This is a genomic window from Rhizobium sp. N731, assembly GCF_001664145.1.
Taxonomy (GTDB): Bacteria; Pseudomonadota; Alphaproteobacteria; order Rhizobiales; family Rhizobiaceae; genus Rhizobium; species Rhizobium esperanzae.
On the sequence record NZ_CP013605.1, the window covers coordinates 112,048 to 226,178 of the forward strand.

Sequence of the window (114,131 nt, forward strand, 5' to 3'; positions counted from 1 at the left end):
CGGGATCGGGGGCGAGCGCTGGCTGCCCGAGGTCGAGGTGCCGTGGCTGGAAGGATTTGAGAGAAGTACTCCGGTCAGGATCGGCAATAAGGCAGCTGAGCAGGTGCAAATCGACGTTTTTGGCGAGTTGATCGACACCCTCCATGCGGCACGCGATGCCGAACTTCAGCCGCGCGACGAGGCTTGGCGGCTGCAAAAGGTCCTGCTCCGTCATTTGGAAAGTGCATGGCATATTCCCGACCGCGGAATTTGGGAAGTGCGTGGTCCGGCGCGCTCGTTTACCCACTCTCGCTTGATGGCCTGGGTTGCTTTCGACCGAGCCGTCATCGGCGTCGAGAGATACGGGCTCGAAGGACCGATTGCCAAATGGCGTGAGCTGCGCCAGCAGATTCACGACGATATCTGCACTAACGGTTTCGATGCCGGAAAGAACAGTTTTGTCCAATATTACGGAGGGGATACAATCGATGCGAGCCTGCTACTGATGCCGCAACTCGGTTTCCTGGCGCCCGACGATCCGCGTATCATCGGCACGATCGCAGCGATCGAGCGGGATTTGTTGCAGACCGGGCTGGTCCTGCGCTACTCGACCGATGAGACCGACGACGGGGTCGGTGGCCGCGAAGGGGCATTTCTAGCCTGCAGCTTCTGGTTGGCTGACGCCTATGTCCTTGCTAACCGCGGGGATGACGCCCGGGAGTTGTTCGACCACTTGCTCGACCTCCGCAACGATCTCGGCTTGCTCGCGGAGGAATATAACGCCGCGACGAGCCGCCTGCTCGGCAATTTTCCCCAGGCCTTCTCGCACATCGGCCTGATCAATACGGCACATAATCTTGTTAGCGCTGGCGGACCGGCGCGGCAGCGCGCCCGGAAGACCGCGCCGAGCAAGCCAACCAAGGTTTCGGATCGTTCGTCCTCCCACTACCAAAACTCACCACTGCCCTAATCAAAATCAACGCGGCTGTGAGAGAAGCGGGCTAGACCTTGCCAAATTTTGCCATGCTGGCTATCCTGGTCCCATGAGCACTATGAATATCTCGCTGCCGGACAATCTGAAGCACTTCGTCGACCAGCAGGTCGCCGGTCGAGGATATGGCACGAGCAGCGAGTACGTGCGCGAACTGATCCGTCGCGACAAGGATCGGCAGCAGTTGCGGAATCTTCTGCTCGAGGGCGCGTCATCCGAGACGACCGAACCCATCGATACCAGCTATTTCGATAGCTTGCGCGAGCGCGCAACGAAACAAAGCTCCAAGTGACCGCGAAACCTATCGTCCCCCGCCACTCGGCTCGCGGGGATGTCGAGAATGCCGTGGACTATTACGCGCGCATGGCGGGAGCGCAGATAGCGGTAGGCTTCATCGATGCGCTGCAATCAACCTATACTTTGATCGCAGAGCATCCTGCATCGGGTTCACTGCGCTACGCATATGAACTCGGTCTGCCCGATCTGCGCTGCACGACGATCAAGGGATTTCCCTATGTGGTCTTCTATCTCGAGCGGGCCGACCACGTCGATGTGTGGCGGGTTCTGCACGCCAAGCAGGATATTCCGGCGTGGCTGCAGGATTCAGAAGCATCGGGTTAGCTCGGCGTTTTCGTGATAGGCCTCTTCTGCTAAGTTCCATAAGCTATCTTACGCCAGATTCGCCTGTAGCCGCAAAGTTAAAGTGTCCTGTTTCTGCAAAGTTAGAATGTCACTCTCTTCCCGTTTTTGATGACGGTGGAGATTGCGGATGGGATTGATAGCGATGAGCGAGCGCGATCTGCAGCGGATCGACGAGGAAAAGACGGCTCCTGCCTGTGATCCCGTCACTGGACCGTCCAAACACGCGCTCGCCGACCGCGCCTGGCGACGGGCGCCTCCTGAATTGACTTGGCGTCGTGCATGGTGGCCCAAGTGATGCGTCTCAGCGGTTTCCGCCTTGCGCTTGCCATCAAACCGCGCTAGTTCGTGTTTGTAATGTTATTACATCACATACTAGCACAAGCCGTGCCGGCCAATCGAAAGGGTTTCAGTGAATGAACAAGGCGATGACAACACTCAGCTACGCACTGGCTGTATCCGCAACATTGACTTTTGCAGGAATGGCAGGCGCTGAGACATCCTCGGGAAACAATCACAACCACAGCCATACCCACGATAAAAAGGGGTCGGTGTATGATGGGTATTTCGATGACGATCAGGTAAAGGCGCGTGAACTATCGGACTGGGAAGGCGACTGGCAGTCGGTCTACCCCTATCTTGTCGACGGAACCTTGGATCCGGTGATGGCCGACAAGGCGAAACATGGCGACAAGAACGCCGGGGAATATCGTGCCTACTACGAGACGGGATACAAGACCGACGTCGACCGGATCGTCATCAACGGAAAGAAGGTCACCTTTTTCCGCGGCAAGGACTCCGTGACCGGAGACTACGAGACGGATGGGCACGAAATCCTCACATACAAGAAAGGCAATCGAGGGGTTCGTTTCATCTTCAGGAAAAGCGCCGGTGATGACGCGGCACCTCAGTTCATCCAGTTCAGCGACCACATCGTCGCCCCCGAGAAGGCCGACCACTACCATCTATATTGGGGCAATGACCGCGCTGCGCTACTGAATGAGGTCACCAACTGGCCGACCTACTACCCCTCAAACCTGAGTGGGAAGCGGATCGCAGAGGAAATGCTGAGCCACTGAATTGAGCTTTTCGGGCTAGCTTGAAGCATTCTGCCGGAGCAGGTTTTCGCCAGGGCAAAGGCGATTGGCGAAGGCATATCCATTGGTACGTCCGAGCCGATCGCCTTTGATCCTGGCTAGAGATGCCCGGCATAGAGGCCGCACCGCTTCGTTGTGGCGAGCGATAAGGGCGTCCGGCATTCTAAAGTCTTGCAGATTTGCCGGGCAAATCTACGTTGACACCGAGAAACTGCCTGAGCTCGGCAGTCTGCGGATTGGCGAAGACATCCTCCGGCCGGCCTGATTCATGGACACGGCCCTGATGCATGAAAACGACGCGACTGCAGACGTCGCGGGCGAACTTCATCTCGTGCGTGACCATCAGCAGCGTCATCCCCTCGGCGGCAAGTTCGCGCACGACAGCCAGAACTTCGGCGACCAGTTCCGGATCGAGCGCCGAGGTAATCTCATCGCAGAGAAGGGCGCTCGGCTGCATGGCGAGCGCGCGGGCGATGGCGACGCGCTGCTGTTGCCCGCCCGAGAGCTCGTCCGGATAGGCGTCGAACCGGTGACCCAGCCCCACACGTTCCAGCATCCTGCGGGCGGTGGCCTCGGCTTCGGCCTTGGGTGTCTTTTTGACCACCGTCTGCGACAGCATGACATTGCCGCCGGCAGTCAGATGCGGGAAGAGATTGAATTGCTGAAAGATCATGCCGACCTTCAGACGCAGCGCCTTCAGATGGACTTCGTCATCGATGAGTTGCGCCCCCGCCACGGAGATGGAACCGCTGGTGATGGTCTCAAGACCATTGATGCAGCGAAGCAGGGTCGATTTGCCCGAACCGCTCTTGCCGATAATGGCGATGACCTCGCCAGGCTCGACATTCAGGTTGATGCCTTTCAGTACCTCGTTGGATCCGTAGCTCTTGCGGACGTCAGTGATTTCGATGAGCGACATTGAGCTTCCTCTCCAGGATCTGGCTGCTTTTCGACAAGGGCCAGCAAAGGGCGAAATAGATGAGCGCCACGAGCCCATAAACGGTGAAGGGCTGGAAGGTGGCGTTGGTGACCACGGTGCCGGCTTTCGACAACTCGACGAAGCCGATGATCGAGGTCAGCGCCGTGCCCTTGACGACCTGAACGGAGAAACCGACGGTCGGCGGTATGGCGATCCTCAGCGCCTGTGGAAGGATGACGTAGCGCATCTGCTGCAGACGGCGCATGCCGAGGCTGGCGGAGGCTTCCCATTGCCCCTTCGCAACCGCTTCGACGCAGCCTCGCCAGATCTCGGTGAGAAAGGCGGCGCTCCATAGGATCAGCGCCAATCCCGCAGCAAGCCAGGCCGGCACGTCTATTCCGAAGAGGCCGAGACCGAAAAAGGCGATGAAGAGCTGCATCAGCAGCGGCGTACCCTGGAAGAGCTCGATATAATATTTCGCAAATGCCCGGCCGGTCTTGCGCCTGCTGATGCGCAGGAACAGCAGGCCCAGGCCGACCAGACTGCCGCCGACGAACGAGACGAGCGAAAGAAGGATCGTCCAGCGGGTGGCGAGCAGCAGGTTGCGCAGGATGTCCCAGAGCGTGAACGTGATCATCGTGCTGCTCTCCTCGGGAAGATGAACCAGCCGATCAAGCCCAGAACCTGCCGGAGCAGGATCGCCAGCGCGAGATAGATTGATGTCGAGACGATGTAGGCCTCGAAGGCTCGGAAGGTTCGCGATTGGATGAAATTCGCGGCGAAGGTCAGATCCTCGGCGGCGATCTGCGATACGACCGCCGAGCCGAGCATGACGATGACCACTTGCGACGACAGCGCCGGCCAGATGCGCTGCAGCGAAGGCACGAGCACGACATGGCGGAAAGTCTCGAAGCGAGTCATGGCGAGGCTCTCGCCTGCCTCGAACTGGCCTTTCGGCGTTGCCTGGATGCCGGCGCGGATAATCTCGCAGCTATAGGCGCCGAGGTTGACGACCATGGCAAGGTTGGCGGCTGTCAATTCGGAAAGGTGGAGGCCGAGCGACGGCAGACCGAAAAAGATGAAGAAAAGCTGGATCAGGAACGGGGTGTTGCGGATCAGTTCCACATAGGCCGCAACGACCGGCTTCAGCCAGACCGAGCCGAGCGCCCGCACCCAGGCGCAGAGGATGCCGAGCGAAATACCGAGCACACCGCCGATCGCGATAAGCTCCAGGGTGATCAGCACGCCCTTGATGATTTCGGGATAATATTCAAGCAGCCAGCCGAATTCGAAATGGTAGCTCAAGGAATGTCCCCTCTTGCGGTGACGGAGCGCATGTCATCCCGCGGCCGCAGGAGACATGCGCGAGACCCGGTTTCCTTACAGATCGGACGGCAGATCGGCGCCGAGCCACTTCTGCGATATGGCGTTCAAGCTGCCATCGGCTTTGGCAGCTGTGACAATGCCGTTCACCTTCTCCAGAAGCGCTGACTGTTCCTTGTTGAGGCCGATGTAGCAGGGCGAGTTTTTGATCAGGAACTTCAGCTCAGGGCGCTTGGGAGGATTTTTGGCGAGGATCGCGGCCGCCACGACGTTGCCGGTGGCAATGATGTCGACCTGGCCGGACAGGAAGGCCGAGATGGTGCCGTTATTGTCCTCGTAACGCTTGATCGTCGCATCGGCCGGCGCGATCTTCGTCAGTTCGAGATCCTCCACGGCGCCGCGCGTGACGCCGATGCTCTTGCCCGCGAGATCTTCCGCCTTGGCGACCGAAAGATCGGCCGGACCGAACACGCCGTTGAAGAAGGGCGCGTAGGCGACCGAGAAATCGATCACCTTTTCGCGCTCCGGATTCTTGCCGAGGCTGGATATGACGAGGTCGACCTTGTTGGTCTGCAGATAGGGGACGCGGTTGGCGCTCGTGACCGGCACGAGTTCGGCTTTGACGCCCAGCTTTTCAGCAATGAGATTGGCCATATCGATATCGTAGCCCATCGGCGCCATATCGGTGCCGACGCTGCCGAAAGGCGGGAAATCCTGCGGGACTGCGACACGCAGCGTGCCGCGCGCCGTAATATTGGCGAGAGCATCGGCATGAGACGGCGAGTTGAAGCCGAAGGTCGCCGCGAGAGCCGCGATTGCGAAGAAGATCCGTCTTGTCAGCATGTGTTCATTGCTCCTTTGATGTTGTGATTTTTGGATCTGACGGCTGGAAGGTGGAGGACGCGGTCCTGGGCGGAAGCGACAAGGACTTGCGCAGATCCGAAAGAGGATCCGGCCGCGCCGTCAGGTCGAGGCCCAATTCCACTTCGTCAAGATGTTCGACGGAGAGCTCTGCAGCTCTGACGAAATCACCTGCCTGCATGGCCTCGAAAATACGGCAGTGCCCCTCATGGGACTGGGCCGCATGAAATTCGGATTGATAGAGCATCGAAATGAGGATCGTCCTCGCGGTCAGGTCGCGCATGATGTCGACGATGATCGTGTTCCCGCTCACTTCCGCGATGCGGATATGGAAATCGCCCATCAAATAAGTCAGCCGCTGGCGGTCGCCCGCCGCCATGGCATTCCTCTCCTCATTCAGATGGGCGTCGAGAGCCTTGCGTCCCTCCTCTGTCAGCACGGCCATGCTGCGCAGCAATCCGGCCTCGACGACACGCCTTGCCTCATAGACGGCGATCGCATCCTCAGCGGAGGGCTCGACGACGAACCAGCCGCGCCGGGGGCTGACATGCACGATGCCGCGTGTCTCCAGACGCATCATTGCTTCACGGACGCGGGTTCGGGACACACCGAAGAGCGCCGCCAGCTGATTTTCGCCAAGACGCGTGCCCGGCCGAATCTTGGCAGAAAGGATCCCGGAGACGATCGTTGCCTCAATGGATTTCTGCGTGGTCTCGGATGTCTGGCTCTCTTGCATACAAGACAGGAAGCAAAGCCCGTGCCAAAAACCCCGCGCTCAGACTTTTCAAACCGTCCCGGATTTTTGGTGGAAAGTTTGCCTGCCGGGAATGCAGACTGAACGTAAATTGTGCAGCCGCTCCCCCTCCCCCGACATTGGCCCTGTAGCCGATGCCGCCGCTCAAGACCCCGCCCGACTTGAGGCGACGCCGGCGATCTGACGGGGGCGAGCCCGCCATCGCCTTTCTAGTTGAAGCTCGAGGTCTTGAGAAATTCCGCCAACCGTTCGGTCTTCGGACGCACGAACATTTCCTTCGGATCGCCCTCCTCGCAGATGACCCCCTGGTTCATGAAGATCACGCGGGACGAAACCTCGTAGGCGAAACGCATCTCATGAGTGACGAGCAGCATGGTCATGCCGTCGGCAGCAAGCCCCTTGATGACCTGCAGCACTTCGCCCACCAGTTCCGGGTCGAGCGCGGAGGTCACCTCGTCGAACAGCATCAATCGCGGCGACATGGCGATGGCGCGGGCAATTGCGACGCGCTGCTGCTGGCCGCCGGAGAGCTGTCCGGGATAATGGTTGGCGCGGGCGGCAAGGCCGACGCGGTCGAGCCATTTTTCGGCAATGATGCGGGCATCCGGCTTCGTCATCTTCTTCACCTTGACGAGGCCGAGCATGACGTTTTCGGCGGCACTCATATGCGGGAAGAGATTGAACTGCTGAAAAGCCATGCCGGTTAGGGCGCGCTGGCGCGCAATCTCCTTCTCGCTCTTGCGCCGCCGCGTCGCGCCGTCGACGTGATAGCCGATCTCCTCGCCGTCGAGGCTGATCGTGCCGCCCTGGAATTCCTCGAGCATGTTGACGCAGCGCAGCAAGGTGGTCTTGCCGGAGCCGGAGGAGCCGATGATGGAGATGACCTCGCCTTCCTGAACGGCGCAATCGACCCCCTTGAGAACTTCGTGGATACCGTAAGTCTTGCGCAGACCTTTGATGTCGAGAATGGTCTTGGCCATCGGAAGGCTCCTCAGGACGGCAGTGCGGTCTTGCGCTCGACATATTTGCCGAAGTGCTCGATGCCGTAGTTGACGATGAAATAGAGACCGCCGGCCAGAAAATAGAACTGGAGGCTCATGAAATTGCGGGAAATGATCTCCTGCGTGCGCAGGAGAAGCTCCGCGACGCCGATGACGGAGAGCAGCGTCGACGCCTTCACCATTTCGGCCGCCGTATTCACCCATGCCGGCAGACATTGGCGCATGGCCTGCGGCCACAGCACCGAGGTGAAGGTCTGGGCAAAGGTCAGGCCGATCGCCTTGGCGGCTTCGGTCTGGCCCTTCGGGATCGCCTGAAGCGCTCCGCGCACGATTTCGCCGACATGCGACGAGCAGAAGACGGCAAGCGCGAGCACGCCGGCGGAGAACGGTCCGAGATCGAGACCGACCGCGGCGGATACGTAATAGCTTGCCAGCACCAGCACGAGCACCGGCGTGCCGCGGATGATATCGGTATAGGCCCGCACGATCAGGCGCAAGACGATGCCGCCATAGACGAGCGCCAGACCGACGAAAACGCCGAGGACGGAGCCAGCGAGAATGGCCAGCAGCGAAATTGACACCGTCATCGCAATGCCGTTCATGATCACGTAGCGGGCGATCCAGAGCTGTTCGAGAAAAGTGTGAGACATCGGGTCTATCTCGGCAGGGCCAGACGGCGCTCGACGAGGCGCATCAAGGCGGCGATGAGGAAACAGGTCGCGACATAGAGGGCTGATGTAACCATCCATGTTTCGATGACGCGGAAGCTCTCGACATTGATCTTGCGGGCGGCAAAGGTCAGCTCGGGCACGGCGATGGCGGCGGCGAGCGAGGTGTCCTTGAAGAGCGAGATGATCGTCGAGGAGAGCGATGGCAGCACGTTGCGCAGCATCAGCGGTGCGATGATCGAGCTGCGGATCTGCATTGCCGTCAGGCCGATGGCGAGGCCGGCTTCCGTCAATCCTCTTGGAATCGACAGCAGTCCGGCGCGGAACACCTCGGCGAGATAGGCGCCGGAATAGAGCGAAAGAACCAGCACGAAGCTTTTCATCTTGTCGAGGCGCAAGCCCATCTGCGGCAGCGCGAAAAAGGCGAAAAGCACCAGGACGAGAATCGGCAGGTTGCGAATGACAGTGACATAGACGCGCGCCGGCACGAGCGCGAAGCGGCTCTTCGACGTCAGCGCGAAAGCCACGACAAGACCGATTGCGGCCCCGATCAGGATTGAGATCACGGCAAGGCCAAGGCTGAGGGCAAGTCCGCTTAAGAGAAAGTCGAAATTGCGCCAGACGGCAGCGAAATTCAGTGTGTAACCCATACGGGTCCTTTCAGACCGGAGCATGCCGCCGAATCTACGAGCGGCCCGGAAGACGTCATGCTCCAACCATTCGAGTCAGAAGTGGACTCAGATCTTAGCCCGACCTGGACCAGGATCATCCTATTCCAGCGGAGCGGGGAGCAAGTTCCCGCCCCGCATCGCGGTCACTTGTATTCGACGGGGAAGCCGATCTGCGGTGGCGCCAGATCCTTGCCGAACCAGGTCTTGAAGGATTTGGCATAGAAATCGAACTCGACACCGGTCATCGCTTCGTGAAGAGCGGTGTTGACGAAGTTCAGCCAGTCCTGATCACCGCGCTTGACGGCGCAGGCATAGGTCTGTGGGTTCCAGCCGTAGCCGGCGTCCTTGTAGCGGCCCGGGTTCTGCGTCATGTACCAGGCGAGCGACGACTGGTCCGTGGCGGCGGCATCGGCGCGCCCCGACTCCAGCGCCTGATAGATCAGGTCGACGGATTCGTACTGATCGACGGTCGCCTCCGGCAATGCGGCGTGCACCATAGCTTCGGCATAGACGTTCTGGAGAACCGAGATGGTGACCGAGGAGCCGGCAGCCTTCAGCGCGGCATAATCGGCATATTTTCCATCCGCCTTGAGCATCAGGCCGACGCCCTCACGATAATAGGGAATGGTGAAGGCGACCTGCTGGGCGCGTTCGCCCGTAACGGTCATGAACTGGCAGGTGATATCCACCTTATCGGTGGTGATGTTCGGAATGCGGGCGTCCGACGACTGGTTGACAAATTCGATCTTGTCCGGATCGCCGAACAGAGCTTTGGCGACGATATGGCCCATGTCGACATCGAAGCCCTGAAGCTTGTCGTCCGCGCTCTTGAAGTGCCAGGGCGCATTGGTGCTGCCCGTGCCGAGCACGAGATGGCCGCGGGCCAGCACTTCGTCGAGCTTGCTGCCGTCAGCCAGTGCAGGCGTGGACATGAGCGCGGCGGCGGCCAGCGACATCGCGCAGGTGCGAAAGGAAATGGTCATGGCGTTCCCCTTATGGATGGTTCCTGTATTCCAATATAATGGACGCATGTCTGTTTTACTGGAATAACGCATCAAGTGCCATCGGCGGTGAATTGTCAATGGGGCATGCCAAAAAAATGCGCAGCGGTGGGCATGACAGTTTTTTCGGCAGCGCAGCATTTTGCGGTTTTCGGTAACCCTCGCCAGCGGCGCCCTACATCGGGCGGCAGGGTATGTGGAAGCGGAAGCCTTTCAGGCCCCGCAATAGGTGCCATCGCCGCCAGTTCGACGTGCAGCGCGAATATTCACTGACCCCTTGATGGGTTTAGGCACGCGGTCTCTTTCGAAGAGGCGTTACCCGCCGGAGCAGTGACTTTCTCAGCCGCTTTTCAATTGCGCCATCGCAAGCAGCGTATCGGCGCTGATCGTCGCCGAGCCGGTCAGGATGGAAAGCGCTGTCGACGTGCCGCCGGTACCGTTGGCCATATCGTACATGGCGGTAAACCGCTTGATCAGGTCGTCGACCTTGTCCGGATCGGCGAGGTCCTTGATGTCGATGAAATTCTCGATCATCTCGGCCTGCTTGTCGACGTCCATATTCGAGACATAGCTGGACAGGTTGAAGCTCGTCGTGAAAAATTCGAACAGTGCGCTGTCGCCCAAAATGTCATAGGCACTCGAGATCTCCGGCGCCTTGCGTTCGAAATAGAGTGCAAGGCGCACGCCAGTGTTGCTGTCGCCCTGATCATCCTCGAGCGTCAGCCTGACATAGGCGTCGACCGTCTCTAGGACGTCGCCGCGCTGCTGCACCGTCCCAGTAGGATCAGCCGAGATATTGCCGTCCCGGTCAAAATTGAATGAGCCGACCAGTTCGGCGAAGCGGCTGTCTTCGAGCTTGTTGACGTAGCTGTCTTCGTCGTCGAGATCGGAGGAAAACATCTTCTCAAGGTCGTCCGACGTGACGTCCTCCGGATCCAAGCCCTTCGCCTCAAGCGCAAAGGCAACCAGCCGGTCGTCAGCGAGAAACTCGCTGGCAGAGGTGATCGTCGCCATCTGATCGCGGAAATACTCGATCTCCTCGTCCGCGGCGTCGGTCGCCTCGGTCAGCTCGTCGCCTTCGAGATAGCGGATCTTGTTCTGCTTGTAATAGGCGGCATAGTCGTCGACGACGGATTCCGACATCGCCTGCAGCGGGACGGTCACATCGCCTTCGCTGTCGAAATTGAAGGCATTGCGAAACGCCTCGAACCGATCGTCCTTCAGGCTGTTGACATAGCTCTTCGGATCGCTGGGGTCACTTTCGAGGATCTTCCGGACCTCGCTTTTCGAGACCTCGCCGGAGTTTATGCCAAATGCCCGCAGCGCCATCTCCCATAATTCAGGGAGATCGTCGTTGTCGTCATCGTCATCATCGCCGTTCGACACCAGGAAATCGTCGATCGAGGTGACGCTGGCAATGCGCGTCGTATAGTTGTCAACCGCATCTTCCGTGTCGGTATTGGCGATCAGCACCCGGTAGTTTTCATCGAAGGCCGCCGTGGTCGCGTCCGTCTGTTCCGACGTCTGGGCCGTGTCGCCGTCGGCAAGCGCGCCATCCTCATCGAAATTGAAGGCGTCGTGCAGGTCGGACAAGCCGATCGCGTCGGCGGTGTCGGCGCTTTTCAGGGCCGCGGAGATGAAGTTGTCTGTTTCGGTGTCGGAAAGACCGTAGGCCGTTCTGAGATAGGACACCAGCTTGTCGTCGCCCATTAATTGATCGACGGAGGTGATGTTTCCGATCTGTGCAGCGAAATAGCTATCATAAGCCTCCCCCGTCTCCGTGGAAGCAATCGTCGATGAGGCCACGGCATAAGCGCTTGTCACCAGCGACAGCTGGTCTTCCGACATCACCTCGCCGTCGACCGAACCGTCCTCGCTGAAATTGAAAGCCTTTGCCAGGCTGACATAGACATCGTCGTCGAGCTGGTTGACGAAACTCTCGGAGTCGTCGAGATCGCTCGTCAGAACATTCTTCAGAAAGCTGGTCGAGGTGTATTCGGTGCTGAGGCCGAAAGCCGTCAGCACATAATTCTTCAGCCGCGAACTCGACAGCAAATCGTCGACCGATGTCATCGAGGAGATATTCTCCTCGAAATAATGGGTCTCGTCCTCGATGTTCTCGGCCTCGGTATCGAAGGACTCTTCGTAAGCGTCGAGCAGGCTGTCCCGCTGCGCATCCGATTGCGCCGTCTTCGTCTCGCCGGAGAATTTGAAGGCAGCGGCGAATTCGGCATAACGACCGTCGCTCAAGCTGTTGGCAAAACTCGATGAATCGCTGAGGTCGCTCTCCAGCACCTTCTTCATGAAGGCCTTGGCATAGGTCATGTCTTCTAGGCCGTAGGCCTTCATGGCGTAGGAGTAGAGCTTGTAATCGCTCATGAATTCGTCGACGGTGGTGACCTTGTCGATGTTTTCCTTGTAATAGGCGCTGTCGCGGGCAACCGTTGCCTGGGACGCCACGCTGGAGAGACTGGCGTTGAGATTCCGCGCGACCGCGAGGTAGCTTACATAGGTTGAAACCAACGTCTGTCCCTTCCAATAGGCACGGCGGTACCGCGCGAAAGCCAGCCGGCAACCACGGGCGAACTTCTGATCTTTGCTGGGATATCGTCGCCGGTCATGGCGAGGCACAGCCACGTACATGTGGCCGAATCGACTTAATGGAACTCTATAGTTCTATAAATCATACAATCGGGAATTGGAAGCTTGAAATGGAGGGATCTCCACCACCAGTTCAAGCGGCGCCGACGCCGGCGGCGAAGATCGCGATGCAGCGGTGAAGATGGGCCAGCATCAGAGCCCGGGCGGGCCAAGCTTGCACGCGGCCTTCCGGCGGGCCCATGCCGCCAAAGATCATATCCATCAGCATGCGGGCGCCGCTCTCCGGATCATCCAGCGACAGCCTGCCTTCCGCCCGGCGATCGTTCAGCCAGTCGGCGAGATGCTGCCGGCTGGCGAGTATGCCTTCGCGCTGGAGAATGTCGATAAGCTCGGGAAACTGCGCGGCTTCGCGAAAGACGAGCTGCAGGAAACCGGCGCGTTCCGCATCCGTATCCTCGTCCATGTCGATCATGAAGATACGCTCGAGACTTTCCGCGATCGGAATATCTTCGGCAGGCCGCGGCAAGTCGAGCATCAGCCGCCGATGCGCGCCGACGACGGCGGCAAACAACTCTTCCTTGCTCTGAAACAGCTTGTAGAGCGTCTGCTTGGAAACACCCGCCTCCGAGGCGACGACTGCGGTCGTGCTTCCGGCATAGCCATATGTTACGAAAACGCGGCGGGCGACCTCGACGATATGCGTCCGCTTGTCTTCATCGCTGGAGACTTTAGGCCGGCCTCTTTTGCGCGGCTCATCTGCGGGCTCGTCGACGATATCCATGACGATCAGACCGCTTTGCCGACGCGCATGCCAGCGATCGCGAGAAGCAGCCTGTTATTTCTGAGGGATGATTTTTTCGGTTGTGGCATTAGTAATTTCGATTTAGAGAACTAATCAGTTCTGTAATGCGTTGCATCCCCACCCCTCAAGCGATGGAGCGCTTATGACGACCATTTCGGCCGCCATGTCAGTCTCTTCCTATTCGTATGGCAAGAGCTCGACATCCGCATCCCAGGATATCCTATCCTGTAGTACGGTTTCAGCGAAAAAATCAACCGCAAGGGGGCAGCTCGACGAAGACACGTCCAGCAGCGCCGACAAACTGATGGCCCAGCTGATGACGCTGGCAATGAACCGTTTCGACCAGTCCGGCTCCGCCGGCGAAGGGGACGGCGGCGCAGGCATGGATGTTGCTGATCTGGATACCGACGGCGACGGCTATGTGAGCAAGGCCGAGTTCGTCGCGGCCCGGCCGTCCGATGTCAGCGAGGATCAGGCAGGAACGCTGTTCGACAGCTTTGACAGCCAAGGCGCCGGTTCGCTGTCGGTCGATGCACTCGCCGAGGCGATGTCCGCCCAGCGGTCGGAACGTCCCGATGGCCCGCCCCCGCCGCCGCCGGGCGGCGATGATCAGCTGGCGTCCATGCTCTCCGATCTCGATACTGATGGCGACGGACTCGTCAGCAAGGCCGAATTCGTCGCAGGCCGTCCGTCCGATGTCAGCGAAGATCAGGCAGGAACGCTGTTCGACAGCTTTGACAGTGAGGGCGCAGGTTCGCTGTCGGTCGATGCGCTGACCGAGGCCATGTCCGCCCAGCAGTCGGAATGTCCCCAGGGACCGCCGCCGCCCGAGGACGAAGACCAGTTCGCCTCTCTGCTTTCCGATCTCGATACGAATGGAGATGAGGTGGTGAGCCTCGACGAATTCATGGCCGGCAAGCCTGACGATGTCACCGAAAGCCAGGCAAGCCAACTCTTCGATCTGCTCGACACCTCGGGCACCGGTTCATTGTCCACACAGTCCGCGGCCTGACGCCGGCAAGACATCGTCGCCGTTACGGTTTCTGGAGGACTGCAATGGCGACGGCCTGAAGCGGCCCGGCGGTTGAGCCGGCAGAGCCTTCGGCCGGGCCGCTTCTTATTATGCGAATGGTGCGCGGTATCAGGCGCACGATGTCACACGCTCGGATGAACCGACGCGACGAGAGCCATCACGGGGTCAGTCCAGACAATCAGATCATCGACCGGAGCCGGCTTATGCCCGGCGCCTGACGATGTCTTGCGCCCAAAATCCGGGCCTGGAAGCCTGTCGTCACATGGCATGTTCCCAAACCTTTAAGGATCGAGCCATGAGCATTTTTGGAAGTATGAAAACCGCCGTCTCCGGCATGAGCGCGCAGGCAAACCGGCTGAGCACGGTTTCCGACAATATCGCCAATGCCAACACCGTCGGCTACAAGGCCGTTTCCACCTCCTTTTCGTCGCTGGTCCTGCCCTCTTCCTCGGGCAATTACAATTCCGGTGGCGTGCAGACATCCGTGCGCCAGGCGATTTCACAGCAGGGCGATATCTCCTATACGACTTCGGCCTACGATCTCGCGATCTCCGGAGACGGGTTCTTCATCGTCGAAAGCGCCGACGGCACGCCGGTGCTCACCCGGGCCGGCGATTTCTCGGTCGACAGCGACGGTAATCTCGTCAACAGCGCCGGCTACACGCTGATGGGATATTCTTATGACTCAGGCGTTCCGGCGGTTGTCGTCAACGGCTTCGACGGGCTGGTGCCGGTCAACGTCGCCCAGTCGGGCCTGAGCGCGATCGCTTCGACGAGCGCCTATTTCAGCGGCAACCTGAATTCCGAGGCGACCGTCGTCACCGATACGACGACGCTGCCGAGCGCCAACACATCCGATGTCACCGACGATACGCAGAAAATGTCGCTGGTCGCTTATGATAGCCTCGGCGCCACAGTCCAGTACGACTATTACTTCACCAAGACGGGCGTCACGACCGATGCCAACGGCGCGGTCACCGGCAGCAGCTGGGAAGTCGCGGTTTACCGCAATGCCGATGCGGCGACCGGCGGCACGACCTCCTTCCCCTACTCCTCCAGCTCCGTCAGCGTCGCGACACTCTCCTTCGATGCGGACGGCCAGCTGACGTCGGCGACGGACACCGACATCGTCGATCCGGTGACGGCAAAGACAATCACGATGGACTATTCCGACTTCACCCAGCTCGCCTCCGATTTCTCGGCGACGGGCTCGGCCGACGGCCAGGCCGCAAGCGCGGTGAGCTCGGTCTCGATCGGCACGGACGGTGTGGTGTCGGTCTCCTATGCCAACGGCACGACGAAATCCCTCTACCAGATCCCTCTCGCGACGGTCGCAAGCCCCGACAATCTGACCCTGCTCAGCGGCAACGTCTATACCGCCAACGGCATGTCCGGCGTCACCGTCACCGGCTTTCCGCAGACGAACGGGCTCGGCTCCATCCAGTCCGGCGCGCTCGAAAGCTCGAATGTCGATCTCGCCGGCGAATTGACGGAGATGATCGAGGCGCAGCGCAGCTACACCGCCAATTCGAAGGTGTTTCAGACCGGCTCCGACATCATGGATGTCCTCGTCAATCTGAAGCGATAGAGGGAGCGCCTGGATGTCGCTCACGTCAGCCTTGAACAGCGTGCAGAATATTTTCAACAATACCGGCCAGCAGAGCAGCGTCGTCTCGACCAACATCGCCAATGTCGGAAATTCCGACTATGTCAGGCGGGAGGCGTCGATCACGACGTCTCTTTCCGGCGCTCAGGTCGTCAGCATCGGCCGGGCGCAGGAAACTGCGCTGCTCGCCCAGTACCTGCAATCCAACGCCAAGGACAGCGCCCAGCAGACGCTCGTGACCGGTCTCGAAAGCCTGCAATCGCTGATGGGCGGCAATGACTACGAGACATCGCCGAGCACCTATCTCGCGGCCTTCCAGGAGGCGCTCCAGACATATGCGACGTCGCCGAGCAACACGACCGCAGCGCAATCGGCCGTCACCGCCGCGCAGGATCTCGCCAATTCGCTGAACACCGCAAGCGATGGCGTCCAGTCGATCAGGGCAGAGGCGGATGCAGAGATCGCCACGCAGGTCTCCACGCTGAACACGCTGCTGTCGCAGTTCGAGGCGGCCAACAACGCGGTCAAGCTGGCGACATCGACCGGCGCCGATACATCTACGGCGCTCGACGAGCGCGAGAAGCTCCTGAAGCAGATCTCCTCGATCGTGGGCGTCACCTCCGTCGTGCGCGACAATAACGACATGGCGCTCTATACCTCGGACGGCACCGTGCTGTTCGAGACCATACCGCGCACCGTCACATTCGCGTCGACGGCAACCTATGTCGCCGGAACCGAGGGCAATGCCATCTATATCGACGGCGTGGCGCTCGATGCCGGCGAGGGTTCGACGACGAGCGCCTCGGGCAGCCTGCAGGCGCTGCTGCAGCTCCGCGACGAGATCGCCCCGACTTTCCAGGACCAGCTCGACCAGATCGCCAAGGCCCTCGTCCAGGTCTTCTCGGAAACCGACGGCAGCACGAGCGCGCCGGGACTTTTTACCTGGACGACGGCATCGGGGACAACGGGAGAAACACCGTCTGATACCGACGATATTACCGGGATTGCCTCCACCATCTCGGTCAATCCCGCCGTCGTCACGAGCGAAGGCGGCGATGCGACCAAGCTGCGCGACGGAACGATCAGTGGCATCACCAATCTCAACACCTCCGGAGATAGCGGTTTTTCCGACAATCTCGACGCCCTCTATCAGGCGCTGACGGAACAACGCTCGTTCTCCGCCGACGCCGGTCTCTCCACAACGCAAAGCCTGACGGACTATGCCAGCGCCTCCATCGGCTGGCTCGAACAATATCGAAGCGACGCGACGTCGGCGTCCGAAACCACGGCCGCCGCACTGTCTCGCTCCGACGAGGCCTATTCCAACGAAACCGGCGTCAATCTCGACGAGGAGCTGACGCTGCTTCTCGACATCGAACAATCCTACAAAGCGGCGACGAAGATCCTGAACGTCATCGACGAGATGTTCCAGTCGCTCCTCGACATAGCGAGCTAGTCATGAAAGCATCTTTTGTCTCATCATCGGCGATGCAGAATGTTTTGCGGCTCACCATCAGCCAGTCCCAGAACAAGCTGCAGCAGGCCTCGACGGAGGCGACCACAGGGACTTACGCCGATATCGGCGTCTCCCTCGGAAGCGGCGCCGCAAAATCGATCAATCTCACGAGCGCGATCGCCCAGGCCGCCTCGTTCAAGACGAGCAATTCCGTCGTCGCGCTGCGCATGGAAGCGTCGCAAACCGCTCTTTCCAGCCTCAAGGATGCCGGCGACAGCCTGGTCTCCAACCTGACCGCACTTCAGGCAAGCCAGGATACGACGAGCATTGCTGTTGCCCTGCAATCGGCAAACGCCACGATTTCGCAGCTGATCTCGACGGCCAACACCTCGGTCAATGGCGAGTTCCTGTTCGGCGGAACGAACCTCGACAGCCAGCCCCTGACCGATCAGTCGTCCGCAGTCTCGGGTACGATCGTCACGGCGCTCAACGACTATGCAACCGGTCTCGGAAAAGACGTCAGCGAGCTAACGGGCGAGGAAATCGGCAGCTTCATCACCGATACGGTCGAGCCGATGTTCTCCGAAAGCAGCTGGACGGACGCTTCGAGCGGCTGGTCGAGCGCATCGAGCACCGACATGACCAGCCGGATCAGCGCATCGGAGACCATCACCTCGTCGACCAACGCCAATTCCGAAGGCATGCGTTACCTGGCACTTGCCGCCACCGTCGTCTCCGCCCTCTTCGGCCAGGATCTGAGCTCGGACGCGCAGAGCACCGTCGCATCCAAGGCGATAGGCTACGCGGCTCAGGCGACGTCAGGCATCGTGACGCAGCAGAGCGAGCTTGGCCTCTCGCAGGAACGGCTCGAAAAGGCAAATGACGCGCTCGACGCCCAGTCGAGCCTGCTGCAGGGAAAGCTCGTCGACCTCCAGGGCGTCGACACCTATGAGGCTTCGACGCTCGTCAACCAGCTGCAGACGCAGCTGGAAACCGCCTACACGCTCGTCTCGAAACTCCAGAATCTCAGCCTGGTCAACTATCTCTGACGGATTGAAAATGCGCGAACTCAAGCGGCTGCAGAAACCGGCCTTAAGAAACGAGCCAAACACGTCCTGCTCCGAAATCGTGGCGGAAGCAGCCTTCGCGCTTGCCTCCGGCATCATCGATACGATCCCATTCGTCGGTTGCAAGCTCGATGAGCAGCAGGCGCGGGCGTGGCCGCGATCAGGTGTTTTCACCGATGACGGCGTCGAAATGACCACCACGCCGCCTGAAATATTCGAGCTTTGCGAGCTGCTGGCAGGCCATATCGAAAAGGGTGCGGCATTCGACGTCTTCGAGGTTTTCCACAAGATTGCGCGGATCGACCGACTGATCGACTGGAGCCACGGGGCGGTGCTCTCGCCCGAGCCGCATCCGGTAACGCATTGACAGAAGGCGCGAAATATCTTCCCTATGGCGGCACGATCGTGGCCAGGTTGGCACGAAGTACGGCGTAGGCCGATCTTGCATGGCGCTAGTCCGTTGCGGCATTCCGGACTTTGCCATAGGAGAGTGAAGGCGGCTGTCGAAGTCTGCCGACAATGGTCTTTCAGAGACCGAGTGTGTTCTTGATGTCGAAGCCGCGCGCGAAGCTACCCTTCTCCGAAGAGACCTTGCAGGCCATGCTCGTCCGCGTACTGCGCCCGCTGGTCAAGCTCGCGCTCGCTTCCGGCTTCAACTTCACCGCCTTTTCGGCCATTCTTCGCCGGCTCTATATCGAGGTTGCCGAAAAGGAATTCGCGCTGCCGAACAAGCAGCAGACGGACAGCCGCATCTCGCTTCTGACAGGCGTCCACCGCAAGGACGTCAACCGGCTGCGCGGACAGGAGATTTCGACATCGTTGCTGACTGTCGGCGTTTCGCAAACGAGCCGCATCCTTGCCCGATGGCTGGCCGACCCACTCTATTGCGATGCCGCGGACAGGCCGAGCGCCCTGCCCCGAAACACAAGCGACGGCAGCCCTTCATTCGAGAGCCTGGTGAGCGATATCACCAAGGATGTCCACCCCCGCTCCATCTTGGACGACTGGCTGGACAGGGGCATCGTCGTTCTCGATGAGGACGGCCGCGTCCGGCTCGACCTCTCATCGATCGTCCCGAATGCCGGCGACGACGCTCGCCGGCATTATTTCACCCGCAACCTTCGCGACCACGTGCAGGCGGCGGTCACCAACCTGATGAACGACCCTCCGCCCTATTTCGAACGGGCGGTTCATTATGACGGCATATCTGCCGCGCTCGCCGCCCGGCTCGATGCACTCGCGCGCGAGGAAGCGATGGCGCTGCTCCTGAAGCTCAATAAGGTCGCCCATGTGGCGATCAAGAACGATCCCGGCGGCAACAGCCGCTGGATCGCAGGGCTCTATGTCATGACCGAAGAGGGTGAGACGGGTCTCCAGGCAGATGCCGCTTCCAGGACGGAGGCGGACGAATGAGCCCCTCGATGATCTCGAGAAGACAGTTTCTGCTGGCTGGCATAGCGCTTCAGATCTTGAAGCCGGGATTTGCCGCCGCGCAGTCGACCAGCACCTACGACCATGGGATCGGCGGGTCCGGCACCTCCATCCACCAGGGCGGCGGCGAGAATGAAGACCACGGCATCGGCGGAACCGGCATCGTCGGGACCATCCAGGGTTTTGGCAGCATCATCGTCAACGGCATCCACATACCGTTCAGCGCGACCACGCCGATCGAGATCGATGGACGGCGTGTTCCTGCAAGCGCGATGAAGGTCGGTCATGTCGTCCGTGTGCTGCTGAAGGGAAAGCGTGCCGCCCGCATCACCATCGTCAGCGAGGTCCAGGGCCGCATCGACCGGTTGAGCAAGGCTTCGATAACCATCCTTTCGCAAACCGTCGACACATCCGGTCTGGCGACGAAGGGCCTGCGGAAAGGCAAGTGGGTCGCCGTCTTCGGCATCCGCAAACCAGACGGCACGATCGTTGCCCGGCGCATCGAAACCCGCTCCGTCTCGGATGGCGCCCATGTCCGCGGGATCCCCGTCAAGAGCGGCAATCGCGTCCTGATCGGCGGCCTTTCGCTCGGAGGCGCGCACCGGCAATTGGTCGGCAAGCAAACCGTCGTGCATCTCAAGACAGCGGCTGATCGGTTGACGATCGCCCGCATTCAGCCCGAACCGGTAGTACCGGGGCTCAAACGCGGTATCGTCAATATCGAAACCTTCCGGGCGAGCGACAAGGGCGGACCGAGGTCAGGCCCCGGGGGTTCGCTGCCTTTCGGATCGATGCGGCTATCTCCCGATGGTCACGGCTTCGTTGATATCGGCGTGCGGGATTCGAACAGACTGACCGGTTTTCCAAACCCGCATCCTCCCGGCGGCATCGATTCCCGGCCGCCGCGCGGCTTCTGGGGCGATCCGCCGCATGATCACCCACCCTTTGGCAGAGCCGGTCCTGACGGCTTTTCCGGCCCGGGCGGACCAGGACCCGGGCCGGGACCGGGACCGAATGGTCCGCCGCCGGGGCCGCCACCGGGACCGCCACCGGATTTTCCAGGCCAGCCCTGACGGCGCAACTGAGCGTTTGACAAATGGGAAATTTTCCCATTTATTGTCTTTGCGATCTCTCATTCGGGTGATTCCGAAATAGGGCTTGCCGATTGGCTAACGGGTACCGCCCCACACCCGCTAGCCAATCGTTGATCTCCCATTGCCCGACCGTCAAACACCGCGTTCCCGAGTAACCTCGCTATGGATGGCTCCCTCCGCCCGAAGGCCCATCCGAACCAAACCCTCGTCGCCCAAGAGGAACAGACATTGCTATTGCTGGAACGCAAACCCGAGATGCCGATGGAGATGGACGAACCGAACATCGTCACAACCTGGGAAAACCGCACGCAAATCATCGAGATCATGCATAGCGCGCGCGAGATGAGCCAAGAATTCCAGGATCTCTGGAATAAAAGCGGCGGAATGGGCCGACTCAGCCAGGACGATACGGATAAACTGATCGAGCTTCTGCGTGAAATCGGCGACCTGAATGAAATGCTGAAACGCCTGGCGTAGCAGACGGGCCGGTAATCAGGCGATCGTCACGGTCGACAGGGCCAATTCAGAATCATGACTGACAAGCCAAGCGATCTCGGCTTCGTTGGCGATTTTCTCAAAGTTTCCGAAACAATGTTGGTATCGAGGAAAATCAAAGCTCAATGCCCTTATAAGCTGCTTGCCGTCTTTGATGACGGCTTCAAGATCGATGTCCGTCCCGCTTTGAAAGCCGGGCACAGAAGGACATCGCCGGCTCTCGCCCGGCTTCACCTATTTCATAGGATTCCAGAACTCGCTCGACAATGTCGGCTATTGAGCGATTTTCGCGGCGGGCTAGACGGTGCGCTAGATCCCGCGCCTTTGCGCTTCGGACGGAAAGCTGCGGTTCGGCCATCTGATCCTCCTTGCAACGAAGGTGATGTTATCCGCGCCAGCCATCAAGATGGCTGGGGATGGCTAGCTGAACAGCCATAGAGCTGATCACCCCAATTTTGGACGGTTACTTGACCCTGGACAGTTAGTCGACTTCGCGTCCGGGTAAGAAGTTAACCATATTTCAGCGTTCGTGAGAAATAATGGCATACGTAGATCAGGCATCTCGAAGAAGAGAAGCCCAAAGTTATTTGGAGAGAGTCTTGGCATTTACCATTGCGCGCAGCCTGGTGGCGTTTGGCATCGCCGTTTCAGCCGGTCTTTTCATGTCGATTGGATTGCAGCAATCGGCGCTTGAAAGGCTGAAAGTCAATGGTCCGGTTTACGAGCAGGTGGTCTACGGCAAGGATCTCATCGCCGATATATTGCCGCCGCCGCTCTTTGTGGTCGAATCCTACATGCTGTCCTTCGAGGCGAGCAAATTCCCCGAACTCACCGAAACCAATCTGGGGAAGATCGCCAATCTGAAAGCCGCTTACGACGACCGTCGCGCCTATTGGAAAACCACCCGGCTGCCGCAGTCTTTGAAGGATGAGCTCGAAAACGATGTGCTCGCCAAGGGCGATGTATTCTGGCAGGTGATGAACCGCGAAATCATCCCCGCCTTGAACGCCAAGGACGAAAGTAAGGCGCATGGCGCGATCGAGCAGTTGCGCGTCGCCTTCCATGCGCATCAGGATGCTGTAGAGAAGCTCGTCGCCAATTCCGACGCTTTCCTGAAAGACGAAGAGAGCAATGCCGCTTCGGAAATCGTAACCTGGACAATCTATGCGGGCGCCGCGGGCTTCGGCTCCTTCGCGCTGCTGCTGGTCGGGCTCTATTTTCTGCGCCGTCGAGCCATTGTGCCGCTGGATGGCATGAAGGCCTATATGGGCAGCCTCGCCGAAGGCGATTTTTCGACCGAGGTTCCCTATTCCGACCGCTCCGACGAGATCGGCGCCATGTCCAAGGCTGTGGCGGTGTTCCGCCGCAATGCGCTGGAACGACAAGATGCCCAGAAGCGCGAGACGGCGCTTCGCGATCAGGAATTCCAGCGCGAACGCAGCCAGATGGCTGAAAAGACCGCCGAGGACCAGCGACGCGAAACGGTGATCGAGGAACTGACCTACGGCCTGGATCAGCTCTCGCTCGGCAATCTCGATTGCCGCATCACCGCAGCCTTCGCACCGGCCTACGAAACGTTGCGTGCCAAGTTCAACGACAGCCTGGATGCGCTTTGCGTTTCGATGGCGGAGGTCGCCCAGACCTCCCGGCAGGTCGGCAGTTCCTCGACCGGCATCACCAATGCCGCCGACAGTCTCGCATCGCGCACGGAGCAGCAGGCGGCTATGCTCGAAGAGGCTACCGCCGCGCTCAAGGAGATGAACGCTAAAACCAAGGATGCTTCGAACCATGCCGGCAAGGCGACCGGCATGATGGCCGAGACGCGCAGCAGCGCCGAGCATTCGGCCGCCGTCGTTCGCGATGCGATTGCCGCCATGGAACGGATCGAAGGTTCATCCGCCCAGATCGGCGAGATCGTCAACGTCATCGACGAGATCGCTTTCCAAACCAACCTTCTGGCGCTCAACGCCGGTGTGGAGGCCGCCCGCGCCGGCGAAGCGGGCAAAGGCTTCGCCGTTGTAGCGCAGGAAGTGCGTGAGCTCGCCCTCCGTTCGGCCAATGCCGCCAAGGAGATCAGATCTCTGATTTCCACGTCATCGTCTCAGGTTTCCACCGGCGTGGAGCTCGTCAACCGCACCGGCAAGGCGCTTATGGAAATCGAAGGCCAGGTCGAGCAGGTCGCCGGCCTGATCGCCCGCATCGTTTCGGTTTCCTCCGAGCAGGCGGTGGCGATCGGGGAAATCAATGCTTCCGTCAACGCGCTCGATGAGGTCACGCAGCGCAACGCCGCCATGGCCGCGGAAACGGTCTCAGCCTGCCGTGCGCTCGGCGGCCAGACGCAGACGCTGGAAGGGATTGTCGGTCGCTTCCAGACCGATGCGGCAGCTGCCGGATCAAGAGCGCGGAAGGCAGCTTGATGTTGATCGGACAGTGACGTTCATCACGCGCCAGTCGTCGTCAGTTCGTCACGATCGCCACGACCCCAACGCAATCGCCTGATTTGACCAGCCCCGGGAAATGCCGCGCACAGAGAATACCGTCCATGGCGGCACGGATCTCGCGCGGCGCCTCACCCGTCCTGCCGGTCGGATAGACGCGAGCGATGACGGCATCCTTGGCGACCGCTTCACCGAGGTCGATCGCGGGTTCGATCAAACCGCCCTGTTCAGCGAAGGAGAAACAGCGGCCATCCGGCATATCCAGCCAGATCGTTGGCCCGATATCGACGGCGCCGGCGACGATACCGGCATGTCGCAGCACGTTCATGGTGCCGCGTTTGGCGATCGCCGCACTTCTGGCCGTGGCGGTACCTCCACCGCCGAGCTCGGTGGTGATGAAGATCTTGCCCATGTCTTCGGCCGCCGTGTCGTACATGCCGACCGCATCGATCTCCAGCATCTTCATCGAATAAGGTGCGGCAAAGGCTGTCACGAAATCGAAAGCCTGCGCCTCCTGTTGTTTGTTCGGCAGGATGTGCGCTGCGCAGAACGGCAGAAAATCGAGCGTCTTGCCGCCGGAGTGGAAGTCCAGCACGAGATCCGCCATCGGCAGAAGCACACGCTGGAAATAATCGGCGATCTTTTCGGTCACCGTGCCGTCCGGACGACCCGGGAAGCTGCGGTTCATGTTGCCTCTGTCGATCGGCGATGTCCGGGTTCCTGCAAGGAATGCCGGGTAATTCATTGCCGGCACGATGATGACAGCGCCGCTCACCTCCTCTGCCTGCAGCGAGCGGGCGAGATCGAAGAGCGCAATCGGTCCCTCGTACTCGTCGCCATGATTGCCGCCGGTCAGGAGCGCCGTCGGTCCCTTGCCGTTCCTGACGACCGTTATCGGAACCATCACCGAGCCCCAAGCAGAATCGTCGCGGCTGTAGGGCAGCCTGAGGAACCCGTGCTGGACACCCTCGGCGGCCAAATCCACCGTCGCGCTGATCGGCGACGGCCGCAAGCCAGTCTCTGTCATGACAACCTCAATCCTTGACCAACAGCTTGCGCGGCACGTTGGCGAGGCATTCGACACCGCTTTCGGTGATGAGGATGCTCTCCGTCGTTTCGAAACCCATGTCCTCGAGCCAGAGGCCGGTCATGAAATGGAAGGTCATGCCAGGCTTCAACTCCGTCCGGTCGCCCGGCCGCAGGCTCATGGTGCGCTCGCCCCAGTCCGGCGGATAGGAAAGCCCGATCGGATAACCCGTGCGGTTGTCCTTGACGATCCCGTATTTCTTCAACACCGCGAAGAAGGCGTTGGCGATATCCTCGCAGCTATTGCCGGGTCTGGCGACCGCAAGACCGGCTTCCATGCCTTCCAACGTCGCTTTTTCGGCGTCGAGAAAGGCCTGCGTCGGCTTGCCGAGGAAGACGGTGCGCGACAGCGGCAGATGATAGCGGTTGTAGCAGCCGGCGATCTCAAAGAAGGTGCCCTCCCCCTTCTTCAACGGCCGATCGTCCCAGGTCAGATGCGGTGCGGATGCTTCGACGCCGGACGGCAGCAGCGGCACGATCGCCGGATAGTCACCGCCGATGCCGTCGACGCCACGGATGCCGGCATCGTAGATTTCCGCCACCAGATCGCACTTGCGCATGCCGACTTCGATCTTGTCGAAGATGCGGGAATGCATCGCTTCGACGATGCGGGCGGCATTGCGCATATATTTGATTTCGGTCTCGCTCTTGACCGCGCGCTGCCAGTTGACCAGCGCGGTTGCATCGACGAAGCGCGCATTCGGCAGATGCCTCTGCAGCGCAGCGAAGGCGGCGGCGGAAAACCAGTAATTGTCCATCTCGACGCCGATCGTCAGCTTGGCGAAGCCGCGCTCCGTCAGGATGCCGGAGAGGTAATCCATTGGATGACGTTCGGTGGACTGCACGTAGTGATCGGGATAGCCGACGATATTGTCGTGCTTGACGTAGGCGGTGAGCTTGGCGCCATTGGCGTCCTGGCCGCGGCCGAACCAGATCGGCTCGCCCTGCGGCGGCACGATCACCGCCTGGTGCACGTAGAAGGACCAACCGTCATAGCCGGTCAGCCAGGCCATGTTCGAGGGATCGCTGACAACAAGCAGGTCCACACCCTTCGCTTCCATGGCACGTCGTGTTTTTTCCAGCCGCGCGGCATATTCGCCGAGCGAAAACTTCAGATTGGGCTGGGTCATGTTTCTTCCCTTCTTTTCCGGCGCCGCGCCGGTCAGCTTTCGAACGTGGTTCCTGCCTTCATCGCGCCGGCGCGGGCGAAGGCGAGAGTGGCGATAGCGGTGTCCTGGATGCCGGTGCCGGTGAGGTCGGCAATGGTGATCTGATCGCCGCTCGTCCTGCCCGGCGTCCGGCCGGAAACGATCCGGCCGAGCTCGGCGAAATCCGCATCGGCCGCGACCAGACCGGCTTCGATTGCGTGGTGCAGCTCGCCGAGGCGGCACGTCTGTTTCAGACTGTCGGCGACATAAAGGCCGGCACGGGCGATGGCCACGGGATCGATTTCGTTCTTGTGCTCCGCATCCGATCCCATCGCTGTCAGATGCTGCCCGGGTTCGAGCCACCCGGCTTCGACGATCGGTTTTTCCGCAGGCGTGGTGGTCACGATAATGTCGGCACCGGAGATTGCCTCTCTCGGATCCGACGCAGCGATGACGGGAAATCCGAGTTCTCCGCGCAATTCGGCCGCTGCCTTCTGCGCCTTGGCGGCATCACGGGCCCAGATCCTGGCCTCGGCGATAGGCCGCACCAGCGTCAGTGCTTCGAGCTGCAGCCGAGCCTGCATTCCGGCGCCGAAAATTGCGGCCACGCTGGAGTCTTGCCGTGACAGGTATTTCGCAGCGACGGCGCCGGCTGCCGCGGTGCGCACATCCGTGAGATAGCCATTGTCCAGAAGCAGCGCCTGCACCAGACCTGTCCGGCTGGACAGCAGCACCATCATGCCATTGGTGCTCGGCAGGCCGATCTTTGGATTGTCGAAGAAACCGGGGCTGATCTTGACGGCGAAACCTTCAATGCCCGGAACGTAGGCGGTCTTCACATCGACCTCACCCCGATATTCCGGAATGTCGAGCCGCAGAATCGGCGGCATGGCGACCGCCTTCGTTGCAAGCGCCGCGAAAGCCTGCTCGATGCAGGCGACCGCATCGCGATCGAGCACCACGATCTTGCGCAATTCCGCTTCCGTCAGAATGATCATGCGGTTCATGGGCCATCCTCCGTGAATGCCGTACCCTCGCCGTTGATCACCCGGCGGTGCTGTTCCATGTCGACATTCCGCCCCGAAAGGATCGCAACGACCGGGCCGCCGGAGCTGATCTTGCCCGCCAGCAGCGCTGCTATTCCGACCGCTCCCGCGCCCTCGACGATCTCACGCTCACAGGCATAGGCATGACGCATGCCTGCGGCGATCTCCGCCTCCGTCAGCAGGACGACCTCGTCGAGAAGCGCCTGGCACATGGTGAAAGTCACGCGATTGTCGAGGCCGATGCCACCGCCGAGCGAATCCGCAAGGCTTCTCACTTCCTCGACCTGCACCGGCCGTCCGGCATCGAGGCTCGCCTTCATCGCGGCGCCGCGTTCCATCGTCAGGCCGATCACTCTCGTTTTCGGATTGACGCCTTTGATCGCAGCGGCAACGCCCGCAGCAAGGCCGCCACCCGAGAGCGGCACCAGAACCGTGGCTGTCTCGGGCAATGCATCGACGATCTCGAGCCCCAGCGTCCCCTGCCCGGCCACGACAGCCGGATGGTCAAAAGGCGGGACCATCACCAACCCTTGATCTCGCACCAGCCGGTCCACCTCCTCCTGCGCCTCGTCCTGTGATCGACCGACGATGCGCACATCGGCGCCGAGACGGCGGATTTCTGAAACCTTGTTCGCCGGCACCAGCCGCGACATGCAGATCGTCGCGATCATGCCTTGTGCCTTCGCCGCATGGGCAAGCGCCCGGCCGTGATTTCCCGTCGAGGCGGCGACGACGCCGCGCACGCGTTCCGCCGGCGACAACGACGCTGCTGCATTGGTCGCCCCGCGAAGTTTGAAGCTGCCCGTCGTCTGACGATGTTCGAGCTTCAGCCAGACCGGAACGCCCGCGATCTCGCCGAGCGATGCCGACGACATGATCGGCGTTTCCACAACACGGCCGGCGATCCGGTGCGCCGCCGCACGGATATCCTCCAAGGAAACTGGCAAGGGGCCCCTCATGCGCTCAGCCTTCCCCATAGGGCCTGGTCATCAGTTGACCGAGCTCGGGCCGCGGCTGATCGTCGCCGCAAAGCCGCAGGCAGGCCCAGGCGGTGGCGAGATTGCTGGTCACCACCGGCTTGCCCGTCTCGGCTTCGATGCGGGCGGCGACCTGTGCGGCGCGCACGGCGGTGCAGGAAATGAACAGTGCATCGGATTGCGGCGCCAGCGCCTGGCGGGCAAAGGCGGCTATTTCATCCGGCGCAATCCGTGCCATCTCGCGGTCGTCGCTCAGACCGAGGCAGGTAAAGCGGTCGATCGCAAAACCAAGACGGGTGAAATAATCCGCCATCGGCCGGCTGGTTTCGATCGTATAGGGTGTCAGCACGGAAATCCGCCTGGCGCCGAGCGCCTTCAGGGCTTCTACAGCAGCCGCCGTTGGCGTCACCACTGAAACGCCCGGCTTGGCCGCATGGATCGCTTCCTCGATCTTGCGGTCGCCGATCACGACCGAGGCGGCGGTGCAGGAATACATGACGGCATCCAGCGTCTCACCCGGCAGAATGAGCCCTGCGCCTTGGGTCAGCGACGGCTGCATCTTCAGGAGATTTTCTGCCGTCACGGGATTGGCGTAGTGGATGCGGCTGACATAGACGCCGATACGGTCGCTGGCGACCATGCGTCGGAAGTCGGCTTCCGTCGTGTGGTCGGTCGCCAGAATGACGAGGCCGATGCGTTTTTCCAGCGGCCGGTCGTCCAGCCGTGGCAGTCGGCCGGCGGGAATGATCTCGATCGATTTCGTCATGTCAGTCATCCATCCTGGCATAGCGCTCCTCGAGCCAGCGCAATCCGAGAACCGAAATCAGACTGATGACGAGGAAGAAGACGCCGACGAGCGTCATGGGTTCAATATAGCGATAGTTGCTATTGGCGATGCTTTTGGCCTGGTTCATCAGTTCCAGCACGGTGATCGCCGATAGCAGTGGCGTTTCCTTGAACATGGCGATGAAATAATTGGCGAGCGCCGGGATCATTGGCGGGATCGCCTGCGGCAAGATCACGTGGATCCAGGCCTGGCGCGTCGTCAGATTGGTAGCCCTGGCCGCTTCCCATTGTCCGCGCGAAACGTTCTCGATGCCGGCGCGATAGACCTCGGCCGTATAGGTCGCATAATGAATGCCCATGCCGATGACGCCGGCGGTGAGCGGCGACAGCCGGATGCCGATATCCGGCAGGACGTAGAAGATGAAGTAGAGCTGCACCAGCAGCGGCGTACCGCGAATGAATTCCGCGACGAAGCCGACCGTTCCGGAAATGGCGGCGACCGGCGACCGCCGCGCGATGGCAAGCGCGAGGCCTGCGACCATGGCGACAGCAGCGCCGAGGATGGTCGCGAGAATGGTGATCTTGAACCCTTCGAGAAGGGTCGGCATGATCTGCCAGACGAAATCCCAATCCCATTCCATTTGATCAGGTCCTCATGCCGTCGAGACCGCGTGTCATCCGTCGCTCCAAGAGGCGCATCGTCGCCGAGATGGCGGAGGCCATGAGGAAATAGAGGATGAGGATCGTTGCGAAGGGCACCAGCGTATTGCCGGTCTGCGCCCGCACCACTTGCGCCTGAAAGGTCATGTCGGTCAGCGAGATCAGCGACACGACGGCCGTGCCCTTCAAAAGCTCGATCGCATTGTTGCAGAAGGTCGGCAGCATCAGCGGCAACGCCTGCGGCAGGATGACGTGGCGCATGCGCTGGTAGCGCGACAGATTGAGCGCGATACAGGCTTCCGATTGTTCGCGCCCGACGGCCTTGACGGCGCCACGCACCACCTCCGCCCCATAGGCGCCGACATTCAGACCGAGCGCCAGCACGCCCGCCTGCAGCGGCGTCAGCGTCAATCCCGCGAAGGGCAGGACGAAATAGACCCAGAAGAGCTGGACGAAGATCGAGGTGCCGCGAAAGAATTCGATATAGGCGGTCGCCAGAGCCCGGACGGCAAAAAAGCGCGACAGGCGGCCGAGGCCGGCCAGGAAGGCCATGACGAGCGCCAGCGCCGAGCCCATGATCGTCAGCTCGAGCGTCACCAGGGCGCCTTGAAGGATCAGTGTCAGATAGCCGGACCAGACCGACATCGGCAGCTCATTTCTCGGGAGATGGTGCGAAGGGCAACCGGCCATGAGGAACATGGCCGGCTGCTTACATCAGGTTACTTGGCGGCGGCGCAGAGCTTTTCGCGGCTCGTCGACATCGCCGCCTTGGCCGAGAAGCCGTAGGGTTCGATGATCTTGGCGAATTCACCGGATTCCTTCAGCTTCTTCAGCTCGACGTCGAAGGCATCGCGCAGCGCGACGTCCTGCTTGCGGAAGGCGGCGCCGTCGCAATAGACCGGCGCGTTGACGACGGGGGCGACGGTTTCGAGGTTGGGATCCTTCGCCTTGTCCATCAGATCGTGGATCGACAGGACCGGCAGCGAATAGACGTCGATGCGGCCGTCCTGCAGCATCTTGATACCGCTTTGCCCATCCGGAACGACGATGACGCGGTCACGCGGCACGCCGGCTTCCAGCGCCAGCTTTTCCTCAGTGCCGCCGCCCGGCGCACCGATCTTGGCGTTCGGATTGTCGGCTATATCCTTGTAGCTCGTCAGCTTCAGCGGGTTGCCCTTCTTGAGAGCAAAGGCTTCGGCATCGCACAGGATCGGTTCGGAATAGGCAACGGCGTTGCAGCGTTCGGGTTTCATGAAAAGGCCCGCCGTAATTGCGTCGTGTCGGCCGGCCTGCAGACCGGGGATCATCGCGCCGTATTCCGAGATCGAGGCGACCACTTCCTTGACGCCGAGTTTTTCGAAGATCACACGCGCCACATCGGGGGCGGCGCCCGACACCTTGCCGTCGGCGCCGACGGCGGTGAATGGCGGCTCGTTGGCGATGGCGATGCGGGCGAAACCCTGCTCCTTCAGCTGTTCGAGCTTGTCATCGGCGGCGGATGCCGGGGCGGCCGCCGTAACCAGAAGCACCGACAGGCTGACGGCGCTCAAAACATATCCTGCTTTCATCGTTCCCAACTCCTCTGGCTTTCTCTTTGAGTTTTGTTGTTCGCGGGCAATGTCTGAGGTCAGACGCGGTGCCCTGCCGCGATGATCTTGCGCAGGAAGGTCTGCGTCCGTTCCTGCGTCGGATTGCGGAAGATGTCGCCGGGCTTGCCTTCCTCGACGATCCTGCCGCGATCGAAAAACAGCACGCGGTCGGCAAAGTCGTGGGCGAAACCCATTTCGTGGGTGACGAGAAGCATCGTCATATCGGTCTCGGAGGCGAGCTTCCGCATGACGTTCAGCACCTCCTCGACGAGTTCCGGGTCGAGTGCCGAGGTCACCTCGTCGAACAGCATGATCTTCGGCGACAGGGCCAGCGCCCGGGCGATGGCGACACGCTGCTTCTGCCCGCCGGAAAGCTGCGCCGGGACGCTTCTCGCCTTGTCGGCAAGGCCGACCATCTCGAGAAGCTCCATCGCCCGCTTCTCGGCTTGCGGCCGCTTGAAACCCTTGGTCAACATGGGTGCCAGCGTCACGTTGTCGAGGACGCATTTGTGCGGAAACAGATTGAAGTGCTGGAAGACCATGCCGATCTTCTCGCGCATGCGATGCAGATGCCGCTCATCGGCCGGCACAAGTCCGCCACCGTTCGGCATATGATAGAGCTGTTCGCCGTCGACCTCGATATGACCGCCGCTGATCGTCTCCAGCGTCATCAGAATGCGCAGGATTGTCGTCTTGCCGGAGCCGGACGGCCCGATCAGCGCCAGCTTCTCGCCCGGCATGACATTCATCGACAGGCCGTCGAGCACGGTCAGCGGGCCGTATCTCTTGACGATGTTGTCGATGCGGATGATGGGCGCGGGCATTCATGTCTCTCCTTGTTGAGACAAGCAATGTCCTAACGATGACGGCGCTCGAAAATCATGTCAATTCGTAAAATAATATCATGACAATTATTCTGCGGCTGCCGGCAAATGAGGCGCCCGCCTCAAATCGCGAGCAGCAGCTCTTCGGGATTTCCCTGTGCCAGTGAGGCAACGATCCCCAGTCCCGTCCGCAGCTCGCCTTCCGTCGTCGAGCCGAGCGAGATGCGCACCGCCGGCGTCCAGCCGTGATCGGCGGTGCGGAAGGATTTGCCCGGCGCGATCGCCACGCCGCGCAGCCTTGCCTGCGACACGAAACCATCCTCCGTATGGCTTCCGGAAAGCGGCAGCCAGACATGCAGGCTTTGCGGATGCGTTCGATAGGACAGGCCGGCCAGCATCTCCGCCGCGATTGCATGGCGCCCGACAAGGGCGCGGCGCTGCCAGTTGACCAGTTCCATTGCCGTGCCGTCGCTGACCCAGCGCGTGGCGATTTCGGCCATTGCCGGCGTCGCCATCCAACTGGAGACGAGATGGCGGTTGGCAACGGCGGCGACATAGCGGTCGGGCGCAACGAGATAACCGATCCTGAGGCCCGGAACGGTGATCTTCGTGAAGCTCGTGACATAAAGCGTCCGCTCCGGCGCGAAGGCGGCCATCGGCGGCGCGCGGTCCTCGACCATCGGCCCGAGAATGTCGTTTTCGATGATCGCTATGTCATGCTTGGCGGCAACGGCAGCGAGCGCCTGCCGGCGCTCTGCGCTCATCAGCGCCGCCATCGGATTGATCACCGACGGCTGCAGGAAGATCGCCCGGATCGGCCCCGTCCGGCAGGCCTCGTCCAGCGCTTCGGGAATCATGCCCTCCTCGTCGATCGCCAGCCCCTCGAGATGCAGGCCGAGATAGGTGGAGAGCGGCACCAGCGTATGATGGCTGATCGCCTCGGTCGCAATGGTCGAACCGGGCGGGGCGACGCTCATCAGCGCCACGGTCATGCCCGATGTCGCGCCATTCGTCAGACTGATGTTCAGCGGCGATACGTCGAGGCCGCAGCGCGCCAGCCATTCCGTGGCAACGACGCGATGGCGGGGAAAGACCATGTTCGGCCGGAACGACAGGGCCGAGCTCGACGGCAGATTTTCGGAGAGCCAGCCAAAGGCCTGGCGCAGCCTTTCCAGATGAATCTGCTCGCAGACCGGCTTCAGGATAGAGAGATCGATCACCTCGCCCAGCCGTTCCGGCAGATAAGGTGGTTCCGGCTCGCGCGGCCGCGTCTGCACGAAGCTGCCGCGTCCGATCTCGCCTGATATCAGCCCCCGGCGGCTCAGTTCGTCATAGGCTCGGCTCACCGTCTGCACGGAAAGATGCAGATCATCCGCCAGCTTGCGATGCGGCGGCAATTGCATGCCGTCGGAGAGCTTGCCGTCGGTGATCGCATTGGCGATCTGCTCGGCGAGCGAGAGATAGGCAGGCCGGCGGAGTTGCGAGGGATCGGGGCGCCAATTTGTCATGATTTCAACACTGCTGAAAATCAGTTCAATTGACAATGCCAAAATGCGCTTCCATTGTCTTTTCACCGCGTTTGAAATGATTTCTTTCTAAAGAAAGCGCCATGAAACTCGACGCCATCGATTTGCGAATCCTCGACGCCGTCCAGCACGACGGACGCATTACCAAGCTGGCGCTGGCCGAAAAGGCGGGGCTGTCGCCGACGCCGTGCTGGATGCGGCTGCGCAAGCTCGAAAAGGCGGGGATCATTACCGGCTACCACGCCCGTATCGCGCCGCGGCGCATAGCGCCGGTCGCCAGCGTGATGATGGAAGTGACGCTCGCCAATCATCGCCAGGCCGATTTCGAGCGCTTCGAGCGCGCCGTTGCCGCAACCCCCGAGATCGTCGCCTGCTGGTCGGTCGGCGGCGGCGTCGACTATATCCTGAAAATCATCGCGGCCGATATCGACGCTTATCAGCGGCTGGTCGACGGTCTTCTCGACCGCGAACTCGGCATCGACCGCTACTTCACCTACATCGTCACCAAGACGGTGAAGGAGGACACAGTCCTTCCGGTCTCTTCCTTCTCCGCATCCGGGGAGGAAGAACACAACGTCTCCTAGACAATCTGTCTAGCAGCGGCCGTCCTTTAGACCGTCTGTCTCTTTCCGCCTTCGGTAAAGGACAATCTCTCGTCGGCTCTTGTGGAAGACTTGCGTCAACCGCAAACGAGGAGATGGACATGACCGCCGTTTTTGCCCGCCCCGACTATCATGATGCGCTGTCACGGCTTGCCGACCGTCATCTCCTGCGCGATCTCGCCTATGTCGGCGGCCGGTGGATCGCGGGGGCGACAGGCAAAAGCTTCGCTGTTGCCGATCCGGCCTCTTCGGCAACTCTGGCCTGGGTTGCGAGCCTCGATGCGGAGGAGACGGCGATGGCGATCGATGCGGCGTCGCAGGCCTTTGCCGCTTGGCGCGCGATGCTGCCGCAGCACCGCGCGGCGATCCTGCGGAAATGGCACGCGTTGATGCTCGCCGCCAGGGAAGACCTGGCGCTGATCATGACGCTCGAACAGGGCAAGCCGCTTGCCGAAGCGCGTGGTGAGATCGACTACGCCGCCTCCTTCATCGAGTGGTATGCCGAAGAAGGCAAGCGGCTGAACGCCGAAAGTGTCACCAGCCATCTGGCCGGAGCGGAAATGATCGTGCGGCGCGAGGCGCTTGGGGTCGTCGGTGTCGTCACGCCCTGGAATTTCCCTTCCGCCATGCTCACCCGCAAGGCGGGCGCAGCACTTGCCGCAGGCTGCACGGTCGTTGCCCACCCTTCTTCGGAGACGCCACTTTCGGCCCTCGCGCTTGCCGAACTCGGCGAACGGGCCGGCATTCCCGCCGGCGTCTTCAACGTGGTCACCGGCCATGCCGCAACGATTGTCGGACGGATGTGCAGCGATAACCGCCTGCGCGCCATGAGCTTCACCGGTTCGACCGAGGTTGGCCGCCTGATCGCCGCCCAGTGCGCGCCGACCATGAAGCGGCTGGTAATGGAACTCGGCGGGCACGCGCCGCTGATTGTCTTCGACGATGCCGATGTCGCGAAAGCCGTCGAGATCGCCGTCGGCGCCAAGTTTGCGACATCGGGCCAGGATTGCCTTGCCGCCAACCGCATTTTCGTCCAGCGGCGCATTGCCGATGCCTTCGCCACGGCTTTTGCCGCGCGCATCGGCGCGCTGAAGGTCGGCGCAGGCATCGAGGCTGACAGCGAAATCGGGCCACTGATGCATGAACGCGCCGTCGTCAAGATCGAGGACCAAGTGGCTGACGCGTTGGCGCGTGGCGCCCGGCTCGTTGCCGGCGGCAGCCGCCATAGGGCCGGCCCGCTCTTCTATAAGCCGACGCTTTTGACGGATGTTCCGGCGGATGCGCTGATCATGCGCGAGGAGACTTTCGGGCCTGTGGCCGCACTTGCCACTTTCGATACGGAGGAAGAGGTCGTCGCCCGTGCCAACGATACCGAATATGGCCTCGTTGCATATGTCGTCACCGAGAATGGCGCCCGCCAAATGCGCCTCGGCCGCGCGCTGGAATACGGCATGGTGGCGATCAATCGAGTTAAGATCACCGGCGGCCCGATCCCCTTCGGCGGCTGGAAGCAATCCGGCCTCGGCCGGGAAGGCTCCCGCCACGGGCTCGAAGCTTTCACCGAGCTCAAATACCTCTGCATCGACACCGCCGCCTGAGCGCCATTTCAAGAAGAGGACAGGACATGCTCGAGAAAAGCAACGAACTTACCGCCTGGGACCGCGATCATTTCTTCCATCCCTCCACCCACATGGGCATGCATGCGCGCGGCGAGACGCCGACGCGCGTCGTCGCCGGGGGCGAAGGTGTCTACATCACCGACACCGGCGGCCGCAAAAGCCTCGATGCCTTTGCCGGGCTTTATTGCGTCAATGTCGGCTACGGTCGCCAGGAGATCGCCGACGCCATCGCCGAACAGGCGAAGAACCTCGCCTACTACCACGCCTATGTCGGCCACGGCACGGAAGCGTCGATTACGCTTGCGAAAATGATTATCGACCGCGCACCAGCGGGCATGAGCCGCGTCTATTTCGGCCTTTCCGGCTCGGATGCCAACGAGACCAACATCAAGCTGATCTGGTATTACAACAACATTCTCGGCCGGCCGGAAAAGAAGAAGATCATCTCACGCTGGCGTGGCTATCACGGCTCCGGCGTCATGACAGGCAGCCTCACCGGTCTTGCGCTTTTTCACAATGCTTTCGATCTGCCGCGCGCGCCGATCCTCCACACCGAAGCGCCCTATTATTTCCGCCGGCCCGACCGGTCGATGAGCGAGGAGCAATTCTCGCAACATTGCGCCGACAGACTGGAGGAGATGATTGTCACCGAGGGGCCCGACACCATCGCCGCCTTCATCGGCGAACCAATCCTCGGCACCGGGGGGATCGTCCCGCCGCCCCAGGGCTATTGGCAGAAGATCCAGGCGGTGCTCGACAGATACGATATCCTGCTGGTCGCCGACGAGGTCGTCACCGGCTTCGGGCGTCTCGGCACGATGTTCGGCTCGGATCACTACGGCATGAAGCCGGACCTGATCACCATCGCCAAAGGCCTGACCTCGGCCTATGCTCCGCTTTCCGGCTCGATCGTTTCGGAGAAGATGTGGCAGGTGCTGGTGCAGGGCTCCGATCAGCTCGGCGCAATCGGCCATGGCTGGACCTATTCCGCCCATCCGATCTGCGCTGCCGCAGGCATCGCCAATCTGGAGTTGATCGATGAACTCGGCATCGTCGACAATGCCGGCACGACCGGCAGCTATTTCCGGTCGCAGTTGCGAGAGGCGGTTGGCGGCCATCGGAATGTCGGTGAAGTCCGCGGCGACGGTCTGATGGCCGCTGTCGAATTCGTCGAGGACAGGGACGACCGCCGGTTCTTCGATCCCGGCCGCAAGATCGGTCCGCAGGTCGCATCCGCCCTTCTCGAACGTGGCGTCATCGGCCGCGCCATGCCGCAGGGCGACATTCTCGGCTTCGCTCCACCGCTCTGCCTCACCCGCGAAGAAGCAGACGTCGTCGTCAAGGCGGCTGCGGACGCGATCGAAAGTGTTTTCAAAACCATCTGAGGAGAAGAGCCGCATGAGGATCCCGGAAAAGATGGCGGCGGTGTTGCTCACCGGCCATGGCGGCCTGGAAAAGCTCATCTATGCCACGGATGTGCCTGTCCCGACGCCGACTGAAGGCGAGGTGCTGATCCGTGTTACCGCCTGCGGCATGAACAATACCGACGTCTGGGTGCGCCAAGGCGCCTACGGTACAGAGGATGATCCCTCCGCCGTCTCCACCTGGCGCAGGCAGGGCAACACGCTGACATTCCCGCGCATCCAGGGCACCGATACCGTCGGTCATATCGTCGGCGTCGGCCCGGGCGTTGATCCGAGACGCATCGGCGAACGCGTCATGGTCGACTTCTCGATCTATAATCGCGACGACGACAGTCTTGCCGACATCGATTACATGGGCCACGGACGGGATGGCGGCTACGCCGAATATATGGTGCTGCCTGCCGAGAACGCCCATGTCGTCGCGACCGATCTGACCGATGTCGAGCTCGCCACCTTCTGCTGTGCCTATCTCACAGGCGAACGAATGCTGGAACGGGCAAGGCTTGTCGCCGGCGAGCGCGTCCTCGTCACCGGCGCTTCGGGCGGCGTCGGTTCGGCGATCATACAGCTCGCCCGTGCCCGCGGCGCCATCCCGATCGCGGTTGCAGGCTCCGGCAAGGAGGCGGCGATGATCGATCTCGGCGCCGAAGCGGTCGTGACCCGCGGCAAGGGCGATCTTGTCGAAGCCGTCCATTCCGCAAGCGGTGGCCAGCCGATCGACGTCGTCGCCGATCTGGTCGGCGGACCGCTGTTCAACGATCTCCTGAAGATCCTGCGTCCCGAAGGCCGTTACACGACGGCCGGCGCGATCGCCGGGCCCGTCGTCCAGCTCGACCTGAGGACCATGTATCTGAAGCAGCTCGAGCTGCATGGATCGAGCCAGGGAAGCCGCGCCGACTTCCGCCGGCTGGTCGGCTATATCGAAAGCCGCAAGATCCGGCCTCTCGTCGGCGGTGTTTATCCACTGTCGGAATTTCATCGCGCCCAGACCGATTTCATGGCGAAGAACTTCGTCGGCAAATTGGTCGTGGTTCCCGACCAGAGATAGTGCGCTTCCCCGATCACACCGCCGGCGAACCTTATCGGTTTAGCGGCGTTTCACGGCCATGGACAGCGGCAAAACGACATATCTCACCCCTGCCGAACTCGCGCGAATTCGCCGCGCTGCTAGCATAGCCCGTCTGATGGATACCGCCGTCAGATTGCCGGTCGTCGGCGTGCGGATCGGCGCGGACTCGGTCCTCGGCCTTATCCCCGCTGTCGGCGACATTGCCGGATCCCTGATCGGTCTTTTCATCATCGACGAGGCAAGGCGGCTCGGCCTTCCCGCCCACAAACTCGCCCGCATGGCGGTCAATCTCGGCGTCGACGCCGCCTGCGGCACGGTTCCGCTGATCGGCGATCTCTTCGACGTCTATTTCAAGTCTCACCGCCGGAATGTCGGCATCATCCTCGAGCATTTCGGCATCAGCGAAGACGAGCTGAACCAGCGCATCTGACGAGCTCGACCGCCCTCCGAAGAACCTGTCTACAGCTCCGTCAGGGCGCCGGCCGTCTTGACTGCGTGATCAAGAACAAATTGCAGCTTGGCGGCATGGCCGAAACCCGGCTCCTCCGACTCGCCCTTTTGCACGGCGTTTGCAAATCGTTGGAAATTGGTGATCACCGGTTCGACCTCGATCTTGCGCCAGATCGCCTTGTCGGCATCGGCGCCTTCGCAGGCCCTGAGGGTCGAACCTTCAGGCGTATGCACCACCTCCAGCGCCCCCTTGTCTCCATGCAGGCGCAGGCGCAATTCGTTCAGATGGCCGGTTGCCCAGCGCGTCGCATGGATGACGCCGGCCGCGCCGTTTTCGAGCTCGGCCATCATCAGGAAGCTGTCGTTTGCATCGAGCTCGTATTCCCCGATCCGGTTCCCGGGGCTTTTGTCGAAAACCTTGAGATGCGATGCCGCCGCCTTGACGTCGCTGCCGGCGGCAAAGACCGCGAAGTCGAGAATGTGAATACCGACATCGCCCAGCACGCCGTTGGAGCCATGCTTTGTCGACAGCCGCCAAAGCCATTGCGACTCTTTGGTCCAATCGCCCCAAGCCTTGGACACCAACCAACTTTGGAGATAGGAGGCTTCGAAGTGGCGGATCGCGCCGAGACGGCCATCCAGCACCATCTTTCGCGCCGCCTGCAGCGGCGCCACGTTACGATAGGTAAGGTTTACCATCGTGACCTTGCCGGACGCCGCCGCGGCGTCGGCCATCTCCTTGGCCTCGCGGTAGTTGACCGCAAGCGGCTTCTCGCAGAGCACATGCTTGCCGGCGCCGAGTATCTTCATTGTCGTGGAATAATGCGCTCGATCCGGCGTGACATTGGTCACGGCGTCAAACTCCCCCCACGCAAGGGCGTCATCGAGTGATGTGAAAGTAAGCGGGATTCCATGCCTGAGCGCGAAGGCCCGCAGCCGGACCTCGTCCGTATCGACGGCAGCAACAATCTTGACGCCGGTGATTTCCGAGAAATTCATGGCATGGGTATTTGCCCATCCTCCAGTTCCGAGAATGATCAAGCGCATTTTTGTCCTCATGTCCTTTATCGAATTCAGCGGTAACCGGCTTCGCCGGCTTGGTGCAGTTTCGGGCCGCGCTCGACGATCGGCTCCAGTGCCTTCTCTACCGGCACATTTGGAGCGTCGGTAATGGTAGTCAACGCGCCCTCGGGGTTGTAGGCCCACTTGACGCCGTTGATCAGCACCTTCTGGACGGTGGCGTCGTGATAGGTGGGATAGGTCTCATGGCCCGGGCGGAAATAGAAGATGTTGCCGGCGCCGCGGCGCCAGGTCAGGCCCGAGCGGAACACCTCCCCGCCCTGGAACCAGGAGATGAACACCGTTTCCAGCGGCTCCGGCACCGAGAACTGCTCGCCATACATTTCCTCGTTCTCAAGCTCGAAATGCTCGCCGATGCCGGCGGCGATCGGATGGCGCCGGTTGATCGTCCACAGCCGCTCGCGCTCGCCCGCCTCGCGCCATTTCAGCGCGCAGGGCGTGCCCATCAGCCGTTTGAAGATTTTCGAGAAATGGCCGGAATGCAGCACCAACAGGCCCATGCCCTCCCAGACGCGCTTGGCGACGCGCTCGACGACGACGTCTGACACCGCGCCGTGATCCTTGTGGCCCCACCAGGTCAGCACATCGGTTTCGGCAAGCCGGGCCTCGCTCAGCCCATGTTCCGGCTCCTGCAGCGTCGCCGTGGTGGCGGAAATGCCGGGGTCGGTATTCAGCGCATTGGCGATCGTCGTATGCATGCCTTCGGGGTAGATGCCCCGGACGATCGCATTGGTATTCTCGTGGATGTTTTCACCCCACACAACGGTGCGTATGGTCACGTCGTTTTCTCCTTGTAGTTGAAGCGGATCGAGTCTGGGAAGGACATCGATGCCTGGAAGATCAGGCTGCCCGCATGGATTCACGTTCGAGCGCCCGGCCCGACCGGTCGAAACGGTGGATGTGACCGGCAAGTGGCGCGAGTCCAAGCGTCTGGCCCGGCTCATGACGAGAGACGCCGGCCTCCCGCACGACAAGCGGCTCAACCGCCCCGATGTCCAGATAGACGAAACTATCGGAACCGAGGATTTCCGAATGGATGACCGTGCCACGCCAAACCGGCGACTCGGCCGTGATGCGCACATGCTCCGCACGTACACCGATCGTATGGCTGTGATAGGGCTGCGCCAGCCCGCCCGACAGGAAATTCATTTTCGGCGAACCGATGAAGCCGGCGACAAAGACCGAATTCGGGCTTTCGTAAAGTTCCAGCGGCGTGCCGATCTGCTCGACGACGCCGTCCCTCAACACGCAGATCCGGTCGGCCAGCGTCATGGCCTCGACCTGATCATGCGTCACATAGATCATCGTCGTGCCGTGCATGCTGCGATGAAGCTTGGCGATCTCGAGCCTCGTCGCGACCCGAAGCGCCGCATCGAGGTTGGACAGCGGCTCGTCGAAGAGAAAGACCTTGGGATCGCGCACGATCGCCCGGCCGATGGCGACGCGCTGACGCTGTCCGCCGGAAAGCTGTCGCGGCAAGCGGTCCAGGTAGGATGAGAGCTGCAGCATACCGGCCGCCTGCTCAACGCGCTGGCGGCATTCGTCTCTGTTGCTCCCGGAAAGCTTCATGCCGAAAGCCATGTTGTCGAAGACCGTCATATGCGGGTAGAGCGCGTAGGACTGGAACACCATGGCGACCCCTCTCTTCGATGGCGCGTGCCGGTTTACCGTCTCATTGTCGAAGGCGAGGTTTCCCGAGGTGATGTCTTCGAGCCCGGAGATAAGCCGCAGCAGCGTGGACTTGCCGCATCCCGAAGGCCCGACGAACACCATGAATTCGCCTCGGCGGATCTCCATAGTCACACCCTTGATCACCTCGAAAGCGCCGAAGCTCTTGCGGATGTTCTCCAGTCGTATCTCTGCCATGTCCTACTCCCTCAACCCTTAACGCCGCCGGCGGTCAGCCCCGAAATGATCCGGCGCTGGAATATCAAAACAAGCACGACAACCGGGACGGTGACGATCACCGAAGCCGCCATGATGTTGCCCCAGGGAATTTCGAACTCGCTGTTGCCCGAAAGCAGGGCGATGGCGACCGGCACGGTCCGCTGTGTATCGGACGATGTGAACGTCAGCGCGAAAAGAAATTCGTTCCAGGCGGCGATGAAGGCGAGCAGCCCGGTCGTCACCAGCGCCGGCCACATCAGCGGCATGAACACCTGTGTGACGATGACCCATGGTGAAGCGCCGTCGACGATCGCCGCCTCCTCGATCTCGATCGGCAATTCCCGCATGAAGGTCGTCAGCACCCAGACCGTGAAGGGTAGCGTGAAGATTACGTAGGAAAAGATCAGCGCGAAGGGCGTGTTGAAGATGCCGATCCATCGGATGAGTTCAAAGAGGCCGGCAAGAACCGCAATCTGCGGAAACATCGACACCGAAAGGATGGTCAGCATCAACAGTGCCCGTCCGCGGAAATTCACCCGCGCGAGAGCGAACGAAGCGGTGATCGAAAGCAACAGCGATGCTGAAACCACGATGCAGGCGATCATCGCGGAATTTGCAAGACTGCGGACGAAGCTGCCTTGGCCCATCACGGAAGCATAGTTGCCGAAGGAGATCGAGGTCGGCCAGTAATCAACTTCGAAAAGCGCAGTGCCGGTCTTCAGGCTGGTGAGGATCGCATAGTAGAACGGGAAAACCGCAATGATGACGATGATCGTAACGAGCAGGTAAAAGAGTGTGTTCTTGGTGATCGAACGCAGCATCAGCGTTCCTCCCCGCCGAGCTTGACGCGGCCGAGCCAGATATAGAAGACGGTGACAGAGGCGATGATGAGGAAAAGCACCGTCGAGGCGGTGGCGCCATAGGCGAACTTGTCGAAGTCGAACAGGTTCTCACGCGCCATGACCGACATGGTCTTCGTCTGCGCATTGTTGGGCGTCAGCACATAGATCAAGTCGAAGATGCGCATCGCATCCAGCATCCGGAAGATCACGGCAACCATGATGGCAGGCCGGATCAGCGGCAGCGTCAGACGCCAGAAAACCTTGATCGGGTTGACGCCGTCGATCTTGGCCGCTTCATAAATATCTCCCGGCACCATCTGAAGTCCGGCAAGGATCAGAAGCGCCATGAAGGGCGTCGTCTTCCAGACGTCGACGATCAGCACGGCGATCATCGCCGTTTCCGGATTGGCGGTCCAGGCGATCTTCTCGCTGATCAGGCCGAGGCCGAGCAGAACATCATTGAGAATGCCGAACTGATCGTTGAGCATCCAGGCCCACATCTTGGCCGAAACGATGGTCGGGATCGCCCAAGGAATGAGGATTGCGGCCCGAACGATTCCACGCCCGACGAACTGCGCGTTCAGCACCAGTGCGACGATCAATCCGAGTATGGTCTCGATCGCGACCGAAAGGAGGGTGAATTTGGCAGTGTTCCAGACGGCATTCCACCAGACCGGATCGGCAAGCAACCCGCGGTAGACGGTCTTTCCGCTCTTCAGCGTCACCCACGACAGATAATTGGCGAATCCGACGAATTGCGCATTGCCAAGGTCGTTGAGTGACGCATTCGTAAAGCTGAAATAGATCGTTCTGAACAGCGGCCAGCCAGCGACGATTGCCAGGATCAACAGCGTCGGCGCCAGAAACACCCAGGCCGATCGAATGCGTTCGGATCGCAGCTCCGTAGAGGCGCTGAGACGGGAAACCCTTCGTTCAACTGCTTGTGGAGCTACGATTTCAGTCATGAAAGCCTATCCCCTGTTAAGCCCATCCGGAGGATGGACCGACGACCTCTCGGCCGGCGGTCCCGATATTCACCAGGCGTCGCCCTTGAGGGTCGTCAGGTCGGCTTCGAGGAGCTCGAGGTTCTCGGCGGCCGAGCTGCTGCCGGATAGCGTATTGTGCACTGCCGTCCAGAACTTCGAGGAAACTTCGTTGTATTTCACCTTGGCCGTCGCCGAAGGACGCGGCACCGCATCCTGGAAAATCGGCTTCCAGTTGGGCATGAAGGGCTGCGCGGCGGCAATATCCTTGTCGTCATAAAGGTCGGTCAGTGTCGGCAGATTGGACAGCTCGATGGCGCGAGCCTTTTGCACGTCCTTCGACGCCAGGAATTTGACGAGCGCGATGGCTGCTTCCTGTTTTTCCGAATATTTCGACACCGCCAGGTTCCAGCCACCGAGTGTCGAGGATGGCTTGTCGCCGGCGGCCGCAACCGGCAGCGTCATCACGTCGAACTTGCTCTTCACGGCGCTGTCGGCGCCGTTGCCGAGGGAATAGGCATATGGCCAGTTGCGCATGAAGACGGCGTTACCGGTCTGCCAGACACCACGCGATTCTTCTTCCTGATAGGCGAGCACGCCGGGCGGCGAAATCGTACCGATCCATCCCTTGGCGCGTTCAAGCGCTGCTGCCGCCTTCTCATTGTTGATCGAGATCGTGCCGTCCGGCTCGACGATCTGGCCGCCCCCCGACGACTTCACCCATTCCAGCGCGTTGCAGGTCAGCCCTTCATAGGAATTGCCCTGGAAGACGTAGCCCCAGAGGTCCTTCTGTCCGGCCTGGCGTTCCTTGTCCTGAACCTCTTTGGCGGTTGCGGCCATCTCGTCCCAGGTCTTCGGCGGCTGCTTGCCATATTTCTCGAGCAGGTCCTTTCGGTAGAACAGCGCCGGAGCATCGGTAAACAACGGCAGCGCCACGAGCCGGCCGTTGACAGTCTGCGAGGCGATGATCGACGGGAAGAACTGCCCGACCACGTCCTTGGTGGCCTCCTTCAGATCGATGAACTGGTCGGCAAGCTGCGGCGCCCAGATGACATCCGTCTGATAGACGTCGATGTCCTTGTTTCCTGCTGCAAGCCACAAGCGATATTGCGAGAACTGCTCGCTGCTCGAGGACGGCATGGTGACGAGCTTCACCTGATTGCCGGTCTCCTTCTCGAAAATCGCAAGCTGCTTGTTCAGGAATTCGACGTTTTTCCCGGTGGTGTTCGCGGCAAACGAAATTTCTGCGGCGTGAATGGGGCCGGCCGCGAGAGCAAGTCCAATCGCGGACAAGGCCAGAGCAAACTTTTTCATAATCTCCTCCCAGAAATTGAAATCGATTTGGCAAACGGAACATTGCAGAAGGCATTGATGACGTCAAGACATCAAAACCAGCTTCTGGAGGTTGCATTTGTATGATAATAATAACCAAGCTGCGCGGATAAGGGCGTACATTCCGCATCCGTAGCCGACATTTCAACGTCACATAATTGAAACCGTTTTCAATTTGAACTGAATCAGCACTTGCCCGTTGCGCATCATCAACGCATCGTCCATTGATTTCCCGGACAAAGAAGACATCGATGAAACTTCGTGAATTTGCAAAGCAGCTTGGGCTTTCTCCGACAACGGTCAGCCGCGCACTTAGCGGCTATCCGGAGGTGAGCGAAACCACGCGCGCCCGGGTTGCGAGCGAAGCAATGCGGCTTGGCTATCGCCCCGATATCAATGCCGTGCGCCTGAAGACCGGAAGAGCCGGAGCGATCGGCGTCATGATGGGGCGTTCAGGAGAAATTCATTTTGCTGAGTTCGTGTCGGGGATGGCGCAGCGCCTGGAAACGACCGATACGGATATTCTCATCACACCTATTACCGCGCATAATGATGACGACGAGATACAGGCCTACCGGCGCCTGGTCGAAAGCCGGCGGGTAGACGCCGTGATCATTCATTCGCCACGCCCCAGGGACCCGCGGATCGAAATGCTGAACAGCCTCGGCGTGCCCTTTCTGGTCCACGGCCGCTCGGAGACCGAGCACGTTCATGCCTGGCTCGATATCGACAATGAAAATGCCGTGCGCAGAGTGACCGAACACCTGCTTGATCTCGGACACCGCCGCATTGCGATGATCAATGGGCTGCGGGGCAAGACCTATTCGATCCATCGAGAGCAGGGTTTTCGGATCGCCCATCAGGAGCGTGGGGTCACCGCAGATCCCAGCCTGATGGTCTGCGATAAATTCTCCGACGAGAGCGGCTTTCGCCATGCCCGCTCTTTTCTGGAGAGCGCCAATGCCCCGACCGCCATCATTGCCGGTTCCACGATGACAGCGCTTGGTGTCTACCGTGCCGTCCGTTCGCTCGGGATGACGGTGGGACAGGATGTTTCCGTCATCGCCCATGACGACGTGTTCCCCTATCTGACGGCCGAAAATATGGTGCCGTCGCTCTCGACCACACGGTCCTCCATGCGCGCTGCGGGCACACGCTGCGCCGAGCTGACACTACAGCTTATCGCCGGTCGCCCCGCAGACGAGATCCACGAACTGTGGCCTGTCGAGCTGATCCTGCGGGAAAGTACCGCGCCGCCGCGCTGACTTGAGCAACCACTCGATGCAAGATTGCGCTCCAGTCGAAGTCCATCAGACGGCGTCGCGCCGCACTCCACCATTCGCGCGCACCAGCGCCATCAGCATCGGGCCGATCGCAAATTCACCTCTCTCGGTCCTGCGGGTGAGATCGCGGAGATAACCGCCGGGCGAATTGATATGCCCGCCCCTTTCCAGAATGCAGGCGATCACCGTCGCGGCGTTTTCGGGCCCCATGCCGGCGCAGGCTTCCTCATAGGCCGAGGGGCTGACGCCGAGCATCGAGCGGACAACGACCGCAGCCGACATCAGGTCGCGCCAGTTGCCGATCGTTCCGCCTGGCCCATAATCGAGAATTTGCGGGCAGGCCTGAAGAACCAGACCAAGCGGGAAGGATTTCAGCGTATGTCCCGCCGCCGGTTCAGCCGCGCCGGATTTCCTGCCGCTCATTGCGCCGGCCGGTGCCGGACGTTTCAATCTTTGCCCGTCCTGCGGCCCGGCGACAGGTCTGTTGTCAGCCACCGGCTTCGCGCCCTGCTTCGTTTCGAAGCTTGGTTCAAGTTCAGATGTGGAGTTGGGGTTTGAATTCTGTTTGTGGCGCTCAGTTTGAGACTCATTGGCGTCTAATTTTTGTAATTTTATATGTCTTTCCAGCAGGTTGACGGCTTCTTCGCGCAGCAGCCCCATCTCTTCGAGCAGTGATGCCAATTCCTCGGCCCCTGCGACACGCGGAATCCTGCGAACAAGATCGCGAAACATCAGCGACATCTGCTCCCAGTCGCCAGGCACAGCTTCCTCGATCGCTGCTGCGATCAGCTTCGAGATATCCCGCCGGCACACGGTGAGGCGCTCCCTGGTCGCCCGGATGAGTTCTCGGTCGGCAACCACCTCGGCGGCCAGGTTTTCGATTTCGACCGCGCGCGCCAGCAGTGGCGCGACGCTGAAGCCGAAAGCCTCATCGATCTCCCCTTCCCTGTCGCGGCGCGCATAACGCTTTCCGTTCGGGCTGTCCTTGCGCAGGATCAGGCCGGCTTCAACCAGCACGGCAAGATGCCGCCGCAGCGTCGCCGGCGTCATGCCGCGGGCGCGCAGCGAGAGCTGGGCATTCGAGGGAAAGACGATCAGGCCTTTCTCCTCAGAGATTTCATCATCGGGATAGAAGGTCAGCAGCGCATCGAGCACCGTCAGCGCCCGATCGGTCACGCCAAGCGCCGGCCGCGCCTCGCAGATCGCCCTGAACAATTTCCACTTGCTTCGTCTTATCCCGGACTCGATGCTCTCGGCCAGTTGCTGGCTTGCCAGCATGCCGAGCGACATCGGCCGCCGCCCAAAGGGCGTCGTCACATATCCACTCTCCATTTGCCTTCACCTTCGTTCAGGCAAAAGAAAACAGTCCACCAATTTGGTGCCTAAGACGCTTGACTGTGATTCGTGGAAATGCGATTCTCGATGTGCTTAAGATCTGAGAAGGGCTTCCACGACGGCGTCGTCGTTGGGGGCCTTTTTCTTTTGCGCGTTACGCTCCTCTGTGCTTTTTGAATTCCTGGAACAGGCCCTGCAGCCGTTCCTGGACGAATTGATCGAAACCGGGCGCGCTCTTGCCGTCGAAGATAAAGGTGGCGCCGGACGCTGTTTTCTTGACGGTCACCGGCACGCCGCTGACCTCGGATTTGACGACCGCCGGCTTCGGTGCCGCGACCTTCTTCGTTGCCAGAACGAATGCCCGGTGAAATCGTTCGTCGCTCGACATCCTGCGCGCGTCGTCCGCGGACAACTCCGCGATGATCTTGTCGACATCGGCGTTTTCCAGCCGCTCGCCCAGTTCCAACCATCGCCGCCGTCCGATATCAGGCGCAGCACCTATGGCGTTGATGAGCGCCAAGGGCACCTGCCGTATCACGATCAGCATCCTCGACAGCGCCGCCTTGTCGACGCTCAGCGCCGCCATGATGACGTCGCGGGCAAAGCCGCGTTCCTCGAGCCGCGACGCGAAGAGCGCGCGCTCGATATAGGAGAGATTGGTGCGGGCGCTGTTTTCCTGGCCCTGGCTGACGACCAGCTGGCCGTCGGTCAGATCGCGGACGACGGCGCGCACCCTGATGCCGATCTCTCTCGCGGCCGCGAGGCGCCGATGGCCATAGGCAACCTGATAGCGGCCTTTGGCCTCCGGATGCGGACGCACGAGGATCGGGACCTGCTGCCCATGCTCGCGGATCTGCTCCACCAGCTCGGCCAGTTCAGCCGCGTCGATCGCCAGGCGGTCGCTGACGAAAGACCCGTCGATCAGTCCGGGGTCGAGCTCGACAATCATCTGGCCAGCAGCAAGCTGCCGCTCCAGCTCGCTGGCACGCTCCATCTTCTCGGTGATGTTGCCGAGCGTCTTGGTAATGCCGCCGACCGGCCCGCCACTGCGCTCCTGCGGTACGAAGCCGGCAATCGGGCGATTATCACGTGGCGCGACCGCTTCCGCCCTTGCCGGGCTCGGTGCGGAAAATTCGATGAGGTTCTTGCGCGCCATCCTATCTCCTTCCCCAGGTGGAGCGAATATGCGCTTCGATCTCACCATTCACGAGGTTCAGCGACTCCAGCGCCCGATCATAGGTTCCGCGCGTGAATTGCGACCGCTCGACTTCGTAGAGGGTCTGCTTGGTAACGCCGGCATCGGAAACGGCCGTCGACTTCACCATGGAATTGTGGAGCATGCGATTGCCGAAGATCGCCCGCATGAAGCCGGTCATCTGGCTCTGCGGCCCGTCATTCGGCTCGAACCGCGTCACCAGATAGCGCATCCAGTCGTAGCTGGTGCGCCCGCCGGCCTTCTCGACGACAGACATCAATTCGCTCGTCATCGTCAGGAACTGCGACATCGACATGACGTCGAGCATCTGCGGGTGAACCGTGATCAGCACCGAGGTCGCGGCGCAGAGCGCCGACATCGTCAGGAAGCCGAGTTGCGGCGGGCAGTCGACAACGACGATGTCATAGAAGCTTTCGATATCGGTCAGCGCCTCGCCGATGCGGGCGAAGAACATCGTCTCCGCCGTGCCCGATGCCATGGCCTTCGGCGTCTCGTGCTCGAATTCCATCAGCTCGAGATTTCCGGGAATGAGATGCAGGTTCGGCGTATAGGTGGCGCGGACGATGTCGGCGATCGGGCGCGGATCGTCATAGCGGATCGCGCCGTAGATCGTTTCGCCCTCGCCGACGTCGAATTCCGGCTGATGGCCGAACAGCGCGGACAAGGAAGCCTGCGGGTCGAGATCGACGGCGAGTACGCGGTAGCCCCGGAGGGCCATGAATTGCGCGAAGTGAGCCGCGGTCGTGGTCTTGCCCGAGCCACCCTTGAAATTCATCACCGAGACGATCTGGAGCTTTTCGCCCGGCCTGCGGGCCGGCACATATTTCGGTGTGCCGTTCCGTTCGTCGAGGACGCGTCGGATCCGGTCCATGTCGGTTGCGCTATAGAGCCGGCGTCCGTTTGCCAGCGGATCCGGGCCATGGCCGTCGGCCGCCACCTGCCGCAGATAACCTTCGCCAATGCCGATGAAGGCCGCAGCCTCCGCCGGGGAAAATGTCCTGATCGTCTTTTGCGACAGAGGGGGGAAGATTTTGGCCTGATGCTGCTGAAGTTGATAGGATAACTCCTTCGCATCCGTTGCCAGAAGCGACGGAAGGTGCTCTTGATCATCTTGAAGAGCAAGACTCGGCTGCATGATCTCTTTCTCGCGTAACTGCGCAATTTTGAACGAAAGCGCTTCAGTTGCGCAGTTACTATATGCCGCGATTCGTGACCGAATTACAAATGCTTAACCAAAACGCGTGTCAGAGCCGGCAAAACGGGCTCCGAAAACCGGAGGTTTGACGGATTGGACGGCGGTGATTCGCACCGCCCGAGATGCCGGCGTGGCAAGGCCTCCATTCTTATTATACATGTGAAATTCATTGCGTTTTTGTGGCAGGGCCGGCGGCAGAGACAGGCTCAAGGCGACCCCATCAAAACTTGCTCGGTTCGAGAATGCTTGGGCTTTCCGCCTTGCCGTTCGTACGGCAAACCAGCAATTTCACCGCGGCGATGCGCGATCGCTTTCGTCCAAATAGTGTCAGTCATTGCCACCTTTCGGTGATATGCCGATGGTTATGCCGACAAGCCGCGTGGCTGCTTCTTAGTCGCGGTTAGCAACCACGGGCAAGCTTCCTTCGTTTGGAAGACGGGATTCAGTCTGCCGTGCGGCGGAGACGAGGCGTCGCTTTGCGCGAATCGAATGCCATTGTTGGTCGATCAGGACGCCGAGGAGGATCACGCCACCCATGACGGCGAAGTTCAGCGACGAGGGAATGCCGAGCAGGTTCACAAGATTTTGCAACTCTTGCAGCAGGACTGTGCCCAGCACGACCCCGACGATCGATCCCTCACCGCCGCGGAGTGAAAAGCCGCCGAGCACGGCGGCGGCGATCGCGTAGAGCTCGTAGAACTGGCCATGGCTCGCCGGCGAGATCGAGCGCGTGTACATGGCGAAATAGATCGCCGAAAGCGCCGCAAGCAGTCCGCAAATGACATAAGCCGTCATAACCAAACGGTCAGTCCGGATACCTGAATAGCGAGCAGCCTCTTCGTTTTTTCCAATCGCGTAAAGATAACGTCCGAAGACAGAGCGATGAAGCACCAGCCACATGGCCACGGCAATGACGACCATAGCAATGAAGGTGCTCGGAATGCCATAGAACCGCCCGGCGGTCAGAAACTCAAGCTCCGGGAAATTCTGGCCGAAAGCAAATCCCGCCGTTCCGTCAGCCGTATAGAAGCGCGCTGCCCCGCGGTAGATCAGGAGGCCGCAAAGAGTGACGACAAAGGGCTGCAAGTTGAGCCGGGTGATGAGCAAACCGTGGACGGCGCCTATGACTGCGCCGAGCAGGAGAATGAGCGGCAGTGCCAGCGTCCAGGGCATATATTGTACCGCAATGAAATCGACGAACAGTACGCCAAGAAGCGCTACGAGCGAGCCCACCGAAAGCTCGATACCGCCCGTGATGATGACAAAGGCCTGACCCATCGACAGGATGCCGAACAGACCGATCAGGTTGGCGGTGTTCGCAAGGTTGATCGGCAGCAAGAAGCGCGGGTTGATGATGGCGACCACGACGCCGACAACGACGATCAAAAGCAGCAGTCCAAGATCTTTCTTGATCATTTGAGGCCCATCTCCGATACCCTAATGGCCGCAGCCGCTATTTTACGCTTTTGCCGACAGCAAGCAAAAGGACGCTTTCCTGGCTGAATTCGTCCTCTTCGAGAATGCCGGCGATCTGGCCCTCGTGCATGACGGCGATACGGTCAGAAACGCCGATCACCTCTTCCATGTCGCTGGAGATCATCAGGATCGCGACACCCGCATCGGCAAGCGCTCGCATCAGGCCATAGATTTCGTTCTTCGCGCCGATATCGATGCCGCGTGTCGGCTCATCGAAGATCATTACCCTCGGGCTCATCGACAACCATTTGGCCAGAACCACCTTCTGCTGGTTGCCGCCGGACAGAGTGCCGGTTCGCGTCGAAACGGAGGGCGCTTTGATACCGAGACGAACACGCTGCTTTTCAGCGGCCTCGATCTCCCGTTCAGCGGAGACCATGAAGCGGCTGGAAATCCTGGGGAGATCGGCAAGGGTGATGTTCTGGGCGATCGGAAGATCAAGAAGAATGCCATTGCGTTTGCGATCCTCCGGCACCAGAAAGATGCCGCGGGCGACAGCGTCCCGAGCAGAACCGATCGCAATTTGGCGTCCGTCCTGCAGAATGGCTCCGCCGTAACTCCGGTCGATGCCGAAGAGTACCCTTGCAAGCTCGGTGCGGCCCGACCCGACGAGGCCTGCAAGCCCCAGGATTTCTCCGTACCTGATTTCCAGGTCAACGGGGCGGCTGGGATAGGCCTCGGTGCGCACGCCGTTTACCTTCAATGCGACCGGGCCTGGCGAACGCTGCGGTTTTGCCGTCCGTGCCGCGAGCAACCGGCCGATCATCAGCTTGACCATCTGATCATGGCCAATGTCCTTCTTGGCGAGCGTACCCACGAGCATGCCGTCGCGCAAGACGACCACCCGGTCTGCTACGCGCTCAACCTCGTGGAGGCGGTGCGAGATGAAGATTACACTGATACCATCCGCTTTCAGCGACTTGATGATGTTCAGCAGCCGCTCGGTTTCGGCCAGCGGCAGGCTGGAAGTGGGTTCGTCGAAGATGACAAGCCGAGCCTTGATGGACAGCGCCTTGGCGATTTCCACCATCTGTTGCTCGGCAAGGGAAAGCAACGCAACGGGTGTGTCCGCGGAAAAATGTGCCCCTACGCGCTTCAAGAGCGGGGTCACCATCTCTCGAAGCCGTGCGCGATCGACAAACTTGAAAGGTCCCGTTTTCAGCGGCTCGCGGCCCAGGAAAATATTGGCGGCAACGTCGAGATTGTCAAAGAGGTTGAGCTCTTGATGCACGAAGGCGATGCCGGATGCGATGCTCGACTCCACAGTGAGGTGGCGAAGCTCTGCGCCATCGAGCAGGATCGTCCCCCAGTCCGGCGCGATCACGCCGCCAAGAATATTCATCAGCGTCGATTTCCCGGCCCCGTTCTCGCCGACCAAGCCGATGACCTCTCCCGGCACGATGTCGAGCGACAACCCCTCAAGCGCTACGACGCCTGGAAAAGTCTTGCCCACGCCGAAAAGTGATAGGAACGGCGTTGCAGGCGCGTCCGGTGACGGGATGTCTGAGCTATGATTCATTGCCTGTCCATGACTGCGGGTGCTGCGGCATGAAACGTCTTTCGCGGCGGGGAGTACCCCCGCCGCGAAAGAGAATTACTTTCCAGCCATGGCCTTCAGGTTAGCGGCATATTTGTCGACGTCATCCTTGCCGATGATCACTGTCGGAATGATGATCAAGCCGTTGCTGGGAACACCTGATTTGTCGCCTTTGAGGTAGGCGGCCATCAGCTTCATCCCCTGATAAGCCCATTCGAATGGCTGCTGCACGACGGTTGCTGCGACCGTGCCTTCCTTGACGCCGCCGAGCGTGATCGGATCGTCGTCAAAGCCGACGACAGTGATCTGACCAAGTTTTCCGGCGTCGCGCAGCGCCTCATAGATGCGTGGCGTGTTATAGGAGTAGAAGCCGACCATGCAGGTCACGTCCGGGCTGGCCACCAGCGCATCCTCGACATTCTTTTTTGCGCGTGTCTGGTCGATATCGTCGCCGCGCACATCTGTCAGCTCGATTTTCGTGCCTTTAAGCCCATCCTTCATGCCCTGAATGCGTTCCTTGGCATTATCGGCGCCGAGGAGCCCGACAAAACCGATGCATTTACCGCCATCCGGCATTGCCTTCTTCGCGATTTCGGCCGCCTGCAGACCGGCGTCGATATTGGATGAGCCGATATAAGCGACGCGGTTGGTCTGGGGTGCGTCGCTGTCGGTCGTGAAGAGAGCTGTTTGTGAGCCGATGTTGTTCAAGCCCTCGGTCTGAGTCTTGGGATCGACTGCGGAAACCATGATCCCCTTGACGCCAGCACTGACGAGGTCTTCCATCAGGCGTTGCTGGATGGCTACCGATGCCTGCTCAGGGTACTTCAGCTCCAGTTGGTAATCTGGCAATTCGGTCTGGGCCTTCTTCACGCCCGCTTCCGCAGCTTTCCAGAAGTCGGACGCTCCGTTGACGACGAAAGCAAGAGTCGGTTTGTCGGCGGCATCGGATACTGCAATCGGCGCCGCGCTCAGTATCAGCCCGGCAAGGAACAAGGCTGCATTCCGTTTCAGCTGTTTCATAATATACCTCCCGAGGGGCCGCAGTCGCATGGGCCCGTTTGCGAATTACGGCCGGCCGAATGCGCGCCCCCTCCCAGGGCCGCCGCAAAAAGCGACGAGTGGCATAGGTTCCGATCGCCCCCTGACGGTATACAAGAATCTTATTTAGTAAATAGTATTATCAATGCGCATCAAAACAATTCATCGCGGAACAGTGAGAATGAAGTTTTTCGGCGAGGATTGGCAAGCATTGCAGGCGCTCGCGCAATTGCCAGCACTTTCGGATAAATGCTAATATTAATTACCTAAATCGCAACTTCTTCCAAGATCCGGAGATCATTCCCCCGAATGCGAAAGCCTAAGACCCGAAAGAATCCTGAAATGGATAAGCCCGTCCGCGTGACCATGATGGACATTGCCGCGGCGGCCGGCTGCTCACAGGCTGCTGTTTCCTTCGTGCTCAACGACACGCCCGGCACCCGCATCTCACAGCAGACCCGCGACCGCGTATTGGAGGCGGCGCGCGCCCTCGGCTACATGGGAACAAGCTATACCATGAAGGCCTCTTATTCGGGCCTGGACAACGTGATTGGTTTCGCCGTGGATCAGCTCGCTACCAGCCCGGAAGCGATCGTCGCGATCGAGGGCGCCCGCCAAGCGTCATGGAATACGGGCAACGTGCTGTTGGTTACCCAAACGCTCGGTGATCCCGTCATGGAGCCAAAAGCAATCAGGGCCCTGACGAACGGGGGCATATCCGCACTCATATACATGACAATCTATACCAGAGAGGTCCAACTCCCTTCTTATGTGTGTGAACTCAACATCCCGACGGTATTGTTGAACTGCTACACGGCGGATCATGCCTTTCCAGCCGTGGTGCCAAGCGAAATCGCCGGAGGCCAGAGCTCCACCCGGCATCTGATCGCGCACGGCCACCATCGCATAGGGACGATCACTGGTGAAATCTGGATGCAGGCTGCACAAGACCGGCTGACGGGATACCGCCGTGCACTGGCGACCGCCGATATACCCTTCGATCCGGAATTAGTCGTTGAAGGCGACTGGTCGGCCGGTGCCGGCTACGCCGCTACGATGCAATTGCTTGCCTTGCAGGAACCCCCGACCGCGATTTTCTGCCAGAACGATCGCACTGCCGTGGGATGCTACGAAGCGCTCAAAGATGCCGGACTTCGCATTCCCCAGGACATGTCGGTGGTCGGTTACGACGACGAAGAAATTTCGAGACATCTGGTACCGGCACTGACCACTTCGGTCCTTCCGCACCTCGCCATGGGTCAGTGGGCGATTGAACATCTCAACCTGCAGACCATGCCCGGCAAGCGCTATCCAATTACGAAGCTCGAATGTTCGCTGGTCAATCGTCATTCCGTCGCTGCGCCGAGGGCCAAGGCGCGGCATATCTTCGATGGCGCGCAAGCGCCGAGATAGGCACGAGAAACGCCCGGCGGGCGTGACACGGGCTGAAGCATGGCGCCTGTCTCGGACGCATCATGCTCTAACTATCATTAGAACAGGATCAACGTTTGGTGTGACCCCGCCATTCGCCGAACCCTCACAAACCGGGCGCTATCAATTTCAGCGAGGGGAAATAGCTGCGATAGCGGCCGACATCTCGCGTCAGGAGCGGCAGGTGCTGCACGGCGGCATGAGCGCCGATAAAGAAATCGGGAAATACGCCGGTGCGCGTCCCGCCTGCTTTGCGATATTGCGTGAAAACCTTGCCGCAAGAAACAAGGCGGGTTTCGGCATCGGCACCATCTCGAGGGCAGCCTGTTCCACAAAGGCCTCCAGGGCCTCGATACTCTCGTATCGAACCGCAAGTTCGGCATCGTTAATGAGCAGGGGACCCTCGATACTCGCGGCTTCGAGCTGGGCAATAGACCAGTCCGCCCATTCTGGGTGGTCAGTTACGAGGTCCAGGAGCACATTGGTATCAACGGAGGTCACGTTTTCCCGCGCGTCAAAGCCATGATAGCGTCGGTATCGAGGCCCTTGCCGGCATGGCCGCGCAGCTTCTCGAAGCGGCTCGCCGGCCGTTTCTTGTCGGCGCGATTCAAGATGGCCGCTAAGCCGCCATCGACCGGTAGAGCCATTCGGAGAGCTTCTGGGTCGCCACGCGCGCGCCGACATGAGGCAGCAACACGTCACCGGTGAGTTCGACGCCGAAATACGAGGTGGAAGGATCGGCAATCACCTGTCGCTGGTCTTCGTTCGCGGCGAGATAGATCCGGGCGATTTCATCGATGCCGAACTGTTCGGGGCCGCCGATCTCGATGATGTTGCCCAAGGGGTCTCCTGTCGCCAGTTCCGCCAGGAGTGCCGCGACTTCATGAGCCGCGACCGGCCTCGCGGAGGCCGGAGGCAAACGAACGACGTTGCCCTCGGCGCCGAAGTCGATCACGCCGTTGATGAATTCGTAGAACTGCGTCGAGCGGAGAATCGTGTAGGGACGAGCCGAGGCCCGAATGAGATTTTCCTGCACCGCTTTCGCGCGGAAATAATCGCTTTCGACCAGGCGCGGCGTGCCAACGACGGAAAGCGCGAGATAATGCCGGACGCCGGCTTCCGCCGCGGCTGCGAGCAGGTTCTTCGTCGATGCCTTGAAGAAATCGAGCGCCGAATTATCGCCGAAGGAGGCGGCATTGGTCACATCGACAACGACTTCGGCACCTGTCATTGCCGCTTCCAGGCCCTTGCCGGTCACCGTATCGATGCCGAGCGACAGCGATGCGGCCGCGACGTCGTGGCCCGAGCGCCGCAGATCCGCCGCCAGTTGCGTTCCGATAAGGCCGCTTGCTCCCGCTACCACGATTTTCATCTCGGCCTCCTCTGTTGCATCGTCCTCGTGCTTGCGCGGACGGAGAATGACCAAAACGCCGAGCGCCTTCCATCATGCCTGAGGTCGAACGTCCGAGACGCAGGGCATAGCGAAGCCAGCCCAAAGTTTAGGATGCCTCATCGGAAACACAAAAGGCTACGCCCGGGGCCGAAAAATCGGCTCCATTCCCGCGCAATGCATGGGTTTCCATGAGTTGCGGTTGTGGTGCGGCAAGATTACGGTTCCAATATGAGCGCGTCGGCCCCGAAATGGAAAACAACTGCTGCAGGACATGCTGACGATTCCCCGGCTTTGCCTGTCCGGCCGGAGCGAGGGATGGAAAGCGCCTGGTCTCACCGCCCCCCATTCCTGCGTCTGGCGCTTTTCTTCCTCGCCTATGTGCTCGCCTGCGGCTTCGCCCAGTCGCTCGCGGTGGTGCCGGGAACCGGTATTTCCATCTGGCCTCCGGCCGGGCTGTTCATCGCGACCCTCATCCTCGCCTCCCGACCTAGCTGGCCATGGTGGATACTGGCGGGCTGCCTGGCGGAGATGTTCAGCAATGTCCTGTGGTTCCATAGTCCGCAAGCTGCGGCCTTCCTGATCTATGTCGGCAACGCTCTCGAAGCGATGGTCGCGGCATGGCTCGTCAACCGGACTTTGAAGCTCCCGGTTCGGCTCGAAACCCTGCAGGAAGTGACCGCATTCGTCGTCATCAGCGCCGGAATTGCGCCAACCGTCAGCGCGACCATCGGAAGCGCCACGCTTGCCTGGTTCAGCATCCAGTCGCAATCCTTCCTGACGGCTTGGCCCTTATGGTGGATCGGAGACGCGACCGGTGTCCTGATCGTGGCGCCGCTGGCGCTGGTCCTCTTCCACAGCTGGCGCGGCAAGACCCGGCTTTCGATCGGGCAATGGGTGGAAGCAGCCGTCCTGGCGCTGATCTTTCTCGGCGTCGCCACGCTTTCGCTGAGTGGCTATCTCCCCTTCGCCTATATCATCATGCCGCCTCTTCTCTGGGCCGCGGTCCGCTTTGAATTCAAGGGAGCGGCGGTGTCGCTCGCCCTCCTCGCCCTGATCACCGCCGTCTTCACGATAACCGGAGCCAGCCAGTTTGCCGGCGATCCGGAGTCCCAGAGACACAATCAGGTCATGCTGCAGCTTTTTCTGGCGATCTCGGCATTCTCAGCGCTGATCGTCGCCGCCATATCGCGTCAGCATCAGCTGGCGGTGCTTTCGTTGCGTCAGAGCGTGGAAGCGCTCAGCGAAAGGGAACGGGAACTGTCGCAGCTCGTGGACATGGTGCCGAGCCATGTCTGGCGGCTGACGCGCGAGGGCGAACCGACCTTCTTCAACAAGCGTATGGTCGATTTCCTCGGCCTTGACGTAGGGGACTCTGACAAGCCGGATATGAGCCGGCTGGAAGCGCTTTTTCAAGCCATCGTTCATCCCGATGATGCGGCCGAATTCAGCACGGCGCTCAGCCATTGCCTCGTCACCGGCGAGACCTTCGCCATGCGCTACCGGCTGCGCCGTGCTGACGGTGTTTATCGATGGATGTCGAGCCGCGCCGAGCCGCTGAGGGATCAGGCCGGCAACATCCTCCAATGGTACGGGCTTTGCCATGACATTGACGATCAGGTCCATGCCGAAGAGGCGGTCAGACAAAGCGAACGGCAGCTTCAGCAGATGATCGACGCCGTTCCGGTCCGCGTGTGGAGCGTGGAGCCGGCGGGCAGGTCGATCTACTTCAACAAACGCTACCAGGATCACTTCCGCGCCGTCATTGCCGATTTCGAAGCGATCGGCGAGCCGAGCATCGAAGATCTGCTGCAGCAGCTGATCCATCCCGAGGATGCCCCCGAGGTTCAGCATACGCTGCGGAACTGCTTCGAAGCCGGCGGCGGTACGGTGATGCGGTTTCGCTGGCGCGAACGGGACGGCGTCTACCGCTGGGCCGAATGCAGAGTGGAACCGCGGCGCGATGATGATGGAAACGTCGTGCAGTGGTACGGGGTTTCTCTCGACGTCGACGAAGAGGTGCGTGCGCTGGAGGCCTTGCGTGACCGCGAGCGCGAGCTCTCGCAGCTCGTGGACATGGTCCCGGTTCACATTGCCCGCATGGCGCCCAATGGCGAACCGACGTTCTTCAGCAGGCGTACACTGCAATCCATCGGGGTGGATGATGTCGCAGCCTGGGACAAGCCTGATATCAGCCGCTCGGCAGCCATCATCGGGGCGACCGTGCATCCCGAGGATGGACCCCGCATGAGAGAGGTGCTCGCGCGCGCGCTTGCGACCGGGGAGCCCTACACAATACGATATCGCCGGCGTCGGGCGGACGGCGAATATCGCTGGATGGAAGGCCGGGCCGAGCCGTTGCGGGATCAGAATGGAGCGATCGTGCAATGGTACGCGGCTGCGATCGACATCGATGACGAGGTGCGCGCGCAACAGGCTCTGCGTGAGCGGGAACGGGAGTTATCGCAGCTCGTCGATATCGTGCCGAGCCTTCTCTGGCGGCTGAATGCGGAGGGGGAGCCGACCTTCTTTAATAAGCGGCTGATCAATTTTCTCGGTCCCGATATTGCAGACACAGGCAAACCGGGCACGAACCGGCTGTCCGCCATCATTGAAGCCGCCATCCATCCCGACGATGCGGAAAGCCTTGGCGAGGCGCTGAGGCATTCCTTCGCCACCGGCGAGCGCTTCTCCAAACAGTATCGCCTGCGGCGCGCCGATGGCATCTACCGCTGGGTCAGAGGCAGCGCGGAGCCGCTGAGGGACGAAAGCGGGCGGATCATTCAATGGTACGGCCTGACGCATGACATAGACGATCAACTGCGCATCGAGGAGGAGTTGCGCGAGAGGGAACGGTCGCTCTGGCAGATCGTCGAAACACTGCCTGCGATGATCGATTGTGCGGCTCCGGATGGAGAACCGGTATACCGCAACCCTCAACTGCGCGACTTCCTCGGATATAAGCTCGAAGAGCTTGATGGAACGGGAAAAACCCGGCTGGACGGCACACTCGATGCCGGCGTTCATCCCGACGACTTGGCGAGTGTCAAAGAGAACTATGCCCATTCATTGCGCACCGGCGAGCCCTATGCGCGCCGGCATCGTCTGCGGCGGTTCGATGGCGAATATCGCTGGGTCGAGACGCGGGCTGCGCCGATGCGCAATGCCGAAGGCGTGATCGTCCAGTGGAATGTCATCTGCCTCGATATCGACGCCGAAGTTCGGGCAGAGGAAGATCTCCGTCAGGCGCGAGAGGGCCTTGCAAGATCGAGTCAGGTGGCAAGCCTTGCCGAACTCTCGGCCTCCATCGCCCATGAGGTGAACCAGCCGCTCGCAGCCGTCGTCGCCAACTCGCATGCCTGCCAGCGCTGGCTGATGGCCGAACCGCCGAATCTTGAGCGAGCGCAGCGGACGGTCGAGCGCATTATCCGCGACGCCAATTCGGCCGCGGATGTCGTCAGCCGCATCCGCGCCCTGTTCAAACAATCCGCAGACAGGAGGGTACAAACGGCGCTTTCGGGCATCGTCAACGAAGCGCGTAACCTCATGGCCGACGAGATGGCGCGCCGTCGCGCCCGCATGGAGGTGGAGGTCGATGGCAACCTTCCGCTCATCGCCATCGATCGCGTCCAAATCCAGCAAGTTCTGATCAATCTCATCCGCAACGGCATCGAGGCGATGGACGCCGTTGCCGGCGACAGGGTGATCGAGATGCGTGTGCGTCATGTGGGAAATGCCATCCAGACCGAAATCAGCGACCGCGGCGAGGGAATCGAATTCCCCGAGAAGATGTTCGAGCCGTTCTTCACGACCAAGGAAAACGGCATGGGCATGGGGCTGGCGATCTGCCGCTCGATCGTCGAGCTGCATGGCGGACGATTGTGGGCGGAGAAGAACAATCCGCACGGAGCGACGTTGATCTTCACATTGCCCATTGAAACAAAGGCGGCGTCATGACGGCGGACGATCATATTGTGTTCATCGTCGATGACGATGAACGTATCCGCGAAGCGCTCGGCGAGCTGCTGGACTCGCATGGCATACGCGCCATCGCCTTCGAGTCGGCCCGCGACTATGTGCAAGCGGACAAGCCGGATGTTCCCGCCTGCCTTATCCTCGATATCGAACTGCCCGATATCAACGGCCTCGACCTGCAGAGGCAGATCGCCGACGGCGATCATCCGCCGATCGTCTTCGTCACCGGACATGGCGACATTCCCTCCTCCGTGCGCGCCATCAAGCGCGGCGCGGTGGATTTTCTCACCAAGCCCTTCAGCGATGAGCACCTTATGGCGGCGATCCAGGCGGCGATCGCCCAGGATCGGGAAAAGAGGACCGAGCGCGCCGAACTCGGCATGCTGAAGCAGCACTATCTCGACCTGACACCGCGTGAACGCGAGGTGTTGCCGCTCGTCGTCAGCGGCCTTCTCAACAAGCAGGCAGCGGCAGAACTGGGGATCAGCGAAGTCACGCTGCAGATCCACAGAAGAAACGTGATGCAGAAGATGGCGGCGGCATCGCTCGCCGACCTCGTGCGCATCGCGGAGAAACTGGAAATACCGATAACCCACTCGCGCCGGGTGGGAGGGAATTGAACATGAACAAGACAAGACATGTCGTGGCAATTGTCGACGACGATCCAAGACTCCTTGAATCGATGAGCGACCTTCTGGAATCCGCGGGCTATGTCGCCCGCGCCTTCTCGTCGGCAGGCTCGCTGCTCGTCAACGGGCTGTCGGACCTGGATCTGCTCATCACCGACATCGGAATGCCCGGCATAGACGGCTTCGAACTTCGTGATCTCGTCAGGAAATCACGTCCGGAGCTGCCGGTTTTCCTGATCACGGGCCGCCACGAGATCGCGGATCAGGGCCGCGCTCAAGGCGCCGGCGGATTCTTCCGCAAGCCATTCGATGCCCAGGCCCTGATCGCGGCCATCGCCAATGCCTTACACAAATAGAGAGATGGAGGGTGACATGAGGGTTGACCAGCCGTTCGTTCGTAGATCGGCGCCTTTGTCAGCGCAGCGTGAACGTGAAGAGGATCAGCCGCTCGTCATGATCGTGGACGACGACGCCTCCATTCGCGAGGCGCTGTCGGAGCTGATCCTGTCGGCCGGTTTTCAGCCGGTCAGCTTTGCTTCGACCCGCGAACTGCTCGACGCGGATATATTGGACAGACCCGGCTGCCTGATCCTCGATGTGCGCATGCCGGGGGCAAGCGGTCTCCACCTGCAGAGCCATCTGGCCGAGAACGGCATTGCCAAGCCAATCATCTTCCTGACCGGCCATGGCGATATCCCGATGACGGTCCAGGCGATGAAAGCCGGCGCCGTGGATTTCCTCACCAAGCCGGCGCGGGACCAGACGCTGCTCGATGCCGTGACAGCAGCCATCGTCGTGGACGGCGAACGACGAGCGGAAGCGGCGATCGCCAATCGCAATATCGAACGGCTGGAGACGCTGACGCAGCGCGAGCGCGAGGTTCTGCACGAAGTGGCACGCGGGCGCCTCAACAAGCAGATCGCCTTCGACCTTGGCATCAGCGAGGTGACGGTCAAGCTGCATCGCAGCAATGTCATGCACAAGATGGAGGCCGCCTCGATCGGCGAACTGATCCGGGCCTGGGAAACATTGCCGGCACAGATGCGTCAGGTTGGGGCGCGTTAGCTTTTAATCAAGGAGCCAGGAACGCCGGCTGTCCATTTGATGCACGCCGTATCCGATTCACGCCAAAAAAGAGGATGCGGCGCCACTAATAGGTTTCGGCCCCGCACGCTTGCGTTATCTCTAAATTAAAGTTCGGGGATATGACATCGTACCCGGCTTTGGTTCCCCAAAGGAGATCTCGCCTTGAACAATCAATCGTCAGTCGCGCCTTCCCCTAAAACCAATGCCTTCGACAACGAAGCAAACTTCCTGTCGGCCATGGGGAATGCCAAACGGCTTCACATTCTGCATCTGTTGACCGAAGGAGAAATGTCCGTAACCGTCCTGGCTGACGAGGTGGGGTTGAGCCAATCTTCGACGTCTCAGCATCTGGCAATTCTTCGAGACCAGGAACTCGTGCAAACACGAAGGGCTGCGCAGACGATCTACTATTCACTTCAATCTGACGGGGTCAGGGCAATGCTCGATACGCTCGCTGACATCTTCGGATCGCATCGTCGTACGGCGGCAGAACGTGCCCGAGCCGTGGGCACCTAACGCCGTTGGCGGAACGCTGATCTTGCCGCTCATGATTGGTCTCCCAATCTGCTGACATGCCTCGGCATCGATCGCTGATGTACGTTTGATGTATGCCTCCTAGACCACGGTGTGATTACGCCTCCATTGCAAATGAAGATAATGAATCGCATCACGAACGGCCCGGCGCATGGAGGCGATCATGGACGTATATGAGGCAGTCACAAGCCGACGGTCGGTGCGCGGATTTAAAAACCAGCCTGTGGCGATGGAGATACTTGAGCGCGTGCTGGACGCCGCGGCTTGGTCACCGTCAGGATCGAATATCCAGCCGTGGAATACCTACGTGATGACCGGAGCGCCGCTGGCCGAACTCAAGACATCTGCCGTCGAGCGCGTGGCGCATGGCGACGCCTGGGACAAGCGGCAGTACGAGATGTACCCCTCCGTGCTGAAGCCCCCCTACGGCGAGCGCCGCTCCGCCTTCGGCAAGGAGCGCTACAGCGCGCTCGGCATTGCGCGTGAGGACTGGGAGGCGCGCCAACGGGCAGCAATCGCCAACTGGAACTGCTTCGGCGCGCCCGCCGCCCTGTTCTGCTACATCGACCGCGACCTGGGCCTGCCCCAATGGGCCGACGTCGGCATGTATCTGCAGACCGTCATGTTGCTGCTCCGCGCCGAAGGACTGCACAGTTGCCCGCAGATGGCGTGGTCGCAGGTTCGCGAGACGGTCGCGGAGGTCCTGTCACCCCCGGACGGACTGATCCTCTTCTGCGGCATGTCGATCGGCTACGAAGACCCTGCCGTAAGTTACGCCCGTACGGGCCGCGCGCCACTGGCCGAGACGGTCACGTTTATCGGCGAATAGTTGCTTGTGCCCAGAGAACAGAGACCCCGTCGAGAATTCCGCGTATGATAGGTCCCTTATCATGCGGGATACTGGAGAACACCATGACCACGCATAAAGTAGGCTATCTTGTCGGCAGCCTCGCCAAGGGCTCGATCAACCGCAAGCTCGCCAAGGCGCTGGTGCGCGTCGCCCCACCGGAACTTGAAATGTCGGAGATATCCTTCAAGGACCTGCCACTCTACAGTTACGATTACGACGCCGATTACCCTCCGGCCGGCAGGGCATTCAAGGCGGCAATCGCGGCCGTTGACGCCGTGCTGTTCGTGACGCCCGAATACAATCGGTCCATTCCCGGCGGGCTGAAAAACGCAATCGACTGGGCGAGCCGCCCCTACGGCACCAACTCGTTCACACGTAAGCCCTCGGCGGTGATCGGCACGTCGCCGGGCGCCATCGGCACAGCCGTCGCCCAGCAGAATTTGCGCAGCGTGCTCAGTTTCTGCAACTCTCCGCAGATGAATGCTCCGGAAGCCTACATCCAATTCACTCCGGGGCTGATCACCGATGACGGCGAGGTCACGAACGCCAGCACCGCCGATTTCCTTCGAACGTTCATGCAGGACTTCCACGTCTTCATCGCGAGGGTTCGCTCAGTGCTGCCGAAAGACGCCTAGAGGCGCTTGGAATGGGATCGCGATGTTCCTGCAATGCCCGCAACGTGGCTCCGCGGGAGCTGGCCGCGCCAAGCCGGCGGCCAGCTCTGGTTTAGTGTGTAACACCCTCAGGCGAAGGCGTAGGAGCCGTCCGGCCGCTTCGGCACACGCCGCTGCCAATGGATGTAACCTTCCTCCTGCATCGCCTTCTCGTCCATTTCGACGCCCCAGCCGGGCCGGTCGGGACGCAGTTCGAGATAGCCATCCTTCGGCAGATAAGGGTCGACGACATAGCGGGTTTCCCCCTGCCGCTTCTCGATGTCGAGGCCGCCATAGACATAGGCCTGGCCCTTTGGCAGCCGGTATTCGAGGATGCGGAAATTCTGGGCCGCGGCCGAAAAATGCACATTGACCGCCGTCGCCAGCGGCCCCATCGGGTTGTGCGGAGCGACGCCGACAAAATAGGCTTCGGCAAGCGTGGCGATGCGACGCATTTCGCTGATGCCGCCGACGACGCAGATATCCGGCTGGATCAAGTCGGCGCCCTTGACCTGCAGCAGCCGCAGGAATTCATTCCTGTTATAGAGCGACTCGCCGGTGGCCAGCACGCAGTTGAGCCCCTGCTTCAGGTCGCCCCAGGCCTCGATGTTCTCGGGACGCAGCGGCTCTTCGTAGAACAGCGGATCATAGGGCGCCAGCGCATTGCCGAGTTGCCTTGCGGCGATCGGTTCGAAAATCTTGGCATGAGCATCGAAGGCAATCTCGTATTCGTCATTCACCGTCTCGCGAAGCGAGCGGAAATAGTCGGCCGAGGCTTTTACGACATTGCCCCAGCGATGAGCATGCATGTCGATACGCCAGGGGCTGAGCTTGAAGGCGGTGAAACCCCATTCCTCCTTCAGGCGGTCGAACTCGTCGCGGGCGGCTGGCGCGTCGGGGGCGGTATAGACCCCGGCATAGACCTTGATGCGGTCGCGCACCTCGCCACCCAGCAGCTTGTAGACCGGGACATTCGCGGCTTTGGCCGCCAAATCCCACAGGCAATGGTCGAGCGCGGAAATCGCAGCAAGGCCGAGTGCGCCCGGCGGGAAGCGGCTTTGCTGGATCAGCAGGTTGACGAGATAATCGACGCGTGTCGGGTCCTGGCCGGAGAGAAAGCCGTAGAGATAATCGAGCAGCGGCGGCAGCGCCTTGTCGGGGCCGTGATTGTAGCATTCGCCCCAGCCCGTCAGCCCGTCATCGGTGTCCAGTGCGACGATCACGCGGGGTCGGTCCTTGTCACGGGTCATGAACACCCGCATGCGGTCGATCTTCATCATTCTGTCCTTCTAGCGATTGAAATAACTGCGGCGCGCCACGCGCGTCTGCACGTAGAGATGCTCGTTGTAGGTTCCGGGATTGTAGGATCCGGCGGCCTCTGGCACGGGAACGGAGACGTTGCCGCCGCTCGGAAAGCGGGCGACGAATTCCTCGTCGATATCACAGCCGAGCCCGGGGGCATCGGGAACGGCGATCAGCCCATCGACCTGCTCGGGATGCGGCACGATCGTCCGGCAGCGGCCGTCCCAGTCGTCGTCCAGCCGCTCGAGGATGAGCGCGTTCGGAATGGCGGCCAACAGATGCAGGGCTGCATATTCCGCCACCGGTCCGAGCGAGCCAGAATGCGGTGCCATCTGGATGTGATGGGCTTCGGCCATGGCCGCGATCTTCTTCATCTGAGTGATGCCGCCGGCCCGGCCGGTATCGGGCTGAATGACATCGACCAGCTCTCGTTCGATGAGCTCGCGCTCGCCAAAGATGGTTGCCGAGCGTTCGCCGGCGGCAAGCGGCACATGAGCGGCGTCGCGAATGCGCTTGTAGCCTTCGAGATTGTCGGGCGCGATCGGATCTTCCACCCACATCAGTTCATAGGGTTCGAGCGCCCGCACCAGGCGGCAGGCGTCCGCAGGGGTCAGCCATGGCGGACCGTGCAGGTCGATGGCGATGTCCATATCGTCGCCGACCGCCTCGCGCAGTGCTGCGACCTTGCGAACAGGATCGGCCACGCCACCGCACTTGATCGCCTTTATGCCACGCTGCTTGATCGCAAGCGCACGTTCGGGCGTATTGGCATGCGAATAGATCGGGATCCTGTCGCGCACCTTGCCGCCGAGCAACATCCAGACCGGCACGCCCAGCGCCTTGCCCTTGATGTCCCAGAGCGCCATGTCGATGCCGGTCATCGCGCCGCCTCCGACCGTACCGAGCATGCCGTGACCCATCATCGCAATATGCAACTTCTGCCATAGGCGCTCGATATGGGCCGGATCTTCGCCGATCAGGAGCGGCGCCAAATCATGGATCGCCGTCTCGATAACGCGCGGCCAGCCGGAGCATTCGCCGATGCCGGTGATGCCCTCGTCGGTGTCGATCTTCAAAAACAGCCAGTTCCTCGTGCCCCGCAGCTGCGTTGACGCCCCCTCTCCTGAACGCACATCCGGAGCCCATTTCGACGGATCGGGCTGACCTGCATGCATGAGAAACGTTCTGATGCCGGTGATCTTCATCGCTGAACGCTCCCGTTCTTCAGAGTGTCGGGAGCGACATAACGGAAGCGCCGCGAACGGTCGCGGTCGCGTGGATCCGGCCGCGGAATGGCCGATATCAGCGCTTGCGTGTAAGCATGCTCGGGCGTGCGGCAGACCTTCTCCGCCTCGCCGATTTCGACGAGCTGGCCCTTATACATGACGCCGACGCGGTCGCACATGTAGCGGATGACGCCGATGTCATGGCTGATAAAGATATAGGCGAGCCCGAGTTCGTCCTGTAGGCGCATCAGGAGATCGAGCACCTGCGAGCGCACGGAGACGTCGAGTGCCGAGGTCGCCTCATCGGCGACGATGACGCGCGGATTGAGGGTGATGGCGCGGGCAATGCCGATGCGCTGGCGCTGGCCGCCGGAGAAGGCGTGCGGATAGCGTTCGCGGGCCCTGGGATCAAGGCCGACCTGCTCCATCAGGTGGCAGACGCGCTCGTCCAGCGCCCGTCCCCTTGCGATGCCGTTGACGAGCAAGGGTTCACCGATGATCTGGGAGACGGTCATGCGTGGATTGAGGGAGCCGAAGGGATCCTGGAACACCATGCGCAATTCGCGGCGCGCGGCGGCAAGCGTCTGCCCTTTTGCCGTTGCCAGGTCGATGATACCACCATCAGCCCGGCGATAGAGGATTTCACCGGCGGTTGGATCGAGCAGCCGCATGATCGAGCGGCCCATCGTCGTCTTACCAGATCCGCTTTCGCCGACGATGCCGAGTGTCTCACCGGGCAGCAGCGAAATGGAGACCTCGTCGAGTGCTTTTACCTCGCCGAAATCCATCGAAAGATTGCGCAATTCCAGGATCGGCGCCGCCGTCCGATCGAGCGGCGCTCGCGCCAGGCGAATCTCGGCCTTCTGCTCCAGCTTCAGCACCGAACCAATCAACATGCGGGTATAGTCGTCTTTCGGGGCGTGAAAGATCTGCTCGACCGGCGCATATTCCTTGGCGACGCCATTGTGCATCACAAGCACATCGTCGGCGATCTGCGCCACGACGCCCATATCATGCGTGATGAAGAGAACGGCCATGCCGTTGGCCTTCTGCAGCCGGGCGATCAGGTCGAGAATTTCGGCCTGCGTCGTCACGTCGAGGGCCGTGGTCGGCTCGTCGGCGATCAGCAGTTGCGGCTTGCAGGCGAGCGCCATGGCGATCATCGCGCGCTGGCGCATGCCGCCGGAATATTGGAAAGCGTATCGATCCAGCGCTTTTTCAGGCGCAGGAATTTCCACCTGTTTGAGCAGCGATATGGCTTCGGCGCGCGCTTCCGCCTTGCTCATTCTCGTGTGAAGGCGAAGCGCCTCGATGATCTGGTTGCCGACGGTATGGATGGGCGACAGCGACGACATCGGCTCCTGGAAAATCATCGCGATATCGCGGCCGCGGATCGCCCGGATCTGGCGCCCGCGCGGATTGAGGCTGGTCAGATCGATGGAGCCGCCATTCGGGTGGTTCAATGTGATCGAACCGCCGGCAATGCGGCCGGGCGCGTCGACAATCTGCAGGATCGAGCGCGCCGTCACCGACTTTCCGGATCCGCTTTCACCCACCACGCAGAGCGTCTTGCCCGGCTCTATTGCAAAAGACAGGTCGCTGACGGCGCGAAAGACGCCGGTGCGCAGCGGGAAATCGACGGTGAGGTTCTTCACCTCAAGAAGCGGCCTGCCGGCAATGGGAACGATGTCGGTCATGCCGGCCTCATTTGTTGTAGGGATCGGCCGCGTCGCGCAGACCGTCGCCGAGGAGATTGAGCGCCATGACGGCGACCACGACGGCGCAGCCCGGCAGGAAGAGCCAGGGCGCCGTGGCGATCGAACGAATGTTCTGGGCCTCGCGCAGCAGCACGCCCCAGGAAATCGTCGGCGGCTGCAACCCGAGCCCCAGGAAGGAAAGAGAGGTTTCGGCCAGAATCATCGCCGGCACTGCGAGCGTAATCGACGCGATGATGTGGCTGGCAAAGCTTGGCAGCATGTGGCGAAAGATGATGCGGCCTTCACGAACGCCATCCAGCCTGGCTGCAGCGACGAATTCCTCGGTGCGCAGGGATAGGAAGCGGCCGCGAACGACGCGGGCGAGCTGAGCCCAGCCGGTCAGCGACAGGATGATCGTGATCATCATATATTGCAGCGTCGCCGGCCAATCCTGTGGCAGGGCCGCGGCCATGGCGAGCCAGATCGGGATTGTCGGCAGCGACAGCACGAAGTCGATCACCCGCTGCATGAAGAAATCGATGCGGCCGCCGTAATATCCCGAGATGCCGCCGATCACGATGCCGAGCATCAACGACAGGAAGACGCCGACAAGGCCGATCGACAGCGAGACCTGCGAACCCTGCACCGTCCGGCTGAAGACATCGCGCCCAAGCCGGTCGGCGCCGAAGAGAAGCAGCGGCGTCGTCTTGTCGGGCGAGGCGATCAGATGGATGTTGGTGTTGAACAGGCCAAACACGGAATATTCATAGCCACGCCCGAAGAACTGGACGTCGACGCGCTTCGTCGTGTCTTCCTTGAAGATGGCGGCAAGCGTTTCCGGATCGCGGGTCAGCTTCATCGGATAATAATGCGGGCCGAAGGAAAACCCGTTCTCGGTATCGATCAGGTGCAACTTCTGCGGCGGGTGGAAGGTCGCCCGCGCATTTTGCAGGTTCGGATCGTTGATGGCGAAGAAGCCCGGAACCAGGGCAACGATGTACATCATCACGGTGACGACGAGCGCCACCATGGCCAGTTTGTGGCGGCGAAAAGCCCACCAGATCAGCTGCCACTGCGATGCGACGGCGGCCCGATCCGGCTGAATGTTTGTAACGGCGATGTCGGCCATATCAGGCTCCTATTCCAACCGGATGCGGGGATCGACCAGCGCAAGCAGGATGTCGCTGATCAGAGAGCCTATCAGCGTCAGCGCGCAGATCAGCAGAACGAAGGCGCCGGCCAGATACATGTCCTGGGCCATCAGCGCCTGCAGCAGCAAGGGTGCGGCCGTCGGCAGGTTGAGGACGATGGCGACGACGACCGAGCCGGAGATGAGATTGGGCAGTAGCCAGGCAATCGTCGAGATGAACGGATTGAGCGCGATCATCATCGGATATTTCATCAGCAGCCGGAATTCCGAGAGCCCCTTTGCCCGGGCCGTCGTCACGTAAGGCTTCGGCAGCTCGTCGAGCATGTTTGCGCGCATGACGCGGATGAGGCTCGCCGTCGAGGAGACGGCAAGGATGATGACGGGAAGCCAGAGATGCGAGAAGAGATCGCCCATCTTGGCAAAGCTCCAGGGCGCATTCTCATATTGCGGCGAAAACAATCCCCCGACATCCTGGCCGAATTCGACCGCCGCGATATACATCAGCACCAGCGCCAGCAGGAAGGACGGAACGGCCAGACCGAAAAAGGTGAAGGCGGTGAAGAAATAGTCGCCGATCGAGTATTTGCGCACGGCGGAAAAGACACCGATCGGCAGCGCGATTGCCCAGGTGGCGATCAATGTCGAGAGAGCCAGGACGAGGGTCAGCGCCATGCGCTCCCAGATCAGATCCGACACCGGCTGCTGCCATTCGAAGGAAATGCCGAAATCGCCGCGCGAGAGGATGCCCCAGATCCATTTGAAATACTGGATGAGCATCGGGTCATCGAGTCCGAAGCGTTCGCGCAGTTGTGCGGCAGTGTTCTGATCGACGATTTCATTGGAGGCCGCCAGCGTCGCAATATAGGTCGTGACGTAGTCGCCCGGCGGCAGCTGGATCAGCACGAAAGCGAGGAAGCTGACGGCAAAGAGCGATGGAATCATCCATAGCAGACGTTTGGCGATAAAGACCAGCATGGGCGCCTCTTGCATTGAGTACCGCCCTCCGGGCCTTACCGGCTCTCATCGCCGGCAAGGCATCGGAAGGCGAACCGAATAAAGCGCCGTACCGTCGGTACGGCGCTCGATCAAAATCAGCTCGTGAAGGTGAACTGCTGCGGCATCGCAGGTCCCGGATTGGGCCAGGACCAGCTATCCGGCTGCTTCTCGGGAACATTGCGCAGATTATTGCGGATGATGCCGAAGCCTCCGACCGCGAGGCAAAGGCCCACGGTCTCGAATTCCTCCGCGGCGATGTCGAAGATCTGCTTCATGATCGCGCCGCGTTTGTCGAGATCGGCCGTCGAACGCGCCTCGTCGAACAGCTTCATGCGCTTCTTCTGGCTTTCCGGCGGCTCCTCGCCGCGCGCGCCGTTAGACGTATACCAGAGCGTCCACGGAATGGCGTAACGCGACCCCTGCGGATGGAAGGCGAAGAAATCGCGCGGATCGAGCATCGGATCGAGACCGCCCGGCCCCGGCCACACCTGCGCATCATGGGCATTGTCGTCGCCGCGGGTATAATAGAGCGCCCGCTCGATCGTATTGACCTTCATGTCGATACCGATCTGCGACCAATGCGTCTTGACCAGCTCCAGGGCATCGACGAGATCGGGATAAAGCGTCGGAATGACGTCGACCGAGAAGAACACCTTCTGGCCGTCGGGCCGAACGCGAAAGCCGTCGGGCCCCTTCTTATAACCGGCCTGATCAAGCATCGCACCTGCTTTGTCGGCGTCATATTCGGTGAATTGACGCGCATATTTCTCGTGGTACCAGGGATGGGTCGGGCGCGGCCCGGCCTGGTAGGGCTCGCTCTGCCCGAAATAGACGATATCGATGAGTTCCGGGCGATTGATGCCGATCGAGAGCGCCTGCCGGAACGCCTTGTCCGCAAACATCTTGCGCATGGCAGGATCTTTGTGGGTGATGTTGAAGTAGATCTGGCACTGCTGCGAGGCCGAAGGCACGAGCGTCAGCAGGCGATAATCGCCCTTCTGCATGTTCTGGGAGAGCGTCGGCTTGTTGGCCAGCACGCTGATGTGACGTTCCTGAATGTCGATCTTTCCGGAGATGACGTTCAGCATCAGCGATTCGACGTCCTGCGAAATGCCGAAATTGATCTCGTCGATGTAGGGAAGCTGATTGCCCGCCGTATCGACCTGCCAGAAATAGGGGTTCCGGGTCATGACGACGCGCGTGGCGCCGCCGACATAGGGTTCCTTGACGACCCAGGGATCGAGAGTCGGCTTGTCGACATTGCCCCAGCGCGTCGGAATTTCGATGTCGCCGCAGCGGTTGCGGAAGAGCTCCGTCCAGCTGGTGACGCCTGCCTTCTTGGCATCGGCCTCGATGTTGGGATTGTACTTCGGCAGGAACTGGCTGCAGTAATGCTTCGGGAAGAGCGTCGGATGCTGACCGAGCGGCGTGGCAAGGTTCTCGAGATAAAGCGCATTCGGCGCGGCGAAGGTGAATTTCACCGTGTAATCGTCGATCTTTTCGACAGTGACCGGCTTGCCGGCAACGGCTAGCTGCGCCGGCGTCGCGCTGTAAAGCTCGGTGTTCTTCACGCAGTCTTCGATCGCGAAAACAATGTCGTCGGCCGTGAACGGGTGGCCGTCTGACCAGCGCACGCCTTCGATCAGATGGAAGGTGAATTGAGTCGCGTCGTCGCTGACTTCCCAGCGTTCGGCGAGGTTCGGCTGCACGGCGGTGAATTCCAGGTTCCAGCGCACGAGGCTCTGGTTGCCGACCATGCGCAGAATGCCGTTATGGTCGGATGAACCGCGCAGACCGCGGCGCAACGTGCCGCCATAGGTGCCGACCTTCTCGAACGGCGTTACCACCATCGGCTTCTTCGGCAGGCGCTCGGCCAGCGGCGGCAGTTTGCCGTCTTTGACCAGTTGCGCCAGCGCAGGCGCTTCGCCGCCGGCGGCAAAGGCGCGACCGGCGATGGACAGTGCTGCAGCACCAGCCATGCCGCCGAGAACGGCGCGGCGGGTGATACCGCGAGACAGAATTTCATTGGGCATCGATTCCTCCCCTTTTATGCCGGCACAGGCGGGCGTCCGACCTGCCGTTTTGCGCCCTCCTCGGCGCTGGGACGAAACCATAGACACGTTCTCAAATGATTACAAGAGTTGACAGATAATTACAGATTCGATAGCCATGCCGTATCAGACACAACGCCAAGCCATTGGCAATCCTGCCTTGGATAGGGAAAGAAGACAGACCTGTCAGAAGCTGTATACAGGCCGCATCGCGGCCGATGACGGCGCGGCGCCATCCCGGCGCATGGTCGAGAAGGCATATCCGGCTTCTGCTCGCCGGCCGAAGAGCCGACGGGGCGAATTCGCCACTTGGCGGGGGAGAAAAGAGCGATAATGACGTTTGCAGTCGATGCCGTTTCAAACCGGGGCGCAACGCGCTTCAGCGACATCATCTACGAGAAGATCGTAGGGATGATCGCGGACGGCAACTTTCCCGTGAACGAACGGCTGCCGTCGGAAACCAGGCTCGCCGCCGATTTCGGCGCATCGAGACCCGTTGTGCGCGAAGCGCTCGAACGTCTGAGGGCCGACGGCCTCGTCGTTTCCCGCAAGGGCTCCGGCTCCTATGTCCGGCAGCGGCCGGATTCGTCGATGCTGAAAATGGTCCCGGTCGGCTCGCTTGCCGATGTCCAGCGGTTCTTCGAATTCCGCGCCGGTCTCGAGGCCGAAGCTGCGGAGCTTGCCGCGCGAAACTGGCAGCCGGTCGACAAGGAGCGGATCACTGAAGCGCTTCTTGCGATCGAACAATGTCTGAGGAACGGCGAACTCGGCGCCGACGAAGACCAGGCCCTGCACGACGCGATCGCGATGGCGACAGGCAATCAGTTTCACATCACCGTGCGCGAATGGTTCAAGCCGCATTTCGCCATCGGCCATTCCGTAACGCGAAGCCTGAGCCTGAAACGGACTCCGGAGCAGATCCGCAGCGTTCAGGACGAGCATGCGGTCATCGTGGAGGCGATCTTCGCGCGGCGGGAAGCCGAAGCGCATGATGCGATGAAGACACACATACTGAATGCGCGCGCCCGCATGTTCCAGGGGGTTTGAGCGACAATGGGAGGAAGGACGATGAGACGGATTGCCATGACGGGTGCCGCCGGACGTGTCGGGACGCTGCTGCGCCCGCTTCTCCGGCAGCATGTTGAGCATCTCCGCCTGATCGATATTCATGAGCCTGCGGATCTGGCCGAGAATGAAGGCTTCGTTGGCGCCGATCTGTCAAAGCTCGAAGAGGCAACGGCCGCTTTGGGCGGCATCGACGGTGTCGTTCATCTCGCCGGTCTTGCGGGCGGTGTTGATATCAACGCGATATTGCAGGCGAACGTGCTCGGCACTTACAATCTCTACGAGGCCGCCCGGGTCAACAAGGTCGAGCGGGTCGTCTACGCCTCAAGCAACCATGCGACCGGCTTTTATCCCCGCGGCGAGGTCATTTCGCCGCTCGATCCCATGCGCCCGGACAGTCCCTACGGACTTTCCAAATGCTGGGGAGAGCTGGTGGCGGGGCTTTATTACGACACATCGGGCATCCGCTCCCTTTCCATCCGCATCGGCAATGCCGGCACCTACCCCAACAGCGAGCGCACGATCGCGATCTGGATCAGCGCCGGGGATCTGGCGCAACTGGTGCGGATCGGCCTCACCCATCCGCAGATCGCCGCAACGGTTGTTTATGGTGTTTCCGACACCGACACGAAATGGTGGGATAACGATCTGGCGACGCGGCTTGGCTACCAGCCGCAGGATCGGCCGCGTGATCACGCCCGTATCGAGGACGGAGCGGAGGGGCGGGTCGCCCGCTCCTTCCAAGGCGGCGGTTTCTGCGAATTCAATCACGACGGCAACATCCGCATGCGCGATGCCGAGGGCCTCATCAAAGATCTGGAGACGGTCTCGTGACGGCGCCGCGCATCATTGAACCGAAGATCCGTTCCGTGCTGCAGCAACCGCTGACGGTTGGCGAATCGCCCGTATGGGACGAGGAAACCGGCGCTTTGTGGCTTGTCGACATCCTGGCGCCGGCAATCCTGCGGCTGTCCCCGCAAGGCAAGGTCGATCGCTTCGAGATGCCGGCTGCAGTCGGCAGCCTCGGGCTCTGCCGCGACAACAGGATCATCGTTGGTCTGCAGACGGGCGTCCATCTCTTTGATCCCGTCTCAGGCGATATCGAATTTCTCTGCGATCCGGTCGGGCGCGACATCAATGGCCGCCTCAACGACGGCAAGGTCGGCCCGGATGGGCATTTCTGGGTCGGCTCGATCAGCGAGGCCAAGCCGCAGATGAATGACGCGGCGCTCTTCCGTGTCGGCGCCGATGGCAGCACGAGGACGGTGGCAACGGGACTGACGAGCTCCAACGGCCTTGCCTGGTCGCCGGACGGCCGGCGGATGTATCACTCCGACAGCCGACAGTGTTTTCTGCAAGCCTTCGATTTCGATCCCGCAACGGGTGAGCTCGGCTCGGGACGCCGCCTTCGCAGTTTCACGGAGGAACAAGGGCGGCCGGACGGGGCGACGACCGATCGCGATGGATTCTACTGGAGCGCCGGCGTTTCCGCCGGTCGCCTCAACCGGATATCGAGCGAAGGCGAAGTCGTCGAAATCTACATTCTGCCGGTCGCAGCACCGACAATGCCGTGTTTCGGAGGGCCGGATTTCAGCACCCTCTACGTCACGAGCCTGTCGAGCGACCGCACCGGACGTTTCGAGGCCGGCACGGTCATCGCCTTCGATGTCGATGCGGAGGGGCTACCGCCCTTCCGTTTCGGCTGACGATCAACTGGAAGAAAACCGAACGGGGGAGAAAAATGAGCATCGCGATCATGCGCAAGGCGCTTAGGGGCGTGTCGGGCGTTCCCGTCACGGCTTATGACGCCGGGGGGGAAGTCGAGCCCCGGGTTACCGCGAAGGTCTATGAGCGGGTGGCCGTGGCCGGCATTCACAACATCGTCGCGGCCGGAAATACCGGAGAATTCTATGCTCTGACGCCGCAGGAGATCCGGATCGTCCACGAGGCGGCGGTATCGGGAGTCGACGGCCGCGCGCCGGTGACGGCGGCGATCGGCCGGTCGCTGCGCGAAGCGATCGGCATGGCTCGGGATGCGTCCGTGATCGGCGCATCGGCGGTCATGTCGCATCAGCCCGTCGATCCTTTCGCGGCACCATCGGCCCAGATCGATTATTTCTGCAATCTCGCCGATGCTTCCCCCCTGCCGCTCGTCGCCTATGTCAGGGCGGAAGGCTTCAGTGTCGCCGAGATCGTCCGCCTCGCCAACCACGGCAATATTGCCGGCATCAAGTTCGCCACGACTGATCTGATGCTGCTGTCGCGGGCGATCCCCGCGGCCGATCCGAATGGCGCGCTGTTTGTGTGCGGCCTGGCGGAGAGCTGGGCGCCGACATTCACCGCAGCCGGCGCGCGCGGCTTCACCTCGGGCCTCGTCAACGTCGCACCGAAACTTTCGCTTGCCGTCCACGAAGCGCTTGAAAAAGGCGATTTCGCCGCGGCGAGAACGATCGTCAACAAGCTCGAACCCTTCGAGCGGATGCGCACCAAATTCCGCAACGGCGCGAACGTCACCGTCGTGAAAGAGGCCGTCACCTATTCCGGCCTCGATGTCGGCCCGGTGCGCGTGCCGGGATTGCCGCGGCTCGACGCGCAGGATCGCGACGAGCTGCATCGGCTGCTTCGAGGCTGGGAGGCCGAGGGCGATATCCAAACGGACCGGCAGGACGTGAAGGCAGCCGGGTAAGTTCGAAACATCATTCCCGCAAGCAACAGGATTGGGAGGTCTTGAGATGCTGAAACAGCTACTGACGACGATCGCAATGACAGGCGCCCTGATGGCGGCGCAGCCGAGCCTGGCGGCATCGCCGCCCAACATGCTGGTGATCGGCACGAATCTGACAGGCATCCGCACGCTCGATCCGGCTCAGAACAATGCCCGCACAGTCTCCGAGCTGATCTCCAACATCTACGACAATCTCGTGCAGCTGTCTCCTGATGACCTCAAGACGCTGAAGCCGATGCTTGCGACGAAATGGGAGGTCTCGCCCGATGGTAAGGTCATCACGCTGACCCTGCGCGACGACGCGGTCTTCCAGAGCGGCAACAAGGTGACCGCCGAGGATGCGGCCTGGTCGATCCAGCGTGTCATCAAGATGGGCCAGGTCGGCTCCACCGACGTCGCGCTCTGGGGCTTCACGGCCGATAACGTCGAAAAGCTCGTCCGCGCCAAGGACGAACACACGCTGGAGATCGAGCTGCCGCAGGCGGTCAATACCGACCTGGTGCTCTATTCGCTCGCAGGCTCCTCGATCGGCATCGTCGACAAAAAGACGGTGCTGTCGCATGAGGCGAACGGCGATTTCGGCGGCGCCTGGCTCTCGGCCAATTCCGCCGGCAGTGGCCCGTTCACTCTGGCGCAATGGCGGCCGAACGACGTGGCGATCTTCAATGCGCAGCCGAAATACTGGGGAGGCAAGCCCGCCATGGCCCGCGTCGTCGCCCGCCACATTCCGGAATCCGGCAATCTCAGGCTTCAGCTGGAGGCCGGCGACGTCGATGTCGGCCAGTATGTGGCGAGCGGCGATCTCGATGCACTCTCCAGCAACAAGGATATGGTCATCGACAACGTTCCGGGCCTCGGCTTCTATTACATAGCCCTGAACCAGAAAGACCCGGACCTGCAGAAGCCGAAGGTTCGCGAGGCCTTCCAGCACGCCTTCGACTGGAAGGCGATCTCCGGCAACATCATGCGCTACACCGGCTTTCCCTGGCAGTCGATGATCCCGCGCGGGATGATCGGCGCTCCCGAAGAGGCTGCGGTCCGCTATGACTACGATCCCGCCAAGGCCAAGCAGCTGCTGGCGGAGGCCGGATATCCCAATGGCCTGAAGAAAGTGCTCAATCCGTCGGGGGCACCAACCTTGCCCTTCGCCGAAGCGCTGCAGGCGAGCGCACGGGCCGCCGGCTTCGATCTCGATCTCGTGCCCGGCGAATTCACGCCCGCCTTCCGCGAGCGCAAATTCGAAGTGCTGCTCGGCAATTCCGGCGCCCGCCTGCCCGATCCCTTCGCCGTCGCCACGCAATACGCCTTCAATCCCGACAATAGCGACGAGGCACGCCTCGGCAGCTATTATCTCTGGCGGACCGGCATGAAGGTGGACGAGCTCAACACGCTCATCGATCAGTCGATGAAGGAGCGCGACACGGGCAAACGCACCGATATCTTCAAGAAGATGGACGGCATCTATGCCGGCATGGCTTCCCCGCTCGTCATCTTCTTCCAGCGAACCGACCCCTATGTCATGCGCGCCAACGTGAAGGGCTATCACGGGCACACGACATGGTCGACGCGCTGGCATGATGTGACCAAGGAGTAGAGCGCGTGGCGAGCGCCGATCTGACATCGAAGCAGGAGGCGAGCCGCCGCTCGGCGGAGGGCGGGTTCGCCGATGCGGCCCCGCACCCTCTGATCAGCCTGCTACGGCGCTTGGCGGGGCGGGTGGTGGCTGTCGTCACGACGCTGCTCGGCCTGCTCTTCCTCACCTTCTCCATGGGCCGCCTGCTGCCCGCCGACCCGGTGCTATCAATCACCGGGGCGGAGGTCAGCAAGGAGGTTTACGATCGGGTCTATAACGAGCTGGGGCTCGGCCAGCCGATATGGATGCAGTTTCTCTCCTATGTCGGCAAGATCGCCACAGGTGACCTCGGCATGTCGGCGACGACGGGCCAGCCGATCCTGACCGATCTAATGACGATCTTTCCCGCGACCATCGAGCTTGCCATCATCGCCATGATCATCGGCGCAATCATCGGCATCCCGCTCGGCATCACCGCCGCCGTTAGGCGGGGGACCGTGATCGACCACATTGCCCGCATCGTTGCCCTTGCCGGCCATTCCATCCCGATCTTCTGGACCGGCCTGATGGCGCTCTTCGTCTTCTATGCGAAGCTGAAGCTCGTCGGCGCATCGGGCCGGGTCGACGTCTTTTACGAAGGCCTCGTCACACCGATAACCGGCTTCCTGTTGATCGATGCGGCGATCCAGGGCCAATGGGACGTATTTTACAACGCGCTCGGCCACATCATCCTGCCGGCGGCGATCCTCGGCTATTACTCCGTCGCCTATATCAGCCGCATGTCGCGAAGCTTCATGCTGGAGCAGCTGAGCCAGGAATATATCGTCACCGCGCGGGCAAAGGGGCTCGGCACCCGCAAGGTCGTCTGGCGCCATGCTTTTCGGAATATCCGCGTGCAGCTGCTGACGATCCTGGCGCTGACCTTCGGCGGCCTGCTCGAAGGCGCGGTGCTGATCGAGACGGTTTTCGGCTGGCCGGGGCTCGGGCAGTACCTCACCCGCGGACTGCAGATGAACGACATGAACGTCGTGATGGGCTCGGTGCTGACGATCGGCGCCGTGTTCCTGACGATCAACATCCTGTCCGACGTCCTCTATCGCATCCTTGATCCGAGAACACGGTGACGCCATGACGATCTCCACCGAAGACGCAGACAGCAGCAACGCCGGCGGCTTTCGCGGATGGCTGCTGGCGCCGGAGCCACAGGGCTGGTTCCACTCGTCGGCGCAGCAGCTCCATCAGGGCTGGCAGAAGTTCAGCCTGCATCCGCTGGGATTGGCGGGTCTCATTGTCATCGTGCTCCTGATCGTGGTGGCGACCGCTGCCCCCTTGCTGACGAGCTACGACCCGATCGTTCAGGATATGGCCGGTCGGCTTGCGCCGCCGTCGGCCGAGCACTGGCTCGGCACCGATAATTTCGGCCGCGACGTCTTTTCTCGGGTGATCTACGGCGCGCGCACGACGCTCTACATCATCATGCTCGTCACGATCATAGTCGCCCCCCTCGGCCTGCTGATCGGCACCTTCTCGGGCTATTTCGGCGGCATCGTCGATGAAATCCTGATGCGCATCACCGATATCTTCCTCTCATTCCCAGGCCTCGTGCTGGCGCTCGGTTTTGCCGCAGCGCTCGGTCCGGGCATCACCAACGCAATCATCGCCATTTCGCTGACCGCCTGGCCGCCGATCGCGCGGCTGGCGCGCGCCGAGACGCTCAGCCTGCGCAAGGCGGATTATATCGCCGCCATACGCTTGCAGGGAGCGACCTCGCTCGCAATCATCACCCGCCACATCCTGCCGATGTGCATTCCGTCGGTGATCGTCCGCGTCACGCTCAATATGGCCGGCATCATCATCACCGCCGCCGGCCTCGGCTTTCTCGGCCTCGGCGCACAGCCGCCATGGCCGGAATGGGGCTCGATGGCCGCAAGCGGGCGCGAATTCATGCTCGACAGCCCGTGGGTGATCGCAGCGCCCGGCATCGCCATCGCGCTCGTCAGCCTCGCTTTCAACCTCGTCGGCGATGCGCTTCGCGACGTCCTCGATCCGAGAGGTTCGGAATGACAGAGCCCCTGATCGATATTCGCAACCTCGAAATCGCCTATGCCGGCGGCCATATGCGCGCCGTGCGCGGCGTGAGTTTTACGCTCAGGCAGGAAAAACTCGGCATCGTCGGCGAATCCGGATCGGGCAAGTCCACCGTCGGCCGCGCCATCATGAAACTCCTGCCGCCGACGGCTGAGGTCAGCGCCGATCGAATGCGCTTTGGTGAACTCGATCTGCTGAAGGCGGACGAGAAAACGATGATGACGATCCGGGGACGGCGCATCGGGCTCATCCTGCAGGATCCGAAATATTCGCTCAATCCGGTTATGCGGGTCGGCGAACAGATTGCCGAGACCTACAGCCTCCACCATCCCAAGGAGAGTGCTAGGAAGGCTTACGGCCAGGCGCTCGAAATGCTCGAAGCCGTCAAGATCCGCGATCCCGAGCGCGTCGCCCGTCTCTATCCGCACGAAATTTCGGGCGGGATGGGCCAGCGCGTGATGATCGCCATGATGCTGATCGCGGAACCAGAAGTGCTGATCGCCGACGAGCCGACGTCGGCGCTCGACGTGACGGTGCGGCTCGAGATCCTGGCTCTGCTCGACGAGCTGGTCTTGCGCCGCAATCTCGGCCTGATCTTCATCAGCCACGACCTCAATCTCATCCGCAATTTCTGCGACCGCGTCCTCATCATGTATGCCGGCCGCGTCGTGGAAGTGCTCGAGGCGCGTGATCTCGACAACGCGAAGCATCCTTATACGCAAGGGCTGCTGGCATCGCTGCCGAAGATCGAGGATCCACCGGCGCGGCTGCCGATCCTGAAGCGTGATCCCGCCTGGCTTGACGATTTTGCAGTGGAGCCGCCGCGATGATCCGGATCGACAATCTCACCATCCGCTTCGGGCATGGGCAAAGGCCGGTCGTCAGAGACGTCAATCTCGCCGTCGAGAGCGGCACGGCCTTCGGTCTCGTCGGCGAATCCGGCTGCGGCAAATCCACGGTTCTGCGGGCGCTTTCCGGCCTCAACGCCGATTATGACGGGCAGATTGCGCTCAATGGAGAATCGCTCGACCGGCAGCGCAGCCGGCCGTTCTTCCGCCGGGTGCAGATGGTGTTCCAGGATCCATACGGATCGCTCCATCCGCGCAAGACCATCCGGTCGCAGCTGCAGGAGCCCTTGCGCAACCAGGGTCTGGACAGGAATTCCGTCGATGTGAACGCCGTGCTTAGATCCGTCGGCCTCGACCCGGCGCTAAACTACCGGTTTCCGCATCAACTCTCCGGCGGGCAGCGCCAGCGCGTGGCGATCGCCCGCGCCCTGATGCTGAACCCCGACGTCCTGCTTCTCGATGAACCGACGTCGGCGCTCGACGTCTCGGTCCAGGCCGAAATCCTCAATCTGCTGCAGGACCTTCGCAAGGAGCGCGGCCTCACCTATCTCCTCGTCAGCCACGACCTCGCCGTCGTCTCCCACATGTGCAGCCGCGTCGCTATCATGGAAGCGGGTGAGATCGTCGAACAGGTCGATATCGAGGCCTTGCGAAGAGGCGCGGTCGAACATCCCTATTCGCAGCGCCTGCTGCGGGCGAGCAGGATGTACGGCAGGGGTTAGCCCCTTCTGTCAAACATCGCCGGCAGTCCCGGCAACGACCGCTTCGATGATGACCGCCGGCGGTTCAGCCTTGGTGCGCTCTTTCCTGTGAGCACGCCAACCTCGCGAGACAACGAGAGTGACATTTGGCTGGCGGACAATGTATCAATACGATCATTGCCTTGAAGCCGTTATCCCGATTCGATCAAAATCCTACCTGGCCATTGTCCGCCCGTATATTCGAAAGGCGTCATCCTCGTGCCCGCTCTGGTTCTTCCCAGCCGCCCGTTATCGCTTGCACCCGATGTGATCTCTACACCGCGAGCTTATTTTTGGGCCGCCCCGTTCATGTTGGCCCTCACGGTGTTGATGCTCATCTGGGAAGCACCCGGCGTCATCAGGGATTTTCAGATCAGCCAAAATCCTCTGGCTCTTGAGGACGGTGATGTCCAAAATGGGCGATGCACGACACGCAAGCTCTTCTTTACCGACTGCAGCGCGCACCTCGTCTACAGTTACGACGGGCGGAACTACGACACGGAAGCCGACGTGATGTTTGTCGATTTTCATACCGGCGATTATGAAACCGGCGTCGTGATTTCGGCCGACCATCCGGAATTGGCAACGATCAGCCTCGGTCTGGAGAAGCTCTGGAACCGGATCATCACCCTCAGCACATTTGCCCTGTTGCTCGGCGGCATGAGCCTTGGGACATTGTTCCAGGTTGTGCGGATATGGCGTGTCAAACGGCATCTGCGCCAGCCAGCCTTGTTGAACGCCATACCGGTCGAAATCACAGCCTTCGATCGCAAGCGCAATATCCTATCTGTTACCTATAACGACAAAATCGCCAGTGATAAGACCGACCGATCGGCTTACACGCGCATGAAAAAGGGCGAGGAGCCTTTGATCGTGGGTGAAGCAAATGGCAAAGCCGTTGGGCTGGCCGTCCGGCATGGCAAGACAACCCTGCCGGTGCTTCTGGATAATCGGCTGCAGCGTGTCGAGCTCACGGAGACCGAGCGAAACCTTGCCCTTTCCCCGTTCACGCGATCCGACGCCGACCAGGCCGTGACTGTCTTGAGTGAGCAACCCAAGAAAACGATGTCGATCGGAGGGCGGCTCCGGCTGTTTTTTGGCACCATGCTCTTGATCCTGGGCGGTTTGGTTGGTTTCTGGCTGTGGTATGTGACCAGTGCCAGCACACCGTTTCAGTCGCCGGGGATGGACATCAACAATCTCATGCCGACGCCGTTGAACAAATGGGGATGCATTCAATTGCGCAAGCGGTTCGGCCAGGATCGCGCTCCTTTCGGATGCGTTGCAGACGACTATACCAGCTGGAAATACTGAAGGCTCTTCAGCGGATCTTCCGCATCGGCAGCCCTAAGGGACTGATCCGCCAGGCAGGCCGCCCCGTCTGTACACAAGTGAACACTTGACATCGGCCACGTTAAAGCCGAAGCCGCACTCGGCCGCGCATGCGCGGCCGTTTTTGCGAGGATTCGAGGAATGAAGACGAAGGCGGCCGTCGCCAATGCCGGAAACCTGATCATGACGGGCGTCGTGCTGATGCTGCTCGGCGATCTGCTGTTCGCGTTGAACGATGCGATGGGCAAGTGGCTGGTGACGAGCTTTGCGGTCGGCCAGGTATTGGTGATCCGTTCGGTCGGCGCTTTCATCCTGCTCGGGCCGATGATCCTGCGGCAGGGACCGCTGGCGCTCTTCCGCGTCGAGCAGAAGGGCTTGCAATTCATGCGGGTCGTCATGGCGACCGGCGATGTCGGCCTGTTCTACGCGGCCGTCGCCTATCTGCCGCTCGCCGACGTCATGACCTTCTATATGGCCGGGCCGATCTACATAGCCGCGCTCTCGCATTTCTTTCTCGGGGAAAAGATCGGCTGGCGTCGTTGGCTCGCCGTTCTGGTCGGCTTCGCCGGCGTCGTTATCGCGCTGCGTCCGTCGACGGCAATGCTGTCGCTTCCCTCGCTATTCGGCCTTGCAGGCAGCCTTTCCTTTGCCCTATCGTTGGTGATGAGCCGCTATCTCCGCTCGACCAGCGACACCACGCTCGTGACATGGCAGACGGTTGCGGCGCTTGCCACCGGCATCGTCCTCAGCATCGGCCACTGGCAGCCGGCAACACCCATCGACTGGTCAGGCATGCTGCTGCTCGGGATCGTCGCCACGTGCGCACATCTGCTGATTACGCGCTCGCTGAAGCTCGCACCGGCATCGCTGCTTGCGCCGCTGCAATATACGCTGCTGCTCTGGGCGATCGTGCTGGGCTATATCTTCTTTAACGATATTCCCGACACGCAGATCATCGTCGGCGCAGCGATCATCGTCTTTGCCGGGCTCTTCATCTTCCACCGGAAGAACCTGAAAGAGACGGTTCCGGCCGAAGCCGTGCCGCCTGACGGCCATTGAGGTTCAATCCTCCGCCGGCGGCGACTCCCAGCCGAAGACGCTGCGGCCGCCGAAATCGGCGGATTGGCGGAATTCGCCGGCGATAATCTCCTTGAGATCGGGACCCGTGACATAGCGTTCCATCTGCCGGGACTGATCGTCCAGGCGCTTCAGCGCCTGCAGTTCCTCCTCGCGCCCGAGCCTGCCCTTCAGCACCGCCGATTTCATGACGCCGATCGTTTCGTCATAGACCTTCAGCGGCACCGGGAAGGGATGGCGGTCCTTGCCGCCGTGGGCGATGGAGAAGCGCGCCGGGTCGGAAAAACGACAGGGCGCGCCGTGTACCACTTCCGCCACCATCGCCAGCGCCTTCACCGTGCGGGCGCCGACGCCGGGGACGAGCAGCAGCTCCTGGAAATCGGCCGGTCCACGATCGGCCGCGGCAGCCAGATTTCCGTGCAGGCGCCGCATGTTGACGTCACTCTCGCGCACCTCGTGATGGGCGGGCATGATGAGATGCGGCAGCATCGGCTGTGCGGCGGGTTCGGGCGCAGGTTCTTCGGCGCGTAGCAGTGCGGCGGCCTCACGCACGATCCTGGCTGGGCCGAGCGTTGCCAAGAGGTCGAGCTGACCACGCCGTGAGCGCTCGGCGCGTTTATCGGCGAGATTGACGATTTCGCCCTGACTTCTGCCTTCAATTGCCGCATGCGGCGAGTCGACGAAACTTTCGAGCCCTTCGGAGAGCCAGTGATAACGCCGGGCCTGCCGTCGGTCGCCATTCATGCCTTGCTGGACCACCACCCAGTGTCCGTCATCGGCGACGACGAAGCCGTGCAAATATAGATCAAAGCCGTCCTGCAGCGCGGCGCTGTCGACCTTGGCGATGAGCCGGCTCGTCGTCGCCAGCCCATGCCCATCGAGACCGACGCGCTCGCCGATCGAGACGAGCTCCTGGGGTGTCTTGCGCGAATGCGTGCCTCGGCCGCCGCAGACATGCAGGCCGAGCTCGCCGGCGCGCGGCTTCAGCCCGCGTTTCAACGCACCAAGAACGCTTGTTGTAATGCCGGAGGAATGCCAATCCATGCCCATGACCGCGCCGAAGGACTGGAACCAGAAAGGTTGGGCGAGCCTGCGCAGAAATTCATCGCGGCCGTAATGATGAACGATCGCTTCTGTGATCAGCGTTCCCAGCCGCGTCATCCGGTCGCCGAGCCAATGCGGCACGCGTCCCCCGTGAAGGGGAAGGTCGGCACTGCCTGCTCGTCGTGACATCTCGTTTCCTATATCCTCTCTGTTCGACCCGCTATGCGGCAACGGCCGGGATCGGGAACCCGGTGAATTTCCAGGCGTTTGCTTTCAGTCAAAACGGCCGAGGCAAACATGACCGCATTGGAAACCATGTCCAACCAACCCTACCTGACCCGAACAAAAGCGCAACATCGGGGAGGCGAAAAAGAGGGGAGTGCGGCATTGCGGCTCCAGGGACGCGCGGAAAAAGCCGCCTTTCTGATCAACGGCAACAAATATTTTGCCGAAGTCTCAAGGGCGTTGCGGCAGGCCCGCCGCAATGTGTGGATCATCGGATGGGACTTCCATCCTAATATTCGATTGGAGCCCGAGAAATCGGACGAAACCTTGGCGGACCTGCTGCATGCGCTGGCGGCGAAAAATCCCGAACTCGAAATACGCATTCTTATTTGGGCGCTCGGGCCGATCTATTCGGACAAATCGATAGATCTGCTTCGGAAGAAGAATTTCCCCAGGAATACCAGGATCGATCTGCGTTTCGATCTTCAGGGCGCATTGCGCGGCTGTCATCATCAAAAACTTGTCTGCATCGATGACGCGGTTGCCTTCATCGGCGGCATAGACATGACGTCGCGGCGATGGGATACCAGGCGCCATCACGCCAAGGACAGGCTGAGGCGCGACCCTGACGGTGCCCCCTACGATCCGCTGCACGACGTGCAGGCGATGGTTACGGGCGATGCCGCCCGACTGATTGGCAATATCGCCAGGCGGCGCTGGAAAAACGCCACCGGCGAAAAACATCTGCCGCTTGCCGGCAGCATGCCCTTCGCCTGGCCGGACGACCTCTCGATTTCGCTGCAAGACATCCCCGTCGCTTTCGCCCTCACGGAGCCGGCAACCACCTGGCGCACCGGCATCAGCGACGGCATCGCCTCGACCTTGGAGATCATCGCCCAAGCCCGGCGCCAGCTCTATATCGAGGCGCAATATTTCGCCTCCTTCCGGGTAGCCGACGCCATTGCCGCACGATTGCAGGAGGAGGACGGGCCCGAGGTGGTCGTAATCTGCACGCGCAGCTCTCACGGACTGATCGAAAAGCTCGTCATGGGCAGCAATCGCGACCGTGTCATCCGCCGCCTCAAACGCGCCGATCGCGCCAACCGCTTGCGCGTCTACTATCCCGTCGTGCCAGGACCAAAAGAACCTGGGCCGCACAACGAGGTCGAGGTGCTCATCCATTCGAAACTGATGATCGCCGACGACGAGCTGGTGCGCATCGGCTCTTCCAATCTCAACAATCGCTCGGAAGGGCTTGATTCAGAATGCGATCTGCTGTTCGAAGCTGAAACCGTCGAGCATCGCCGCGCGATCGGGGAGTTGTACAGTCGGCTTCTTGCGGAGTATCTCGGAGCGGCTCCCGAGGCTTTCGCGACTGCCTATGCGCAACGCGGTTCGATGATCGAGGCGATCGACGCGCTGAACCAAGGGGATCGCGGCCTTAGGGAATTTGCCATCGAACTGTCAGGCAAAGTCTCGCCGATCACAGGTACGGCGATCGTCGATCCCGCCCGGCCTTTCCTGCCCTTACACCGACTGGGCCTCGGCGCGCTCGTCCACCTCTTCGTCCGCCCGGCGTAACCGCCGGAAGACAACTTCGCTGATGAGCAGAAGCACCGCGCCAAGTGCCAGCGGAATGAAGAAATAAGCGCAGCGGAAGGCGATCAGCGCTCCGATCGATGCTTCCTGCGGCACGGCATAGGAGACGGTTGCCTCCAACACACCGAGCCCACCCGGAACATGAGTCGCGAGGATTGCCGAATTGGCGAGCACATAAGCCGTCACCGATCGGAAAAAAGCAACGTCGCCGAAGACCGAGAGCATCTGGTGCAGACAAGCGGAAACCAGGGTGAAGTTGATTGTCCCGACCCCGATCTGGGCAACCGCGATCGAAAAGGGCGGCAGCTGCAACGACCAGCGCCACAGCCGCAGCTTCCGGCGAACGAAAAACGCCAGGCTTGCATAGATGACCGGCACGATCAGCGCCGACAATCCGAAGAGGCGGACGCCCGCCGTATCGAGGCGTAGCAGACGTGCGGCATCATCCGGATTGACGAGCACGGCGAGGCCGGCGAGTGTCGTGAGGCCGAGCCCGACTGTGACACCGCAGAACAGGATGATCTTCGCCACGTCCTCGATCGTCAGCCCCCAACGGGAATAGTAACGATAGCGGAAGGCGCCGCTGCTCAACCCCGCAAATCCGATATTGTGGCCGAGCGAAAGGCTGATGAAGGAGGCGAGCAGGATCTTCCGGTAGGGCAAGGATTTGCCGAGCGAACGGATCGCCAGCAAGTCGAAACAGCTCAGGCATAGATACGATGACATCGCGAAGAGAAGTGCTGTGCAGAAGGTTGCAAAAGGTATGCTGCGGACCGATTGGACGATCTGCTCCAGGCTGTATTGGCGGAAGATCCGGTAGAGAAGAAGGCCCGCGACGCAAAGGGCGGCAACGAGAAATCCATTCCAGATTATGCGTTTCAGATTCATCGATTGTCCGCTTCCGAAGTGCGAGCCCCCACGGCTCGATCATCTGGAACGATCGAAAGAGTTCTGTGTTCCCCTCGGGGAGAACGAGTCCCGTCTCTCGAGGGGAGATCAGCTTCAGCGGACCTATGCCGGATAAATCGATCAAACTCCTGACTTACAATGTGCATAGCTGCATCGGCAACGACCGAAAGCTCGATCCCGGACGGATCGCCTCCGTCATCGCCGAGGCTGAAGCCGATATTGTTGCTCTGCAGGAGGTCGACGTCCTCAGGCGCAGGACCGGCGGCGTCGATCAGGCCCATGCAATCGCCTCCCTTCTAAAGATGCAGGCTCATTTTCACCCGGCGCTGTCGATTGCCGAGGAGCAATATGGCGATGCAATCATCACCGCGTTGCCAACCGGCGCGATCAAGGCCGGTCCGCTGCCGTCCATCGGCGAAGCGAGGGGCGCGTTATCAGTCGAGATATTGGTCGGCGACAGGAAGTTGCTCGTGGTCAATACTCATCTCGGCCTTCGAGGGCGCGAGCGCATTGCGCAGATGACGACGCTCTTGAATTCCGGCTGGCTGCGCGGCCCGTCGGACGAACCTGTCCCGAGCATCCTCTGCGGCGATTTCAATGCCATTCCGTCATCGGCGACCTACCGGCTTGCCGCGCGTTCATTGGCCGACGCCCAGCTCGTAGGCAGCGCAGCGCCGAGAGCGACCTTCCCCTCCCGCTATCCGCTGATGCGTCTCGACCACATCTTCGTCACCGAAGACCTTGTCGTTCAACGGGCAACAGTGCTCCAAACCCGACTGACGAGGGTCGCCTCCGACCACCTCCCTCTCCTTGCGGAAATCAGTTTCGCATGATCACTCGCCAGCGCCGAGCGGACGGAGTCTCACGCGGAAAACGACATTCAACGTCGCCTATAGCGACATTGAAACGAATATTTCACGAATTATGCATTATGAAATATTCATTCCGCGATACATAGGTGTCGGACGGAGACGGATAGAGTCGATTCGAGCGGATCGGGACCTTCACTCGAGATCGGCTGTTCTCCTGCAGGGAGTGGAGGGGTTTGATGTTAGGAAGGCTGTTATCGCGGGTTCGCATCCAGACGCAGGTGATGCTGTTCATCGTTCCGTTCGTCTTGAGCATCATGGCCGTGGGGGCGACGGGTTTTTATGCATCGAGCCTGCTTCAGGGGCGGATGGATATTTCCAACTCCGTCCTGCAGTCCTTGAGCGGCTTTCGCAATCTGTCGGCGGCAATGGCCGAGTTCCTCGCCAATGCCACGCAGGAAAACCGGGAGACCGTCAACGCCAGACTTGCCGACCAGCGCAGCCTTCTGAAATCCGGCATCGAGCGGCTCAGCGCAGATCGCAGTGGCCAGCAGGAACTGGAGCAGGTGCTCTCTTCCATTGACGGAATTGCAGCCCGCATGGATCTGCTGTGGCAGCTTCAGGAGAGCAGGGCAGCGCTGCTCACCGATCTCCAGAAAGCCCAGAGCGTCGTCATATCGTCTCAGACAGATATCGTCGAAGGGACCAAGGCTCTCCAACGTGCCGCCGACCTGCAGGAAGATGAATCCCGCAACATCCTCGCCGACGCGCAGCGCATTTCGGACTTCGCGTCCTTTGCCCAATCGCTGCATGACAAGGCCAAGGCCGCAGGCACGATTGCCGGCCCGGATATGGAGGAGCTCGCCCGGAAGCAGCGCATCGTGGGAATGGCCCTTGGCGGCGAAGCGCCGGATGCAAAAAAGGCGATCGACGACGCCGTCGCTTCCCTGAAGCCGCTCGTCGAAACCTCCGGCCAGACCGAGGAACGTGCAGCCGGCCTCAGGGATAACACCAGTCAGATCGTCGCCAGGCTGCCCGAATTGCAGGTGGTCGCCACGCGGCGGATCAAGGCCGTGACCGACAAGGCGGCCGAGACAGCCAAAACGGTCGAGCGCGCCAAGACCAGTCAGAGAGACGGTCAGAAGCTGACGACCTCGGCTTACGTGATCCAGATCGTCCTGGCAAAGCTGACTCTGGCCCCGACGGACGCCAATCTCCAGCGGCTTTCGCAGGAGATCACCGCCGTCAGAAAAGGTCTGGACATGCTGATTTCCAATGCCGGCGGTGTTGCACAATTCGACAATCTCATACCGAAGCTTCTGCCGGCGCTGGACAAGATGCAGAAATCCGCTGCCGACCTCGTCCGCATCAGCGCGCAGCGCCAGGACGAATTCCGTGCCGCCGCCGCCGACGTGGATCGGATGTGGTCTCAGCTGACGGCTTTCGCCGAAATGCAGCGGCAGAACGCGGCCGACGAACGCGACGACGCCAACTCCATGTCGCTCGGAACAACGCTCCTCGGCGTGGTGATCGCGATTCTCGCCGGCATCGGCCTGACTGTGGCGCTGAAAGGGCCGATCAATCAGATCACCTCGGCAATGCGGCGGTTGGCGGACGGCAGGCTGGAAACGTCGATCGTCGGCGAAAGCCGCGCCGATGAAATCGGCGACATGGCCCGTGCGCTTGGTGTCTTCAAGAACAATGCGATCGCCAAGGTCGAGATCGAGGAGCGCAGCGAGATCGAACGGGCGCGGGCCGAAGAAGAAAGGCACCGCAATGATCAGGAGAAACGCGCGGTGGAGCAGCAGATCGATTTTGCGGTGACGGCACTGGCCGAGGGGCTCGGGCGCCTGGCGCGTGGCGACATCTCCCAGACGATCGCAACGCCTTTCTTCGGTCGGTTGGAGCAGCTTCGCAACGATTTCAATTCGTCGCTGCTTCGTCTGCAGGAAACGATTGACCAGATTCGCACCAACACGCGGATGATCGAGGGCAATGCCGGTCAGATGGATCTGTCCGCCGGCAACCTCGCGAAGCGCACGGAACAGCAGGCCGTCGCGCTCGAAGAGATCGCCGCCGCCATTGAGGAGATCACCACCACGGTTCGTTCGTCGGCGGCCTGCGCCGACGATGCCCGTGAGATTATCACCGATACCAAGAAGACGGCCGATTCTTCATCCGAGGTGGTGGCCAGCGCCATCGAGGCGATGAGCAAGATCGAAGCGGCTTCCGACGAGATCGTGCAGATCATCGGCGTTATCGATGACATCGCCTTCCAGACGAACCTGCTCGCGCTCAATGCCGGCATCGAAGCGGCCCGCGCCGGCGAGGCCGGCAAAGGTTTTGCGGTCGTGGCCCAGGAAGTCCGCGATCTCGCGCAGCGCTCCGCAGAGGCCGGCCAAAGGATCAAGCAACTCATCGGACGCTCGCGAGCGGAGATTACCAACGGGGCCCGGGTTGTTCGCGAAACGAGTGAAGTCCTCGAAAGCATTTCCGCAAAAGTGGTCACCGCATCCGAGCAGATGGATGTCATCGCCCGTTCGAGCCGGGAGCAGTACAACGGGCTGCACGAGGTCAATTCTTCCGTCAACAGGATGGATCAGATGACACAGCAGAATGCCGCCATGGTCGAGGAAACCAGCGCAGCGACGAAGGAACTTGCCGATGAGACCAGAACGCTCCTGCAGCTGATTGACCAGTTCCAGCTGGATGAAACGCACGCACGCCGGGTTGCCGCTGCTTAGAGCGATGGTCAAACGTGTGCGGGTGCGTCAGTGACGGCTATAGAGCGGCGGCGCTACTTCTTCGTCGGCGAGCTCCGGGTAAAGATGTCTGCGCGTGCGGGCGAGTGCTTCCGCCTCCCGGCGGTTCCGCTCCAGCAGCGCGGCAGTAACATCCTTGTAAGGTTCGCCCTCCGATACCGCGACGCGGACAGTTCCGCCCTGCGAGAGGAAGTCACAGAACGACCGCACCGAGCGAAGACGCGTCGTGATCTCGACGTAGCGATCGTCATGTCCAGCCATGTTCGCCTCCGTTAAAGCGGTAGGATGTCACGAACACTTCGGCGAGATGATGGCGTCCCTTCCATGGTGAAGAAACCGACACGCGATCTCACCCAGACCCATCCGTGCCCGCTGCCATCACCGTCGCGCGAGCTTTCGATTCATCGCAGCGACGGTCAAAGGCAATGCCGTTGTCACCACGGTTCCCCAAGGCAACCGTCTCAGCCCCCTTGTGATGACGAAGGCACCCGCCATTGCGCCGGCGAGCTTCAGCCACGGTTGATCGCCGAGCTGGGCATGGGCGCTGGAATCAGCCCACCGGACATTTTCCGTTACGACGGTCGCGGCCTGGCGTCTGATCCCATGAAGGCGAACCCGAAGATTTTCGAGTTCCCACCTCAATTCCTGCAACCGGCTTTCCAGGATGTGATCCTCGGGGATCCGCACCGGTTCTCCGGCATGATCCTCGTTCGGAGCGGACGCGTCTCTGCCCAAGGTGGCAAAATGGGCCCGGTATTCGGCCTCGCTCGCGAACCCCTCGCGCCGAATGAGATCCGGATTGATGGTCGGTTCTTCTCCATTCGGCACTGAAGCAGCGGCATCGCCGCGGTTATTTTCAGCGCCGAAGGCGGCGGCCCGATCCTTGAACATGATGCGTCTCCCGTTGGTTCCTTCCGGCAGAACGCTCGATGGCTCTAATTGATCCGTCGGAGCGGCTCGTCATACGCAGCTCGGTCGCAAGGATTGGCCGATGAGCTTGGTCCTCGGCGGGATGTGAAGCGACGTCTAATCGAAAAGCTCACCGTGGCCAATCTGCTCCCTCTTGCCTGGCACGTCGCTGATCGCAGGGTCGTCGGCAGGATCGGGATCTTTTCTGTTTGCTTCGGTTAGAAACCGCGCCGCCTCGAGGAATGCGACCGAGATTTCCTCTGTTCCCCATCCGGCTTCATTGGCGGCGGCGATCAACTTCTCCAAAGCGTCGCGCGCAGCAGCGCTCGCTTCTTCGAAGCGCTGAGCGGGAGCCTCGACTTTTGGCGGTGGAAAGGTCATCGGCGTTCCCTTCATGGTCTGGCTACCCAGGATGAACGCAGCTCCCCCGAAATAGATGCACCACCAAGACGATTTAGCGGCGGACGCGCCGGCTCTCTCGATCAGATGACCGTCTGCAGCAGAAACGGGGAACGCTCCAGCGGACGCTGGGCGAGGATCCTAAGCATCGCCGGACCCTGTATGCCGGTTGTCGCGCGCGAGCGGCCGTCGTGATAGACGACCGTCATGACCTGGTTGAGAATATCATAGCGTATCTCAGCAATCGTCCGGGTGTGAACCTGAAATACGAATTCGTCGGGCTCGGATATTTGCCCGGAGGTTTTCAAAGTCATCGCGATGCCCCAACGATAACAGCGCCCTGTCCCTCGTCCCCCTATTTCAGTGCATCCGGCCGGAAATCATAAGCGCTGAGCGGCCCAATCAAGCATATATTGCTTCCATGGTCGCGTGACATCGGCGTGACACGCAGTTGCACGCTATAAAAGATCTTTAAGAACAGTTTCTTATGGAATCGCCCAGAGCCTGCGAAAGTCACGCAATCAGTGCAATGTCGTCTGTAACGCGTCGCCCCGAACGGCCTGCGGCCAGCATTCGACCCTGCGCGCGAGCGACCGGACAGCTTCGTCCGCCGCAAGAACCGCGTCCCTCAGCCGTTCGATCTCATAATCGAGTTCATATAATTCGACCTCATCAAGATCATCCCTGTCAGGCAGCCCTCTCGCCGTTTCGATCAAGCGCTCCGCTCGCCGGACAATATCGAGAACGCTTCGTATAAGGATGTCGAGCATGCGTTTTCCCTCTCTGCCTGATCAAGAATCGGGCAGAATCGGGATGCTGACAATCCTAAGATCTTGTCAGATCCAGTCGCGCATTCTGCCGTAGAAATCCCTGAGTTCGCGCAAGGCCGATGGCCCGCGATGGCGCGGCAGGGAGAGTTGACGTGAGGCAAACGCCGACAAACCCGCGACGGCAGCAATGAGGGCAAAGGTTGAGAGCGGGTAATGTTTCGCCAGTGCCCCGGTCTCGCGGACCACCATTCCGGCGCCGCCCTTCGCCGATCGCCCGGCACTGATGACCTGCTGCTGAAGCCTATCGACCTGTTGCCGCAGAGCGCTCAGTTCTGTGCGCAAATCTTGCTCGGCCTGACGGGGAACTCCGACAGAGGCGGTATTGATATCGACGATCGCTTTCGGAACCGGCTCGCCGATCTTGGCTCCTTTGGTGTCGAGCATCGTCCCCACAGTGTTCTTGCGACGCGGCATGATCAGGTTTCCTCTCTAGTCATCATCGAGCGAAAAAAACGGTCGGTAATGGCGCTCGGCGATCAGCAAGCTCCGGTCGGGCCGGATAATGTAGATCTCCTCGACTTGCCGTCCCCATTGATCCGTAAAGGTGTGCGGGAAGGATGAACCGACCGGCGATCTCGTCAACTTTGTGCGCGGTTGCCCCTGATAGGTGATGCTGCCCGGAATGGGCGCCAGTCCCGCTGATGAGTAGCTGCCTGCGCTGGTGGTGCAACCCGTCAGCGCGATGGCCAGAACCAGCGCCAGTCCCACGCTCCGCCTCATCGAATCCTCCGGCTGTTTCAGCATTCGCCTGTCGCACAAGTAACAAGAGGCGGCGGACATTGTTCCAGAACCCGGTGGCGCCAGGCAAGAGTTCCTCTTCGAACAGGAACAACCGTGCCATGGCGTAGTTCGGCCGGCAAAGGAGATGCCATATGAACCATGAAGCACCGATCCGACCGAGGCTCTCCGCGAGGACCCGGCCTGCGTTTGGCCACCCGGCCCAGTACCGGACGCTCCGAGACAGAGGCAGGGGCCGCCGTCCGAAAGACCATTCTGGATCATATCATGGCTGACGTCATCGAGGTCGATTTCCACCTGCTTTGGCAATATCCGGTTTTCATCCGCACCGCGGAAAGCGAGCAGCAGCGAATAGAAGGTCCGGACGCGGCACTCGACGTCCTGAACCATCGCTGGTCCAAGGTTCGGGGCGGCGGTTATTTCGAAGCGAAGCGGCGCTGCGTCGATGCGCTTCGCCGACGCGGAAGCGCCGAACTGGCGCGCCAACGTTTCATCCAGGCCGCCATTGCCGCGGGTGTCCTCGCCTGAGGCAAAAAAGGCTCGGCACGCCGCTCGAAACAGCTGGTCCGTGCGCTAACGCACCAAGGAAACGAGCCGCTTGGTATCAGACAGCGCCCCCATTATCTTGATTGAGTGAAGAGCGATGAAATTAAGCGGCAATCGTGGCGAGCGTTCATGGCGATTTTCTACAGACCAATACTACCGCAGGATTTCAAATGCCTGTCGAAGGCTGTCATGAGCTGGTATCGCCATTTCGGCGTCGCGGTCAGTGAACACGACAGCCAGATCCTGTGCAGCGCCGCCATCCAGCTCTTCAATGACGGCAAGACCGATGTCGACGACCTCGCATCGGGATTGATCGAGATGTTTCCCGCCCCTGATCTGCTCAAGATCAACGCTCCGACCTCGCAGTCGATCCACTAACGTCTGTTCGAAAGCTGGAATCTCTCTTGCGCAAACGCGCAGATAAAAGCGTACTGTCGCGGGTCAAGGCGGCCGCCGCCGCCAAGGAGAGGCGTCGCGGTCGCGATCTAGGAAGTAAAGCAACGCATTCTGCCTCATCATGATCTCAAGGAAATCGGACACGAGGTCCGGGGGAAATCGGATGAAAGAACAGGATCTGAAGGAGCTCGGCGAGGCCATCCTGAAGGAAACGCGAGCCGATATTACACCAAAGCAGCTGATCAAGGCCGTGATGAAATCGCATCCGCAGGCCACCAAGAGAGAGATCGTTCGGGCGGCCTTCTACGCTCTTATTGCACATGCCGGCAACGACTCAGAAAAGGCCGGCATCCTTCAGGGCTTCGCGATCACCCAGCGTGCCGACGAAATCGAGTGATACTGCGGCGGCCGAGGATATCGGCATCCCAAGCGTGAATGAAATCCTGGCTCGCCGTCAACCGGACAGCTAAAGCTCGTCGCTGCGACGCTTTACCGCGTGTTTTACAGCCAACAAATGTCGGCGCCGTTCGATCATGTAGTCAGCATAACCGACGCAGATGTAAAGCAATGTCGGGCCGGCGTAGATGAAGATGAGAGCCAGTGCAACAAGGATGAATGCGGTCGTCATGGTCTGTTTTCCGTCATGTTGATCATGTGAAGCGTTGGAACTCGTGCCTTGGCTCATCAGGTTCCGCCGCCAGGTCTGTCCCTCACTTCTCTCTTGCGTCGTGGGTGTGATGGCGATCATGCTCGCCACCGCCGCCGGAAACCTTGCTTCTCGTACGTCTATCCGGCTCGGCTGCCGGCTTCGGTATCTCGAGCGGCGCCTTGGCGTTTTCGTGGGATGCGCCTGGGCCGCCCTGGCGGATAGTCGACGGGCTCTTCTTCGAGGTAGACATCAATGCCTCCTACCTGTCCTGCTGGTAACCCTGATGGGTTGTGTTGACTTTGGTGTTTCCTTGCTGACCCTTCTTTTCAGGGTTTTCGCTGCCGCCTGCCATCGCGGAATCCTCTGCCTCGGTTCGCGCCGGCTTGCCGGCTCCCTTGTTGCTGACATTGTCGGCGGGAATGGGGGGTAGTCTGCTGCTCATCACCTTGTCCTCATTTAGGATTCCGATTGGAGCTGTGATCCGAATATTGCTCGGTCTGAACAGTCTTGCCGTCGAGGCCGCGCTCTTTGGAGTGCCGGGTCTTGTCGCGGTTCGAAAGAACCGTGTTCTCGGGAAGCTTTTTCTCGTCGAGATTGGTCATTGCGCCGCCTCCGTCGCCCTTCCCCTTCGCGCCCGCGCCAATATGTTTCCGATCGGCATGTGCCATGATTTTCTCCTTCCATTTATGGAGTCAAACACGCCAGGCCCGTGGAGGTTCCGGGATGCGATACCTTCATCGAGATCGTGAGGGAACGACAATGCCTGCTTGCCGTTCACCATGCCCAGCGGCACCCGTCCTTCGTCAGTCTCTACGGCGACGTCGACAAGTGTCTTTGGCTTTCATCTCGGCAGTCCTCTATTCGAAATCCGCCTGCCCCCCGATCGTTCCCCTGCCGCTTGAATCCGTGGCCTTTCCTCCCGCATCGCCGCCGTAATGCGATGCAGCAGAGGGTTCGACGCCAGCCCCTCCAGCGACACCGACAGCTTCGGCTTCCAGTTTGGGTAGCTGTTGCTCGTGCCAGGGATATTGGTGGGCCTTTTCTCGTCGGTCAGGTCGGCAAGCCGAACCGCGACGAGAAGCGACGGAGTACGGGCGATGAAGCGGTAGGCGCTGACGGTCAATTCTCTCAAGGTCTCCCTGCTTGCCCTTGCACTGAGACGAGCCGGCACGTCGATGCCGGCAGCGCGGAGCGCCGCCTTCAGATTTCGTCGCTCGCGCCGGCGGTGCTGGAGATGTTTTGCCGTGAGATCGGGCGGCACGATGCCGTGGTCGTGGCGATCCTGGATGTCGGCGCCACGCCACCAGCCGGCAAGCGTCTGATGGTCGTGCGTCGAAATGCAGGTCAGGCCGAAAACGGGATAGGCATCCGGCGGCTTGAAGCCTTTCTCGTCCTGTTCATAGGAGAGAATGCGATACGAAAGGATCTGCGCCGCCGCCAGCCCGTCAGGCAAATCCGGCGGGATCATTCCCAAAGCTTCACCGATAACGAGGCATCGATGCTCGGTGGACGTCTCGGCCAGGATCTGCAGAAGCCGATGCTGGGGGTAGCAGACATAGGCGCCGCCATCCGGCCTGCTGCCGAGCGGCACCAGAAAGAGGCGCCGGAGCGCCGGGGCGTGATCGATACGGATCGCACCGGCATAGCGCATGCCGGCGCTTACCATGCGCCGGTAAGGCGAGCCGTCTCCCGCAGCGATCGCGGAAGGCAAATATCCGGCAAGATGCCAGTCCTGCCCCTCTATGGCGAACGGATCGGGAGGGCTGCCGATGGTCGCTTTCGAAATATAGACATCCGGCTCGCTCCATGTCGCCGATCCGTCGACCGCCTCGCCCACGGCAAGATCGAGATAAAGCCCGATCCGCAGGCCGGCTTCGCGCGCCCGGTCCGCCGCCCGCAGCAACTGCCGGTGGGCGAGCCATTGCAGCCACATGTGGAACAGTACATCGTCTTCATGATCGCGCTCGAATTCTGCGACGGCGGCGCTGTCAGAGCGCCGGAAATCTGCGGGCCATGCCTGCCAACCGGCGCCTGCCCCACGCTCCACCATGGAAAGCGAAAGACATTCAAAGAGCGCATGGCGCCGCAAGCTGTTGCCGCCTCGCGCGACGAAGGCATCGAAATCAACGGGATCGTAGGTTTCATCGGCGGCACCCGCCTGCAGCCAGGCGCGCCAGAGATCCCGCAGAGTTCCAAGCTTGGCCCTCGCAACTCCGGCATAATCGACGAGGTCGCTCTGACGAAGTCGCTCCAGTTGCCGTTCAAGTTCGACACTACTGACAAAACCTGGCAATCGATCGACCGCGATATAGAGCGGGTTGAGATGCTGACGGCTTGAAGGTTCATAGGGGCTGCAGCGATCGGGATCGGCAAGAAATGGTGCGTGAAGCGGATTGATGCCGATGAAATCAGCGCCAAGCTTCCCCGCCAGGTCGGCCACATCGGACAGATCCTCGAAATCTCCGATGCCCCAGTTTCGTGCCGAACGCAGTTCGTAAAGCTGCAGGCTAATCCCCCAGATGCGTGTATTGAAGAGGAAGTCCGGCAGAAACGACTTAGGGATCGTCTTATCCGCCCGCTCCGGCTGCTGCTCCCGTCGCGGTCCCTTCGTCTCGCGATCGGTGGGTGCCGACAGTTCAACTTCCAATGCCGAGAGTATCTTGCGTTTGGTGTCGGCAGAAATCGCCACCTCGCGATCGTCGGGACTGGGCCTGGTCGGGCAGATCCCGTATTGCCGGGCGAGCCTGTCGAGTTCGGCGGATTTCATCGTCCGATCGCCTTCATGTCAGGCCCTCACCTTTCGAGATGCTCCAGATCACCGTCCAGGGCGCCAGTCGGCCTCCGTCGCTGCCACCCAGGCGGAAGATCGTTTCGCCTTCGTCATGCCGCGAGAGAGGCGGCGCCGCCTCGCCACCGAGATTGGCATGCAGATGAAGGCGCCGGTCGCCGGCCAGGGCCCAATCCACCGCGAGCGTTGCACCTGCCGAGCGATAGACCCCGTTTCCGCCGCCGGCGCCTTTCAGCAGGGGTACGATCCGTCGATGTCGGAGGTCGAGAAGCGTCCTGTAGAATTCAAGCATTTCCGATGAGGCGCGTTTCGACCAGTCGAGCTTGGCAGCCGCAAAGGTCGACGGCGCCGTCGGGTCGAGATGCCCGTCAGCATCGAAGCCCGGGAGGCGCGAAAGCTCCTCACGCCTGCCCTTCCTGACCTTCTCGTTCATATCCCCTTCAAAATCGCAGAAAAACGGGAAAGGCTCTCGCGCACGCCATTCCTCCCCCATGAACAGCATCGGTATCTCAGGTGCCAGCAGGTAGATCGATGTGACAGCCTTGACGGCATCCGTCGGGCTCGAAGCCATGATCCGGTCCCCCAGCGCCCGGTTGCCGATCTGGTCATGGTTCTGGATGAAGGACACGAAGGCGGTGGGCGGCAAGTGGCCGCTCGGCCTGCCTCGGCTTTCGCCGCGATACGGCATGTGCTCGCCCTGGAATACGAAGCCTTCCGTCAGCGCCCGGCCGAGCTCGCCGGCTTCACCGGTATAATCGGCATAGTAGCCGAAGGTTTCACCCGTGGCGGCAATATGCAGCACATGGTGGATATCGTCGTTCCATTGGGCCGTGAACAGCCTCGCCTCGCCGTCTGCGTCACGTTCCAAAAGGTCACTGTCATTCTCCTCGTTCTCAACGATCAGGTGAACCTGCCGGTCGCCGGCCGCTTCCCTGACACGACGGGCGAGCGCATGCAGAAGATGCTCCCTGCTGTCGTCCTTGATCGCATGGACGGCATCGAAGCGAAAACCATCGAGTCGGAACTCGGTGATCCAATAGATGGCGCTCTCGATGATGAATTCGCGGATCATCTCGGAGCCGTCGCCATCATAATTGACGCCGCGGCCCCAGGGCGTCTTGTGATGATCGGTAAAGAGCGGCGCGTAGGACGGGATATAGTTTCCCTCCGGTCCGAAGTGATTGTAGACCGCGTCGAGGAAGACCGAGATGCCGCGCTCATGCGCCCCATCTACCAGCTCCATCAAATCTTCCGGCCGGCCGTAGCTGCTGTCGGGTGCATAGGGAAGCACGCCGTCATAGCCCCAGCTATAGCGGCCCGGGAATTCAGCGACCGGCATGATCTGCAGCGCCGTCACGCCCAGTTCCCGCAGATGGTCGAGACGCTCGATCACGGCCCTGAAAGTTCCCTGCGCTGTGAAGCAGCCGATATGCAGTTCGTAAATGATCATCTCCTCCCAGGGCCGGCCCCTCCAGGCAGTGGTCTTCCAGCGGTAGGCAGAAAGATCGACCACCTCGCTCGGGCCATGCACATCCTCAGGCTGGAACCGCGAGGCGGGATCGGGAACCCCGAGACCATCCGGCAGCACGAAACGGTAGCGCGTGCCGACGCCGGCTTCCGCGACCACGCAGCGATGCCAGCCATCGTCGTCCGCCTGCATCGGACGCAGGTCCGCGCCTTCGATCCTCAATAACACGCAGTCATGCAGAGGAGCCCAGATTCGGAACAGAATGCCGTCTTCGCTGAATGCGGGGCCAAACGTCATTTTGGTCAAGGGACAGCCTTTGATAATGAACGGGAACTGGGTAACTTGCACGGCAGCAAAAAGTTTCGTCTGCAAGCCGGATGTGGGAAGCGGCGAGTCACTCCGCCAGCGTGGGATTCGCGTCTGTCGAGCCGGGCCCGACGGTGCTCGCATGGATGATATCAGTTTTGATAACGTGACACAGGAAACTGACGGCGATCGTGACGGTCAATAGTCAAGAGCAGAAACGGGGCACAACGGAGCGAAGGCGATGCCGTGAAATATATTCTGGGCCTTACGTCTATTTTACTTTTCACCGGAATGCAGGCACCGAATTTACAAGGTTTTTCGATACAGTCTCTAGGATCCATTGAAGGTGAATGTCCAGCCTTCGGCAAAAGCTCGCCGGATGCCGCACTGATATTTGAATGCGATGGGAGCAGGCGAAGCTTAAGGATTGCAAAGACTCTTAAACTTGACGGCTCTTCGTACATGAAAGATCCAGATCCCCATGCAAAGGAAATCTTGCTGGACATTGGCAAGATCATCAATGAAGAGTTGCATATCGAAAATCGCCTTCTAAAATTTTGCGATCCGTCGGTGGACAGTCTCGGCAGATGTAAGACTGTGTACACCTTGAGCGGTTCGACAAATTTCGAAGAGGCGGCTTTGGCGATAAACCCCAAAGATAATAAGATTGATAGCTTCTCGTACTTTCTCATCATCGCTTGGGAGCGAGGCAAATAAGAGGCGGCCCCACCGCCGCTTCAGTCTCAGCCCAACGTTCGGCCGAGCCTGCCACTCGCTTCGTCCATCACGCCGCCGCGACCTTGTCTCTCAGCGCCTCGTCCATGGCCGCCTGGAGCTGCTCTTGCGTGAACGGCTTCGCCATTCTGAGCATCCGGCCGAGCCCCTGATCCTCGGCAAGCTCGACATAGCCGGAGGCGAGGATCACGGGCAGGTCGGGAAAGGCTGAACGAAGGTGGCGCGCGAGCTCGGCGCCCGTCATGCCCGGCATGGCATGATCGGTGATGACGAGATCACACTCCTGTCCGCCGGCGAGGATTTCCAGGGCCTGGGTAGCGGAAGCCGCCTCCCGCGGCAGGTGTCCGAGATCCTCCAGCATTGCCACGGTCCCGGTCCTGACAAGCGCATCGTCGTCGACGACGAGGATGGCAAGCGATCGCGAGAGCGGCTTCAAGGGTTCCGCGGCCGCAGGCACGACCGCCGGCTGCGCCTTGGCAATGCTCTGCGCGATCGGCAGCCAGAGGGAGACGGTCGTGCCCTTGCCTCTCGTGCTCGAAATCTGGATCGAACCGCCCGATTGCGCTGCCAGACCGTGCACCATCGACAGGCCGAGCCCGGTGCCCTTGCCGATCCCCTTCGTGGTGAAGAATGGCTCGGCGGCGCGCAGGACCGTCGCTTCGTCCATCCCTTCGCCATCGTCCGACACCGATATCTTGATGTAATCCCCGCCTGCAAGACCAGCCGGCCGGGCATCCTCCGCCGCAGCCGCGACGGTCACCACACCGCCGCTTTCGAGCGCATCCCGCGCATTGACGAACAAGTTGAGCAGCGCCAGTTCCAGCTGATTGCTGTCCACCAGCAACGGCTCCAGTTCCGCAGGGATGCGCTTGCGGATCTCGACGCGCGGTCCCACCGCCTTGGCGAGCAGATCCTCGACGTTTTCGAACAGCCGGAGAAAGTCGACCGCCTGTGGCTTCAGCTCCTGTCGGCGCGCAAAGGCAAGCAGGCGCTGGGTGAGCGCCGTACCGCGTTCGGCCGCCTGGATGGCGTTCGTCACCAGGCGTTCGCTTCGCTCGTCCGCCGGAAGCCGCTTCTTCAGCAGATTGAGGCTGCCGAGCACCGCCATAAGAAGATTGTTGAAATCATGTGCCACGCCGCCCGTCAGGTGGCCGATCGTATCGAGCTTCTGCGCCTCGAAGAGCTGCGCCAGCGCCTCCTCGCGCTCGCGCGTCCTTTGATCGATGCGGTGCTCCAGCTCCTCGTTCAGCTGACGCAGTTGCGCGGCCGAGGCTTCGAGCTCAGCGGTGCGCTGATGTACCCTGGCCTCCAGTTCGGCATTCAGACGTTCGAGTTCCCGCGTCTTCCTGTAGAGATCGGCAAAGACCCTGACCTTGGCCCTCAACACCTCAGGCACGATCGGGACGGAGACATAATCGACGGCGCCGACCGCATAGCCGCGCAACCGATCGGGTTCGGCCAGCATCACGGCGGAGACGAAGATGATCGGCGTGTTCTGATAGCGCGGGTGCTGGCGGATCATGCCGACGAGCTCGAAACCGTCCTGCTCGGGCATGCAGACGTCGACGAGGATCACGGCGATCTCGCTGCGCAGCAGATGTTCGAAAGCTTCGCGCGCCGACTGCGCCTTGATCAGATTTTCCGCGAGCTCTTCGAGAATGACCTCATAGCTCAGAAGCTTTGCGGGCTGGTCGTCGACGAGGAGGATGTTGACGGGGTTCATGGCCGGATCCTCAGCGGTGCAGCCACATGCGCAGAGCCGATAGGAGCTGCTCGGTGTTGACGGGCTTTGCCAGGTAGTCCGACGCGCCGGCTTCCAGGCATTTCTCCCGGTCTCCCTTCATCGCCTTGGCCGTCAGTGCCAGGATCGGCAGCCGCCGGAAGCGCGGCTCAGAGCGGATGACCTGCATCGTCTCGTAGCCGTCCATCCCGGGCATCATGATGTCCATCAGCACGAACGCCACCGAGGGCTCTGTGTTGATGACGTCGATCGCCTCGCTGCCCGTCGTCGCCGTTAGCACCCTCATCCCCCGGCGTTCGAGAACGCTGCTCAGCGCAAAGATGTTGCGGGCATCGTCATCGACGAGCAACACGGTCTCGCCGACCAGATCCTCGTCCGAGCTGTGCAATTCCTGCAGCGTCGCCTGCTTTGCGGCCGGCAGGTCGGCAACCACCCGATGCAGGAAAAGCGCCGTCTCGTCGAGCAGGCGTTCGGGCGACTCCACGCCCTTCACCACGACGCTGCGAGCCATGCTGTGCAGCGTCGCATCCTCGTCCGGCGAAAGCTCCCGGCCGGTGAAGACGACCACCGGCACTTCGCCGATCTCGGCGTCGTCGCGGATATGTTCCAGCACCTCGAAGCCGGACATGTCAGGCAGCGTGAGGTCGAGCACGACGCAATCAGCCGAGCCCTGCCGGAGAACGGCGAGCGCCTCCGATCCGGAGCCGACGCTCGTGATGTCGATGTCGTCGTGCCCGAGAAGGGCGGTGACACTCATGCGCTCGGCCTCGTTGTCTTCCACCAGCAGCAGCTGCTTGCGCCGCGGCTCGGCATAGGCCTTCAGCCGAGACAAGGCTTTGCCGAGGCCTTCCGGCGTCGTCGGCTTGCTCATGAAGGCGAAGGCGCCGCGGGTCAGCCCATGCTGACGATCCTCGTCGAGGCTGATGATCTGCACCGGAATGTGCCGCGTCTGCGAATTCTGCTTGAGCTGGCTCAGCACCGTCCAGCCGAGCATGTCAGGCAGAAAGATATCGAGCGAGATCGCTGACGGCTTGTACTCCTGCGCGAGAACAAGCGCGTCGCTGCCGCGCATCGCCACCAGTACCTTGAAACCGTTGTCGCGGGCGAGATCGACGAGGACGCGGGCATAATGCGCATCGTCCTCGACGACGAGCAGCACGGAGTCGCCGGGTTCGATCCGGTGACGATCGTCAGCGACATGTTCGACAGGTTTCTCCGCCCGGCGAGCAGCCGCCTCGGCGAACTCGACGACGTTCGCCGCTGCCGGAGCAGGCTTCGGCGCCACCGCACCGGCGCCGACATAGGTGAGCGGCAGGTAAAGCACGAAGGTGCTGCCGACACCCGGAGTGCTGCGCAGCTGGATTTCGCCGCCAAGCAGGTTCGCCAGTTCGCGGCTGATCGCCAGCCCCAGGCCGGTGCCGCCATATTTGCGGCTGGTCGAGGCATCCGCCTGCTGGAACGCCTCGAAGATGATGCGCTGCTTCTCAGGCGGAATGCCGATGCCGGTGTCGACCACTTCGAAGGCGATGACGGAAGGCGCGTGCCGGAGAGAAGGATGGTCCGGTGACCAGCCGCTCGTCACCGACGCAACGCGAAGCGTAACGCCGCCATGCGCGGTGAACTTGAAGGCGTTCGAGAGCAGGTTCTTGAGGATCTGCTGCAGCCGCTTCGAGTCCGTGATGATGCTCTTCGTGACATCGGCGCCGACCTCGATCGCGAAGGACAGGTTGCGGTTTTCCGCCTCGTGCCGGAACGGCCGCGCCATCACCTCGAGCAGGTTGCTGACGAAGATCTCCTCGGCGTCGACCGAGACCGTGCCGGACTCGATCTTCGAGAGATCGAGAATATCGCTGATGAGGTTGAGCAGATCGGTGCCCGCGCCGTGGATGGTCTTTGCAAACTCGACCTGCTTGACCGACAGGTTGCCGTCCGGGTTTTCGCCGAGCTGCTGACCAAGGATGAGGATCGAATTCAGCGGCGTGCGCAGCTCATGCGACATGTTGGCGAGGAACTCGGATTTGTATTTCGAGGTCAGTGCCAGTTCGGTCGCCTTTTCCTCCAGCGCACGGCGGGCCTGCTCGATTTCCTGGTTCTTCGCCTCGACTTCGACGTTGCGTTCCTCCAGCTGCTGCGCCTTCTGGCCGAGCTGTTCGTTGGTCTGCTGCAACTCGCGCTGCTGCGTCTGCAGCTCGGCGGCGAGCTGCTGGGACTGCTTCAGCAGTCCTTCGGTCTGCATCGTCGCTTCGATCGAGTTAAGAACGATGCCGATCGAGGTCGTCAGCTGATCGAGGAAGGAAAGCTGCAGCTCGGTGAATTCGCCGGCGGAGGCAAGCTCGATGACCGCCTTCACCTGCCCCTCGAAATGCACCGGCAGGACGATCGCGCTTCTCGGCAGGGTCGTGAAGACACCGGAGCTGATCGGAACGACATTGTCGGGAAGATCGGTGACGAGGATGCGGCGGGCGTCACTGGCGCATTGGCCGACGAGGCCCTGGCCGAAATCGAGCCGCAGCGGGTGCGCCGCCTCGACGCCCTGCGCATAGACCGACAGCAGCGACAGGAACGGCTGCTCCTCGTCGGCATCCACCTGGTAAATCACCCCTTGATGCGCACCGACCAGCGGCGCCAATTCCGAGAGCATCATCTTGCCGACCAGCGTCAGGTCGCGCTGGCCCTGCAGCATGTTGGTGAAGCGCGCCAGATTGGTCTTCAGCCAGTCCTGCTCGGTGTTGCGCTCCGTCGTCAGGCGCAGGTTGTCGATCATCGTGTTGATGTTGTCCTTGAGCTCGGCAACTTCGCCGCGCGCGTCGACCTTGATCGAGCGCGTCAGGTCGCCCTTGGTGACGGCCGTCGCCACCTCGGCGATGGCGCGCACCTGGGTCGTCAGGTTCGCGGCAAGCAGGTTGACGTTGCCGGTCAGGTCCTTCCAGGTGCCGGCGGTGCCCGGCACATTCGCCTGGCCGCCGAGGCGGCCTTCGACGCCCACTTCGCGCGCCACCGTCGTCACCTGATCGGCGAAGGTCGCGAGCGTGTTGGTCATGTTGTTGATAGTTTCGGCAAGGGCTGCGACCTCGCCCTTGGAGGCGACGGTGAGGTTCTGCTTGAGGTCACCGTTCGCCACCGCCGTCACCACCTTGACGATGCCGCGCACCTGCTCGGTCAGGTTGGCGGCCATGACGTTGACCGTGTCCGTCAGGTCCTTCCAGGTGCCGGCGACTCCCGGCACCTGCGCCTGGCCGCCGAGCTTACCTTCGGTGCCCACTTCGCGAGCCACACGCGTCACTTCGCCGGCGAAAGCGTTGAGCTGGTCCACCATGGTGTTGATGGTATTTTTCAGTTCGAGGATTTCGCCCTTCACGTCGACGGTGATCTTGCGCGACAGGTCGCCGCGCGCCACGGCGGTCGTCACTTCGGCGATGTTGCGCACCTGGGTCGTCAGATTGGCGGCGAGCAGGTTAACGTTGTCGGTCAGGTCCTTCCAGGTGCCGGCAACGCCGGGAACGACGGCCTGGCCGCCGAGGCGGCCATCGGTGCCGACTTCGCGGGCCACACGCGTCACTTCGCCGGCAAAGGAGCGAAGCTGATCGACCATGGTATTCAGCGTGTCCTTCAACAGCAGGATTTCGCCGCGCACGTCGACGGTGATCTTGCGCGACAAGTCGCCATTGGCGATCGCGGTCGCCACCTCGGCGATGTTGCGCACCTGCGCCGTCAGGTTGCCGGCCATGGAGTTGACGCTGTCGGTCAAGTCCTTCCAGGTGCCGGCCACACCGGAGACCTGCGCCTGGCCGCCAAGCTTGCCTTCGGTGCCGACTTCGCGCGCCACACGCGTCACTTCGCCGGCAAAGGCGTTGAGCTGGTCCACCATCGTGTTGATGGTGTTTTTCAGTTCGAGGATTTCACCCTTCACGTCGACGGTGATCTTGCGCGAAAGGTCGCCGCGCGCCACGGCGGTCGTCACTTCGGCAATGTTGCGCACCTGGCCGGTGAGGTTGGAGGCCATCGAGTTGACGTTTTCGGTGAGGTCCTTCCAGGTGCCGGCGACGCCCGGCACCTGCGCCTGACCACCGAGCTTGCCCTCGGTGCCGACTTCGCGGGCAACACGGGTGACTTCCGAGGCGAAGCGGTTCAGCTGATCCACCATGGTGTTCAGCGTTTCCTTGAGCTCGAGGATTTCGCCCGAAACCGACACCGTGATCTTCTTCGACAGGTCGCCATTGGCGATCGCCGTGGAGACTTCGGCGATGTTGCGCACCTGTGCCGTCAGGTTGCCGGCCATGGAATTGACGCTGTCGGTCAGGTCCTTCCAGGTGCCGGCCACACCGAGCACGTTCGCCTGGCCGCCGAGCCGGCCTTCGGTACCCACCTCGCGCGCCACGCGCGTCACCTCGCCGGCAAAGCCGTTCAGCTGATCGACCATCGTATTGATGGTCTCCTTCAGCTCCAGGATTTCGCCCGACACCGGAACGGTGATCTTCTTGGAAAGGTCGCCTTGAGCGACCGCAGTCGCGACTTCGGCGATGTTGCGCACCTGGCCGGTGAGGTTCGAGGCCATGGAATTGACGCTGTCGGTCAGATCCTTCCAGGTGCCGGCGACGCCGCGCACGTTGGCCTGACCACCGAGCCGGCCTTCCGTGCCGACCTCACGCGCCACACGCGTCACTTCCGAAGCGAAGGCGTTCAGCTGGTCGACCATCGTATTGATGGTTTCCTTGAGTTCGAGAATTTCCCCCTTCACGTCGACGGTGATCTTCTTCGACAGGTCGCCATTGGCGATGGCTGTGGAGACTTCCGCGATGTTCCGCACCTGCGCCGTCAGGTTGCCGCCCATCGAGTTGACGTTTTCGGTCAGATCCTTCCAGGTGCCGGCGACGCCACGTACGTTCGCCTGACCGCCGAGCCGGCCTTCCGTGCCGACTTCGCGGGCCACACGCGTTACTTCCGAGGCGAAGGCGTTCAGCTGGTCGACCATCGTGTTGATGGTCTCTTTCAGCTCGAGGATTTCGCCCGACACCGTCACCGTGATCTTCTTCGACAGGTCGCCATTGGCGATGGCCGTGGAGACTTCCGCGATATTGCGTACCTGCGCCGTCAGGTTCGACGCCATCGAATTGACGTTGTCGGTCAGATCCTTCCAGGTGCCCGCGACACCTGGCACCTGAGCCTGGCCGCCGAGCCGACCTTCGGTGCCGACTTCGCGCGCCACGCGCGTGACTTCGCCGGCAAAGCCGTTCAACTGATCCACCATCGTATTGATGGTTTCCTTGAGTTCGAGGATTTCGCCCGAGACGTCGACGGTGATCTTGCGCGAGAGGTCGCCGCGCGCCACCGCCGTCGTCACCTGGGCGATGTTGCGCACCTGCGCGGTCAGGTTGCCGCACATGGCGTTGACGGAGTCGGTCAGATCCTTCCAGGTGCCGGCGACGCCAGGCACGAGCGCCTGGCCGCCGAGCTTGCCTTCGGTGCCGACTTCGCGGGCGACGCGCGTCACTTCGGAAGCGAAGGAGCGCAGCTGGTCGACCATGGTGTTGATCGCTTCCTTCAGCTGCAGGATTTCGCCGCGCACGTCGACGGTGATCTTCTTAGAAAGGTCGCCGTTCGCAACGGCGATCGTCACCTCCGCGATATTGCGCACCTGCGCCGTCAGGTTCGAGGCCATCGAATTGACGCTTTCGGTCAGGTCCTTCCAGACGCCCGTCACCTCCGGCACCTGCGCCTGCCCGCCGAGCTTACCGTCGGTGCCGACCTCGCGGGCGACACGCGTCACCTCCGAGGTGAAGACGCTCAGCTGCTTGATCATCGTATTGACGATATCGGCCGAGCGCAGGAATTCGCCTTTCAGCGCCCGTCCGTCGACATCGAGCGGCACGGTCTGCAGCAGATCTCCCTTGGCGACTGCGGTGATCGTGCGTGTGACCGCCGTCGTCGGCCATAGGAGATCGTCGATCAGGCCGTTGATCGAGCCTTCCATTTCCGACCATGAACCATCGGACAGGCCGAAGCGCACGCGCGTGCTCGTCCGCCCGTCGCGGCCGACGACCTGACCGACATGTTCGAGCTGCTGGGCCATACGTTGGTTGGCGGCGATGATGTCGTTCAGCGCATCGGCGACCTTGCCGGTAACCCCGGTCAGGTCGGAGCGCATCCGCACGGAAAAATCGCCGCGTCTGACCGCGACCAGCACCTCCAAAAGGGCGCTGGCATCCTCGAACGCCATGCTTTTGTGGTCGTGCCCGTTGAGGCTCTCGGCCGCAGCGTCGTCGCGCGAAAATTCACCGGTTTGCGTGCTCACGAAATCCCCCCTGTTTGACAGAGGGTAACTAGTGCTCGACTGGAAAAAGTGTATGGGTGTGCCGCAGGGTTGCAGAGATAGGCCTAACCCAATGTCACTGGCCAAACTTTGCCTGCGTGGGAACAGTTTCCCGCCGGCCGTCGTTTCCGTCCTGACAAGGAGAGCGACATGTCGAACGTCTCAAGGACAGGCAAGGAAGAGATCAATAATGCGACCAGCCCGACGACCTTCGGAAAGTCGGTCGAGAGCCAGGCGCAGATGCAGGATGCCGCGGCGGAGGCATCGTCCGAAACCGGCGGCGAGGTGCTGAACATCTACCGGCTGGAGCCGATCGCCAGGCCAGACGATCCCAGATGGGGCAATGCCCCCAACCACGGCGCCGTCGTCGTCGCCGCCCGGACGACCGGCGATGCCAGGATCGTTGCCGCGGCGCGCGAGCTCGATTTCATGGAAGTCGATGCGGCGCCCGCCGAAGATGTCACCACAGCCCATGCCAGCGCCTTTCGTGACGACAAACTCTACACCGTGATCGAGATCGATCGGGACAGACGTGATATAAAGCGGGGTATCCTCGACGGCACGGTCTCGGTCGATACGATACGGCCGGTCGAACAGGACTAGAAATCCTTTCTTCACCTGGGAGTTCTCATGAATACCGCCAATCTGCAGCTTAAAGGCCTGATCATGGCGATGGCCTCGATATGCGACGCGATCGTCGAAAAGGAATTGCTCACACGCGGGGAACTCGATACCGCGCTTTCGAAGGCTAAAAGGGCGATCGAGCAGGATGACGATCACGAGCTGTCCGGCGCCAACCTCGCGGCGATCCTGTTTCCGATCCGCGTGCTGCAGCTTGCCGGCGAAGCCGGCAGCAAAGGCGAAGGGGCGACGTTTTCGGACTATGCCAAGCTTGTCGGCAAGCTTAGCTGACCGTGTTCGAATCGACGCTGGCGAACACTGTTCCGGCGGCAGTGTTCAGTGCCGTCGATTTTTGCAATAAGTTGATCATTTTTGTCTTGTTTTCCGGTCGTTCCTGTGGCTATACCCCGGCCACATATATTCACGCACCGGGATTTTCATCGTGACCAGCCTCAAATCACTTCTGGCCGCCTGCGGCCTCTCCGCCCTGATCGGCCTTGCCGCAGTCCCGTCATTCGCCGGTTCGACGACCTACCCGCTGACGCTCGAAAATTGCGGCGCCGAAGTGACCTTCAAGAAGGCGCCCGAGCGGGCGATCGGCCTTGGCCAGAACAGCGCGGAGATCCTGCTGCTGCTCGGCCTTCAGGACAAGATGGTCGGCACGGCCTTCTGGCCGAGCAAGGTCCTGCCGCAGCTCGCCGAAGCCAATGCCAAGGTCAAGCTCCTGACTGTGGAGATGCCGACCTTCGAATCCATGCTCGCCGAAAATCCCGATTTCGTGGCGGTGGCTCTGCCGAGCCTCGTCGGGCCAAACAGCAAGATCGCCAAGCGCGAGGATTTCGACAAGGTCGGTGTTTCAACCTATCTCTCGCCGAGCACCTGCCTCAGCACCAAGGACGTCAAGGATCAGTATGGCAGCCGCGGCGAGTTGTGGAACATGGATCTCCTCTACAAGGAGATCGACGAACTATCTCAGATTTTCGATGTCGCGGATCGCGGCCAGGCGCTGATTGCCGACTTCAAGGCGCGTGAAGCCAAGCTTCGCGGGAGCGTTTCCAAGGACGGCCAGAACCTCTCCTACGTCTTCTGGTTCTCCAGCCCCAGCCCGTCGGCCGATGCCTATGTCGGCGGCAAGAACAGCGCCTCCGGCTTCATCGCCGACCTCCTTGGCGGCCACAATGCGATCACCGCGGATGCGGAATGGCCGACCGTCGGCTGGGAAGGCATCATCGCCGCCAATCCCGACGTCATCGTCGTCGCCAGCCTCGACCGCAACCGCTGGGAGCTCGACAAGCCCGAGGCCAAGATCAATTTCCTGAACACCGATCCGGCCGTCAGCCAGATCCCGGCCGTCAAGAACAAGGCTCTCGTCGTGATGGACGGCCAGGCGATGAACCCGACCATCCGCACGATCTACGGCGCCGAGCAGGTTGCCGAGCAGCTGAAGGCGCTTGGTCTCCTGAAGTGACGGAAGCGGGCCGTCTCTTCCGACAGCTGGGAGCGGTCACCGTACTGCTCCTGGTTTCCCTCTGCCTCATCGCTGTCGCCATCGGCGTCAGCGTCGGGATCGGCGAGCTGCCGATCCCGGTTGCGACCACCTTCTCGGCCGTCACCAACCGGCTCGGCTGGACTGCGGTCGAGCTGAACCGCATCCATGAGACCGTCATCTGGGATTATCGGCTCAGCCGCGCGCTCGTCGCCGCCTTCTGCGGCGCGGGACTGGCGCTATCAGGCGCCATCATGCAGTCGCTGCTGCGCAATCCGCTCGCCGAACCCTATGTGCTCGGCATCTCCGCCGGCGCCTCCACCGGGGCCGTCGCAATCGTCATCCTGGGCCTCGGCGCGGGTGCGGTGTCGCTGTCGGCAGGCGCCTTTGCCGGCGCCTTCGCCGCCTTCTTCTTCGTGGCGCTGCTTTCGAACGGGACGCGCGGCGGCGCCGACCGCACCATCCTCGCCGGTGTCGCCGCATCGCAGCTCTTCAACGCCTCGACCTCCTACATCGTCACGACCTCGGCCAATGCGCAGCAGGCCCGCGACGTCATGTTCTGGCTGCTCGGCAGCTTCAGCGGCGTGCGCTGGCCGGAATTCGCGCTGGTCTCGATCGTCGTCGGCTTCGGCCTCGCCGCCTGTCTGCTTTACGCCCGCGTGCTCGACGCCTTCGCTTTCGGCGATGAGGCGGCATCCTCGCTCGGCGTCAATGTCGGCCGCGCCAGAATGGCGCTCTTTGCGCTGACCGCGATGATGACGGCCACCATCGTCAGCATGGTCGGCTCGATCGGTTTCGTCGGTCTTGTCGTGCCGCATGTCGCCCGCTTCGTCGTCGGGCCGCTGCATATCCGTCTCCTGCCGGCCTGTGCCATATCAGGCGCGATCTTCATGGTGCTCGCCGACATTGCCGCACGCGCCCTCATTCCCAACCAGATCCTGCCGATCGGCGTCGTCACGGCGCTGGTCGGCGTGCCCTTCTTCTCGATCATTCTCTACCGGTTCCAGCGCGCGTCATGAGCATCAAGGCCGACAACCTCACCTGGAAAATTGGCAGGAAGACCATTCTGGACGGCGTTTCCATGGAGGCGCAGCCCGGCCGGATGCTCGGCCTGCTCGGACCGAACGGCTCCGGCAAGACCTCGCTGCTGCGGCTTCTCGCTGGGCTCAAGCGGCCGCATTCCGGCCGCGTCACCCTCGACCGCAGCGATATCGGCACGATCAGCCGCCGCTCGATCGCCCGGCGCATCGCCTTCGTCGAGCAGCACGCCACGACCAATGCCAATCTGAAGGTCGTCGACGTCGTCAAGCTCGGCCGCTTCCCGCACCGGTCGATGTTTTCGGGCTGGACGAGAGCCGACGAAGAGGCGGTCGAGGCCGCGCTCGCGCGCGCCGGCATGGCCGAAAAGCGCGACGAGCGCTGGCAGAGTCTGTCGGGCGGCGAAAAACAGCGCGCCCACATCGCCAGGGCGCTCGCTCAGTCGCCGCAGGAACTCATCCTCGACGAACCGACAAATCATCTCGACATCCAGCACCAGATCGGCCTGATGCGGCTCGTCTCCGGCCTGCCGATCACCAGCATCGTCGCCCTGCACGATCTCAACCATGCCGCCATGTTCTGCGATGAGCTTATTATCATGCAGCAGGGCAGGATCGTCGCCTCAGGCGCACCTGAGGACTTGCTGAGCGAGACGCTGCTGCGCGAGGTCTTTTCGGTCGAGGCCCGCATCGAAGCCTCCCCCCATCATTCGCGCCCGCATATCCACTATCTCAGGTGAGAACGGCCGCTCTCACGTCACGATCTGCAGCGGCAAAGCGGTCGTCTTTTTGATCGTCTTGAGGACGATGCTCGATTTGACCGAGGCCAGGTTATCGGTGACCCGGATCATTCTTTCGAGGAACTGGCTGAGATGGTCGAGGTCGCGCGTCATGACCTTCATCAGAAAATCGGCGTCACCGGTCTGCGAATAACATTCCAGGATCTCCGGCGCGGTCTCGATGAAACGATGGAGCCGCTCGTTTCCGCCTTCGGTATGGGCTCGGAGGCTGACAAGCGTATGCGCGACGACGGTGAAACCCAGTTTTACCGGATTGAGGATGGCGACGACGCTCTGGATATATTGCTCTTTGCGCAGTCTTTCCAAACGGCGGGCGCATTGGGTCGCGGAGAGATTGACCTTCAGAGACAGTTCGCTCTGCGTCAACTCGCTGTTCTGCTGCAGAGCGGCAAGCAATTTGACATCGAACTGGTCGAGCATGGCCCGCCTCTCATATTAGGGGAATTTCTGCGCAATATAGCCGCTCCTCGCCGATTGTCTGCATCGATACGGCGGCGAAAGGAGATAATCGCAGAAATTCGTCGCGAAAGTTCCGTTAATCTCCAGCCAATGACATCAAAAACGGAGGTGGACCTGTGTTTGAGGAACTGAAGAACCGGCCGGCCGATAGCCTGCTCGCACTCATCAAGGCCTTCCAGGCCGACGATCGTCCCGAAAAGATCGACCTCG

Annotated in this window: 110 protein-coding genes and 3 pseudogenes (2 of these 113 only partly in view); 51 read left to right on the plus strand and 62 right to left on the minus strand. The window is 61.1% G+C overall.

The features are described 5' to 3' along the window. The 4 genes from AMK02_RS25820 to AMK02_RS25835 form a co-directional block, all read left to right on the plus strand. Window positions 1-949, plus strand: the 3' portion of a protein-coding gene (locus AMK02_RS25820; RefSeq protein WP_064807404.1) for a glycoside hydrolase family 15 protein. Its footprint begins 926 nt before the window's first position; only the last 949 of its 1,875 coding nucleotides appear in the window; its start codon lies off the left edge, out of view; the stop codon is at window positions 947-949. Window positions 950-1,022: 73 nt separating this feature from the next. After that, the gene (locus tag AMK02_RS25825; RefSeq protein ID WP_064807406.1) at window positions 1,023-1,262 is read left to right on the plus strand and encodes a type II toxin-antitoxin system ParD family antitoxin; all 240 of its coding nucleotides are present in this window, start codon (window positions 1,023-1,025) and stop codon (window positions 1,260-1,262) included. Next, entirely contained in the window at window positions 1,259-1,591 is a 333-nt protein-coding gene (locus AMK02_RS25830; RefSeq protein ID WP_064807408.1) for a type II toxin-antitoxin system RelE/ParE family toxin, read from the plus strand. The genes AMK02_RS25825 and AMK02_RS25830 overlap by 4 nt, the downstream gene beginning before the upstream one ends. 434 nt (window positions 1,592-2,025) lie before the next feature. Further along, window positions 2,026-2,688 (plus strand): ZinT family metal-binding protein, encoded by a 663-nt coding sequence (locus AMK02_RS25835; RefSeq protein WP_064807410.1) that lies wholly within the window; start codon window positions 2,026-2,028, stop codon window positions 2,686-2,688. A 181-nt stretch (window positions 2,689-2,869) separates the two neighbouring features. Here AMK02_RS25835 and AMK02_RS25840 read toward each other — a convergent pair whose 3' ends face one another. From AMK02_RS25840 to AMK02_RS25890, 11 genes are all read right to left on the minus strand, one after another. Then, on the minus strand, window positions 2,870-3,625 hold the full coding sequence (locus AMK02_RS25840) for an amino acid ABC transporter ATP-binding protein (protein WP_064807412.1): 756 nt from the start codon (window positions 3,623-3,625) through the stop codon (window positions 2,870-2,872). Next, complete coding sequence (locus AMK02_RS25845) at window positions 3,603-4,262, minus strand: amino acid ABC transporter permease (protein WP_064807414.1); 660 nt, start codon at window positions 4,260-4,262, stop codon at window positions 3,603-3,605. Before AMK02_RS25845 ends, AMK02_RS25840 begins: the two co-directional genes overlap by 23 nt. After that, on the minus strand, window positions 4,259-4,930 hold the full coding sequence (locus tag AMK02_RS25850) for an amino acid ABC transporter permease (RefSeq protein WP_064807415.1): 672 nt from the start codon (window positions 4,928-4,930) through the stop codon (window positions 4,259-4,261). Before AMK02_RS25850 ends, AMK02_RS25845 begins: the two co-directional genes overlap by 4 nt. A gap of 75 nt (window positions 4,931-5,005) precedes the next feature. After that, window positions 5,006-5,791 (minus strand): transporter substrate-binding domain-containing protein, encoded by a 786-nt coding sequence (locus AMK02_RS25855; RefSeq protein WP_064807417.1) that lies wholly within the window; start codon window positions 5,789-5,791, stop codon window positions 5,006-5,008. A 4-nt stretch (window positions 5,792-5,795) separates the two neighbouring features. Next, complete coding sequence (locus AMK02_RS25860) at window positions 5,796-6,545, minus strand: GntR family transcriptional regulator (protein WP_064807419.1); 750 nt, start codon at window positions 6,543-6,545, stop codon at window positions 5,796-5,798. 227 nt (window positions 6,546-6,772) lie between these two features. Then, window positions 6,773-7,543, minus strand: a complete 771-nt coding sequence (locus tag AMK02_RS25865; RefSeq protein ID WP_064807421.1) for an amino acid ABC transporter ATP-binding protein — start codon at window positions 7,541-7,543, stop codon at window positions 6,773-6,775. A gap of 11 nt (window positions 7,544-7,554) precedes the next feature. After that, the gene (locus AMK02_RS25870; protein WP_011428473.1) at window positions 7,555-8,214 is read right to left on the minus strand and encodes an amino acid ABC transporter permease; all 660 of its coding nucleotides are present in this window, start codon (window positions 8,212-8,214) and stop codon (window positions 7,555-7,557) included. Between the two features lie 5 nt (window positions 8,215-8,219). After that, window positions 8,220-8,882, minus strand: a complete 663-nt coding sequence (locus AMK02_RS25875; protein WP_064807422.1) for an amino acid ABC transporter permease — start codon at window positions 8,880-8,882, stop codon at window positions 8,220-8,222. Window positions 8,883-9,046: 164 nt separating this feature from the next. Then, complete coding sequence (locus tag AMK02_RS25880; protein ID WP_064807424.1) at window positions 9,047-9,886, minus strand: transporter substrate-binding domain-containing protein; 840 nt, start codon at window positions 9,884-9,886, stop codon at window positions 9,047-9,049. A 357-nt stretch (window positions 9,887-10,243) separates the two neighbouring features. Next, window positions 10,244-12,427: a DUF1217 domain-containing protein gene (locus tag AMK02_RS25885; protein WP_064807425.1), complete on the minus strand. Its 2,184-nt coding sequence runs from the start codon at window positions 12,425-12,427 to the stop codon at window positions 10,244-10,246. A gap of 211 nt (window positions 12,428-12,638) precedes the next feature. Continuing rightward, on the minus strand, window positions 12,639-13,286 hold the full coding sequence (locus AMK02_RS25890; RefSeq protein WP_064807427.1) for a TetR/AcrR family transcriptional regulator: 648 nt from the start codon (window positions 13,284-13,286) through the stop codon (window positions 12,639-12,641). A 163-nt stretch (window positions 13,287-13,449) separates the two neighbouring features. Here AMK02_RS25890 and AMK02_RS25895 point away from each other — a divergent pair, with 163 nt between their 5' ends. The 8 genes from AMK02_RS25895 (at window position 13,450) to AMK02_RS25930 (ending at window position 21,471) form a co-directional block, all read left to right on the plus strand. After that, window positions 13,450-14,319, plus strand: coding sequence for an EF-hand domain-containing protein (locus AMK02_RS25895; RefSeq protein WP_064807429.1), 870 nt, complete (start codon window positions 13,450-13,452; stop codon window positions 14,317-14,319). Between the two features lie 316 nt (window positions 14,320-14,635). Continuing rightward, complete coding sequence (locus AMK02_RS25900) at window positions 14,636-15,928, plus strand: flagellar hook protein FlgE (RefSeq protein WP_064807430.1); 1,293 nt, start codon at window positions 14,636-14,638, stop codon at window positions 15,926-15,928. Between the two features lie 13 nt (window positions 15,929-15,941). Next, complete coding sequence (gene flgK, locus AMK02_RS25905) at window positions 15,942-17,402, plus strand: flagellar hook-associated protein FlgK (RefSeq protein WP_064807432.1); 1,461 nt, start codon at window positions 15,942-15,944, stop codon at window positions 17,400-17,402. A gap of 2 nt (window positions 17,403-17,404) precedes the next feature. Further along, window positions 17,405-18,451, plus strand: a complete 1,047-nt coding sequence (locus AMK02_RS25910; protein ID WP_064807434.1) for a flagellar hook-associated family protein — start codon at window positions 17,405-17,407, stop codon at window positions 18,449-18,451. A gap of 10 nt (window positions 18,452-18,461) precedes the next feature. After that, window positions 18,462-18,836 carry a DnaT-like ssDNA-binding protein gene (locus AMK02_RS25915; RefSeq protein ID WP_064807435.1) on the plus strand — a complete coding sequence of 125 codons (375 nt, stop codon included), beginning with the start codon at window positions 18,462-18,464 and terminating at the stop codon, window positions 18,834-18,836. Window positions 18,837-18,988: 152 nt separating this feature from the next. Further along, window positions 18,989-19,882 (plus strand): DUF6502 family protein, encoded by an 894-nt coding sequence (locus tag AMK02_RS25920; protein ID WP_064807436.1) that lies wholly within the window; start codon window positions 18,989-18,991, stop codon window positions 19,880-19,882. Further along, the gene (locus AMK02_RS25925; RefSeq protein ID WP_064807437.1) at window positions 19,879-20,973 is read left to right on the plus strand and encodes a DUF5666 domain-containing protein; all 1,095 of its coding nucleotides are present in this window, start codon (window positions 19,879-19,881) and stop codon (window positions 20,971-20,973) included. Before AMK02_RS25920 ends, AMK02_RS25925 begins: the two co-directional genes overlap by 4 nt. A 249-nt stretch (window positions 20,974-21,222) precedes the next feature. Beyond that, the gene (locus AMK02_RS25930; protein ID WP_064807957.1) at window positions 21,223-21,471 is read left to right on the plus strand and encodes a hypothetical protein; all 249 of its coding nucleotides are present in this window, start codon (window positions 21,223-21,225) and stop codon (window positions 21,469-21,471) included. 18 nt (window positions 21,472-21,489) lie between these two features. Here AMK02_RS25930 and AMK02_RS31515 read toward each other — a convergent pair. Further along, window positions 21,490-21,608 (minus strand): annotated as a pseudogene (locus AMK02_RS31515) (type II toxin-antitoxin system VapC family toxin); the annotation flags it as partial. After that, window positions 21,605-21,847: pseudogene (locus AMK02_RS30860) on the minus strand (plasmid stabilization protein). The pseudogenes AMK02_RS30860 and AMK02_RS31515, both read right to left, overlap by 4 nt. Window positions 21,848-22,088: 241 nt before the next feature. Between AMK02_RS30860 and AMK02_RS25940 the strand changes: the two are divergent. Further along, window positions 22,089-23,906 (plus strand): methyl-accepting chemotaxis protein, encoded by a 1,818-nt coding sequence (locus AMK02_RS25940; RefSeq protein ID WP_064807439.1) that lies wholly within the window; start codon window positions 22,089-22,091, stop codon window positions 23,904-23,906. A gap of 40 nt (window positions 23,907-23,946) precedes the next feature. Here the strand turns inward: AMK02_RS25940 and doeB are convergent, their stop codons facing one another. From doeB to ehuR, 10 genes are all read right to left on the minus strand, one after another. Further along, a complete protein-coding gene (gene doeB / locus AMK02_RS25945; RefSeq protein WP_064807440.1) occupies window positions 23,947-24,954 on the minus strand; it encodes a N(2)-acetyl-L-2,4-diaminobutanoate deacetylase DoeB in 1,008 nt (335 codons plus the stop codon). A 7-nt stretch (window positions 24,955-24,961) separates the two neighbouring features. Next, complete coding sequence (gene doeA / locus AMK02_RS25950; RefSeq protein WP_064807441.1) at window positions 24,962-26,143, minus strand: ectoine hydrolase DoeA; 1,182 nt, start codon at window positions 26,141-26,143, stop codon at window positions 24,962-24,964. A gap of 32 nt (window positions 26,144-26,175) precedes the next feature. Beyond that, on the minus strand, window positions 26,176-27,168 hold the full coding sequence (gene eutC, locus AMK02_RS25955) for an ectoine utilization protein EutC (protein ID WP_064807442.1): 993 nt from the start codon (window positions 27,166-27,168) through the stop codon (window positions 26,176-26,178). Next, entirely contained in the window at window positions 27,165-28,166 is a 1,002-nt protein-coding gene (eutB, locus tag AMK02_RS25960; protein ID WP_064807443.1) for a hydroxyectoine utilization dehydratase EutB, read from the minus strand. The genes eutC and eutB overlap by 4 nt, the downstream gene beginning before the upstream one ends. A 4-nt stretch (window positions 28,167-28,170) precedes the next feature. After that, entirely contained in the window at window positions 28,171-28,950 is a 780-nt protein-coding gene (gene eutA / locus AMK02_RS25965; protein ID WP_064807444.1) for an ectoine utilization protein EutA, read from the minus strand. 1 nt (window position 28,951) lies between these two features. Further along, window positions 28,952-29,611, minus strand: a complete 660-nt coding sequence (gene ehuD / locus AMK02_RS25970) for an ectoine/hydroxyectoine ABC transporter permease subunit EhuD (RefSeq protein WP_064807445.1) — start codon at window positions 29,609-29,611, stop codon at window positions 28,952-28,954. A 4-nt stretch (window positions 29,612-29,615) separates the two neighbouring features. Continuing rightward, complete coding sequence (gene ehuC / locus AMK02_RS25975) at window positions 29,616-30,275, minus strand: ectoine/hydroxyectoine ABC transporter permease subunit EhuC (RefSeq protein WP_064807446.1); 660 nt, start codon at window positions 30,273-30,275, stop codon at window positions 29,616-29,618. Between the two features lie 74 nt (window positions 30,276-30,349). After that, complete coding sequence (gene ehuB / locus AMK02_RS25980) at window positions 30,350-31,198, minus strand: ectoine/hydroxyectoine ABC transporter substrate-binding protein EhuB (protein ID WP_016735739.1); 849 nt, start codon at window positions 31,196-31,198, stop codon at window positions 30,350-30,352. Window positions 31,199-31,257: 59 nt separating this feature from the next. After that, complete coding sequence (ehuA, locus tag AMK02_RS25985) at window positions 31,258-32,043, minus strand: ectoine/hydroxyectoine ABC transporter ATP-binding protein EhuA (RefSeq protein WP_064807447.1); 786 nt, start codon at window positions 32,041-32,043, stop codon at window positions 31,258-31,260. Between the two features lie 122 nt (window positions 32,044-32,165). Beyond that, window positions 32,166-33,551, minus strand: a complete 1,386-nt coding sequence (gene ehuR / locus AMK02_RS25990) for a MocR-like ectoine utilization transcription factor EhuR (protein ID WP_064807958.1) — start codon at window positions 33,549-33,551, stop codon at window positions 32,166-32,168. Window positions 33,552-33,652: 101 nt separating this feature from the next. Between ehuR and AMK02_RS25995 the strand changes: the two genes are divergently transcribed. From AMK02_RS25995 to AMK02_RS26015, 5 genes are all read left to right on the plus strand, one after another. Further along, window positions 33,653-34,153 carry an Lrp/AsnC family transcriptional regulator gene (locus AMK02_RS25995; protein ID WP_064807448.1) on the plus strand — a complete coding sequence of 167 codons (501 nt, stop codon included), beginning with the start codon at window positions 33,653-33,655 and terminating at the stop codon, window positions 34,151-34,153. A 119-nt stretch (window positions 34,154-34,272) separates the two neighbouring features. Then, on the plus strand, window positions 34,273-35,769 hold the full coding sequence (locus tag AMK02_RS26000; RefSeq protein ID WP_064807960.1) for an NAD-dependent succinate-semialdehyde dehydrogenase: 1,497 nt from the start codon (window positions 34,273-34,275) through the stop codon (window positions 35,767-35,769). A gap of 26 nt (window positions 35,770-35,795) precedes the next feature. Continuing rightward, a complete protein-coding gene (locus AMK02_RS26005; protein ID WP_064807450.1) occupies window positions 35,796-37,175 on the plus strand; it encodes an aspartate aminotransferase family protein in 1,380 nt (459 codons plus the stop codon). Window positions 37,176-37,188: 13 nt separating this feature from the next. Further along, the gene (locus AMK02_RS26010; RefSeq protein WP_064807452.1) at window positions 37,189-38,262 is read left to right on the plus strand and encodes an alcohol dehydrogenase family protein; all 1,074 of its coding nucleotides are present in this window, start codon (window positions 37,189-37,191) and stop codon (window positions 38,260-38,262) included. 58 nt (window positions 38,263-38,320) lie between these two features. Further along, window positions 38,321-38,713: a DUF4112 domain-containing protein gene (locus AMK02_RS26015; protein ID WP_064807453.1), complete on the plus strand. Its 393-nt coding sequence runs from the start codon at window positions 38,321-38,323 to the stop codon at window positions 38,711-38,713. A 29-nt stretch (window positions 38,714-38,742) separates the two neighbouring features. Here AMK02_RS26015 and AMK02_RS26020 read toward each other — a convergent pair whose 3' ends face one another. The 6 genes from AMK02_RS26020 to AMK02_RS26045 form a co-directional block, all read right to left on the minus strand. Beyond that, window positions 38,743-39,780: a Gfo/Idh/MocA family protein gene (locus AMK02_RS26020; RefSeq protein ID WP_064807455.1), complete on the minus strand. Its 1,038-nt coding sequence runs from the start codon at window positions 39,778-39,780 to the stop codon at window positions 38,743-38,745. Window positions 39,781-39,806: 26 nt separating this feature from the next. Then, on the minus strand, window positions 39,807-40,592 hold the full coding sequence (locus AMK02_RS26025; RefSeq protein ID WP_064807456.1) for a ThuA domain-containing protein: 786 nt from the start codon (window positions 40,590-40,592) through the stop codon (window positions 39,807-39,809). Window positions 40,593-40,653: 61 nt separating this feature from the next. Beyond that, entirely contained in the window at window positions 40,654-41,679 is a 1,026-nt protein-coding gene (locus AMK02_RS26030) for an ABC transporter ATP-binding protein (RefSeq protein WP_064807458.1), read from the minus strand. An 11-nt stretch (window positions 41,680-41,690) separates the two neighbouring features. Further along, window positions 41,691-42,521: a carbohydrate ABC transporter permease gene (locus AMK02_RS26035; RefSeq protein WP_064807461.1), complete on the minus strand. Its 831-nt coding sequence runs from the start codon at window positions 42,519-42,521 to the stop codon at window positions 41,691-41,693. Next, window positions 42,521-43,507: a carbohydrate ABC transporter permease gene (locus AMK02_RS26040; protein ID WP_064807463.1), complete on the minus strand. Its 987-nt coding sequence runs from the start codon at window positions 43,505-43,507 to the stop codon at window positions 42,521-42,523. The genes AMK02_RS26035 and AMK02_RS26040 overlap by 1 nt, the downstream gene beginning before the upstream one ends. A 69-nt stretch (window positions 43,508-43,576) precedes the next feature. Further along, complete coding sequence (locus AMK02_RS26045) at window positions 43,577-44,839, minus strand: ABC transporter substrate-binding protein (RefSeq protein ID WP_064807467.1); 1,263 nt, start codon at window positions 44,837-44,839, stop codon at window positions 43,577-43,579. Between the two features lie 269 nt (window positions 44,840-45,108). Here AMK02_RS26045 and AMK02_RS26050 point away from each other — a divergent pair, with 269 nt between their 5' ends. Further along, complete coding sequence (locus tag AMK02_RS26050; RefSeq protein ID WP_064807469.1) at window positions 45,109-46,122, plus strand: substrate-binding domain-containing protein; 1,014 nt, start codon at window positions 45,109-45,111, stop codon at window positions 46,120-46,122. 45 nt (window positions 46,123-46,167) lie between these two features. On the opposite strand, the gene repC is transcribed toward AMK02_RS26050, so the two are convergent. The 6 genes from repC to AMK02_RS26080 all read right to left on the minus strand — a co-directional run bounded on the left by repC (window position 46,168) and on the right by AMK02_RS26080 (window position 53,919). Beyond that, window positions 46,168-47,472 (minus strand): plasmid replication protein RepC, encoded by a 1,305-nt coding sequence (gene repC, locus AMK02_RS26055; protein ID WP_064807471.1) that lies wholly within the window; start codon window positions 47,470-47,472, stop codon window positions 46,168-46,170. A 157-nt stretch (window positions 47,473-47,629) separates the two neighbouring features. Continuing rightward, window positions 47,630-48,631, minus strand: a complete 1,002-nt coding sequence (gene repB, locus AMK02_RS26060) for a plasmid partitioning protein RepB (protein WP_064807472.1) — start codon at window positions 48,629-48,631, stop codon at window positions 47,630-47,632. 1 nt (window position 48,632) lies between these two features. Next, on the minus strand, window positions 48,633-49,826 hold the full coding sequence (gene repA, locus AMK02_RS26065) for a plasmid partitioning protein RepA (RefSeq protein WP_064807474.1): 1,194 nt from the start codon (window positions 49,824-49,826) through the stop codon (window positions 48,633-48,635). 450 nt (window positions 49,827-50,276) lie between these two features. Further along, window positions 50,277-51,302, minus strand: coding sequence for an ABC transporter permease (locus AMK02_RS26070; RefSeq protein ID WP_064807476.1), 1,026 nt, complete (start codon window positions 51,300-51,302; stop codon window positions 50,277-50,279). A gap of 37 nt (window positions 51,303-51,339) precedes the next feature. After that, the gene (locus tag AMK02_RS26075) at window positions 51,340-52,881 is read right to left on the minus strand and encodes a sugar ABC transporter ATP-binding protein (protein WP_064807478.1); all 1,542 of its coding nucleotides are present in this window, start codon (window positions 52,879-52,881) and stop codon (window positions 51,340-51,342) included. Between the two features lie 75 nt (window positions 52,882-52,956). Then, entirely contained in the window at window positions 52,957-53,919 is a 963-nt protein-coding gene (locus AMK02_RS26080; RefSeq protein ID WP_064807480.1) for a sugar-binding protein, read from the minus strand. A gap of 327 nt (window positions 53,920-54,246) precedes the next feature. On the opposite strand from AMK02_RS26080, the gene AMK02_RS26085 reads away from it, so the two are divergent. Next, window positions 54,247-55,350, plus strand: coding sequence for a LacI family DNA-binding transcriptional regulator (locus AMK02_RS26085; RefSeq protein WP_064807482.1), 1,104 nt, complete (start codon window positions 54,247-54,249; stop codon window positions 55,348-55,350). A 124-nt stretch (window positions 55,351-55,474) separates the two neighbouring features. Here the strand turns inward: AMK02_RS26085 and AMK02_RS26090 are convergent. The 3 genes and pseudogenes from AMK02_RS26090 to AMK02_RS26100 form a co-directional block, all read right to left on the minus strand. Continuing rightward, a pseudogene (locus AMK02_RS26090) lies at window positions 55,475-55,869 on the minus strand (type II toxin-antitoxin system VapC family toxin). Next, window positions 55,866-56,015: a hypothetical protein gene (locus tag AMK02_RS31520; RefSeq protein WP_442966377.1), complete on the minus strand. Its 150-nt coding sequence runs from the start codon at window positions 56,013-56,015 to the stop codon at window positions 55,866-55,868. Before AMK02_RS31520 ends, AMK02_RS26090 begins: the two are co-directional and overlap by 4 nt. Continuing rightward, on the minus strand, window positions 55,988-56,740 hold the full coding sequence (locus tag AMK02_RS26100; RefSeq protein ID WP_064807961.1) for an SDR family oxidoreductase: 753 nt from the start codon (window positions 56,738-56,740) through the stop codon (window positions 55,988-55,990). The genes AMK02_RS31520 and AMK02_RS26100 overlap by 28 nt, the downstream gene beginning before the upstream one ends. 336 nt (window positions 56,741-57,076) lie before the next feature. On the opposite strand from AMK02_RS26100, the gene AMK02_RS26105 reads away from it, so the two are divergent. The 7 genes from AMK02_RS26105 (at window position 57,077) to AMK02_RS26135 (ending at window position 64,467) form a co-directional block, all read left to right on the plus strand. Then, on the plus strand, window positions 57,077-60,715 hold the full coding sequence (locus AMK02_RS26105; protein WP_064807484.1) for a PAS domain-containing protein: 3,639 nt from the start codon (window positions 57,077-57,079) through the stop codon (window positions 60,713-60,715). Continuing rightward, the gene (locus AMK02_RS26110; RefSeq protein ID WP_064807486.1) at window positions 60,712-61,353 is read left to right on the plus strand and encodes a response regulator transcription factor; all 642 of its coding nucleotides are present in this window, start codon (window positions 60,712-60,714) and stop codon (window positions 61,351-61,353) included. Before AMK02_RS26105 ends, AMK02_RS26110 begins: the two co-directional genes overlap by 4 nt. A gap of 2 nt (window positions 61,354-61,355) precedes the next feature. Further along, entirely contained in the window at window positions 61,356-61,718 is a 363-nt protein-coding gene (locus tag AMK02_RS26115; protein WP_064807488.1) for a response regulator, read from the plus strand. A 16-nt stretch (window positions 61,719-61,734) separates the two neighbouring features. Continuing rightward, window positions 61,735-62,427: a response regulator transcription factor gene (locus tag AMK02_RS26120; protein WP_064807489.1), complete on the plus strand. Its 693-nt coding sequence runs from the start codon at window positions 61,735-61,737 to the stop codon at window positions 62,425-62,427. A gap of 183 nt (window positions 62,428-62,610) precedes the next feature. Beyond that, on the plus strand, window positions 62,611-62,964 hold the full coding sequence (locus AMK02_RS26125) for an ArsR/SmtB family transcription factor (protein WP_064807491.1): 354 nt from the start codon (window positions 62,611-62,613) through the stop codon (window positions 62,962-62,964). 181 nt (window positions 62,965-63,145) lie between these two features. After that, entirely contained in the window at window positions 63,146-63,811 is a 666-nt protein-coding gene (locus AMK02_RS26130) for a nitroreductase (RefSeq protein ID WP_064807963.1), read from the plus strand. A gap of 83 nt (window positions 63,812-63,894) precedes the next feature. Beyond that, window positions 63,895-64,467 carry an NADPH-dependent FMN reductase gene (locus tag AMK02_RS26135; RefSeq protein WP_064807493.1) on the plus strand — a complete coding sequence of 191 codons (573 nt, stop codon included), beginning with the start codon at window positions 63,895-63,897 and terminating at the stop codon, window positions 64,465-64,467. Window positions 64,468-64,574: 107 nt separating this feature from the next. Here the strand turns inward: AMK02_RS26135 and AMK02_RS26140 are convergent, their stop codons facing one another. The 6 genes from AMK02_RS26140 to AMK02_RS26165 form a co-directional block, all read right to left on the minus strand. Then, window positions 64,575-65,762, minus strand: coding sequence for a galactarate dehydratase (locus AMK02_RS26140; RefSeq protein ID WP_064807965.1), 1,188 nt, complete (start codon window positions 65,760-65,762; stop codon window positions 64,575-64,577). A 12-nt stretch (window positions 65,763-65,774) separates the two neighbouring features. Then, window positions 65,775-66,992 (minus strand): mandelate racemase/muconate lactonizing enzyme family protein, encoded by a 1,218-nt coding sequence (locus AMK02_RS26145; protein ID WP_064807495.1) that lies wholly within the window; start codon window positions 66,990-66,992, stop codon window positions 65,775-65,777. Continuing rightward, window positions 66,989-68,710, minus strand: coding sequence for an ABC transporter ATP-binding protein (locus AMK02_RS26150; RefSeq protein ID WP_064807497.1), 1,722 nt, complete (start codon window positions 68,708-68,710; stop codon window positions 66,989-66,991). The genes AMK02_RS26145 and AMK02_RS26150 overlap by 4 nt, the downstream gene beginning before the upstream one ends. 7 nt (window positions 68,711-68,717) lie before the next feature. Beyond that, window positions 68,718-69,839, minus strand: coding sequence for an ABC transporter permease (locus tag AMK02_RS26155; protein ID WP_064807499.1), 1,122 nt, complete (start codon window positions 69,837-69,839; stop codon window positions 68,718-68,720). Window positions 69,840-69,848: 9 nt separating this feature from the next. Further along, a complete protein-coding gene (locus AMK02_RS26160; protein WP_064807967.1) occupies window positions 69,849-70,835 on the minus strand; it encodes an ABC transporter permease in 987 nt (328 codons plus the stop codon). Window positions 70,836-70,951: 116 nt separating this feature from the next. Continuing rightward, window positions 70,952-72,889, minus strand: coding sequence for an ABC transporter substrate-binding protein (locus tag AMK02_RS26165; RefSeq protein WP_064807501.1), 1,938 nt, complete (start codon window positions 72,887-72,889; stop codon window positions 70,952-70,954). A gap of 351 nt (window positions 72,890-73,240) precedes the next feature. On the opposite strand from AMK02_RS26165, the gene AMK02_RS26170 reads away from it, so the two are divergent. From AMK02_RS26170 to AMK02_RS26220, 11 genes are all read left to right on the plus strand, one after another. Further along, entirely contained in the window at window positions 73,241-73,954 is a 714-nt protein-coding gene (locus AMK02_RS26170) for a FadR/GntR family transcriptional regulator (protein ID WP_064807502.1), read from the plus strand. Between the two features lie 21 nt (window positions 73,955-73,975). Next, window positions 73,976-74,806 (plus strand): NAD-dependent epimerase/dehydratase family protein, encoded by an 831-nt coding sequence (locus tag AMK02_RS26175; RefSeq protein ID WP_064807504.1) that lies wholly within the window; start codon window positions 73,976-73,978, stop codon window positions 74,804-74,806. Then, window positions 74,803-75,678: an SMP-30/gluconolactonase/LRE family protein gene (locus tag AMK02_RS26180; protein WP_064807506.1), complete on the plus strand. Its 876-nt coding sequence runs from the start codon at window positions 74,803-74,805 to the stop codon at window positions 75,676-75,678. The genes AMK02_RS26175 and AMK02_RS26180 overlap by 4 nt, the downstream gene beginning before the upstream one ends. Before the next feature lie 35 nt (window positions 75,679-75,713). Further along, window positions 75,714-76,658, plus strand: a complete 945-nt coding sequence (locus AMK02_RS26185; RefSeq protein ID WP_064807507.1) for a dihydrodipicolinate synthase family protein — start codon at window positions 75,714-75,716, stop codon at window positions 76,656-76,658. Between the two features lie 46 nt (window positions 76,659-76,704). Next, the gene (locus AMK02_RS26190; RefSeq protein ID WP_064807509.1) at window positions 76,705-78,291 is read left to right on the plus strand and encodes an ABC transporter substrate-binding protein; all 1,587 of its coding nucleotides are present in this window, start codon (window positions 76,705-76,707) and stop codon (window positions 78,289-78,291) included. A 5-nt stretch (window positions 78,292-78,296) separates the two neighbouring features. Further along, window positions 78,297-79,394 (plus strand): ABC transporter permease, encoded by a 1,098-nt coding sequence (locus AMK02_RS26195; protein ID WP_064807511.1) that lies wholly within the window; start codon window positions 78,297-78,299, stop codon window positions 79,392-79,394. A gap of 4 nt (window positions 79,395-79,398) precedes the next feature. Further along, the gene (locus AMK02_RS26200; RefSeq protein ID WP_064807513.1) at window positions 79,399-80,334 is read left to right on the plus strand and encodes an ABC transporter permease; all 936 of its coding nucleotides are present in this window, start codon (window positions 79,399-79,401) and stop codon (window positions 80,332-80,334) included. Then, window positions 80,331-81,188 (plus strand): ABC transporter ATP-binding protein, encoded by an 858-nt coding sequence (locus tag AMK02_RS26205; protein WP_064807515.1) that lies wholly within the window; start codon window positions 80,331-80,333, stop codon window positions 81,186-81,188. The genes AMK02_RS26200 and AMK02_RS26205 overlap by 4 nt, the downstream gene beginning before the upstream one ends. Next, window positions 81,185-81,928 carry an ABC transporter ATP-binding protein gene (locus AMK02_RS26210; protein WP_064807517.1) on the plus strand — a complete coding sequence of 248 codons (744 nt, stop codon included), beginning with the start codon at window positions 81,185-81,187 and terminating at the stop codon, window positions 81,926-81,928. The genes AMK02_RS26205 and AMK02_RS26210 overlap by 4 nt, the downstream gene beginning before the upstream one ends. A gap of 237 nt (window positions 81,929-82,165) precedes the next feature. After that, a complete protein-coding gene (locus AMK02_RS26215; RefSeq protein ID WP_064807519.1) occupies window positions 82,166-83,260 on the plus strand; it encodes a hypothetical protein in 1,095 nt (364 codons plus the stop codon). A gap of 159 nt (window positions 83,261-83,419) precedes the next feature. Then, window positions 83,420-84,337 (plus strand): DMT family transporter, encoded by a 918-nt coding sequence (locus AMK02_RS26220; protein WP_064807521.1) that lies wholly within the window; start codon window positions 83,420-83,422, stop codon window positions 84,335-84,337. Window positions 84,338-84,340: 3 nt separating this feature from the next. On the opposite strand, the gene AMK02_RS26225 is transcribed toward AMK02_RS26220, so the two are convergent. Beyond that, window positions 84,341-85,588: a DUF763 domain-containing protein gene (locus AMK02_RS26225; RefSeq protein ID WP_064807523.1), complete on the minus strand. Its 1,248-nt coding sequence runs from the start codon at window positions 85,586-85,588 to the stop codon at window positions 84,341-84,343. Between the two features lie 108 nt (window positions 85,589-85,696). On the opposite strand from AMK02_RS26225, the gene AMK02_RS26230 reads away from it, so the two are divergent. Further along, on the plus strand, window positions 85,697-87,205 hold the full coding sequence (locus AMK02_RS26230; protein ID WP_064807968.1) for a phospholipase D-like domain-containing protein: 1,509 nt from the start codon (window positions 85,697-85,699) through the stop codon (window positions 87,203-87,205). Here the strand turns inward: AMK02_RS26230 and AMK02_RS26235 are convergent. Continuing rightward, window positions 87,152-88,111 carry a lysylphosphatidylglycerol synthase domain-containing protein gene (locus tag AMK02_RS26235; RefSeq protein ID WP_064807524.1) on the minus strand — a complete coding sequence of 320 codons (960 nt, stop codon included), beginning with the start codon at window positions 88,109-88,111 and terminating at the stop codon, window positions 87,152-87,154. The genes AMK02_RS26230 and AMK02_RS26235 overlap by 54 nt on opposite strands. 125 nt (window positions 88,112-88,236) lie before the next feature. Between AMK02_RS26235 and AMK02_RS26240 the strand changes: the two genes are divergently transcribed. Next, window positions 88,237-88,965 (plus strand): endonuclease/exonuclease/phosphatase family protein, encoded by a 729-nt coding sequence (locus tag AMK02_RS26240; RefSeq protein ID WP_064807526.1) that lies wholly within the window; start codon window positions 88,237-88,239, stop codon window positions 88,963-88,965. 215 nt (window positions 88,966-89,180) lie between these two features. Continuing rightward, window positions 89,181-91,685: a methyl-accepting chemotaxis protein gene (locus AMK02_RS26245; RefSeq protein WP_082929720.1), complete on the plus strand. Its 2,505-nt coding sequence runs from the start codon at window positions 89,181-89,183 to the stop codon at window positions 91,683-91,685. 27 nt (window positions 91,686-91,712) lie between these two features. Here the strand turns inward: AMK02_RS26245 and AMK02_RS26250 are convergent, their stop codons facing one another. From AMK02_RS26250 to AMK02_RS26280, 7 genes are all read right to left on the minus strand, one after another. Then, complete coding sequence (locus tag AMK02_RS26250) at window positions 91,713-91,964, minus strand: hypothetical protein (RefSeq protein WP_064807530.1); 252 nt, start codon at window positions 91,962-91,964, stop codon at window positions 91,713-91,715. A 117-nt stretch (window positions 91,965-92,081) separates the two neighbouring features. Then, window positions 92,082-92,594 (minus strand): hypothetical protein, encoded by a 513-nt coding sequence (locus AMK02_RS32400; RefSeq protein ID WP_064807532.1) that lies wholly within the window; start codon window positions 92,592-92,594, stop codon window positions 92,082-92,084. 135 nt (window positions 92,595-92,729) lie between these two features. Beyond that, complete coding sequence (locus AMK02_RS26260; RefSeq protein ID WP_064807971.1) at window positions 92,730-92,993, minus strand: hypothetical protein; 264 nt, start codon at window positions 92,991-92,993, stop codon at window positions 92,730-92,732. 101 nt (window positions 92,994-93,094) lie between these two features. Beyond that, a complete protein-coding gene (locus AMK02_RS26265) occupies window positions 93,095-93,325 on the minus strand; it encodes a hypothetical protein (protein ID WP_064807534.1) in 231 nt (76 codons plus the stop codon). Window positions 93,326-93,532: 207 nt separating this feature from the next. Continuing rightward, window positions 93,533-93,781 (minus strand): hypothetical protein, encoded by a 249-nt coding sequence (locus AMK02_RS26270; protein ID WP_064807535.1) that lies wholly within the window; start codon window positions 93,779-93,781, stop codon window positions 93,533-93,535. Window positions 93,782-93,847: 66 nt separating this feature from the next. Then, window positions 93,848-94,255: a hypothetical protein gene (locus AMK02_RS26275; protein WP_064807536.1), complete on the minus strand. Its 408-nt coding sequence runs from the start codon at window positions 94,253-94,255 to the stop codon at window positions 93,848-93,850. Between the two features lie 15 nt (window positions 94,256-94,270). Continuing rightward, window positions 94,271-94,585, minus strand: a complete 315-nt coding sequence (locus AMK02_RS26280; protein ID WP_442966378.1) for a hypothetical protein — start codon at window positions 94,583-94,585, stop codon at window positions 94,271-94,273. Between the two features lie 261 nt (window positions 94,586-94,846). On the opposite strand from AMK02_RS26280, the gene AMK02_RS26285 reads away from it, so the two are divergent. From AMK02_RS26285 to AMK02_RS26295, 3 genes are all read left to right on the plus strand, one after another. Further along, window positions 94,847-95,107: a DUF982 domain-containing protein gene (locus AMK02_RS26285; RefSeq protein ID WP_064807538.1), complete on the plus strand. Its 261-nt coding sequence runs from the start codon at window positions 94,847-94,849 to the stop codon at window positions 95,105-95,107. A gap of 147 nt (window positions 95,108-95,254) precedes the next feature. After that, entirely contained in the window at window positions 95,255-95,503 is a 249-nt protein-coding gene (locus AMK02_RS31970; RefSeq protein WP_064693055.1) for a hypothetical protein, read from the plus strand. A gap of 181 nt (window positions 95,504-95,684) precedes the next feature. Next, complete coding sequence (locus AMK02_RS26295) at window positions 95,685-95,918, plus strand: hypothetical protein (protein WP_064807539.1); 234 nt, start codon at window positions 95,685-95,687, stop codon at window positions 95,916-95,918. Window positions 95,919-95,987: 69 nt separating this feature from the next. Here AMK02_RS26295 and AMK02_RS31975 read toward each other — a convergent pair whose 3' ends face one another. From AMK02_RS31975 to treZ, 6 genes are all read right to left on the minus strand, one after another. Further along, window positions 95,988-96,269, minus strand: a complete 282-nt coding sequence (locus tag AMK02_RS31975) for a hypothetical protein (RefSeq protein ID WP_189637046.1) — start codon at window positions 96,267-96,269, stop codon at window positions 95,988-95,990. Continuing rightward, on the minus strand, window positions 96,232-96,420 hold the full coding sequence (locus tag AMK02_RS30870) for a hypothetical protein (protein ID WP_064812628.1): 189 nt from the start codon (window positions 96,418-96,420) through the stop codon (window positions 96,232-96,234). The genes AMK02_RS31975 and AMK02_RS30870 overlap by 38 nt, the downstream gene beginning before the upstream one ends. A 9-nt stretch (window positions 96,421-96,429) precedes the next feature. Further along, window positions 96,430-96,612: a hypothetical protein gene (locus AMK02_RS26300; protein WP_064807541.1), complete on the minus strand. Its 183-nt coding sequence runs from the start codon at window positions 96,610-96,612 to the stop codon at window positions 96,430-96,432. A 10-nt stretch (window positions 96,613-96,622) separates the two neighbouring features. Further along, entirely contained in the window at window positions 96,623-96,838 is a 216-nt protein-coding gene (locus AMK02_RS26305) for a hypothetical protein (protein ID WP_064807543.1), read from the minus strand. Between the two features lie 173 nt (window positions 96,839-97,011). Next, entirely contained in the window at window positions 97,012-98,937 is a 1,926-nt protein-coding gene (gene malQ / locus AMK02_RS26310; RefSeq protein ID WP_064807545.1) for a 4-alpha-glucanotransferase, read from the minus strand. A 13-nt stretch (window positions 98,938-98,950) separates the two neighbouring features. Continuing rightward, complete coding sequence (gene treZ, locus AMK02_RS26315; RefSeq protein ID WP_064807975.1) at window positions 98,951-100,732, minus strand: malto-oligosyltrehalose trehalohydrolase; 1,782 nt, start codon at window positions 100,730-100,732, stop codon at window positions 98,951-98,953. 246 nt (window positions 100,733-100,978) lie between these two features. Here treZ and AMK02_RS31525 point away from each other — a divergent pair, with 246 nt between their 5' ends. Next, window positions 100,979-101,449, plus strand: a complete 471-nt coding sequence (locus tag AMK02_RS31525; protein ID WP_145924255.1) for a hypothetical protein — start codon at window positions 100,979-100,981, stop codon at window positions 101,447-101,449. Between the two features lie 67 nt (window positions 101,450-101,516). Here the strand turns inward: AMK02_RS31525 and AMK02_RS26325 are convergent, their stop codons facing one another. Further along, entirely contained in the window at window positions 101,517-103,190 is a 1,674-nt protein-coding gene (locus AMK02_RS26325) for a response regulator (RefSeq protein WP_064807549.1), read from the minus strand. Between the two features lie 10 nt (window positions 103,191-103,200). Continuing rightward, a complete protein-coding gene (locus tag AMK02_RS26330; protein WP_064807551.1) occupies window positions 103,201-109,500 on the minus strand; it encodes a HAMP domain-containing protein in 6,300 nt (2,099 codons plus the stop codon). A 168-nt stretch (window positions 109,501-109,668) separates the two neighbouring features. On the opposite strand from AMK02_RS26330, the gene AMK02_RS26335 reads away from it, so the two are divergent. The 5 genes from AMK02_RS26335 (at window position 109,669) to AMK02_RS26355 (ending at window position 113,402) form a co-directional block, all read left to right on the plus strand. After that, window positions 109,669-110,121 carry a hypothetical protein gene (locus AMK02_RS26335; RefSeq protein WP_064807553.1) on the plus strand — a complete coding sequence of 151 codons (453 nt, stop codon included), beginning with the start codon at window positions 109,669-109,671 and terminating at the stop codon, window positions 110,119-110,121. A 27-nt stretch (window positions 110,122-110,148) separates the two neighbouring features. Continuing rightward, window positions 110,149-110,430: a hypothetical protein gene (locus tag AMK02_RS26340; RefSeq protein WP_064807554.1), complete on the plus strand. Its 282-nt coding sequence runs from the start codon at window positions 110,149-110,151 to the stop codon at window positions 110,428-110,430. 151 nt (window positions 110,431-110,581) lie between these two features. Further along, window positions 110,582-111,607, plus strand: coding sequence for an ABC transporter substrate-binding protein (locus AMK02_RS26345; RefSeq protein ID WP_064807557.1), 1,026 nt, complete (start codon window positions 110,582-110,584; stop codon window positions 111,605-111,607). Then, window positions 111,604-112,644: a FecCD family ABC transporter permease gene (locus AMK02_RS26350; RefSeq protein ID WP_064807559.1), complete on the plus strand. Its 1,041-nt coding sequence runs from the start codon at window positions 111,604-111,606 to the stop codon at window positions 112,642-112,644. Before AMK02_RS26345 ends, AMK02_RS26350 begins: the two co-directional genes overlap by 4 nt. Continuing rightward, complete coding sequence (locus AMK02_RS26355; RefSeq protein ID WP_064807561.1) at window positions 112,641-113,402, plus strand: ABC transporter ATP-binding protein; 762 nt, start codon at window positions 112,641-112,643, stop codon at window positions 113,400-113,402. The genes AMK02_RS26350 and AMK02_RS26355 overlap by 4 nt, the downstream gene beginning before the upstream one ends. 12 nt (window positions 113,403-113,414) lie before the next feature. On the opposite strand, the gene AMK02_RS26360 is transcribed toward AMK02_RS26355, so the two are convergent. Beyond that, window positions 113,415-113,882, minus strand: coding sequence for an Lrp/AsnC family transcriptional regulator (locus AMK02_RS26360; protein WP_064807562.1), 468 nt, complete (start codon window positions 113,880-113,882; stop codon window positions 113,415-113,417). Between the two features lie 155 nt (window positions 113,883-114,037). Between AMK02_RS26360 and AMK02_RS26365 the strand changes: the two genes are divergently transcribed. Next, window positions 114,038-114,131 carry the start of an amino acid aminotransferase gene (locus AMK02_RS26365; RefSeq protein ID WP_064807564.1) on the plus strand. Its footprint extends 1,085 nt past the window's final position, so the window shows 94 of its 1,179 coding nt (coding positions 1-94); it begins with the start codon at window positions 114,038-114,040; its stop codon lies off the right edge, out of view.

Coding starts and splice junctions, on each gene's coding strand:
- AMK02_RS26040 (WP_064807463.1), bottom strand. CDS start 43,507: ATGACTGAAATCGTAGCTCCACAAGCAGTTGAACGAAGGGTTTCCCGT.
- AMK02_RS26210 (WP_064807517.1), top strand. CDS start 81,185: ATGATCCGGATCGACAATCTCACCATCCGCTTCGGGCATGGGCAAAGG.
- AMK02_RS26200 (WP_064807513.1), top strand. CDS start 79,399: ATGACGATCTCCACCGAAGACGCAGACAGCAGCAACGCCGGCGGCTTT.
- AMK02_RS25890 (WP_064807427.1), bottom strand. CDS start 13,286: ATGGATATCGTCGACGAGCCCGCAGATGAGCCGCGCAAAAGAGGCCGG.
- AMK02_RS25845 (WP_064807414.1), bottom strand. CDS start 4,262: ATGATCACGTTCACGCTCTGGGACATCCTGCGCAACCTGCTGCTCGCC.
- AMK02_RS26050 (WP_064807469.1), top strand. CDS start 45,109: ATGAAACTTCGTGAATTTGCAAAGCAGCTTGGGCTTTCTCCGACAACG.
- AMK02_RS25910 (WP_064807434.1), top strand. CDS start 17,405: ATGAAAGCATCTTTTGTCTCATCATCGGCGATGCAGAATGTTTTGCGG.
- AMK02_RS26045 (WP_064807467.1), bottom strand. CDS start 44,839: ATGAAAAAGTTTGCTCTGGCCTTGTCCGCGATTGGACTTGCTCTCGCG.
- AMK02_RS26100 (WP_064807961.1), bottom strand. CDS start 56,740: ATGAAAATCGTGGTAGCGGGAGCAAGCGGCCTTATCGGAACGCAACTG.
- AMK02_RS26070 (WP_064807476.1), bottom strand. CDS start 51,302: ATGATCAAGAAAGATCTTGGACTGCTGCTTTTGATCGTCGTTGTCGGC.
- AMK02_RS25880 (WP_064807424.1), bottom strand. CDS start 9,886: ATGACCATTTCCTTTCGCACCTGCGCGATGTCGCTGGCCGCCGCCGCG.
- AMK02_RS26110 (WP_064807486.1), top strand. CDS start 60,712: ATGACGGCGGACGATCATATTGTGTTCATCGTCGATGACGATGAACGT.
- AMK02_RS25835 (WP_064807410.1), top strand. CDS start 2,026: ATGAACAAGGCGATGACAACACTCAGCTACGCACTGGCTGTATCCGCA.
- AMK02_RS26155 (WP_064807499.1), bottom strand. CDS start 69,839: ATGGCCGACATCGCCGTTACAAACATTCAGCCGGATCGGGCCGCCGTC.
- AMK02_RS25920 (WP_064807436.1), top strand. CDS start 18,989: ATGGTCTTTCAGAGACCGAGTGTGTTCTTGATGTCGAAGCCGCGCGCG.
- AMK02_RS26360 (WP_064807562.1), bottom strand. CDS start 113,882: ATGCTCGACCAGTTCGATGTCAAATTGCTTGCCGCTCTGCAGCAGAAC.
- AMK02_RS26175 (WP_064807504.1), top strand. CDS start 73,976: ATGAGACGGATTGCCATGACGGGTGCCGCCGGACGTGTCGGGACGCTG.
- AMK02_RS26305 (WP_064807543.1), bottom strand. CDS start 96,838: ATGGCACATGCCGATCGGAAACATATTGGCGCGGGCGCGAAGGGGAAG.
- AMK02_RS26135 (WP_064807493.1), top strand. CDS start 63,895: ATGACCACGCATAAAGTAGGCTATCTTGTCGGCAGCCTCGCCAAGGGC.
- flgK (WP_064807432.1), top strand. CDS start 15,942: ATGTCGCTCACGTCAGCCTTGAACAGCGTGCAGAATATTTTCAACAAT.
- AMK02_RS25900 (WP_064807430.1), top strand. CDS start 14,636: ATGAGCATTTTTGGAAGTATGAAAACCGCCGTCTCCGGCATGAGCGCG.
- AMK02_RS26150 (WP_064807497.1), bottom strand. CDS start 68,710: ATGACCGACATCGTTCCCATTGCCGGCAGGCCGCTTCTTGAGGTGAAG.
- AMK02_RS26170 (WP_064807502.1), top strand. CDS start 73,241: ATGACGTTTGCAGTCGATGCCGTTTCAAACCGGGGCGCAACGCGCTTC.
- eutB (WP_064807443.1), bottom strand. CDS start 28,166: ATGAGGGGCCCCTTGCCAGTTTCCTTGGAGGATATCCGTGCGGCGGCG.
- ehuC (WP_064807446.1), bottom strand. CDS start 30,275: ATGTCGGTCTGGTCCGGCTATCTGACACTGATCCTTCAAGGCGCCCTG.
- AMK02_RS26225 (WP_064807523.1), bottom strand. CDS start 85,588: ATGTCACGACGAGCAGGCAGTGCCGACCTTCCCCTTCACGGGGGACGC.
- AMK02_RS31970 (WP_064693055.1), top strand. CDS start 95,255: ATGGCGATTTTCTACAGACCAATACTACCGCAGGATTTCAAATGCCTG.
- AMK02_RS26015 (WP_064807453.1), top strand. CDS start 38,321: ATGGACAGCGGCAAAACGACATATCTCACCCCTGCCGAACTCGCGCGA.
- AMK02_RS25840 (WP_064807412.1), bottom strand. CDS start 3,625: ATGTCGCTCATCGAAATCACTGACGTCCGCAAGAGCTACGGATCCAAC.
- AMK02_RS25995 (WP_064807448.1), top strand. CDS start 33,653: ATGAAACTCGACGCCATCGATTTGCGAATCCTCGACGCCGTCCAGCAC.
- AMK02_RS25865 (WP_064807421.1), bottom strand. CDS start 7,543: ATGGCCAAGACCATTCTCGACATCAAAGGTCTGCGCAAGACTTACGGT.
- AMK02_RS26130 (WP_064807963.1), top strand. CDS start 63,146: ATGGACGTATATGAGGCAGTCACAAGCCGACGGTCGGTGCGCGGATTT.
- AMK02_RS25860 (WP_064807419.1), bottom strand. CDS start 6,545: ATGCAAGAGAGCCAGACATCCGAGACCACGCAGAAATCCATTGAGGCA.
- AMK02_RS25895 (WP_064807429.1), top strand. CDS start 13,450: ATGACGACCATTTCGGCCGCCATGTCAGTCTCTTCCTATTCGTATGGC.
- AMK02_RS26105 (WP_064807484.1), top strand. CDS start 57,077: ATGGAAAGCGCCTGGTCTCACCGCCCCCCATTCCTGCGTCTGGCGCTT.
- doeB (WP_064807440.1), bottom strand. CDS start 24,954: ATGACAGAGACTGGCTTGCGGCCGTCGCCGATCAGCGCGACGGTGGAT.
- AMK02_RS26230 (WP_064807968.1), top strand. CDS start 85,697: ATGACCGCATTGGAAACCATGTCCAACCAACCCTACCTGACCCGAACA.
- AMK02_RS26075 (WP_064807478.1), bottom strand. CDS start 52,881: ATGAATCATAGCTCAGACATCCCGTCACCGGACGCGCCTGCAACGCCG.
- AMK02_RS26020 (WP_064807455.1), bottom strand. CDS start 39,780: ATGCGCTTGATCATTCTCGGAACTGGAGGATGGGCAAATACCCATGCC.
- AMK02_RS26120 (WP_064807489.1), top strand. CDS start 61,735: ATGAGGGTTGACCAGCCGTTCGTTCGTAGATCGGCGCCTTTGTCAGCG.
- AMK02_RS26220 (WP_064807521.1), top strand. CDS start 83,420: ATGAAGACGAAGGCGGCCGTCGCCAATGCCGGAAACCTGATCATGACG.
- repB (WP_064807472.1), bottom strand. CDS start 48,631: ATGGCGCGCAAGAACCTCATCGAATTTTCCGCACCGAGCCCGGCAAGG.
- AMK02_RS26160 (WP_064807967.1), bottom strand. CDS start 70,835: ATGCTGGTCTTTATCGCCAAACGTCTGCTATGGATGATTCCATCGCTC.
- AMK02_RS26295 (WP_064807539.1), top strand. CDS start 95,685: ATGAAAGAACAGGATCTGAAGGAGCTCGGCGAGGCCATCCTGAAGGAA.
- AMK02_RS26300 (WP_064807541.1), bottom strand. CDS start 96,612: ATGAGCAGCAGACTACCCCCCATTCCCGCCGACAATGTCAGCAACAAG.
- AMK02_RS26265 (WP_064807534.1), bottom strand. CDS start 93,325: ATGACTTTGAAAACCTCCGGGCAAATATCCGAGCCCGACGAATTCGTA.
- AMK02_RS26030 (WP_064807458.1), bottom strand. CDS start 41,679: ATGGCAGAGATACGACTGGAGAACATCCGCAAGAGCTTCGGCGCTTTC.
- AMK02_RS26275 (WP_064807536.1), bottom strand. CDS start 94,255: ATGCCGCGTCGCAAGAACACTGTGGGGACGATGCTCGACACCAAAGGA.
- AMK02_RS26245 (WP_082929720.1), top strand. CDS start 89,181: ATGTTAGGAAGGCTGTTATCGCGGGTTCGCATCCAGACGCAGGTGATG.
- AMK02_RS26140 (WP_064807965.1), bottom strand. CDS start 65,762: ATGAAGATCGACCGCATGCGGGTGTTCATGACCCGTGACAAGGACCGA.
- malQ (WP_064807545.1), bottom strand. CDS start 98,937: ATGAAATCCGCCGAACTCGACAGGCTCGCCCGGCAATACGGGATCTGC.
- AMK02_RS25875 (WP_064807422.1), bottom strand. CDS start 8,882: ATGGGTTACACACTGAATTTCGCTGCCGTCTGGCGCAATTTCGACTTT.
- doeA (WP_064807441.1), bottom strand. CDS start 26,143: ATGACCCAGCCCAATCTGAAGTTTTCGCTCGGCGAATATGCCGCGCGG.
- ehuD (WP_064807445.1), bottom strand. CDS start 29,611: ATGGAATGGGATTGGGATTTCGTCTGGCAGATCATGCCGACCCTTCTC.
- AMK02_RS26250 (WP_064807530.1), bottom strand. CDS start 91,964: ATGGCTGGACATGACGATCGCTACGTCGAGATCACGACGCGTCTTCGC.
- AMK02_RS30870 (WP_064812628.1), bottom strand. CDS start 96,420: ATGTCTACCTCGAAGAAGAGCCCGTCGACTATCCGCCAGGGCGGCCCA.
- AMK02_RS26145 (WP_064807495.1), bottom strand. CDS start 66,992: ATGAAGATCACCGGCATCAGAACGTTTCTCATGCATGCAGGTCAGCCC.
- AMK02_RS26280 (WP_442966378.1), bottom strand. CDS start 94,585: ATGCTGAAACAGCCGGAGGATTCGATGAGGCGGAGCGTGGGACTGGCG.
- AMK02_RS31975 (WP_189637046.1), bottom strand. CDS start 96,269: ATGATCGCCATCACACCCACGACGCAAGAGAGAAGTGAGGGACAGACC.
- AMK02_RS26325 (WP_064807549.1), bottom strand. CDS start 103,190: ATGAACCCCGTCAACATCCTCCTCGTCGACGACCAGCCCGCAAAGCTT.
- AMK02_RS25925 (WP_064807437.1), top strand. CDS start 19,879: ATGAGCCCCTCGATGATCTCGAGAAGACAGTTTCTGCTGGCTGGCATA.
- eutA (WP_064807444.1), bottom strand. CDS start 28,950: ATGACGAAATCGATCGAGATCATTCCCGCCGGCCGACTGCCACGGCTG.
- AMK02_RS26185 (WP_064807507.1), top strand. CDS start 75,714: ATGAGCATCGCGATCATGCGCAAGGCGCTTAGGGGCGTGTCGGGCGTT.
- repA (WP_064807474.1), bottom strand. CDS start 49,826: ATGCAGCCGAGTCTTGCTCTTCAAGATGATCAAGAGCACCTTCCGTCG.
- AMK02_RS26190 (WP_064807509.1), top strand. CDS start 76,705: ATGCTGAAACAGCTACTGACGACGATCGCAATGACAGGCGCCCTGATG.
- AMK02_RS25855 (WP_064807417.1), bottom strand. CDS start 5,791: ATGCTGACAAGACGGATCTTCTTCGCAATCGCGGCTCTCGCGGCGACC.
- AMK02_RS26285 (WP_064807538.1), top strand. CDS start 94,847: ATGGCTGACGTCATCGAGGTCGATTTCCACCTGCTTTGGCAATATCCG.
- AMK02_RS26085 (WP_064807482.1), top strand. CDS start 54,247: ATGCGAAAGCCTAAGACCCGAAAGAATCCTGAAATGGATAAGCCCGTC.
- AMK02_RS26355 (WP_064807561.1), top strand. CDS start 112,641: ATGAGCATCAAGGCCGACAACCTCACCTGGAAAATTGGCAGGAAGACC.
- AMK02_RS26000 (WP_064807960.1), top strand. CDS start 34,273: ATGACCGCCGTTTTTGCCCGCCCCGACTATCATGATGCGCTGTCACGG.
- ehuR (WP_064807958.1), bottom strand. CDS start 33,551: ATGACAAATTGGCGCCCCGATCCCTCGCAACTCCGCCGGCCTGCCTAT.
- ehuA (WP_064807447.1), bottom strand. CDS start 32,043: ATGCCCGCGCCCATCATCCGCATCGACAACATCGTCAAGAGATACGGC.
- AMK02_RS26035 (WP_064807461.1), bottom strand. CDS start 42,521: ATGCTGCGTTCGATCACCAAGAACACACTCTTTTACCTGCTCGTTACG.
- AMK02_RS26205 (WP_064807515.1), top strand. CDS start 80,331: ATGACAGAGCCCCTGATCGATATTCGCAACCTCGAAATCGCCTATGCC.
- AMK02_RS26260 (WP_064807971.1), bottom strand. CDS start 92,993: ATGACCTTTCCACCGCCAAAAGTCGAGGCTCCCGCTCAGCGCTTCGAA.
- AMK02_RS26335 (WP_064807553.1), top strand. CDS start 109,669: ATGTCGAACGTCTCAAGGACAGGCAAGGAAGAGATCAATAATGCGACC.
- AMK02_RS26340 (WP_064807554.1), top strand. CDS start 110,149: ATGAATACCGCCAATCTGCAGCTTAAAGGCCTGATCATGGCGATGGCC.
- ehuB (WP_016735739.1), bottom strand. CDS start 31,198: ATGAAAGCAGGATATGTTTTGAGCGCCGTCAGCCTGTCGGTGCTTCTG.
- eutC (WP_064807442.1), bottom strand. CDS start 27,168: ATGAACCGCATGATCATTCTGACGGAAGCGGAATTGCGCAAGATCGTG.
- AMK02_RS26005 (WP_064807450.1), top strand. CDS start 35,796: ATGCTCGAGAAAAGCAACGAACTTACCGCCTGGGACCGCGATCATTTC.
- AMK02_RS26235 (WP_064807524.1), bottom strand. CDS start 88,111: ATGAATCTGAAACGCATAATCTGGAATGGATTTCTCGTTGCCGCCCTT.
- AMK02_RS25825 (WP_064807406.1), top strand. CDS start 1,023: ATGAGCACTATGAATATCTCGCTGCCGGACAATCTGAAGCACTTCGTC.
- AMK02_RS26080 (WP_064807480.1), bottom strand. CDS start 53,919: ATGAAACAGCTGAAACGGAATGCAGCCTTGTTCCTTGCCGGGCTGATA.
- AMK02_RS26115 (WP_064807488.1), top strand. CDS start 61,356: ATGAACAAGACAAGACATGTCGTGGCAATTGTCGACGACGATCCAAGA.
- AMK02_RS32400 (WP_064807532.1), bottom strand. CDS start 92,594: ATGTTCAAGGATCGGGCCGCCGCCTTCGGCGCTGAAAATAACCGCGGC.
- AMK02_RS25915 (WP_064807435.1), top strand. CDS start 18,462: ATGCGCGAACTCAAGCGGCTGCAGAAACCGGCCTTAAGAAACGAGCCA.
- AMK02_RS26270 (WP_064807535.1), bottom strand. CDS start 93,781: ATGCTCGACATCCTTATACGAAGCGTTCTCGATATTGTCCGGCGAGCG.
- AMK02_RS26165 (WP_064807501.1), bottom strand. CDS start 72,889: ATGCCCAATGAAATTCTGTCTCGCGGTATCACCCGCCGCGCCGTTCTC.
- AMK02_RS26010 (WP_064807452.1), top strand. CDS start 37,189: ATGAGGATCCCGGAAAAGATGGCGGCGGTGTTGCTCACCGGCCATGGC.
- AMK02_RS26240 (WP_064807526.1), top strand. CDS start 88,237: ATGCCGGATAAATCGATCAAACTCCTGACTTACAATGTGCATAGCTGC.
- repC (WP_064807471.1), bottom strand. CDS start 47,472: ATGGAGAGTGGATATGTGACGACGCCCTTTGGGCGGCGGCCGATGTCG.
- AMK02_RS25870 (WP_011428473.1), bottom strand. CDS start 8,214: ATGTCTCACACTTTTCTCGAACAGCTCTGGATCGCCCGCTACGTGATC.
- AMK02_RS31520 (WP_442966377.1), bottom strand. CDS start 56,015: ATGGCTCTACCGGTCGATGGCGGCTTAGCGGCCATCTTGAATCGCGCC.